General features: G+C 63.1%; 85 protein-coding genes and 1 riboswitch (2 of these 86 cut by a window edge). Of the genes, 25 read left to right on the top strand and 60 right to left on the bottom strand.

All coding sequences use genetic code 11. The annotated features are described in order from the left end of the window. The 17 genes from OJB03_RS00895 to OJB03_RS15685 form a co-directional block, all read right to left on the bottom strand. Nucleotides 1-209: the 5' portion of a hypothetical protein gene (locus OJB03_RS00895; RefSeq protein ID WP_263784448.1), read on the bottom strand. It extends 2860 nt beyond the left edge of the window; only the first 209 of its 3069 coding nucleotides appear in the window; it begins with the start codon at nucleotides 207-209; its stop codon lies off the left edge, out of view. A gap of 428 nt (nucleotides 210-637) precedes the next feature. Continuing rightward, nucleotides 638-1810: a glycosyltransferase family 4 protein gene (locus OJB03_RS00890; protein WP_263784447.1), complete on the bottom strand. Its 1173-nt coding sequence runs from the start codon at nucleotides 1808-1810 to the stop codon at nucleotides 638-640. 198 nt (nucleotides 1811-2008) lie between these two features. Further along, nucleotides 2009-3304 carry a glycosyltransferase gene (locus OJB03_RS00885; protein WP_263784446.1) on the bottom strand — a complete coding sequence of 432 codons (1296 nt, stop codon included), beginning with the start codon at nucleotides 3302-3304 and terminating at the stop codon, nucleotides 2009-2011. A 35-nt stretch (nucleotides 3305-3339) separates the two neighbouring features. Then, nucleotides 3340-4200, bottom strand: coding sequence for a sulfotransferase domain-containing protein (locus tag OJB03_RS00880; protein ID WP_263784445.1), 861 nt, complete (start codon nucleotides 4198-4200; stop codon nucleotides 3340-3342). Then, nucleotides 4197-5465 (bottom strand): glycosyltransferase family protein, encoded by a 1269-nt coding sequence (locus tag OJB03_RS00875; protein ID WP_263784444.1) that lies wholly within the window; start codon nucleotides 5463-5465, stop codon nucleotides 4197-4199. Before OJB03_RS00875 ends, OJB03_RS00880 begins: the two co-directional genes overlap by 4 nt. 48 nt (nucleotides 5466-5513) lie before the next feature. Next, complete coding sequence (locus tag OJB03_RS00870; protein WP_263784443.1) at nucleotides 5514-6527, bottom strand: sulfotransferase family protein; 1014 nt, start codon at nucleotides 6525-6527, stop codon at nucleotides 5514-5516. 13 nt (nucleotides 6528-6540) lie between these two features. Continuing rightward, a complete protein-coding gene (locus tag OJB03_RS00865) occupies nucleotides 6541-7611 on the bottom strand; it encodes a sulfotransferase family protein (RefSeq protein WP_263784442.1) in 1071 nt (356 codons plus the stop codon). A gap of 143 nt (nucleotides 7612-7754) precedes the next feature. Further along, on the bottom strand, nucleotides 7755-8783 hold the full coding sequence (locus OJB03_RS00860; RefSeq protein WP_263784441.1) for a glycosyltransferase family 4 protein: 1029 nt from the start codon (nucleotides 8781-8783) through the stop codon (nucleotides 7755-7757). 942 nt (nucleotides 8784-9725) lie between these two features. After that, the gene (locus tag OJB03_RS00855; RefSeq protein ID WP_263784440.1) at nucleotides 9726-10736 is read right to left on the bottom strand and encodes a glycosyltransferase family 2 protein; all 1011 of its coding nucleotides are present in this window, start codon (nucleotides 10734-10736) and stop codon (nucleotides 9726-9728) included. A gap of 73 nt (nucleotides 10737-10809) precedes the next feature. Then, entirely contained in the window at nucleotides 10810-11742 is a 933-nt protein-coding gene (locus tag OJB03_RS00850; protein WP_263784439.1) for a sulfotransferase, read from the bottom strand. Between the two features lie 40 nt (nucleotides 11743-11782). Then, entirely contained in the window at nucleotides 11783-12781 is a 999-nt protein-coding gene (locus OJB03_RS00845; protein ID WP_263784438.1) for a hypothetical protein, read from the bottom strand. After that, nucleotides 12768-13760, bottom strand: coding sequence for a glycosyltransferase (locus OJB03_RS00840; protein WP_263784437.1), 993 nt, complete (start codon nucleotides 13758-13760; stop codon nucleotides 12768-12770). Before OJB03_RS00840 ends, OJB03_RS00845 begins: the two co-directional genes overlap by 14 nt. 15 nt (nucleotides 13761-13775) lie before the next feature. Further along, the gene (locus OJB03_RS00835; RefSeq protein WP_263784436.1) at nucleotides 13776-14999 is read right to left on the bottom strand and encodes a glycosyltransferase family 4 protein; all 1224 of its coding nucleotides are present in this window, start codon (nucleotides 14997-14999) and stop codon (nucleotides 13776-13778) included. Next, nucleotides 14996-15925, bottom strand: a complete 930-nt coding sequence (locus OJB03_RS00830; protein ID WP_263784435.1) for a sulfotransferase — start codon at nucleotides 15923-15925, stop codon at nucleotides 14996-14998. The genes OJB03_RS00835 and OJB03_RS00830 overlap by 4 nt, the downstream gene beginning before the upstream one ends. Nucleotides 15926-15977: 52 nt before the next feature. Further along, entirely contained in the window at nucleotides 15978-16952 is a 975-nt protein-coding gene (locus tag OJB03_RS00825) for a hypothetical protein (RefSeq protein WP_263784434.1), read from the bottom strand. Nucleotides 16953-17100: 148 nt separating this feature from the next. After that, nucleotides 17101-18210 carry a glycosyltransferase gene (locus OJB03_RS00820; protein ID WP_263785525.1) on the bottom strand — a complete coding sequence of 370 codons (1110 nt, stop codon included), beginning with the start codon at nucleotides 18208-18210 and terminating at the stop codon, nucleotides 17101-17103. An 864-nt stretch (nucleotides 18211-19074) separates the two neighbouring features. Continuing rightward, nucleotides 19075-19341 carry a glycosyltransferase gene (locus OJB03_RS15685; protein WP_423816347.1) on the bottom strand — a complete coding sequence of 89 codons (267 nt, stop codon included), beginning with the start codon at nucleotides 19339-19341 and terminating at the stop codon, nucleotides 19075-19077. A 17-nt stretch (nucleotides 19342-19358) separates the two neighbouring features. Here OJB03_RS15685 and OJB03_RS15680 point away from each other — a divergent pair, with 17 nt between their 5' ends. Both OJB03_RS15680 and OJB03_RS15675 read left to right on the top strand, forming a co-directional pair. Beyond that, entirely contained in the window at nucleotides 19359-19619 is a 261-nt protein-coding gene (locus OJB03_RS15680; RefSeq protein ID WP_423816346.1) for a transposase, read from the top strand. Nucleotides 19620-19863: 244 nt separating this feature from the next. Next, a complete protein-coding gene (locus tag OJB03_RS15675) occupies nucleotides 19864-20178 on the top strand; it encodes a transposase (RefSeq protein ID WP_423816345.1) in 315 nt (104 codons plus the stop codon). A gap of 13 nt (nucleotides 20179-20191) precedes the next feature. Here the strand turns inward: OJB03_RS15675 and OJB03_RS00815 are convergent, their stop codons facing one another. From OJB03_RS00815 to OJB03_RS00765, 11 genes are all read right to left on the bottom strand, one after another. Continuing rightward, nucleotides 20192-21238, bottom strand: coding sequence for a glycosyltransferase (locus tag OJB03_RS00815; RefSeq protein WP_263784433.1), 1047 nt, complete (start codon nucleotides 21236-21238; stop codon nucleotides 20192-20194). Between the two features lie 37 nt (nucleotides 21239-21275). Further along, nucleotides 21276-22520, bottom strand: a complete 1245-nt coding sequence (locus OJB03_RS00810; RefSeq protein ID WP_263784432.1) for an asparagine synthase-related protein — start codon at nucleotides 22518-22520, stop codon at nucleotides 21276-21278. 160 nt (nucleotides 22521-22680) lie between these two features. Beyond that, nucleotides 22681-23298 (bottom strand): class I SAM-dependent methyltransferase, encoded by a 618-nt coding sequence (locus OJB03_RS00805; protein WP_263784431.1) that lies wholly within the window; start codon nucleotides 23296-23298, stop codon nucleotides 22681-22683. A 43-nt stretch (nucleotides 23299-23341) separates the two neighbouring features. Further along, nucleotides 23342-24325: a GDP-mannose 4,6-dehydratase gene (locus OJB03_RS00800; RefSeq protein WP_263784430.1), complete on the bottom strand. Its 984-nt coding sequence runs from the start codon at nucleotides 24323-24325 to the stop codon at nucleotides 23342-23344. A 48-nt stretch (nucleotides 24326-24373) separates the two neighbouring features. Continuing rightward, the gene (locus tag OJB03_RS00795; protein ID WP_263784429.1) at nucleotides 24374-26173 is read right to left on the bottom strand and encodes an ABC transporter ATP-binding protein; all 1800 of its coding nucleotides are present in this window, start codon (nucleotides 26171-26173) and stop codon (nucleotides 24374-24376) included. A 39-nt stretch (nucleotides 26174-26212) separates the two neighbouring features. Next, nucleotides 26213-27349 (bottom strand): glycosyltransferase family 4 protein, encoded by a 1137-nt coding sequence (locus tag OJB03_RS00790; RefSeq protein WP_263784428.1) that lies wholly within the window; start codon nucleotides 27347-27349, stop codon nucleotides 26213-26215. Nucleotides 27350-27386: 37 nt separating this feature from the next. Then, complete coding sequence (locus OJB03_RS00785; RefSeq protein WP_263784427.1) at nucleotides 27387-28637, bottom strand: glycosyltransferase family 4 protein; 1251 nt, start codon at nucleotides 28635-28637, stop codon at nucleotides 27387-27389. A 51-nt stretch (nucleotides 28638-28688) separates the two neighbouring features. Next, nucleotides 28689-29822 carry an NAD-dependent epimerase/dehydratase family protein gene (locus OJB03_RS00780; protein WP_263784426.1) on the bottom strand — a complete coding sequence of 378 codons (1134 nt, stop codon included), beginning with the start codon at nucleotides 29820-29822 and terminating at the stop codon, nucleotides 28689-28691. A 57-nt stretch (nucleotides 29823-29879) separates the two neighbouring features. Continuing rightward, complete coding sequence (locus OJB03_RS00775) at nucleotides 29880-30842, bottom strand: sulfotransferase family protein (protein WP_263784425.1); 963 nt, start codon at nucleotides 30840-30842, stop codon at nucleotides 29880-29882. 549 nt (nucleotides 30843-31391) lie between these two features. Beyond that, nucleotides 31392-31889 (bottom strand): hypothetical protein, encoded by a 498-nt coding sequence (locus OJB03_RS00770; protein WP_263784424.1) that lies wholly within the window; start codon nucleotides 31887-31889, stop codon nucleotides 31392-31394. A gap of 82 nt (nucleotides 31890-31971) precedes the next feature. Continuing rightward, nucleotides 31972-34437, bottom strand: coding sequence for a GumC family protein (locus tag OJB03_RS00765; RefSeq protein WP_263784423.1), 2466 nt, complete (start codon nucleotides 34435-34437; stop codon nucleotides 31972-31974). 1560 nt (nucleotides 34438-35997) lie between these two features. Between OJB03_RS00765 and OJB03_RS00760 the strand changes: the two genes are divergently transcribed. The 7 genes from OJB03_RS00760 to OJB03_RS00735 all read left to right on the top strand — a co-directional run bounded on the left by OJB03_RS00760 (nucleotide 35998) and on the right by OJB03_RS00735 (nucleotide 44394). Further along, nucleotides 35998-36246, top strand: coding sequence for a FitA-like ribbon-helix-helix domain-containing protein (locus OJB03_RS00760; RefSeq protein WP_263784422.1), 249 nt, complete (start codon nucleotides 35998-36000; stop codon nucleotides 36244-36246). Nucleotides 36247-36376: 130 nt separating this feature from the next. Then, a complete protein-coding gene (locus OJB03_RS00755; protein ID WP_263784421.1) occupies nucleotides 36377-36796 on the top strand; it encodes a type II toxin-antitoxin system VapC family toxin in 420 nt (139 codons plus the stop codon). 179 nt (nucleotides 36797-36975) lie between these two features. Further along, on the top strand, nucleotides 36976-37437 hold the full coding sequence (locus OJB03_RS15810; RefSeq protein ID WP_480919085.1) for a PIN domain-containing protein: 462 nt from the start codon (nucleotides 36976-36978) through the stop codon (nucleotides 37435-37437). Between the two features lie 63 nt (nucleotides 37438-37500). Further along, nucleotides 37501-39570: a hydantoinase/oxoprolinase family protein gene (locus OJB03_RS00750; RefSeq protein ID WP_263784420.1), complete on the top strand. Its 2070-nt coding sequence runs from the start codon at nucleotides 37501-37503 to the stop codon at nucleotides 39568-39570. Between the two features lie 245 nt (nucleotides 39571-39815). Beyond that, the gene (locus tag OJB03_RS00745) at nucleotides 39816-40400 is read left to right on the top strand and encodes an RNA polymerase sigma factor (RefSeq protein ID WP_263784419.1); all 585 of its coding nucleotides are present in this window, start codon (nucleotides 39816-39818) and stop codon (nucleotides 40398-40400) included. Then, nucleotides 40390-41505 carry a FecR family protein gene (locus OJB03_RS00740; RefSeq protein ID WP_263784418.1) on the top strand — a complete coding sequence of 372 codons (1116 nt, stop codon included), beginning with the start codon at nucleotides 40390-40392 and terminating at the stop codon, nucleotides 41503-41505. The genes OJB03_RS00745 and OJB03_RS00740 overlap by 11 nt, the downstream gene beginning before the upstream one ends. Nucleotides 41506-41583: 78 nt before the next feature. Next, complete coding sequence (locus tag OJB03_RS00735; RefSeq protein ID WP_263784417.1) at nucleotides 41584-44394, top strand: carboxypeptidase regulatory-like domain-containing protein; 2811 nt, start codon at nucleotides 41584-41586, stop codon at nucleotides 44392-44394. A 519-nt stretch (nucleotides 44395-44913) separates the two neighbouring features. On the opposite strand, the gene OJB03_RS00730 is transcribed toward OJB03_RS00735, so the two are convergent. Both OJB03_RS00730 and OJB03_RS15670 read right to left on the bottom strand, forming a co-directional pair. Then, nucleotides 44914-45198, bottom strand: coding sequence for a type II toxin-antitoxin system MqsA family antitoxin (locus OJB03_RS00730; protein ID WP_263784416.1), 285 nt, complete (start codon nucleotides 45196-45198; stop codon nucleotides 44914-44916). Next, nucleotides 45170-45457: a DUF4258 domain-containing protein gene (locus tag OJB03_RS15670; RefSeq protein WP_423816344.1), complete on the bottom strand. Its 288-nt coding sequence runs from the start codon at nucleotides 45455-45457 to the stop codon at nucleotides 45170-45172. The genes OJB03_RS00730 and OJB03_RS15670 overlap by 29 nt, the downstream gene beginning before the upstream one ends. Before the next feature lie 559 nt (nucleotides 45458-46016). Here OJB03_RS15670 and OJB03_RS00725 point away from each other — a divergent pair. The 6 genes from OJB03_RS00725 to OJB03_RS00700 all read left to right on the top strand — a co-directional run bounded on the left by OJB03_RS00725 (nucleotide 46017) and on the right by OJB03_RS00700 (nucleotide 55493). Beyond that, nucleotides 46017-46403: a hypothetical protein gene (locus OJB03_RS00725; protein ID WP_263784415.1), complete on the top strand. Its 387-nt coding sequence runs from the start codon at nucleotides 46017-46019 to the stop codon at nucleotides 46401-46403. A 568-nt stretch (nucleotides 46404-46971) separates the two neighbouring features. Continuing rightward, a complete protein-coding gene (locus tag OJB03_RS00720) occupies nucleotides 46972-48564 on the top strand; it encodes a methyl-accepting chemotaxis protein (RefSeq protein WP_263784414.1) in 1593 nt (530 codons plus the stop codon). A 433-nt stretch (nucleotides 48565-48997) separates the two neighbouring features. Next, nucleotides 48998-50257: a tail fiber domain-containing protein gene (locus OJB03_RS00715; RefSeq protein ID WP_263784413.1), complete on the top strand. Its 1260-nt coding sequence runs from the start codon at nucleotides 48998-49000 to the stop codon at nucleotides 50255-50257. A 95-nt stretch (nucleotides 50258-50352) separates the two neighbouring features. Continuing rightward, nucleotides 50353-52179 carry a tail fiber domain-containing protein gene (locus OJB03_RS00710; RefSeq protein WP_263784412.1) on the top strand — a complete coding sequence of 609 codons (1827 nt, stop codon included), beginning with the start codon at nucleotides 50353-50355 and terminating at the stop codon, nucleotides 52177-52179. Nucleotides 52180-52242: 63 nt separating this feature from the next. Next, nucleotides 52243-53445 (top strand): T9SS type A sorting domain-containing protein, encoded by a 1203-nt coding sequence (locus OJB03_RS00705; protein ID WP_263784411.1) that lies wholly within the window; start codon nucleotides 52243-52245, stop codon nucleotides 53443-53445. 749 nt (nucleotides 53446-54194) lie between these two features. Beyond that, nucleotides 54195-55493 (top strand): CynX/NimT family MFS transporter, encoded by a 1299-nt coding sequence (locus OJB03_RS00700; protein WP_263784410.1) that lies wholly within the window; start codon nucleotides 54195-54197, stop codon nucleotides 55491-55493. 255 nt (nucleotides 55494-55748) lie between these two features. On the opposite strand, the gene OJB03_RS00695 is transcribed toward OJB03_RS00700, so the two are convergent. The 3 genes from OJB03_RS00695 to OJB03_RS00685 form a co-directional block, all read right to left on the bottom strand. Further along, nucleotides 55749-56195: an acyl-CoA thioesterase gene (locus tag OJB03_RS00695; RefSeq protein ID WP_263784409.1), complete on the bottom strand. Its 447-nt coding sequence runs from the start codon at nucleotides 56193-56195 to the stop codon at nucleotides 55749-55751. Nucleotides 56196-56241: 46 nt separating this feature from the next. Next, nucleotides 56242-59043, bottom strand: coding sequence for an LAGLIDADG family homing endonuclease (locus tag OJB03_RS00690; RefSeq protein ID WP_263784408.1), 2802 nt, complete (start codon nucleotides 59041-59043; stop codon nucleotides 56242-56244). Nucleotides 59044-59146: 103 nt separating this feature from the next. Beyond that, nucleotides 59147-60121, bottom strand: coding sequence for a ribonucleotide-diphosphate reductase subunit beta (locus OJB03_RS00685; RefSeq protein ID WP_263784407.1), 975 nt, complete (start codon nucleotides 60119-60121; stop codon nucleotides 59147-59149). A gap of 515 nt (nucleotides 60122-60636) precedes the next feature. Beyond that, a riboswitch (adenosylcobalamin-variant (AdoCbl-variant) riboswitch) is annotated at nucleotides 60637-60695 on the bottom strand. A gap of 507 nt (nucleotides 60696-61202) precedes the next feature. Between OJB03_RS00685 and OJB03_RS00680 the strand changes: the two genes are divergently transcribed. The 3 genes from OJB03_RS00680 to OJB03_RS00670 all read left to right on the top strand — a co-directional run bounded on the left by OJB03_RS00680 (nucleotide 61203) and on the right by OJB03_RS00670 (nucleotide 65876). Next, nucleotides 61203-62540: a Gfo/Idh/MocA family protein gene (locus OJB03_RS00680; RefSeq protein ID WP_263784406.1), complete on the top strand. Its 1338-nt coding sequence runs from the start codon at nucleotides 61203-61205 to the stop codon at nucleotides 62538-62540. A gap of 146 nt (nucleotides 62541-62686) precedes the next feature. Beyond that, nucleotides 62687-64474, top strand: a complete 1788-nt coding sequence (locus tag OJB03_RS00675; RefSeq protein WP_263784405.1) for a beta-N-acetylhexosaminidase — start codon at nucleotides 62687-62689, stop codon at nucleotides 64472-64474. A 475-nt stretch (nucleotides 64475-64949) separates the two neighbouring features. Then, nucleotides 64950-65876, top strand: coding sequence for a TraB/GumN family protein (locus OJB03_RS00670; protein WP_263784404.1), 927 nt, complete (start codon nucleotides 64950-64952; stop codon nucleotides 65874-65876). 155 nt (nucleotides 65877-66031) lie between these two features. Here OJB03_RS00670 and OJB03_RS00665 read toward each other — a convergent pair whose 3' ends face one another. The 3 genes from OJB03_RS00665 to OJB03_RS00655 all read right to left on the bottom strand — a co-directional run bounded on the left by OJB03_RS00665 (nucleotide 66032) and on the right by OJB03_RS00655 (nucleotide 68865). Further along, on the bottom strand, nucleotides 66032-66250 hold the full coding sequence (locus OJB03_RS00665; protein ID WP_263784403.1) for a hypothetical protein: 219 nt from the start codon (nucleotides 66248-66250) through the stop codon (nucleotides 66032-66034). 312 nt (nucleotides 66251-66562) lie between these two features. Continuing rightward, the gene (locus tag OJB03_RS00660; protein ID WP_263784402.1) at nucleotides 66563-67279 is read right to left on the bottom strand and encodes a hypothetical protein; all 717 of its coding nucleotides are present in this window, start codon (nucleotides 67277-67279) and stop codon (nucleotides 66563-66565) included. 185 nt (nucleotides 67280-67464) lie between these two features. After that, the gene (locus OJB03_RS00655) at nucleotides 67465-68865 is read right to left on the bottom strand and encodes a carotenoid oxygenase family protein (protein ID WP_263784401.1); all 1401 of its coding nucleotides are present in this window, start codon (nucleotides 68863-68865) and stop codon (nucleotides 67465-67467) included. A 1562-nt stretch (nucleotides 68866-70427) separates the two neighbouring features. Here OJB03_RS00655 and OJB03_RS00650 point away from each other — a divergent pair. Then, nucleotides 70428-71621 carry a hypothetical protein gene (locus tag OJB03_RS00650; protein ID WP_263784400.1) on the top strand — a complete coding sequence of 398 codons (1194 nt, stop codon included), beginning with the start codon at nucleotides 70428-70430 and terminating at the stop codon, nucleotides 71619-71621. 857 nt (nucleotides 71622-72478) lie between these two features. Here the strand turns inward: OJB03_RS00650 and OJB03_RS00645 are convergent. The 6 genes from OJB03_RS00645 to OJB03_RS00620 all read right to left on the bottom strand — a co-directional run bounded on the left by OJB03_RS00645 (nucleotide 72479) and on the right by OJB03_RS00620 (nucleotide 77744). Continuing rightward, nucleotides 72479-72838, bottom strand: a complete 360-nt coding sequence (locus OJB03_RS00645; RefSeq protein WP_263784399.1) for a hypothetical protein — start codon at nucleotides 72836-72838, stop codon at nucleotides 72479-72481. 567 nt (nucleotides 72839-73405) lie between these two features. Beyond that, on the bottom strand, nucleotides 73406-74572 hold the full coding sequence (locus OJB03_RS00640) for a DUF5694 domain-containing protein (RefSeq protein ID WP_263784398.1): 1167 nt from the start codon (nucleotides 74570-74572) through the stop codon (nucleotides 73406-73408). 201 nt (nucleotides 74573-74773) lie between these two features. Next, entirely contained in the window at nucleotides 74774-75277 is a 504-nt protein-coding gene (locus OJB03_RS00635) for a hypothetical protein (protein ID WP_263784397.1), read from the bottom strand. A gap of 398 nt (nucleotides 75278-75675) precedes the next feature. Next, on the bottom strand, nucleotides 75676-76029 hold the full coding sequence (locus OJB03_RS00630; RefSeq protein WP_263784396.1) for a hypothetical protein: 354 nt from the start codon (nucleotides 76027-76029) through the stop codon (nucleotides 75676-75678). 568 nt (nucleotides 76030-76597) lie between these two features. Then, nucleotides 76598-76813 carry a hypothetical protein gene (locus OJB03_RS00625; RefSeq protein WP_263784395.1) on the bottom strand — a complete coding sequence of 72 codons (216 nt, stop codon included), beginning with the start codon at nucleotides 76811-76813 and terminating at the stop codon, nucleotides 76598-76600. 373 nt (nucleotides 76814-77186) lie between these two features. After that, nucleotides 77187-77744 carry a hypothetical protein gene (locus OJB03_RS00620; RefSeq protein WP_263784394.1) on the bottom strand — a complete coding sequence of 186 codons (558 nt, stop codon included), beginning with the start codon at nucleotides 77742-77744 and terminating at the stop codon, nucleotides 77187-77189. Between the two features lie 774 nt (nucleotides 77745-78518). On the opposite strand from OJB03_RS00620, the gene OJB03_RS00615 reads away from it, so the two are divergent. Continuing rightward, a complete protein-coding gene (locus OJB03_RS00615; protein WP_263784393.1) occupies nucleotides 78519-79376 on the top strand; it encodes a hypothetical protein in 858 nt (285 codons plus the stop codon). A 758-nt stretch (nucleotides 79377-80134) separates the two neighbouring features. On the opposite strand, the gene OJB03_RS00610 is transcribed toward OJB03_RS00615, so the two are convergent. Beyond that, entirely contained in the window at nucleotides 80135-80791 is a 657-nt protein-coding gene (locus OJB03_RS00610) for a hypothetical protein (RefSeq protein ID WP_263784392.1), read from the bottom strand. A 940-nt stretch (nucleotides 80792-81731) separates the two neighbouring features. On the opposite strand from OJB03_RS00610, the gene OJB03_RS00605 reads away from it, so the two are divergent. Continuing rightward, nucleotides 81732-83075, top strand: coding sequence for an acyl-CoA dehydrogenase family protein (locus OJB03_RS00605; RefSeq protein ID WP_263784391.1), 1344 nt, complete (start codon nucleotides 81732-81734; stop codon nucleotides 83073-83075). A gap of 145 nt (nucleotides 83076-83220) precedes the next feature. On the opposite strand, the gene OJB03_RS00600 is transcribed toward OJB03_RS00605, so the two are convergent. The 3 genes from OJB03_RS00600 to OJB03_RS00590 form a co-directional block, all read right to left on the bottom strand. Next, entirely contained in the window at nucleotides 83221-85719 is a 2499-nt protein-coding gene (locus OJB03_RS00600; RefSeq protein ID WP_263784390.1) for a prolyl oligopeptidase family serine peptidase, read from the bottom strand. A gap of 906 nt (nucleotides 85720-86625) precedes the next feature. Then, nucleotides 86626-86850: a hypothetical protein gene (locus OJB03_RS00595; RefSeq protein ID WP_263784389.1), complete on the bottom strand. Its 225-nt coding sequence runs from the start codon at nucleotides 86848-86850 to the stop codon at nucleotides 86626-86628. A gap of 642 nt (nucleotides 86851-87492) precedes the next feature. After that, nucleotides 87493-90027 carry an Ig-like domain-containing protein gene (locus OJB03_RS00590; protein WP_263784386.1) on the bottom strand — a complete coding sequence of 845 codons (2535 nt, stop codon included), beginning with the start codon at nucleotides 90025-90027 and terminating at the stop codon, nucleotides 87493-87495. Nucleotides 90028-91138: 1111 nt separating this feature from the next. Here OJB03_RS00590 and OJB03_RS00585 point away from each other — a divergent pair. Beyond that, entirely contained in the window at nucleotides 91139-92722 is a 1584-nt protein-coding gene (locus OJB03_RS00585; RefSeq protein ID WP_263784384.1) for a hydantoinase B/oxoprolinase family protein, read from the top strand. Between the two features lie 30 nt (nucleotides 92723-92752). On the opposite strand, the gene OJB03_RS00580 is transcribed toward OJB03_RS00585, so the two are convergent. From OJB03_RS00580 to OJB03_RS00530, 11 genes are all read right to left on the bottom strand, one after another. Continuing rightward, a complete protein-coding gene (locus tag OJB03_RS00580; protein ID WP_263784382.1) occupies nucleotides 92753-93130 on the bottom strand; it encodes an ArsR/SmtB family transcription factor in 378 nt (125 codons plus the stop codon). A 106-nt stretch (nucleotides 93131-93236) separates the two neighbouring features. Next, nucleotides 93237-95687 carry a heavy metal translocating P-type ATPase gene (locus OJB03_RS00575; RefSeq protein ID WP_263784380.1) on the bottom strand — a complete coding sequence of 817 codons (2451 nt, stop codon included), beginning with the start codon at nucleotides 95685-95687 and terminating at the stop codon, nucleotides 93237-93239. Nucleotides 95688-95731: 44 nt separating this feature from the next. Then, nucleotides 95732-96340: a methyltransferase family protein gene (locus OJB03_RS00570; protein ID WP_263784378.1), complete on the bottom strand. Its 609-nt coding sequence runs from the start codon at nucleotides 96338-96340 to the stop codon at nucleotides 95732-95734. 130 nt (nucleotides 96341-96470) lie between these two features. Then, nucleotides 96471-97364: an SCO family protein gene (locus OJB03_RS00565; protein WP_263784377.1), complete on the bottom strand. Its 894-nt coding sequence runs from the start codon at nucleotides 97362-97364 to the stop codon at nucleotides 96471-96473. Between the two features lie 4 nt (nucleotides 97365-97368). After that, on the bottom strand, nucleotides 97369-98199 hold the full coding sequence (gene htpX, locus OJB03_RS00560) for a zinc metalloprotease HtpX (protein ID WP_263784375.1): 831 nt from the start codon (nucleotides 98197-98199) through the stop codon (nucleotides 97369-97371). A 150-nt stretch (nucleotides 98200-98349) separates the two neighbouring features. Continuing rightward, the gene (locus OJB03_RS00555) at nucleotides 98350-99072 is read right to left on the bottom strand and encodes a CPBP family intramembrane glutamic endopeptidase (RefSeq protein WP_263784373.1); all 723 of its coding nucleotides are present in this window, start codon (nucleotides 99070-99072) and stop codon (nucleotides 98350-98352) included. Between the two features lie 76 nt (nucleotides 99073-99148). Further along, nucleotides 99149-100177, bottom strand: coding sequence for a LysM peptidoglycan-binding domain-containing protein (locus OJB03_RS00550; protein ID WP_263784371.1), 1029 nt, complete (start codon nucleotides 100175-100177; stop codon nucleotides 99149-99151). A 15-nt stretch (nucleotides 100178-100192) separates the two neighbouring features. Next, a complete protein-coding gene (locus OJB03_RS00545) occupies nucleotides 100193-100522 on the bottom strand; it encodes a tetratricopeptide repeat protein (RefSeq protein WP_263784369.1) in 330 nt (109 codons plus the stop codon). 78 nt (nucleotides 100523-100600) lie between these two features. Next, nucleotides 100601-101419 (bottom strand): TPM domain-containing protein, encoded by an 819-nt coding sequence (locus tag OJB03_RS00540; RefSeq protein ID WP_263784368.1) that lies wholly within the window; start codon nucleotides 101417-101419, stop codon nucleotides 100601-100603. Between the two features lie 112 nt (nucleotides 101420-101531). Further along, the gene (locus OJB03_RS00535; protein ID WP_263784367.1) at nucleotides 101532-102140 is read right to left on the bottom strand and encodes a LemA family protein; all 609 of its coding nucleotides are present in this window, start codon (nucleotides 102138-102140) and stop codon (nucleotides 101532-101534) included. Nucleotides 102141-102696: 556 nt separating this feature from the next. Further along, the gene (locus OJB03_RS00530; RefSeq protein ID WP_263784366.1) at nucleotides 102697-103626 is read right to left on the bottom strand and encodes a TolB family protein; all 930 of its coding nucleotides are present in this window, start codon (nucleotides 103624-103626) and stop codon (nucleotides 102697-102699) included. A gap of 841 nt (nucleotides 103627-104467) precedes the next feature. On the opposite strand from OJB03_RS00530, the gene OJB03_RS00525 reads away from it, so the two are divergent. Further along, on the top strand, nucleotides 104468-107785 hold the full coding sequence (locus tag OJB03_RS00525; protein WP_263784365.1) for a PAS domain S-box protein: 3318 nt from the start codon (nucleotides 104468-104470) through the stop codon (nucleotides 107783-107785). Nucleotides 107786-107804: 19 nt separating this feature from the next. Here the strand turns inward: OJB03_RS00525 and OJB03_RS00520 are convergent, their stop codons facing one another. The 3 genes from OJB03_RS00520 to OJB03_RS00510 all read right to left on the bottom strand — a co-directional run bounded on the left by OJB03_RS00520 (nucleotide 107805) and on the right by OJB03_RS00510 (nucleotide 112696). Further along, nucleotides 107805-108311 (bottom strand): hypothetical protein, encoded by a 507-nt coding sequence (locus tag OJB03_RS00520; RefSeq protein ID WP_263784364.1) that lies wholly within the window; start codon nucleotides 108309-108311, stop codon nucleotides 107805-107807. A gap of 164 nt (nucleotides 108312-108475) precedes the next feature. Next, the gene (gene ppc / locus OJB03_RS00515) at nucleotides 108476-111349 is read right to left on the bottom strand and encodes a phosphoenolpyruvate carboxylase (RefSeq protein ID WP_263784362.1); all 2874 of its coding nucleotides are present in this window, start codon (nucleotides 111347-111349) and stop codon (nucleotides 108476-108478) included. Nucleotides 111350-111544: 195 nt separating this feature from the next. Beyond that, nucleotides 111545-112696 (bottom strand): DUF3179 domain-containing protein, encoded by a 1152-nt coding sequence (locus tag OJB03_RS00510; RefSeq protein ID WP_263784360.1) that lies wholly within the window; start codon nucleotides 112694-112696, stop codon nucleotides 111545-111547. Nucleotides 112697-113237: 541 nt separating this feature from the next. On the opposite strand from OJB03_RS00510, the gene OJB03_RS00505 reads away from it, so the two are divergent. Then, nucleotides 113238-114770, top strand: coding sequence for an ATP-binding protein (locus OJB03_RS00505; protein WP_263784358.1), 1533 nt, complete (start codon nucleotides 113238-113240; stop codon nucleotides 114768-114770). Between the two features lie 530 nt (nucleotides 114771-115300). Beyond that, nucleotides 115301-115343, top strand: the start of a protein-coding gene (locus OJB03_RS00500) for an FAD-dependent oxidoreductase (protein WP_263784356.1). It continues 2261 nt past the right edge of the window; the window shows 43 of its 2304 coding nt (coding positions 1-43); its start codon is at nucleotides 115301-115303; its stop codon lies beyond the right edge, outside the window.

Here is a 115343-nt window from a genome sequence, read left to right as displayed (position 1 = left end):
ATTGAATCCGGACGGACCGCTGTTCCCGACACCGCCAGTGTGACGGACGCGTTCGCGTGAACCTGATACCCCTTCCTAGATTCCCACGTCGCTATCTGCTCGATGCTCTGCCCTGGCGCGTACACCGCCCCTTCCTCGTTTTTGATCATGTCTATTTGATCGATGTCCACCCCGAGGATCGACGCGAACGACGAGTCGTCGGGCTGCACGTTCAAAGACACGAAATTCCATCCTTGCTCGAGTTGGATCTGTTGGGTTCTGGACTCCTGAGCGGCACTCGACGTGGTTCCCACAAGTAGCAGGGCAATAACCGCTACGAGCAGGCACCATTTTTTCCCCACTCGACCGTATCCACAGACGGAAAATGACTGAGCCGGAAAACCGAACGAAGAGGCCATTTCTACACAGCAAATATGACGGGGAACCAGAAATATTGCCCTTCCGACCTGACCGGCCGCCGAAGAAACGACCCTACTGGAAGGCCCCCGTATCCTACTCAAACTCCACGCCAGTCCGTCCCGTCTTCCACATATCCCGTTCTCAAGCGCCGAAGACTGGCATGTATTTCGGCACGAAGGCGCCGGAGAGGATTACCGCAAGGGGGGGTTCGAACACTCAATTCTCGTATTCGCCGACTCTACGATTTGAGGGCCATCGTGCTATTCACTGCCTTAACCGTCCGGGCCGCGGCCTCGTCGACTGACCAGTTCTGGATCCGCTCGGCGGAGCGCTGGCCCATGCGCCGGAGCCGCCCGGGATCGGACAGCAATTCTTCGAGGGCTTCTCGCAACGCATCCGCGTCGTCGGGAGCAACCACCGCTCCGTTTTTTTCATCGACGAGGTTGGGGGCGCACCCGACGTTCGAACTCACGACGACCGGGCATCCGCAGGCCATCGCCTCGTTCACAGCCAGACCCCACGTCTCGCCAGGCCCTCGGGACGGAAGCACGAACACGTCACCCAGGCGATAGACGACTGGCATGCGCGACTGGTTCTGAAACCCAAGGAAGTGGGCGCGAGGGTGGTCTCCAGCACAGGTTCTTAGCTCATCTTCCATCGGTCCACTGCCAACGATGACACAGTGAGCCTCCCTCTTCAGTCCTAGAAAGGCGTCGACCAGGACATCCGGGGCTTTCTTCGCGCCAAGCTTTCCGGCGAACAAAACAACCAGGGCGTCGTCCGGAATTCCAATCTCGCGGCGCCACCGACGTGCTTCGTCGTCCGCGTCGGGAGCCTCCGCAAACCGGGCATTTTCGATCGCGTGGGGCACCCAGGTGAGCTGGCCCTCGGAGAGGCCGTGGGCTCGGAAATACGCTCGGTTGTGCTGCCCCACGTACAGGGCACGGTCGACGTACCGGTAGACCCACCAGAGCCCCAATCGCCGGATCCATCGACGCAGCCCCTTCCGCTCATCGATCAGGGTTGAGTCGCCCCGGAAGAGCACGGGGATCGTCCCCGCAAAGTGACGGAGGATCTGTAGGTGGCTCTGCCAGCCCCATCCAAACACCAACACCGCATCCGCCCCCCACCGCTCCATCTCATCGGGGAGGCTCGGATTGATCATCCCACGGAAGTGGTGCGTCCCCGGCTCGTCGGCCTCGTTCGGGACGAACGTATGGTCGTACCCCTCTAGCAGGGGCAAGTCCCACTCCACCTCTTGACCGAATCCCGGGTCGTAGCTTGCCTCCGTGCTCCCCGTCCAGCCGTAGAACACGTTGAGGATGATGCTCTCGTGTTCAGCGATGCGCCGGAAGAGCGGAGCGTAGTACTGGACGGGATGGGTCGTCACGACCGCAAGTCGGCACGCCATGCTGTTGGGTTCGCCATCTACGCTGGTGAAGTGCAAAGCGCTCTTCGCTCCAGACCCCGATCTGGGCCCTATCCAACGCTCTGAGTCGCTTTTTCCATTCAATTGGATGGGCTCCAGGTCAATGCTGAACCTAGTTCAGCACAGGGCCTGGATCAACTTTCTAGATAGCAGATCCGCACAGATCCTCTGCTCTCAAAACTACTGCTGCGATACAACCCGATCGAAGATCTCCACCTGCCGCCGGGTCATAGCCTTGGCCGTGTACGGCTGGAACGCCTTCCAATCGGTTCCGGGCGAGTAGGGCAACCGCTCCAGCATCGGGGTCCATGCGTCGACCACCCGTCGGGATAGGTCTTCGGTCGTCGTCGCGCCGTTGAATGTCACGGCCGTGCCGGCCCGGGTCTCCCGGAGAATGTCGACGACACTGCTGTTTTGATTGAAGACAGCCAGGACCGGACGCCGTGACAGAATGTATGGGTACAGCTTTGAAGCCGTGTAATCGGGGTCGTCCGACCCCGGCACCACGAGATGGTCCGCGTCGCGGAGCAGGCGCAGCGACTGAAAGTACGGAATTCGGTCCGTGTACTCCGTCACAGCGTCACCGACGCCGCACTGCTCGGCGATGGGCTCGAGGGTTTTCTCGCCCTCCCCGGCCGGCGCGTACGACGTGCCCACGAAGTGCATTCGAACCCGTTTAAAGAGGGACGGGTGTTCCTCGCGCCCTCGACGCAACGCCCCAAAGATGCCGCGGGCGGCTTTTTCCATGTCGTGCCCCCCCCGTCCGGCATATACGATATCAATCGTATCGTCGTCTGGATCTATGAAGGGTTGCGACACGCCGCTCTCCTCCATGACTTCGAAGTCCACCTCTGCCGCCCCGAACGGGATGACCGCACACACCTCGGGCGTGACATTGGCGTAACGGCCCTGAAGCGTGTCGCAGTAGCCCTGCGAGACGGATACAATCCCGTCGACCCCCCGCATGGCCACCGGTTCCAGGTACTTGTTGAGGCGGTAGGAGAACCAGAACTTCGGTGGCTGTTCCTCCCTGGGTTTCCCGACGTAGTAGTCGGTGTGCCAGGGATCCTGCATGTCGATCACGTAGGGCACGCCGAACCGTCGCTTCCAGTAGCGGCCCAGAATGGTGACGGGATACGCCGTGGTGGAGAAGTACACGAGGTCAACGTCTCCTTGCGCCAGGCGCTTCGACCCCTGCCAGACGTAAGAGGGCAGAGAGCGAAGTGCGACGTTTCCGAGACCCATGAACCGCGTCCACTTCGGATTGAGGGCCTCAACCGTACGGACGTCCACGGCATCCGGAAGTGTCTCTACCAATAACGGATCCCGCTCGCGCTCCACAAAGGCCGGGTTCACCCGCCAGACCTCGGCCTCCCATCCGTATTGCTCAAAGTGGGGAAGGCTGTGCCGCACCCGATGCATGTCCGCTGCATTGATGGGCGGGAAACGAGGGGAAATGACCAGGAGAGTCTTCACGCTCGTCTTTTTTGCCATCGAACAGGGAGATGCCGTCAGACCGATTTCCAATGTGAGAGGTCTTGCCCCAACCAACCCTCTATCTTCCGATTCGGCTCGTGATAGATGTCTTGAAGGTATCGCTTGTCCGCCTCCGTCATTGGGGGCCGTTCCGCCTCCTCCGTGACCAGCCGTTTCACAGCACGTCTGAGCGGTTGCGTGTGCTTCACAGCGTATACGCTGACGCGCTCCTGAACCGATGCCCAGATCTTTGATAGGAGACGATACACCCCATTGAACCGCGGCCTTCGCGTCTGATTTTGCACGTCAAAGGAGGGCCGAAAGGATGGTTCAACCCCGATGAATCGGTAGACAGACTCCATAAACTCTTCAGCGTCGGTCTTCAGGTCTTCGAAGAGCAATACTAACATCTGATCGCGGTCAAAGTACTTTTCGAATCGGGACAGGTGCCTGTGGTAGCGCCCTAAATCAATTAGTGTAGTGCGCCATTCCGTCTCCGACCGAATGAACTCCGAAAACGAACGGTCGGGATCAATGGCCCGGGAGCTTTGGAGAAAGGTAAAGTGAGAGTACAGTCGATCAACCGGGTCTCTCAGAACAAAGATCAATTGCACGTCCGGAAGAGCGCCGTAGACTCGCTCCGCGACGGCCGGATTGCCGAGCGTTCCGGCCGACGCCTCCCCAACGGCGCGCTCTCCATCGTAGTGTCGGTAATAGTTCTCGAATAGCCACTCAAGGCTCTTGTCATCAATAAATACGCTCGTTTCCTTCCGGGCGCTCATGCACACCTGCGGATGCTGGTCCAGGTAATGGTATACGGAGGTTGTCCCCGCCTTGGGTGTGCCGCCTAAGATAAAGGTGGGAGTGACAATCTCCGTCGTCTCCGATGTGCTCATGCCAGTAGAGTCCGAACGGTGGACAAAAGCGTCTCTTTTTCCACGTCCCAGTTGTACCGGTCCTCGGCTGCCTGATACGCGGCTTCCGATGCCCTCTTCCGACTCTCCGCGTCCCGTACCCATCGGCAAAGCTGCTGGGCCATGTCCCCTACATCGTCAATGGCACAGAGCCGCACGGCGTTCGGGGCGTGTCGATGAACGAACTGCTGTCCCTGCGTATTGGTGGCCACCACCGGAAGCCCCGCCAGCAGGTACGCGAAGATCTTGTTGGTGACGCAGAGGTCACGATTTCTCGACTTAGCCTGCTCTAGCGCAAGTCCGATATCGTGCTGCGCCGCTCGTTCGATGAGTTGATCCGGAGGCGTGCGCGTCAGATGTCGAATTTGCTTGTTCTCGATGCCAACTGATCGCGCCAGCGCATGAAGGTTCGTCTTGTATCCGTCAGTCCAGCTTCCCCGGAGACTCAGCGTGAGACACGGCGCATCGTCGACCCGGTCTTGGATCTGCCCCATCGCCCGCACCACCATTTCCAACCCCCGATCGGGCCCGATGGTTTGACTGTACCAGTAGAGCGAAATTCCATCCCCTGGGTGCTCTTCCCGTAATTCTTGCGGTGGGGTGTGCCCAGAGCGCTCACTCCGGGGAAACACGTTCAGAATCGTCGTCGGCTCTTCGATATCAAGTTCGTCGGCGTAAGCACGCGCGATCCCCGGCGACGCTGCCGTGAGGGACTCACACTGAGGAAGATAGGTCTCTTCGAACCAGCGCGTGCGCTCAGCCTCGGGACTTCCGCGCTCGTCGTCATGGAACTGTCCGCGGTGGAAGTCCTCCGCGTCGAATGCCGCCTTGGCTCCGTGCTTCTCGGCCGCATGGAGGGCGGCAGGCACGGCCGGCAGGTAGTGTGCGATAAACAGCTCCGCGGGAACGGACTGAGCCCGATCGACCAGCTCAGGGATGGCCCAATGCTGCGCCCGCAGATTCACTGCACGCGTCCCTTGCGGCAGCCATCCCGCCAGCGTCTCGGCAATCCGCTTTCGTCCTCCCAGGTAGATCTGCCGCCCCGACGACGCCACTGCTCCGTACGAGACGCGCTCCAGCTCCCAGGGCCGATCCTGATACTGCCGATCGGCGTCGTGGCCCCAGGGATGATAGTCCCCCGCAATCACGTGCACGTCGTCCCCCGCCTCTGCCAGCGCATCCGCCTCCTTCACGAGGCGCGGATTTTTAGAGGGGTGACCCGGTGTAATGAGACAGATTCTTGCCATTTCCTATGTACCAACAGCAAAAGACTATCCTCGGAGGCGTTGTGACGTTCAGTCAGGAGCCCGATACCCGAATGAATGAGCTACGTCTTCAACATTCTCTTGAATCACCGATGCCGCACCAGGCCTGAGGTGGCTGAGGTGCTTCTCGTTTACTCCCGTCCGCACCGGAAACCACTTGTGCGACTCTGATGAGCCGAAGGGGAGACGGTGATGGTCCTGGGGGACCATGTCGGGACGATATTCGAGGTCGATGGCTTCGGCGATTCGCCGGAGCTCGTCTTCCGGGCTTTGTACCAGGTCCTCGTACCGGACGGTGATTTTGTGCGCGTGGTCCTTCAGATCGTTCATGGTGTAGGCGTACGTGTTTCGCCAGTGCTCCGCAAAGATCGTCAGTTTCTGTTCCAACCCAGTCTTCCGTCGCCACTTATACCCATCATCACGGGCTTCCTTGATGCACGTGGCGTACGGGTCCCTCGTCTGCACGACGAAGCGGGCGTCCGGAAAAATTTTTCGGAGCAGAGGGACCTTCAGCGAGAACGTCTGGGACATGTCCAGGAACCGAGCCCGCCGAATGTCCAGCGCGTAGGCCCGAATCGATTCTTTCATGGCCCGTCGGAGTTGGGCCTCCTTGTCCGGCGACCAGTCACTTTCCGTCCTGCGATACTGGTCAAGGAGATCGTCACAGGCATACACCCAATTCCGCTCACGCCCAAAAACGGGATGGGCGTCCTCTGTCCCGGTCATGTGTGTCTTGAAGGTGGGCGACTGAAACTTGGGAGAGCGCAGCGTAAAGTCCTCCGGAAGCTCACCGGTGTACTGCTTGTCCATCTCGTTGTTGCCGACCCAATACGCTCGCCCCCCCCCAATGGTGACGATATTCGGGTTGCGGTGAAGCATCCGCGTGAGCAGCGTTAGCCCCCCACCCTGCACACCCAGAATAAAAATGGGGCGGTCGATGTCGATCTCATCGAGCGCAATGGCCCAGCGACGAGGAGTCCACCACGGCTTATACTCCCAATACGCGTTGACGGCGACCTGAAGAAGCCGGTTTAACTTGTTCATAGGAGTGACCAATTTACTGTGACCTTCCCTCTCCTGCCACGTCCAACGGCGGGTGATACCCGAATGCCTCCGCCACGCCGCCCACTTTGTCCCGAATGATCGACGCCATATTCGCATCCAAACGCTGGAGATACTTGTCGTTCGTGCACCCCCGGATCGGGAACCACTTGTGCGGCTCCGACGACCCGACCGGTAAACAGTGGTGGGCCCGCGGGATCATATTCGGATCATACGGCACATCCACAGCCTCCAGCACACGCTGTAGTTCTCCTTCCGGATCCTGTACAAGGTCCTCGTACCGGAGCCGGGTCGCTTTCTCATCGCCCTCAAGGTCACCGGTGGCATAGGCGAACGTGTTTCGCCAGTGCTCCGAGGTAATCTGGAGTTTCAAAAGCTTCGTTTCTCGAGCCGTCTCCAGCTCCCGCACCCACTCGTACCGAAAATCTTGAGCGGCCCGCACACACACAGCGTACGGATTCCGCGTCTGCACGACGAAGTGGGCATCGGGAAAGATTTCCCGGAGCAGCGGCACCTTGAGCGAGAAGGTCTGGGACATGTCTAGAAATCGAGCCCGCTCAACATCCGACGCATACGCCCGAATGGACTCCTTAATTGCTCGCCGCAGTCGGTCTTCGTTCTCAGCAGTCCAGTCTGCCTCGGTTTTTCGGTACTCGTCGAGCAGTCTGTCGCACGCGTACACCCAGTCTCGCTCCAACCCAAAAACGGGATGGTTGTCCTCCTCTCCCGTCAAATGCGTTTTAAACGTCGGCGACTGGTAGCGTGGGGAACGGAGAGCAAAGTCGTCCGGTAACCGGCCAGTGTAGTGCTTATCCATCTCGTTGTTGCCCGTCCAGTACGCTCGTCCCCCACCGATGGTCACGATGTGTTCGGCGCGATGGATCATCCGGGTTAGCAGCGTGAGCCCTCCCCCCTGTACACCCAGAATGAAAATTGGACGGTCGATGTCAATCTCGTCGAGCGAAGTTGTAAGTCGACGGGGCGTCCACCAGGGCTTGTACTCCCAGTAGACGTTCGCGGCGACGTGCAGACCCTTCCGAATCCTCTCCAAAACCACATTCCGCATTTAAGCTTGCCAAGGACGATGCATTCTGTGCTCGACAGGAAAGCCGCCTTCGTGATTTACCGCATGCTCTCCGCACCCTTGATTCCCTCTCAACGTAGCCATATCGCCCGGCTCGCTGAAAATTACCCCCGTCTGGCGCCTATCTACGATCGTAGAGTAGTAATTCGAGCCTCGTACACACGCTCATACGAGTCCACCAGGGCTTTCTGACTGAACAGGGTTTCGCAGCGTTCGCGGCATGCTGCCCGGTTGATCGTACCGATACGCCCGACCGCTTCCACCATTTCGTCAACAGTGTCACATACGAAGCCGGTGGTGCCGTCATCGACGACTTCCCCAACTGCCCCGTGACGAAGCCCAATAACGGGGGTGCCGCACGCCATGGCCTCGGCCATCACGAGGCCGAAGGGTTCCTCCCAATCGATCGGCATGAGAAGCGCCACCGACCGACCGAGCATTTCGTTCTTCTCCACGTCGTCGACAGTCCCGACATATCGGATCTGTGATCCGTCGAGGTGGGGCTCCACTCGCTCCTGAAAATAGGCGGTGTGCCCCTCATTCACGTTCCCTGCAATAATCAACTCCCGCTGGGTACGTTGGGCGACCTCGATGGCTCGGTGCGTCCCCTTGATTGGTTCGATACGTCCCAGAAAAACAAGGGGGTCATCGCTGGACACCTCTTCGACGTAGTCGTACGTCTCCATCGACACGGCATTGTACACCGCATACGCCGGGGCATGGGGCCGGATACGTTCGGCGATGTGCTCGCTGACCCCCGTAAAGGCCATTGAGTCCCCTCGTGCTAAAACCATGGCCTTCCGGACCTGCTGCACCGTCGGGATACGATGGTAGTTCATGATCTTCGGAATTTTCAGGGGGAGCAGGGGCGTCAAATACGCGAGTCGACTTGCGCTGTGGACGATGTCGGGGCGCTCTACCAGGAGCCGGGACAGTGTGAGCGTGTTTCGAATCGTATCGACGAGATTCTGACTCTTCGTGCCCGGAAACGGAATGTGCCGACACGGAACCTCCGAGTCGGCATGTGCAAAGAGGGTGACATCATGTCCTCGCTCTACGAGGCCGCGGACAAGCAGGTCAATGATCCGTTCAACGCCCCCGTAGAGAGGCGGAGGCACTGGGAGCATTGGGTCGACCGTAATTGCGACGTGCATGTAGGTAGCTGTATCTGAAGAAATGGCACCCTCTGTTGTTATTCGGCCCACCGCGAGAGACTCACGTCTATGAGGATTTTCAACCGCCCCGCGTCCGGCCACACCCGCTCGGTCAGCGTTCGTCGGAACGAGACGGATCAAGCAGCGGACGGGACTTCTCGTTCCATTTGGACCCCACGGCGAAGGACCGCCCATTTAGACTCGAGGAGAAGCCGACGGGCAATCCAGCGGAAGGGTTCGGCCTCCTGCAGGTAGTTGATGACCTGACTCCGGGGGTCGGATTGTGAATGGTGCTCGTATCGACCCTCCCGACCGGACCTAGACCAAGAAGCGAAAACGCCTCTTCCGCAACCGCATCGGGGGCGTCCTTGACGTCCTCGAAAAAGAAAATCCGGAACTGATCTCGACCAAGGTGATCGCAAAATCGACGGACCTACTTAAAATATATCCCCACACTCGGGTAACGGATCACGGTTCGCCTCCTACCTCGATCCGTCGTTCTTCGGCGGCAATCGCTTCTGAGAAGGAAAGGGACTCCCAACCTTGCTGAACGCGGAATGACCAGCTTGTGTATGCACACTCAATAGGCTTCCGCAAAAGCGCAATGCGTTCTGTATCAAGAGCGTACCGCCGGATTTGCTCCACGGCTGTACCGCTGTATAGATGCCTCGTAGACGCCTCCATATAGAGCTGGCCGGGCGAACTGTCTTGGAACAGCGCGGCGTACTCTTCAACGCTGCCGATTCCTCAGTGCGGGCGCTCTTCCCCTATATACGAATACGAAGTGGGGCTCTTTCTCCGGGGAGGAGTAAAATTCAGGGTGCTCCTCGAGATAGCAGAATAGCGAAGTGGTTCCACACTTCAAGGCCCCTACGATCAGAACATCGGGAAAGACCGCCTGCTCACGACAGTCGCTGGAATCAGAACACAGAAGGGAGAATGTCAGGCAGAGCCTAATCCATAACTCTCCAGATGCGACGACAGTCCGGCTCGTGTGAGCTTATTTCGCTCCGCGAAGTGCTGTACACGACGTGCCAGTTTCCAACCGAGGATCGGACGCAATAGTTCGAACCCCGGAGGTCCTTGCGGCTCCAGGTCACTCCCCCCCAATTCCTCAACCCGAGCCTCTATCTTAGCTCGCAGGTTCGAATAGTCCGGGTAGTATTCGTAGACGAAGTTCCGCAGCATGTTGGCGGCGGCCCTGCGGGTGCGCGGGCTGTCTTCGCGGTCCAGCAGATGCTGCGTTCCGTCCATGAGCGAGCGAAACGCTGACTCGACGTGCTCACGGCTGTCCTGCCCCGATAGGCTTTCGTCGAGGCCGGAGCGGTAATACATCCGGGCCCCCGGGGTGAATCGCACACCCTCAGCGTGCACCAGCACGCGAGTAAAGAACTCAAAGTCGTTAATCAGCGACAAGCGTTCGTCCCAGAGCCCTGCTTCTTCAAGGACTGGACGAGGGATAAGCCACAGTGCACACTGCATCATGGGGCGCGCGTCCCCCCATGCGGTCACGAGCCAGTCGACCGGGTCCATGTCTCGCCACACGTCCTCCGGCTCAAAGGTCGACTCCGACGGGTCGTCGTAGAACCGCGCCCACTCGGCCGACGCTACGTGCGTGGTGCTCCCATCAAGCTGTTCTACTTGTCTTTCTACAAAGTCTGGTGAGAGGAGATCGTCGGCATCAAAGAACTTTATCAGGTCCCCATGGGCGGCCCGGTACGCGTCATTAGCCGCCGCACATTGGCCTTGATTCTCTTGATGTGAGACGCGGAGTCGGTCGCATTCGAAATCGTACGCATCAAGGATCTCTCCGGTGCAATCCGTCGATCCATCGTTCACGACGACGATTTCGAGGGGTGACCAGGTCTGAGCGAGTGCAGAATCTATAGCGTCGGCGACGTAGTCTTCCGCGTTGTAGGCAGGCATGCAGATGGAAACGAGGGGGCTTTCCATTGACACAGCATCAGTCAAGGTGTAATCATCCGGAAGAAAGCAGCAAGCGGATGGCGAAAGAAAGGAAAGGGCTCTACTCTTCGAAAAACCGTATCCATGGGGTCCTCTTCATCTCTCGACGGAGAACGTCATAGTTTTCAATTACCCGGGAAAGAGGACGTTTTCTTTGCTTCTCCGTCTCGGTCTGAAGCGGCCGAATGGGCACATCGATGAACTCTTGGACGTGACGCAGCATCTGATTCCGATTCTCGACAAGTTGTTCATAGGTGACTGCGAGGAGACGATGATCAGAAAACCGCTCCTCGATTTGCTCCTGCATCTGGCGTTTAGCCTCGAAGTCTTCGTAGCAGTGTTTTGGATTGAGCGACACGGTAGGTTCTGCATCGTCTTCGTTTACACCACCGGTTGCACCAGCCCCCCAGTGGCCAGTTTTTTTGGCCAGTTGGGCAGACACCTTTTGCTTTAGTAAATTCTCGCGCGTCAGGTGAATGATTGCGATGTCTGTTTCCTCAGCCAGATAGCCCCACAGGTCCGATGTTGTTTCCTTCCAGTCCACACTCCGGTCGATATGAGTCCACCAGCGTTCGTACGGCGGATCTTGCCACCACATGTGCTGGGAGCGGGCCTGTGTGTAGAGGAGCTTAAATCCGACGGCCTGTACAAACAGTGGTTGGCGCGTAAAAACATCCGTCTTAAGGAACTTGACTGGATCCGTGTTTCGCCGCTGCACGACTTCGGGATTTCCACCTTTTTGTTTATAGCCTTTTACGTCGAAGGGGACATTGTCGGGGAACAGATGGAACAACTCAAAAAACATTCGAACCGATGGATGGTCGGCCAAAAACGACCGAAGCATCGTAGACCCCGTTCGAATATCGCACACAATGATAAATCGTTGATAGTCATGGTGACCAGGAAGCCACTGGTTTTCAATGAGCCAGTTTTGAGCCCGTGCGCTGTACTCGTGTGCTCGCCAGCGGAGCTTGTGGAACAGAGAAGTAGACATGAGGCCGGAGAGGCAGCCAGTACAGAACGAGAAAGCGTGGTCAGTCAGCATGAGCAGCCTGTTTTTGGATATGCCGCCACCCGTGCTGGAAGTAGGCTCGCTTCGATTCAGCCACGTAGTGGTGAAGTGTCGCAGATGGGGACTTCCCCTCCTCTAAGGACGGAAGAACCACATACTCGCCGGGTGGGGCTACTTCACAATCTCTGCCGGCGAATATCAAACTACTCAGGCCCTGAGTGATATTGTAGCTTGAACCTTCTTCTTTAACCATAATCTGAAGCCACTTTTGAAGCTGATCAAAGTCTACCTCATCACTCTTTAACCCGAAGATCCCGATATTTACAGCTTCAGGAATGGGACTATCCACCAACCTGTACCGGAGCTGAGGCGAATACCCATAGTGGGTGTCAATGTCTACCATATAACATGGGCTTTCCGGCTGGCGGAGGTAGTCGATCAGAAACTGGGGCTTCCGAAAGAAAAGCATGTCAGAATCCAAAAGAAGCTTCCAACCTTCTTCCCCAGCGTGCAGATCCGTAATTTTCCGTGTGAGTGGTTGAATGTGGCGCCACTCTCGAAGCAACGAATACTGGCTTTTCGGAAGGGCATCGTTGAGGCGGTCTTTTATGTCATCGATCGTCTGGATCTCGGCCCACGGAACCACCCGCTGAAACTTTTCCCGGTATGACTCAGAGAGGGAGCCGTCGCTGTAAAGAACAGGAATGATCCGATCGTCGCAGAAGCGCTGTAGCGACAGAAAACAGAAGAGGCTCTGATACCAGTGGTCTGACCCTGTTAAGAAGTGTACCTTCATCGGCTCCGGGGGGGGCGGGGGTGGGGCCATTTCCGGAAGCTGCTCGGCCGCCTCAATCATTTCCTCTTTTCCCCGTCGGGTCCGCCACTGCTCCAGAGGTCCCCCCTCTTGGATCGACTGCTTCACCGTGCTCATGGGCTTTCGAATTCCGAGACGGTATAGCTTTCCTACACCGACTGACCGAGCAGCAGATTTTACGGAAGAAAGAATGTTACTGGACTTCATTAACGCCAGAGGGATTGGATGAGTGAGACCCAGTCTTCCCGGACAGTAGTGCTTGCCCTTCGAACTGTCCACATGCACCTCCCCATTTAATACGCTCAAGTGGCCCCTTCCAGGCCCGCGTCATGAGATAGGCACGCATCTTCCGTAGCGGCACGGTCCATTCAAAAATGGGAGGCCATGGGCGAATGTCGTGAACGTCCAGAACCGTCACCCACGTTTTGTTGGAGCTCTCCGCCATTTCGGCGAGATAGTCGGGCATGACTCGCTCTTTCGGAATCAGGTGTGTGAGCTCAAGGGACGGGAAGTACCCCACCGACCAGCCTTCTTCCAGCAGCGTCATCACAATGTCGTTGTCCTCGCCGGACGCGAGACTCTCACCGGCTCGACCCAGGGCGGTCCGCCGGGCGTCCCGTGCTGCCGACTCAACGTACGTTTGGTATGCCTCTCGGCGGATGGCCAACCCCGCCCCAATCGGCGCGCACTCGGGGTACGTCCGCTCATCGACCGGGACATCCGTCCATGAGGCCGTCTGCACCTCGCCACCCAAATCACGGCATCCCAGATCCATTCCGACCTTGTCGAACCAGCTGGGCGGATCCACTTCGTACTCCGGCAAGGCCTTCCCGCCGAGGGCCCCTACCCCGGAGTACTTCTCAAAAAGCTCGACGACACGCTCCAGATACGTAGGGGCCAGGACATTATCGTCGTCGATGTACACGAGGAGGGACGCCTCGGCCTCGTGGAAGCTACGAAGACGAGCGTGGGTCAGTCCCACCTGGTCCTCGCGGACGACACGCCCGTTCGGGTGCCAGGACACGTCGATCTGGTCGGCGAGCTGTGCGTCACTTGCATTATCGATGATCAACAGTTCCCATCGGTCGTCGTCCAGCGACTGACGGCGTAGCCCGGAAAGGGTACGGCGGAGGTGGTCATCACGCGGGTTGTGGGTGCATACGATGGCCGAAACGTCAATGCTCATTCGACAACCAAGCAGTTATGTGGCGTGTGTTTCGTGTCGGCGAATGGCGGCTTCATAACAGGCTTCCTGCTGGGGAACTACTGCTTCGAAGCTGTAGCTCTCCTGTACGCGTTCTCGGGCTGCTCTTCCGAGACGCTTCCGCTCCTCAGGATGATTGAGAAGGTCGAGGATCGCGTCAGCAAGCTCACTTGGACGCTGAGGCGTAACGACACGACCGTAGGTCCCATCATCGAGCATCTCAGACATTCCTCCCGAGCTGCTTCCCACGACTCCTCGGGCGGCGCTCATTGCTTCCAGGCAGACATTCGGAAAGTTTTCCCATAAACTCGGGAAAACGCAAATATCGGTTTCTGATAAATATGAGGGGATTTCGGAATACGGGACGAACCCTGTAAACTCCACCGATTCATTGTAGGACTGGAGTCGTCGCTCCATCACAGCTCGCAGGTCTTCACCGGTTCGCGGATGGGCCTGTGCATCCCCAATAAATCGAAAGTGGGCATCGGGGCACTGGGTCAGTACTTTTGGAATAGCCTCGGCCAGATCGAGCACCCCCTTCCGCATCTCCAGTCGCCCGACAAACGTGACACGCTGTGTGTCGGTATCCGGATCTACGTTCAGAAGCGAGTTGCTCGCTTCAAACGGATACGGAAAGTGGAAGATCTTCTCTCTCTGCAGTCCCCACCACTTAACCATACGCTCTCCAATACTCCGAGATGGCGCCGCCACGACATCCGCCGCAAGGGCATGTTTCCGCTCAGCATCTTCTATGGGGTCGTAGGTCCAGTGCGGCGACGGCACCTGTCCGCGTATGCCCCCTCCCACAAGAAAACGCGCCTTGTCCCACAGGGTTAGGTGACGATTGATATTTACTTCCTTCAGTATGCAACTGGCCGTATGCAGCTTCACCACCAGCGGAATTTCGGGAAACACCTCCCGAATGCCTGCGGCGTCGGCGTGGTACTCCGGTCCTTCCACAACATCAAACCCGGCCGTCTGGTAGCGTTCAGCGAACGCGGGTACGACGGCATCAGAGAAGTCGGCCCGGCACGCGCACTCGACGCGGTGCAGTGATGCCCCAAACGGAGTCTCTGTGCTGCGAGACCGCTCCCCACCGGCAAACACCTCGACACGGTGGCCATGCTTGTGTAACATGCGGGCGGCATTGGCGACATAGGTGCCAATGCCTCCCCCCCCGGTTTCTGGGGGGTATTCGTACGTGATGAGAGCAACGTTCATGAAGACGGCTCCGTCTGAGATGAGCCAAATACCTTCTTAAGACCGTGCGCGATCTGGTGGGCAGCGTACCCCGGATGTTTGACCCAGTGCCTTCCCGTTTGATAGAGGGATTTGGAGAGCGGGGGCGCGTACTCTTCGCGAAGCTCCGCGGTCGAATGGCCAGCGTTGAGCCTGCTCTCGATCTCGGCTTGCAAGTCCGACAGCGCGGCATAGTTGGCGATATACATCTCGGGCGCAGGAGAAACCTTGCGATGCCGCAACCACACCGCCTCCCGCGGCTCAACGTTCACGAAAGAAAACAGGGCATCGTTGCTTCGGAGATCGCCCTGGAGGATGTCGGACTCGTACTCGACAGTGAAGACATCGTGCGTTTCACCCAGGCGGCGCAGATATGCGTTGGCCTCGTGTATATCGAGCATGTACCGGGCAAAGTTATGCGGATCGAGCGTCAATACGGGCGAGGTGCCTGTATTGCCTTTACCAACGTTGCCGTCGGCATCGCCGGTGCGATGGAAAACGCTTGTCGACCTTGCCTTGACAAAGGAGCCGAACTGCGCTACCTGGTCGCGGCGCACGACATGGACAACCTTCGCTTCCGGAAACTCTTCGCGCAACACTTCCGCAAAATGTTCAGCCTGTTTCCCGTGTCCAAAGGCGCACTTCACACCGCAAGCGCGAGTTTCAGCGGTCCGCTCTGGCGCGGTGAGAGCATCAAAGAGATGACGGCGCCCCTGCTTTTGCTCTGCCGTGGTGCCAGATCGTCCGAAGGTGAACGCTGCGAGCCCATCAGCGAAGAACGGGTCAAAGGCTAATTCCTCCCGAAGCGCGCTCACATGCGGATGTCCTCGTAGGCAGTGATGTGTTACGGTCGTCCCGCTGCGCTGAGTGCCAGCGACGAGATACGAGACGTACGGTTGATCGTTCATGATGACAACCAACGAAGGTTATACGAGCTGAAGGACGCCGGAGGCCGGGGCGTCAGATCCGTCCTGTTTCGGCGAGGAATGCATCGAGCTTCTCGTTTAACACCTGGGGGTTCCGATGTTGGGCGAAGGCCTCGCGGTACGCTCGGGCGCGCTCTTCCGCTTCTCCCGGGTCCATACGCAGAATCCCCGGGAGGCGGAGACCCGATCGAAGGAAGCTCCCAAACGGTCCGTCGACAAACGGACGACGTATGTCATCGTGAAAGCCGTCCGGGGGAACACCGACAGGAACGCATCCCGCCATCGCACACTCACGAAATTTGAGAAACTCGAGGTAGAGGCGTGACGGGGAAACGAACATAAAGGTGTATCCCGCCAAAAAACGGACGTAGTCGTCCCCAACGATGTCGTGGCCAATATCTTCTCCAACGTCCGGATACCCGGGATGGCCGAGGACATCGATGTACGATTGAAATGGGGGAATCCACTTTTGCAGGCGGTAGAACGTCTGGCGGTAGGGGTAACGATTGACGTTGTGGCGACCGGAATGCACCACTTTCCACGCACGCTCGTCGAATCCGTCCACCGGAATGATGGGATCGACGAAGGCATAGGGAATGACGACGAGCTGGTCGCCGGGGTTCTCGGCGAGCTCAGCAGTGAGTTCCTTCGGCTGGTAGCGCGAGAGGAAAAAGACATTAGGCTCGCCCTTGACTTCGAAGAGCGTCGACCAATAGGGTTGATCAACGGTCCAAGAGTACGGATCAATCACCGAGAACCCAAACATCGTTCCTCGGTGCTCTCGAACTAAATTCCGAAGCCGTTCACACTCCTTTTCGTCGTACCGGGTGTCGACCAAAACAACGGGATGCTCGCGAATGGCCGTTTCGGCATTATCAAGTTCCGCCACCTCCCATCCCATGTGCTCGGCGTAAGCCGGCCCGTATGCCGAGCTTATTGTCTCTTCGTATTCGAATTTCGAGGAGATAAGATAACACCGGTCGTGGCGTCGCTTAGATTGTTTTTCCATAACATTTAACCCGAAAAATTGGAATGTGCCTCATATCTTACTAAGGAGATCGGGCCTTATTCGCCAAAGCAGGAAAATGCATCGTCACAAAGCTCTTAGAAGTGACCGCAGCATCTTCATACTTTGTCCCTGCTGCGAAGGTCTACGCTCAGACTGGACAGCTGATTGAGCGGTAAATGGCTCGCAGCTTCTGCACTTCTTTGGAGAGGTTGAACTCATCCTCTACTTTCCTACGCCCACGGTCGGCTACCTCCGCGAGCTCATCGACGGTTCTCGAAGATAAATCCCTCAGAATATCCGCAAGGGCCTCAACATCTCCCTCTTTGGCCAAAAGGTCGTGGTTTTCTTCAGGTATCATCTCCGGAATTCCAGCGTGCCAGGTAGAAACGCAGGGAAGGCCCGATGCCTGAGCTTCGATTAGCACAGTGGGGGTGCCCTCCTGATCCCCACTCGGTGCGGTTTTGCTGGGAAGCATGAAGGCATCGACCTCTCTCATCCGCCGGGCAACCACTTCATTTTCCACTTCCCCAAGAAGGGTGACACGCTCAGAAAGTCCATTCTCCTCTACGTATGCCTCTATCTTCCCTCGAAGATGTCCACCACCCGCCATCACCAAACTGAGTTCGGCTCCTTGACTGTTCGCTCTCTCTACAGCTTGGATCGCGTCGAGGGGGGCTTTCTTTTCGACGAGACGTCCGACAAAAAGAATATTCTGGACGCGACGATCAGGACGCTCGTACGGGAAGTCATCCAGATTTCTACTCAGATGGACAATGTTCAGTTTATTAGGAGAACATCCAAGATCCTCAACTTCCTCTTTCATCTCCTCGGAAAGCACGGTTGCAGCGTCTACGTGTGTCCAGAGTTCTCTGTACTTTTCTCTCCAGTTTTTTTCTTTTGGAAGCTGGGAGATATCATAGCCATAGAAGGTCACGACCAGAGGGATTCCCAACTGGTCGGCATAGGATGCAACCTCGACCGCTTCAGGACCGAAGTGAGCGTGAATCACATCGGGATCAACCTCCCGGATTGAATCCAAAAAGCGCTCCTTCATGAGCCTCTGCATCGAACGGTAGGACGCATTTTCTCTGCCCATGAGACGAACACGGTGCCAGAGCCGCCTCAGATGCCAGCGTCCGGAGTCTTCATCCACAACTCTGACCTTTGGAAACGGTCGTTGCTCCTCATTCTTTCTTTCGAAAGTCAGTACGTGGTTATCTTCTCCTTGCCGTTCCAGCTCAGTAACATATGCATAAATAAATGTCTCAGATATTTTTGAAAACTTTTTCCTGAAATGTATAGTCTTAATATCTTATAAGCTTCTCAATATGAACAGGGTTGAGTGCTGGTGTGGAAATGAATTGGCTCATAGACTCCAGGTTCTTACCGTCGATCTATCTCCTCCGGCGATGCTAATCCGCTGAGAATCCCGAATATCCCTCCGGTTGCTTACCCTCGTCGTATGTACAGAGAAAGAGAAGCTTATACATCCGTCTTTTGACTGCTGACCCTCCCAGGAAACTTCATCCATTAGGAGACCCGCTGACGTGCAGCCCGAAAACCCCAGGGTAGAACCTCCCCCACGGGCGCCATACATCGAGCCTTCATTTTGTGCCACATGCCTTGCCCTCATCCCCTGTGTTCCGCAATTTGATCAGCAGTCACTGCGAGCTTCACAAGGGCCCGCTGCTGGACCCGAACAGTTATCTCGGGTCGAAGCGACTGGCGCGCGCAGGCCTCGTAGAGAAGGCCCAGGTGCTCATGTACCGATGTAAAATCACCGACACCTGTTTCTCCAACGGCCCGCTCAGTACTGTCAACCTCCATCCATACGAGACACTTGGACATCTGCGCATCGGCCTACCGGCCTAAAAGCGATCGGTGAAAGTAGGCCGCTGCTTTCCCGCACGCCTGAACCTGGTCCGTGCGCCTCAAAACCGTGACTGATCCCTTATGACGGCGAAGCTTGGAAAGCGTATACGGCAGATTCACCAGACGGGACTTCTGAGCAGCGCGAGTCCACAGCTCATAGTCCTCAGCGAGATCTGCCCACTCAGCATAACCGTTCAACTCCTTCAGGAGTGTGTGTCGCATCATCGTACTGGGATGACAAAGACACGAGTTAAACAGCAGCTTCTAGGCAATAGCGTCCACGTCCGCAGGAAGAGTCCATGTGCCCGTCCCTCCGAGTCGATATAGGAGATCTTTGTGCCCACCCGTTCGCGTTTAGGAATTCGACATGGCGCTCGAACCGCTCCGAGGCAGAAATATCATCGCCATCCATGCGGGCAATGAACGCTCCCCTGGCCTCGTCAATCCCACGACTCAGGGACGCGATTAGTCCCTGGTTTTCTTGGTGAAGAAGCCGAACTCGGTCGCCCGAATTCACACACCATTCTAGGGTCTGTGGACATTCGGAACCGATTCCCGGTCGACGGGTCGAGTCGGTTTCTTTCTAAAAGCTATGACCTCAATGCTTCGACACGCCAATTCTTCGACACGCCATTTCTGACGCCGGTTGGGGGCGAATTGCCGATCTGCTTCCGGGCAAAAAGACCGATTCCAGGCCGCACGGCTCGCGATAATCGCCTTTTTCTGGACGCCGTTCTCTGGATTGTCCGGACGGGATCGCCCTGGAGGGAGCTCTCCGATCATTTTGGCAAGTGAAACTCGGTCTATCGGCGATTTAGCCGCTGGTCGAGCGCTGGCGTCTGGGAACGGGTCTTCGCTGAGCTACAGGATCCACACCTCGAATGTATCGGTGACCCACACAACGATTGTTTGTGCCCACCAGCACGCTACTGGTCAAAAAAAGTGACGCCGCTACCGAGGCCCTCAGCCGCTCGCGTGGCGGCTTCTCCACGGAAGTATACGCGGCCGTCGACGCTCTTAGCAATCCGCTACGCATCGTTTGCTCCGACCTGGCCAGAAGGCAGACCTCAGCGAAGCGGAAGCTTTAATCGAAGGATGCCGATTCGAAGCCCTGATCGCTGATAAAGGCTTCGACAGCAATGATTTCATTAAGCAGGTGGAATCCCTGGAGATGGTCGTTGTGATTCCGCCTCGGAAAACCGAATCGTCCAGTGAGAGATCAACCGCACCTCCTACGCAGATCGCGACAAGATCGAATGGTTCTTTGGCCGGATCAAGAACTCGATACGAGAAAACAGACCGAAACTACAGTTGTTTTTTGTATTTCGCTTCAATCGTGACGTGGCTCCTCTGATTGTACACACGCTCTAGACAGAAAAAACATTGATCTTGGAGAGCTTTATCTTAACCGCTTGTATGAGCCATAACGCGAACTCGCTACGGGGGTGCATGAACCGTGCCCGCAACCTGTGTAAACTCCCCGCGAACCGCCCCTCATGTCTCTGAATGTCATTCGCAAGTGTATCCAGCTTATACAGGGCGTTATGACGAACCTCCATATTCCTGTGTTTGGGAAGTACGGCCCGCACGTAAACACGGTAAAGGGTCCGGACATACTCGTGCACGCCGGGAAGCTTCCTCAGTCCCGTTTCCTCGATCGCGATCTGCACATTCTCGTGATGCATCCAGGCAAGGAAATAGGCAAATTTCTCATTTGCCTCTACACCCAATAAGGCCTCGTGAAGACGAGCCGTAGCTTCACAGCAAACTTGCAACTGCTCTGCTCGCTTCGTGTCTGTGATCGAATTGCCGTGGCGCCGCAGTCTGTGTAGTTTTTCCGGAAGATTTGCCAGGCGTGATTCAAGGACAGCGCGAGTCCACAATTCATAGTCCTGTGCCTGTGCTGCCCAGTTCGCATATCCGCCAAGTTCCTCCAGGAGACTGTGGCGTATCATGACACTGGGGTGACACAGACAGTTGTGGAAGAGCAACTCCCAAGCGATGAGATCCGGCTTAGTCGGGAGATGCCACTCTCCGTTCGACTCTCCGTCCGCATCCATCTGATCGACCCGGGTACCCACAATTCCGACTTCCGAATTCGAATCCAAAAAGCGCACCTGTTTCTCCAAACGCTTCGGCCGGCTAATGTCATCGCCATCCATACGGGCAATGTAAGCACCTCGAGCCTCATGAAGACCTCGGTTGAGAGACGGGGTGAGCCCTCGATTTTTCTGGTGGAACAGCCTGATGCGATCATCTTGCTCTTCAAACTGCTCCAGTACTTCCTTTGAGCCGTCAGTGGAGCCGTCGTTAATAATCACGAACTCGAAGTTATCGAAGGTCTGCTCAAGTATGCTCTGCACGGCTTCCCCCAAATAGGGGCAGTCATTGTAGACCGACATCACGACGCTCACCAGCGGGACGGCTGTTGATATATTTTGGGAGCTGCGTCTACTCATGCGCTTCCAACCATAATTCCAGCCCGGCTAGAATTCGGAGATCAAGATTTAGGCCCATTCCCTCTTTGTGGGCTTTCCATAACCGATCCACATCTATCCACGGCACGGCAGCACGATCATCCAGTCTCGTGAGAAGTGATCGGACAAGTCCACTAAATGAGTTTTCGGTCCGCAGTGCTGTACCGAAATCAAAGTACTGGACCTGCTTGTAGGTAGACAAAAAAGGAAGATCACGCTGTAGTCGTCGACGTATTCTCCCAAACAGATGAGAAACTCGGCCGGGGAAGGTATCCTTCTTTAGTGGCAATCCGTCGTTCGTTTCGGTTGGAAGCGCAAATAAGCTTGGCCACGTCCTACGGACAATTTTCCTGAACAGTCGCCGATTGACGCGGAGCCGATGTGGAAGCGGAAGTATAAACCGAAGCCACTTCTCATCCAGAAATGGAGAAAAGCAGTCTGACGGACTAACGAATGGCTTTATGAAACACTGCTGACGGACGGCGTAATCTAGCTGCTCTCCATAATTCAGATTGCTACGACTAGAAGGCGGTTCTTCCGGCAGCGGTGCTCGCGGATCGAAACCGATCGGAGTCAGATCTACAGTCGTTCCATTGTTCCACCGGGCAAACCGACCACGTTGGGCATCCCACCCAAACTCATTCGGAAGGTAGTGGCTGAGGTGCGATCCTGCCGTCGTTTCCCCCAACCATCCGCTCCATTGGACAGTTGCGCCACCACAGTTCTGCACAACCTGCGTTCGAGCGTAGTGGTTGATGTAGGCTTCGAACATCCGTGTGGGATGGGGGAGGGTTTTTGCGTAATCAAGGACCTTTTCGTAGCACCACTTAAAATTCTGTGGGCGCAGATCGTAGTGATAACTTGTAACGCCAGCTTCCTGAGCTACAAGTTGAGAAATCTCGTAATCGGAGGCACCTGGAACACCGTAAGAGCCGACCGCGACCTGGTCGGGACCAACTTGGTCTAAGAGAAGAGCGAGTATGGTTCGTGAGTCCAGTCCTCCACTCAGCAGGAAAGTATGCGTGGCGTTTTCTGGGAACGACTCACTCTGAAAAATTGCTTCCACAGATTCTCGGAGCGCCGCTTCGCCCCTCTCAATCAAGCTGGACTCATGAGGGGCACACCCACTGGCATCTATAATCTTTTCAGGAATAGACCACTGGTCTGGATTGGGATAAAACGAATAGTGCAGAAATTTGGAAATTTGCGCTTCGTTCATAAAACAAATGCTTCATTTACTTTTTCGACGTATTTTTACTATTTACATTTTACCTATACACAAAAGACTAGTAGCAGAAAAGAAAGACCAAAAAATGAATGCCGGCATGGAGCGTTCAGTCATTCGCCTCGCAGGTTACTGCCAGGATGATTACGATGTCTCAGTGAAGAGAGAGTACAAAACTGTTCTCTTTTAACCAGTGCGTATGCTCTACCGTAGCAAGGTCCTCTCGGATTTTTTGAGTGGTTAGCTCATCTACATGCCAGCCCTTCGCGTTGAACCACCGAATCCAGTGCTCATGGGGGCGACAGTTAATGTGCCCGTGACCGTGCTGCCCCGGTGGAGCCGCCGTAAAGTAGATGTGCTGATCAGATAGGTCACAGAGTTTACTGACGAGAGCTTTGCTCCTTGCAGGCTCAATGTGCTCAGCCACCTCCACGCAGCACACGAGGTCATAGCTTCCCGCTACTTCCTGAAAATCCCCAATTGTCACGTGTGGCTTCAAGGAGTCAGGGAGGAACTCAGTCACATCTTCGGACACCTCAATTCCGCGAACATCAAATCCTTTCTTGTGAAGTGGCATCATTAACAGTCCTTGTGCACACCCCACGTCGAAAAAATTTTCAAAATTAATGTTTGACGATAGGCTTTCGGCTAATATTCTGTAATCATCTTTATATTTTTGCCTCCCCTTAAGCGCATCTTTGTCAAATTTTTCGGGATCGGGATTTAGGTAGTTTAAGTACCTTTTTATTATACTTTTATTTTTGTCACTCAATAACTTCACTTTATTTCGTACCTATGACTAGAGTATGATAGTATTACACCTCCACTGTCCGTTCGGAGTAGTAATCCTTGGCCCAGCTGGCAAATTTGTTCAGACCTTCCTCGATTGATGTGTTCGGCGTGTAGTCCAAGAGGGCCTTTGCCTTCGAGATATCCGCGTAGGTACGCTTTACATCCCCCGGCGGCATGGACTGCTGCTCAATCGTCGGTTCAATGCCGAACGCATCGCCAATGCCGTGAATGAGGTCCAGCAGCTCCGTTGTTTCCGAACCGCCTAGGTTGATGATTTCGTACTCGGGCTGGTCAAGGGCACTGGCACGGTGGAAGCTTTCAACGATGCCCCCGACGATGTCGTCGACGTAGGTGTAGTCCCGGCTTGACGTGCCGTCTCCGTACATCGTAATCGGCTGGCTGGTCAGTAGCTGCCGTGCAAACTTGTGAATGGCCAAGTCCGGGCGCTGCCGTGGACCATAGACGGTGAAAAACCGCAAGCAATACACCGTCATGTCATAGAGGTGGTGATAGGTATGTGCCAGTAGCTCCCCGGACCGCTTCGAGGCCGCGTACGGTGAAATTGGATGGTGGACGGCATCTTCCTCCGCGAACGGGACCTTCTCGTTGTTGCCGTACACCGACGACGATGACCCAAGGATAAACGTGCCCACCTCCATCTGCCGCGCAAACTCTAGCATCGACTGGGTCCCGGTGATGTTGGCGTGTGCACACCCGACTGGATTGTCAATCGAGGCCCGCACGCCGGCCTTTGCTGCCAGATGCACGATCGCGTCGAGGGATCGGCCCTCCAGAACACTGCCCAGAAACGCGGTATTGTTAATGTCTTGCTCGTAGAAGTGGAAGTTCGGCCGGCCAGTCAGGTCGGCGATGCCTTCCTCCTTGATCTCGCGGTCGTAGTACGGATCGAAGTTGTCGACAGCATGCACGACGTGATCATCATTAAGCAGGTGCCGGCAGAGGTGTCCTCCAATGAAGCCTGCTCCACCGGTAACGAGAACGTGCATTGCGAAAGTGAAATGCTTTACACGGCAATGGACGAGACGCGCCTCTTCCTATAAGCTCTGCATCTCCACCATTTCCCGGAAGGCCCCCTCCTCCCGGTGGCGCAGCTCGTGGTAAGAGCCGGACTCAATGACCCGCCCGTCGTCGAGGACGTACACTCGATCGGCATTTTTGACAGTCGAGAGGCGGTGGGCGATGATTACCACGGTCACCTCGCCCTTCAGCGCGTCGATGCTGTTCTGGATGTGCTGCTCGGAGGCGGTGTCCAGGTCGCTCGTCGCCTCGTCCAGGAGCAGTAGGTTTGGCTGCTTAAAGAGCTCCCGGGCCACGAATAAGCGCTGCTGCTGGCCCCCGGAGAGGCGCACCCCACGGTCCCCCACCTGCGTCTGGTATCCATTCGGTAGGTCTTCGATAAAGTGATGGGCATGGGCCCGCTCAGCCGCGTGCATCACCCGCTCGCGCAAGGCCGGGTCCTCACCGATATCGCCCTGCCAGAGGCTGATGTTGTTGGCCACTGTGTCGTCGAACACGACCGTCTCCTGCGAGACATAGCCGATCTGGTCGCGCCACGAAGCGAGGTCTACCTCATCGTGCGGCACCCCGTCGATCCGGATCTCACCGGTGCGCGGCTTCAGCATCAGCGTCATCATGTCCACGAGCGTCGACTTGCCCGCCCCAGACTCGCCGACGAGGGCGATCGTCTCGTTGGCCGGTACCGAGATGTTGACGTCGTGCAGCACGTTCCCGTCCTCCGCCTTGTACGCGAGGCAGACATCGTCGAACTCGATGCCGCGCCGGAGCGCGCCGACCTCTTGCGCCCCGCTCGTCTCCTGGTGGGCGTGGACCGCCTCGAACTCGTCGGTTACCATCTCCACGGCCCCAATCTTGTCCATCATACCCTGCCAGTTCCCTTGAATACCCATCATCGACTGCATACCCCGATGAAAGAGGAACAGGGCCACGAAGATGGGTGCGATTTCGCCGCCGAACGCCATGACCTGCAGGGCAATGAGCCCTACGATGAGGAGCACCGACACCGGCTCCTTGATGGCACTCGTGAACGAACTCGCAATCCGCTGCCGAAAGATGTACCCCGTGAGCCGGGTTACACTATCCACGACACCAGACCGGAGGTGGGCCGTCTGGTTCGTCCCGACGATGTACTTCAGAGACTGCAGAGACTGGACGAGCAGCTTGTTGAGGGTGCTCATCTCCGCGGACTTCTTCCGCGATAGCCGCCGCACGTAGGCGTTCAAATACTTGAACAGGAACAGCAGTCCGACGCCGACCCCAAAGGCCATGAGGGCAAACCGCCATGCGATGGCGAATGCGTAGATGAAGTAGCTGAGCGTCGTGACGACCTTCGAGAAGACGCTCGCAAAGCTCGTGAACGACGAGAAGAACTGGTTGACCTGGCCGTTAATGACGTTGATAAAGTGGCCGGCGTTCTGCCGGATGTAGTACCGGTACGTCATCCGGCTGTAGGCGTCGAACAGTTTTGTCTTCAGCTCACGCAGGAGCTGCGCCTGCAGGTAGCCGACGTACCCGCCCTTCACGAACTGGACGCCTCCCTTCACGATAAAGACGACCGCGATGAACGCCAGGATGCCTGGCAGGGACTCGGCGATGCCCAGTTTCGCCAACAGGTCGTAGAGAATCTCTTCGGCCCATCCCATATTCGCCGCCTCCTCCCCGGACTGCGACACCCGCAGCAGCGGCAGCAGCAGCGTAATGCCGAAGCCCTGCGTCAGGGCCACGACCACCGTGAGGACGAACACCAGATAGATCCGCCGCCCGATGTACCGACGGTAGATTCTCAGGTAGCGTAACAGGTCGCTAACAGTATCCATGCATTGTCCGTCTTTGTACGTATGGAAACCTTTAAGGGATTAGGTCGACCGAACTTCGTTCTCTTTCGCCTCGGCGTCCGCCGCAGGGGCCATTTCCCGGAAGCACCGGTCTACGACCTCGTGCCAGCGCTCGCGGAAGCGCTCGACGGAGAAGTGGTCGAGCCCCTCCGGCACGCCACATGGGGCGCGCAGGGCCTTCAGGACTCCCGCTTTCACAGAGTCCAGATCGTCGGGGTCCACCACGACACCCAACCGTCCATCTCGGACGGCCTCTCGGCTCGCGTCGGCACTGCTGGCCACCACTGGCACCCCGCAGGCCATTGCCTCCAGGTAGACAATACCGAAGCCCTCCGTGCGCCCCGGCATCGCGAAGGCGTCGGCCAACCGGTAGTGGTCGGCCTTTTCTTCTTCGGGGACGTACCCGGCAAAAATGGTGCGACCCGCCACCCCGAGGCGTTTTGCCTTCGCTTCCAGCCGGGACCGGTCCGCTCCGTCGCCACAAATCAGGTACGTCAGGTCCGGCACCTCTTCGGTGAGGGCCGGTAGGACCTCGAGCATTTCATCGTGCCCTTTCCGCTTCTCCTGCACCGGCAGACGGCCGAGGGTCAGGACCACCGTTCGGTCGTGCAACCCGTACCGGTCTTTCAGGGGTGCGGGTGGTTCGCCCGGCCCAAATCGTGATCGGTCAATACAGTTGGGCACCACGTGCCCTTTGCTCGGCTCCACACCCGACCATCGGACCACGCGCCGCTTCGTGTAGTCACTCACCGACACGAACGCGTCGACCGCGGGCACGAGTTGGTTTGCTAGCCCCTTGTCGGACGGCTCGCGGGCCTCGATGCCGTGCACGATGAGCAGGAGTGGCACGCCCGCCCGTCGCGCAGCGAGCCACGCGATCGGAAGCAGGTGAATGTGCCCGCAAATGACCCCGTCGTACTGCCCCACCCACACATGGCGCGCTATCGCCCGCAGGTACGCGCCCTTTCCTGCCGCCGCCTCGGTCCGATAGTCGAGCGTTCGGGGCCTCTCTTCGGGAGCGTCCGGCATCACCCGGGGCAGGGCCGTCACCCGGTCGACGCCCGTGTGGCCGCAAAGGGCTCGGAGCAGATCTCGGTTGAACTGGGCAATTCCGCCCCGTCCCCCGAAGGCATCCGTAAGCGGTACGAGGAGTCTCACGATCTAGACGCTACGTGGCGGTTGTACCTTCGTGGGATTACCGTGCCTGCGCGCGGAGCACCTCCGTCCATGACCGACAGCACACTGCCCGCTCGAACGTTTCCAAGAAGGCCTCCCGCCCGTTCTCGCCGAGCCGCCGCCGCTCGTCGTCGTCGTTGTAGAGCCGGATCACGGTGTCGTGGAGCGTCTGCTCGGGGTCGGCCTCTCGGGAGGGGTCAACCACTTGCCCCGCCTCGTGTCCCCGAATTGTCTCCCCAGACTCCGACGCCGCCGGCCCCACCATGAGGGCGGGCCGGCCGGCCGCCATGATGCCGTAGAGCTTGCCCGGCACGGCGATGCCCGCCATCTCCTCACGGAGCGTCATCAGGTGGACGTCGGCCATCGGAAGCGAGTACTGGAGGTCCTCCCGGGGAAAGTAGGGCAGGTAGCGGAAATTGGAGAGGTCGTTCGCGCCCGCAAACGCCTCGATGCGCGCCTTCTGCGGCCCCTCCCCAACGAACACGAACTCGATGTCCGGGTGGCCGTCGAGCCGCTTCATCACCGCCAGCACCTCGTCGAACCGGTGGGCCCGCCCAGCATTCCCGGAATACATGACGACGAACGTGTCGTCGAGATCGAGATCGTCTCGAAGCGGGTTTGCGTCATGCTCGATGGGCGCAATTTCCTCTTTCTTGTTCCAGACCGGGATCGTGTGGAGCCGGTCGGCCGGCACTCCCTTTCGGCGGATCCGCTGCTTCATGTGCGCTCCGAGGTCTACAATAAAGTCTGCGTTCCGGTAGCCCGCATCGTTGAGGGCATGAAGAAAGCGGGCCGCCATGCGATCGCTATCCAGCATGCCCGTCGCCACCTCTGCGTCCGGGTGCAGGTCCATCGACCAGATGCCGTACGCCTGTCCGCGTACCCATTTCGCGATGGTTCCGACGAGGGGCAGGAGGGGCGGCGTCGTGAGCGTGACGATGTACTCGTAGGCGGGCCCTGCTAGGACGCGGGCCAGCGTGCTGGAGTAGAAGCTGGCGTAGTCGGTAATGCGGCCCAGGAACGTGTCTCGCCCGAAGGCGGTCGCCCGCACCCGGTGGATGTGGACACCATTATGTACCTCTTCGGCCGGCACGTCCATCGAGCCGGACAGGTAGTGCCCCCGGCTGCAGAGCACATGCACGTCGAATCCCTCGCTTGCCAGGTGCTCGGCCAGGTCCGTCAGGTGCTGCGCGGTCGACGCAAAGTCCGGCCAGTAGTGCTGGTTGATGAAGAGGAGGGACGGAGCGTCGTCCGTTTCGGATTGACCCATGCCACGTGCGTTTGCCATCGTTGCGTCGGGGGCCCGACCTGAACCGAACCGTCAGTGCGCCACGGCGAACCGGCTGGTCGTCTCCTCCTCGGCGTGATGCCGCATCTGCTCCTCGATCCACTCGGCGGTGACCTCCATTCCGTCCCGCAGCTTCGTCGGCGGTGCCCACCCGAGTTCCTTTTGGATCTTGGTGTTGTCCGAGTTTCTGCCGTCTACCCCCTGCGGCTTGGTCAGGTCGTACTTTCGGTCTAAGTCCACCTCGACCGCCTTCTCGATCACGTCGACGAGCCCGTTGATCGTGACCAGTTCGTCGGAGCCGAGGTTGACCGGATCGGTAATCTCCGAATGCATGATCCGCTGGGTCCCCTTCACGCAGTCGTCGATGTACATAAACGAGCGGGTCTGCGTCCCATCGCCCCAGATCACAATCTCCTCGTTGCCGCTGAGCTTGGCCTCGACGGCCTTCCGCGTCAGCGCCGCCGGGGCCTTCTCCCGCCCGCCGTCGTATGTCCCAAACGGGCCGTAAACGTTGTGGTAGCGGGCCACCCGCGTGGTCACACCGAAGTCCTCCCGGAAGTGGCGGCACATCCGCTCGCTGAAGAGCTTCTCCCACCCATAACCGTCCTCCGCCAGGGCCGGGTACGCGTCTTCTTCGGACAAGGGCTCCACGTCGGAGCTATCTTGAAGCTCTTGGTTGTAGACGCAGGCCGAGGAGGAGTAGAAGTATCTCTCTACGTCCATGTCCCGGGCGGCCATGAGCAGGTGCGTGTTGATCCGCACGCTGAGCATGCAGAGGGCCTTGTTGTTTTCGATAAAGCCCATCCCGCCCATGTCTGCCGCCAAGTTGTAGACCTGATCGGCGCCTTCGAGCGCCCGGTAGCAGTTTTCCTTCTCCCGCAGGTCCAGGGACCGGTTGTCCGCCTGTGGAAACTTCTGAAACCACTGATTCGGCGGCTTGATGTCGACGGCGCGGACCTTCTCAAACCTCTGCCGCAGCAGGTCCGCCACGAGGTGACCGCCGATAAACCCGCCCGCCCCGCAGACGACGACGGTTTTATCCGTGTCGACCTCCCCCTTGTAGATCGGGGCAGTCGCGATGCGCTCAGCTGGATCGGGGCCGATGAGATCAGTTCGGGGGCCGGCCGTGCCGTTGGAGGCATGCGCTCCGTGTGCGTGTGTGCTCATGGCAGTTGAAGGATGTTGTACGTTGAGGAGCGTAGTGGCGAGAGGAAGGCGGATGGGTTACGCGAAAATGCGCCTCTTGACTCGCTGAAAGGCGTGACGGGGGTTACTCAGAAGGGTCTGAAGGTGCTGGCCGCTCGTAGTGAGGGCCGCCCCCGCGGCCAGAATCGCGGCGTAGGATGTGCCCGGAAGCGAGGAGGGTGCTCCGCCGTTCAACTCCGGGTACATTTCGTCGACCAGTCGGTCGGCGACCAGGGCCCGAACGGCCCCTGCTTCGGTGGCGGTCAACATCTCGTCGTAGTACCCCACCCGTGAGGCGTTGATGCCCTTCTCACCACTAGACTGATTGTACGGCGACTCCGAGCGGTTGACGTGCGGGATTCGAAGCATCTCCTCGTGGAACGGAAGATCGCAGAACGAGCAGATGGCCTTCAACTCTTCCTTGGGGGCGCGCACGAAGTCTTCGTACCGGACCACCGTTAGGTTTTTCGGATGCGCTTGGGACAGAAGGCGCGCACGGCGGACCCCCTTGTTCCAGCCGTAGGTCATCCGGGCGACGGCCCGCCACCCGCCGCGTCGCTTCATGGAGGCAGCCAGGTCAAACGGATTACGGGCCAGAAAGAGAAGCCGCGCCTCCGGGAAGCACCCTATGATGTCGTCCGCGTAAAAGACGTAGGACGTGGCCTTCTGCACCCATCGCGTGGCCTCGTTTTGCTCGGCGACCCAGTCCATGCAGCGCGCATACATCTCTTCGGGTGCCAGCGCCCCGTCGTCACCAGCCGCCTGCATGTGCCGTCTCACTTGAGCGTAGGTCTCTCTGGAGACCTCGACCCCGCTTCCTTCGGCCCGCTCGAGGATGGCCGCCGCCCGACGGGGCCCCGGCTCATGAACCAGATGGTCCCGGTGCTCGAAGAAGGTGCCCTCTCCGGTCGCGCTGTACACGTCGGGGCTTCGCCCCAAGCAGCGGGCCAGCATCGTGTTGCCGCTGTGCTGGCGCCCGATGATGAAGATTGGTCCTGCCATCGGAGGCCTTAGGCGTGCGGATTGGGGGCGCTTCTGAGGGAATTAGGGTTCTCTTCAGTTTCGCGGACAGCTCAAACGTGGGGCGCAGACACAGCTTCGCCACGTCAGTCACACGGCTCAGCGAAAATCTCGCCGAAGCCTCTGTGACTCGGTGGTCCCGTCAATCCGATAGTGGCGAAAACCCTTCGCCCTTTCGACAACCGCCAGCGAGTCCTCCCCCTAGAGAACTGTCTCCAAACGTCGTTTCCAGGAACCATCTCTGAGGGGGTCACCGAAGCCAGTACGGTTGAGACCCTAATTTCGTTGATTGGATATCGTCCCCAATTTTTTCCGGACTCGGTATGTGCACGTGCTCTTCTCCCTCAACGTCCCTTTTTCCTCTAGCCCATCACGTCCTACGGCACACTATTCTCTCAATCTTGGGGGCCCGCAGGACCATACAGGGCAGGGACATTACCGTGGTCGTGATGTTCAAGGCTTCACCGGTCGTTCTTCGGAGATCCGAGTCCGTTTCCTGTTGCATGCATGAATTTACAAGGCAAGCGCTTGTCACCTTACGTTGATGTCGAAAACCGTGAGCAAGGTGAGCGTGAGAGAAAGCGCAGTCGTCGCAATCCGCAGGCCGTCGCGCCAACCTATTTTCTGGCTAGTCTCGATGCGGATCACGTCTCCATCCTGCAATGAGGGATATTGGGAACGCTCGGCAAAGTCGTCCAGGTCTTGGTCGAGGATTTTCTTCCGCTGCCCGTCTTCAAGACGGAAGTGGCGCACCGTCACCCTTGTGCGTCGTCCTCCTCCTCCCCCTCCTCCGGAAAGGGCTACGAGTTGACCCATATTTATATTTTCCCCCACTTCGTAGATGCCGGACTGTCCGCCGAGCACGAGCACCTCGATCGTATTCTGACCGGGGCGCGCGAACGTGTAGTAGGCCGTCCCGCCCGCCTGTATTCCGCCCCCCGTTCCCTGCTGCTGGCCCCATGCCGGCCCAGCGATTAGCATCAGGCACAGAGCAAGTCCTGTAGTGTAGCGGAGGTGCGGAGATCTCATCAGAACGGAGGGGGGTCAGGATTCAATCAACGAGGGGACATGAGGGACTCCGGAGAAAGGAGGGCCCGGAGACCCGCCGCCGTTATGCCGACGCGTCTTCCGGTAGCGATCGGTACTGGTCGTAGGGGCCGTACGGGCCGTAGTGTCGGTAGCGGTACTTGTAGCCGTACGCCATCGAAAGGTCAAAGCCGTTGAACACCACACCGGCCACGTCCGCCCCCACTTCTCCAAGCACCTCAAGGGTATCGTTCAACTCGTCCTCGGTCGTCGTGCCCGCCCGGGCCACACAGAGGGTGGTGTCACACAGGTCCGAGAGCATCGCCCCATCCGCCGTCGCCAGCACGGGCGAGGAGTCCACGATAATATGGTCGAAGTACTGCTCGGCCTCCCCCAGAAACTCACGGAAGCGGGCCGACCCGAGCACCTTCCCGGGGTTCTCGACCTCCGTCCCCGCCGGGAGCACACACAGATTGTCGGCCAGCGGCCGCTTCATTGCGTGCTCTTCAAGATCATTCTGGAGCGTCTCGGTGAGCCCAGGCGCCCGCGACACGTCAAAGATTTCGTGGAGGCGCGGGCGGCGCAGGTCCCCGTCCACCAGAAGCGTCGCGTGGCCCGCCTGCGCGACGATGGCCGCCAGGTTCGCCGCCGTCAGGGACTTGCCGTCCCCGCTGCCCGGGCTGGTGACGAGAACGGTCCCGCTCTCCCCATCGGGTCGGCCGAGCTGGAGGTTCGTCCAGACCTTGCGGTACGCCTCCGTGGCCGCGGAGTACGGCTTCAGCGCCGCAATCAGGCCTGTTTCCAGTTGGTGCCCGTCCTTATCGACCGTCGCCTGCCCCCCCATTTGGTCTTCGATTAGCGGCGTCAGGTTCGGGATCACCCCGATGCCGTGGTAGCCAAGGTCGCGAATCTGGTCGGGCTTGTAGAGGCGGTTGTCCATCTGGTCTCGGAGCAGGGCCAGCCCGCCGCCCCCGAGCAGGCCAAGAAGGAGTCCGTAGATCAGATTGCGCCGCGGCCGCGGCCGCACCGGGACGCCCGGCATCCCCGCCTCGGAGATCTGCGTGGCGTACCCCAGCTCGGACTTCTCCTGCACCCGGACCTGCTGGAGCTGCTTAGTCACGAATCCGTACATCTGCTCCGCGTACTTCTGGTCGCGTCGGAGCTGCGCCAGGGTCATGGACTTTCCGGGAATGGCGTCCAGCTCCTGCTCGTACTCCGAGAGCCGCTCGGAAAGCACGTCGATGCGGGCCTCCAGGCCCGTAATCTGGATCTTCTTCTCCGCGATCCGCCGCTTGAGCTCGTCAACGCGCTGCGCCCCCTGCTCGGGGCTCAGTCCGCCCCCCATGACCTCGTCGACATACTGGTCGGAGAGCCGCGAGATGCGGGCGCGCAATTTCTGAATGCGCCGGTCAATCTGAGAAATCTGTGCGCTGTCCGCCGCGGAGGGCGTGCCGGACTGCAGCTCGAGCTGCTGCTTCGAGAGCTCAAGGTTCGCGATTTCCGACTGGAGCGACGCAATTTCCTGGTCGACGGTCGACGCCAGCCGGTCGGACAACTGGCCGGGATCGATGGACTGTAGCTCCTCCTGGAGGGACTCCAAGGAGGACTGCTCCATTCGCAGCTCGATGCGAGCCTGCTCCAGGGAGGACTCCGTATTGGCAATCCGGCTTGTGAGGGACCCCTGCCGCTGATCGAGGCTCACGGCGTCCTCGCTCCGCTGAAACCGCTGGATGCGCTGCTCGATCGTCTCGAGCTCCTGTTCGAGCTCCTGGGACCGCTGCTCCAAGAACGTGCGGGAGGCCTTCACCCGCTCCCGGCTCGACTCCTGCGTCAGATCGATGTACGCCTCTGTGAACAGGTTGGCGAGGCGCCGCGCAACCGCCGGGGTTTCGTCCTGCGCGATGATTTGAATGGCGTTTGTCTCTGCCCCGGCCCGGCCGAACCGGACCCGCCCGGCAAGGGCCGGGGCAATGTCGGACGGCGACCACTGTGTGGTGTCGGCCCGCGACGGCTCGTCTGCAGGCGCCCCACCGCCGCTTTCGCTGGCCCCCTGGCCGGCCCACGCCCACGCCCGATCCACGAGCATGCCAAATGGCGAGGACTCCCGTGACGCTAGGACGCGCCGCGCCTCGCCCTCCTCCAGAAGCCGCTTGGCCACCCGCTCCCGCAGGGCCTGCGAGTTGCGAAGAAACATCAACTCGTTGCGGAGCGAGGAGCTGCTCGGCAGCAAGCCACTTCCCTGCGCCCGGGCCTGCGCCCCGATGCCGGACTCGGTGCTGGACTGTTGGCCCTTCTCCACGAGCACGAGGCTGCTTGTCCGGTAAACAGGGACCTGCGTGTATGTATACAGCGCGGCTCCCGCCACCGTGGCGAGACACACCAGCGTGATGAGCCACTTGCGGCGCCGCAGCAGATCAAGCAGTTCCTCGATTTGCCCCTTAATGCCTTTCCCTCCAGACGCCCCCGACGCGCCACGGGTGCCTCCCTCCCACGAGCGGACGATGTCCCCTTGGCCGTTCTGGTCTGGATCGCGCCGCTGAAGGTGAGCCATCTACGAGGGTACGGGAGTTCGTTTTCGAGAGACGAGCGTCTGCGCATTGCCTTTCGATGCCCGGCCGCAGCGCAGAAGGAAGTGGGGCAGTCCCCAGCCTTCTTTTCTGACCTTTTTATCAGCCAACAATTTCTAACCGTAAGGCGAACCGCACCCCACAGTGTGCGCACGCCCTTCCGTTCGTTCGTCATCAAACGGCCTACCGGGCTTAATCTTTTGGAGCATCGTTTTCCTAACGCGACACTCCGAACGTTTCAATCATGAGAAATGAATTCGGAACCAAAGACGTTTGGTTCGGGGTGTGTACTTTCAGGAAGCCATACTCTCGTACGCGCCATGCACTGGTCAGTTCAGGCAGAGGGGGGCCTTCAGCGACTTCGAAGGGCCCGTTGCTCCTTCGGAACGGGCGTGGCTGCGGGCCGGGAGCATCCCCTTGTTCGGGGAGCCCCCATCCACCACAGAGTGGGATTTGGCTGCGCCGCTGTCTAGCGCAGGAACGAAGTGGGGCGCTCCGTCAATGGTTCCGGGCCGAACGACTTGGCCACCGTCTCCGCTGGAGGAGACTCGCCCGCCGCTGTTCAGAACGGCTCGTCCGCCGAGCAGGAATGCGGCGCCGACGACGTAAATGGAGCCGGCAAGCCCGAGGACGATGGTTTGACCGACGGTGAACATGGCGGATGACTCGAGGCAGACGATAGGGATGCTGGAGGTGTGCCCCTTGAAGGCAACAAGAACCGTTCCGTGGGGGCGATATCCCCTTGGACGCTCCCCTGCGGGGCTGCAGCAGTCCGGGTCCCGGCGCTCCGCGTTACATTTCGAAGCGGCGCGGGTCATCCTGCCCCTGGCCCACATGACAAACGACGCTTTCCCCGGAGACATGGTGGCTGCCGGCGCCCTGCAGCACCACAGGGTCGGTCGGCTCCTCAGGAGGCATCCACCGTCGGTTTGAGGACTCGGCGCTCTGGATAACTGCCACCTCCTTCAAGGTATCGAGCGCTTGGCGGGCTTACTGCATATACAGTTGCTCCCGTCTCCGATACTCACGGAGCCGGCCTACCGATTGCATCAGATCGTGGTTGAGCGACAGGGCAGGAAGGCCCTTCTCTTCAAATGACCTCAAGTGCGAAGGGAAAATTGAGCTGGAAAGGCGCCTTGCTGGCTTCATTGTCACCACTATTGTCACTATGTAGCGGCAAAAATTGTCACTACCCCGTGTAGCTTCTTTGAGGCGGGCGTTGAACGACATAAGATGTTTCCTGAATCCCCGCAATTTATCCGCCAGAGCCAGATTTCAGCCCCAGATTACAACAACCGATAAAGCCACGTCGTCGATTCCCTGGCACAATTCGGAGACGGAAAACAAGGGCAGGTGCGATACTTTTGTCTGTTTCTGCCCCTGGCTTCTGTTCTACGAAGGTTCCCTGTGGAGCGAATCGGGGAGGCTGAAAGCGCCTCACCTACGGCTGATCGGCGCCGACGCTACAAGAAACCCTCTGAGTGACACCTCGGTTTCGGAGCCAGTCCGCAACCAAAAAGAACCGTTCTCACGAGCCGCTTGTCATGGCTGCAATCACACTGAAAGGGATACCCGACAAGCTGAAAGAACGGCTGGAGGCCATTGCCAAACGGGAGCGCAGGAGTCTCAATCAGCAGGCGATTCTTCTTCTTGAGCGTGCTGTCGCCGAAGAGCCCATCGGGTTCGAGCAGGCCTACAGCCGCTTCCGTAAAAGCCACGGCGACTCTCCGCTGGAAGACGGGGACTTGGAAGAACTTCGCGGAGAGGAAGAGGGGCGTCCCGTCAATCTGTAGAGAGCCGACCTAAGGAGCCGACCTGTGGAGAGTCCAGTACAGGCAGCGCCCGTTGGCCAGGCCCGATGCTGCGTCTTGCCGTTTTCTCGTCGGACAGGAGCCACACGCGTGATCCTATATCTCATGTCTTGTGATTCGTTATCTTCTCGATACCAACATTGTCAGTGAGCCGACAAAGCCAGAGCCGGCTGAACCGGTGATGAGCCGGCTGCAGGAAAAAAGCGGAGAAACGGGAATCCCGTCCATCGTCTGGCACGAGCTCATCTACGGAGCGAGTCGAATGGACGGGGGGCGAAGGCGGACCTACCTTCTTGATTACCTGAACGAGGTGGTCCGGCCCTCGATGCCAACGTTTCCCTACGACACAGCTGCAGCCCAGTGGCACGGAAAGGCCCGTGCGGCTCTGGAGCGAGAAGGCCTCTCTACTCCGTTTGCAGACGGTCAGATTGCGGCAATTGCCGGGACACAGGATCTCATTGTGGTTACCGACTTCGAGCCGTTTGAGACAATAGAGGGCGGCATCCATGTGGAGAACTGGTTCAAGAAATAAAACGTTGCCGTTCGGTGGCAGTAGCGCATTCCCGCCTCAATCTCGCGATTCTCGGCAGACTGGAACTGGCCTAGGCCCAGTTTGGAAGCGTGCTTGTTCCCCCAGCCGTCGTGGAGTTTCATCTTGCGGACGGACGCTCTGGCTCAGCTGCGCTACAACGGGCCATCGAAAAGGGGTGAATCATCAAAAAAGGGCCCTCCGACGGCCCGCTTGCCTGCACCCTCCGGCAAGACCTAGATCGGGGGGAACCTGAAGCAATTGCACTCGCGGTGGAGAAGGTAGCTGGTCTCATTTTGCTCGACGAGCGGGAAGGGCGGCGCCGAGCCCGCAACGTCGGACTGAAGATGACCGGCGTACTGGGAAGTCTTGCCCAAGCCAACCGCCAAGGAGACCTCGACTCGCTTTCCAATGCTTTGGAGCCAACGCTTCGGACCGTCTCGAGGACGAGGCTGGGTTCTAGATCAGCCCTGCGCTTCGGGAGCAGATTCTTGGCAGGACCGAATAGACGCCGAAGTCCCGGCTCGGCGCCTTGGGCGCTTGTGAGCCGATCTACTTCGCTGGCCTCTCAGTGCGCATGGAGTCCCGCAGGGCCAGTCACGGGGTTGGTGCTGCAGGCAGTATTGGTGCTGCACCGTGGTTGATTGTGTCGGGGCGCCTCCGTCTTTTGGGCACCCCTACGCCGTCGCATCATCCCTGCGCGACTGATGACTGCCTCTTCCTCCTCCGGCACAGACGCTCCCCCCGAGGATACTCCCTCCGAGGATGCTCCCCCTGAGGTGGGGGTCGACGTCGGCGGCACGTTCACCGATTTCGTCGTGGCGACCGAGGCGGGCCTGGCGGTGCGCAAGGTCCCGACCACCGACCCTCAGCACGAGGCCGTGGGCGTAGGGCTCAGCCGGCTCGACGTGCCCCCCACGGCGCCCATCGCCCACGGGACCACGACGGCGACAAATGCGCTTTTGGAGCGGCGGGGCGCAAAGGCGGCGCTGGTGACCACGGAGGGCTTCGCCGACGTGCTCGCCATCGGGCGGCAGGACCGGCCCGACCTCTACGACCTGACACCGACGCGCCCGCCTCCCCTCGTGCCGGCCGCCCGTCGCTACGGAGTGCCAGGGCGCATCGGTGCCGACGGGGAGGTTCTCACCCCGCTCGACGAGGCGGCCGTGCGCCGCGTCGCCCAGACCCTCGCCGAGCAGGACGTGGGGAGCGTCGCCCTCGCGTTTCTCTTCTCCTACCGGAACCCCGAGCACGAGAAGCGGGCCGCCGGGATCCTCTGGGACGTGCTCCCCGACGGCGTGCCGATCACGCGAAGCAGCGCCCTCCTGCCCGAGCATCGGGAGTACGAGCGCACGGCCACGACGGTCGCAAACGCGTACGTCCGCCCCGTGGTGGAAAGCTACCTGACGCGGCTCGGCGAGGAGCTTGGGGGACGGCCGATCCGCGTGATGCAGTCGAGCGGGGGCACCATCGGGCTGGGGCCGGCCGGGGAGGAGGCGGCCCGCCTGGCCCTGAGCGGCCCGGCCGGCGGGGTGGTCGGCGCCCTCGGGGTGGCCCGGCGCGCCCTGGACGAGACGCCCCACATTATGACCCTCGACATGGGCGGGACAAGCGCCGACGTGGCCCTCTGCGACGGCACGGTGCCCCGCGCCACGGAGCACACCATCGCCGGCCTGCCGCTGCGCCTGCCCGCCACCGACATTCACACCGTCGGGGCGGGCGGCGGAAGCATCGCCCACGTCGACGCCGGTGGCAGCCTGCGGGTGGGCCCGGAGAGCGCGGGGGCCGAGCCGGGGCCCGTCTGCTACGGCCGCGGGGGAACCCGCCCAACGGTCACCGACGCGCACCTCACGCTCGGCCGCCTCGATCCCAGCCGCGTGCTCGGCGGCACGGATGCCCTCGACATGGCCCCGGACGCGGCCCGAGACGCGGTGGGGCGCCTCGGCGAAACGCTGGACCGGCCCCCGGAAGAGACCGCGCTCGGCGTCCTGCGGGTCGCCAACGCGACGATGGAGCGAGCCCTCCGGCGCGTGTCCGTGGAGCGGGGGCACGACCCTCGCGACTACACGCTCGTCCCGTTCGGCGGGGCCGGTCCCCTCCACGCGGCGGCCCTGGCAGAGACGCTCGGCATGACCCGCGTGCTGGTGCCCCCCGCACCCGGCGCGCTCAGTGCGCTCGGCCTGCTTATGGCCGACATCACGCATGATGCCTCCCGGGCCCTCCTGACCCGCGTCGAGGCGCTTCGGGGCGACCTCGCCCCGCTCCAGCGCGCCGCCAGCGCTCTTGCTGCGGAGGTGCGGTCTGTCTTGGACGATCGCGGCACCCCCGAGGTCGCCTTCGAGCTCGACCTGCGCTACGTGGGCCAGAGCTACGAGGTGACCGTGCCCGTCGCGTCCCCGATCACGGCGTCGGCCCTCGCAGGCGCCACCGAGGCCTTTCACAACCGGCATCGCCAGCGCTACGGCCACGCCGACCCGGAGGCCCCCGTCGAGGCCGTCGCCCTCCGGGCCCGCGGGACGGTGACGGTCTCGCCCCCGCCCCTTCCCCACGAGCCCGAGACGGACGCGCCCCTGGAGGACGCCGCAATGGGCACCCGCCCGGTCTGGTTTGAACAGGACGGACCGACGGAGACAACCGCCTACAACCGCAAGGCCCTGCACCACGGGCACGCGCTCGATGGACCCGCCGTGCTACACCAGTACGACACCACGATTGTCGTGCCGCCCGGCTGGCGGGCCCGCGTCGGCGCCTACCAGAACGTCTGGATCGAGCGGTAGCCTACCACATGCGGTAGCCTACCACATCCAGTCGGGGCACCGGCCCTCAGATCTATCGCCCCCAGATTTATCTTTGTCACAGGCCCTCGGCCTCCGGGATATGCCCTTGTCATCGGCTCTCATCATCTTGCCATTGACCGTCGTCACTGCCTCTGGTCACCGGCGGGCCGGCGCGTGTTGAAATGCATGCGGGGTGAGGGGCCATACGAATTCGCGTTCCTTCTTCTGCTCGCGCCTAGTCGCCTATGCCCGACGCACCTCCGTTCGAGGAGTGGTGCCGCCGCCTCAAGGCGTCGGACCGGGAGGCCTACGCCGAGCTGTTCGACGCGATGTACGAACCGATCTTCCGGTACGTCCGGTCGATCACGCAGTCCCCGGCGGCGGCCCGGGACGTGGCCCAGGACGCGTTCATTCGGCTGTGGGAGGGTCGAGAGTCCTTGAGCCCAGGCCAGTCGCTGGAGGCGTACCTCTACCGCATCGCCCGTAACCGCGCCTACAACCACGAGCGCAACCGGCGCACGCGGGACGAGAAGGAGCCGGCGGTGCGCGACCAGACGGCCGCCCAGCCGGCGCGGCCGGCGCGCCCCGACGACCAGGCCGGCGCCGACCAGCTTGAGGACCGGCTCTGGCGGTGGATCGGCGAGCTGACGGGGCGGCAGCGCGAGGCCCTCGTGCTGACCCGCTTCGACGGCCTGAGCCACGAGGAGGCGGCCGACGTGATGGGCATCTCCCCCCGCACGGTGAACAACCACATCGTCCGGGCCCTGAAGCACCTGCGAGGCCGCATCAACGACTACGAACCCGACCTGCTAGGCCGCGATGAGCACTGATACCCCTTCCCCGCCCGACTTTCTTAAAGGCCGCCTCCAGGAGGAATCGCCCGACGTGCAATCGGATCTCGGCGCGGTGTGGGGCCTTCTCGATGGTACAGGCACCGCCGCCACCGACGCGGCGGATCCGGGCGCGGCATGGGACGTCCTCACGGAGGAGCATCCCGAAATGGACGCTACTCCAACGAACGGCTCCGCCCAGGATGGCGGCTCCGCCCCAACGGATGGCTCTGCCCCCGGCGCCGAGCCCCAGGCTGGCCAGACAGAGGCGCCCCCAACGTCGCGGCGCCGGCAGCGCCCGGCCCACCGGCCGGACCGCGGCCACTCGTGGCGGGTGGCCGCGGGACTGGCCGTCGCCGCCCTCGTGCTGGTGGGCGGCCTTTGGCTGTGGCGGCAGCCGGTCACGGTGACGGCCCCGCCCGGCCAGCAGCGCACGGCGACCCTCCCGGACGGGTCGACCGCCCACCTCAACAGCGGCACCACCCTCACCTACCGGCGGAGCTTCGAGGCCTGGCCATTCGTGGGCGCCGCCCGCCGTGCCGTGGAGCTGGGCGGGGAGGCCTTCTTTAACGTGGCGGACGGGGACCGCCCCTTCCGCATCGAAACCGCCAGCGCGGCGGTGACCGTGACGGGCACCCGGTTCAATGTCCGCGCCCGCCCTGCCAAATCCGCGGCGAAGCCCTCCGCGGAGACCGAGGTGACGCTGGTCGAAGGCCGTGTCGAGGTGGCCGCCCGAGCACAGTCGGAGGAGCGCGTGGTGCTGTCCGAGCCCGGGGAGAAAAGCCGGGTGGCCGGCGCCGACACTGCTCCTACGCCGCCGGAGCCGGCCGCTACTAAGTACGCCCTCGCCTGGCGCAACAGTGGGTTTGCAGCCCGGGCCCGGCCGCTCACGTCGGTGCTTCAGGACCTGGAGCGCCGCTTCGACGCCACCCTGCACCTCCACGACTCCGTGGAGGAGACCCGGGCGCCCGTCTCCCTGTACTACCCGGAGGCAACAGGCCTGGAAACCATCCTTCACGACCTCTGCACGGCCCGCGGCCTGAACTTCCGCCCCACGAGCCGAGGGTTTGAGCTCTTTGCGGCGCCGGCGGATCAGCAGTTTTGAGTCGGTCGTTTGTCTGAGTCCGGGGTTTATCTCGGGCCGGGCTCCTCTCGCGTCTCCTCCCCGTGCGCTCCGGCCGCCATGACTGACATGTTGCGCTCGTGCCAGGGAATTGGGATCCTCGTGGCCCTTCTCCTCGGGGGCTCCGGAGGCCACGTGGTGGCGCAGCCTAGCGCAGGAGAACCTGCGGCCCTCGGCATCCAGGACGCCCCGCTCGGCCAGGCGCTGGAGCAGATGGCCACGGCGACCGGCATCAGCCTCGTGTATGACGCGTCCCTCGTGGCGGGCCGGCGCGCCTCTTGTGTCACGGGCGAGTCGCCTCCGGAAGCCCTCCTCCGCTGCCTGCTGGCCGGGCACCCCGTCGACTACGTCCGAACCTCGAAGGGGACCTACGTCCTCCGCTCGCCCATCCAGCGCCCCCCGCAGGAGGGGCGGCTGGCCGGAATCGTGCGGGACGGAGAGGCCGGTCGTCCCCTCTCAGGCGCGCACATCCGGCTGACGGAGGCACAGGACATTCGGGGCACGGTCACCGACTCGACCGGCCGGTTCCACGTTCCTGGCCTGCTGCCCGGCCCGCACACGGTCATGATCAGCCACCTCGGCTACCGCCGCCACGAGGCGACCGTCTACGTGCCCCCCAACGATACCGCCCACCACGCAGCCGCCCTCGCCCCGTCGCCCATCGCGGCCGACTCGCTCGTCGTCAACGCCGACCGCTACGGCCTCCCGTCGGCCCAGCGCGACGCAGACCGCGTTCGGGCGGCGCCGCTGCGGGCCGGCGGGGCGGCGGAGGTGCCCGACGTGCTCGGCGCGGCCGGCTCCGTTCTCGGCGTCACCGCATCGCCGCCCTACGCCGACCTGCACATCCAGGGCGGCCCGTCCGGTGGGCACACCCTCCGCCTCGACGGCATGCCGGTGCGCAATCCGGCGAGCGCGGGCCGTCTCCTCGGCGCCTTCAGCCCCCTCGCGCTGGAGGGCCTCACGGCGCGAAAGGCCGGCTTCGGGGCCCTCCGAGGGAACGCCCTCTCCGGCACCCTCGAGCTCACCCACGACTTCTCCGGGTCGGGCGGGCGGTACGGCACCGTTCGCGCCGACTCGCGCAGCCTAGGCGCCCGACTGCAGGGCACCGCGACGCTGGGGACGACGCCCGTCTCGGTCATGGTGGCCGGCCGCACGAGCGTATGGGACGTATACCAGGACGCCGGGCTCCACGACCTCATCGACCGGTGGTCGACGCTCGACCCGATGCTCGCAGCCGCGCAAGGCCCGCCCGACTCGTCGCTCGCCCGCGGGTCGCTGGGCGCCCGGGCCGAGCCGAGCGCCGGCTTCTACGACCTACACGGCGCGCTCCGCTTCGACCTCGGCCCCGCCGAACGGCTCGACCTCTCTGCCTACCACGGCCGCAGCGCCATTGGGGCCGACCTGGTGCTGGGCCAGCCTGTCGGCCCAGGCCTGAGTGGCGGCGACGGAAACGAGGAGCCGTCCCTCGACTCCTCTCCCTTCAAACTGCCGACCCGCGACGAGCAGGACTGGTCGAACACGACCGCGCAGGCCCGCTACCGAGCGCCGGTCTCCGGCCGCACGACCGCCACACTGCAGGCCGGCGTGAGCCACTACCAGGGCACGACCGCCTCGGAGGTGGGCGAGGTCCAGTTCACGTCCTCCTCATCGCTTCGCTCGGGATCGGGGGTGGCCGCGGCGCAACGGGCCGCCCACGGGCAGGAGGGGTCGGGCGAGGTGACGGAGGCCCTCCTCGAGGGAGAGGTCGACGTGGCCCTCGGTCCCCGTTGGGGCCTCGTGTGGTCCGGTGGCCTCACGCACCAGCGGAGCCACGTCCGCATCGGAAACGCGTTTGCCCCCCGGCTCCAACACCGGGCGCATACGAGCCGGCTCAGGACCGCGGCCGAGATGACGATTGGCCTCGGGGCCCATACGCAGCTCGACGGGGGCCTCCGGCTGACGAGCCGCCCCGGCCAGGGGACCGTGTTCGCCGAGCCGCGGGGCGCCCTCCGGTACGACCGGCCTGTCGGCGGGCTCGGCACGGTAGCCCTGAGCGTGCGAGGCGGCCTCTACCGGCAGTTCACCGCACAGTTTGACCTGGCCCGCGACGGCGCCACGGCGGTCGTGCCCACGACGCGGATGTGGCTCCCTCTCACCGACCCGCTCACGCCGCCCCGCACCTATCACCTCGCGGCCGACCTGACGTGGGCGCCTGCCCCTCGCTGGCAGGTTGACGTAGAGGGGTATCGGAAGTGGCAGCCCCACCTGCTTGCCATCGACTATCCGGCCCTGCGCGGCGCCCCGGAGACGATGGCCGCCCCGACCGACCCGTCGCGGTTCATCGCCCCCAGCCAGGGATTTGCGCATGGCGGCGGGCTGGAGGTTGCCTACGAAGGCCCGGGCCTCACCGGGTCGCTGCGCTACGCCTACAGCCGGGCCGAGCGCACCTTCCCCGGGCGCTTCGGCGGGCGGCAGACGCCGGTGCCGTGGACCGATCCGCACCGCCTTGCCCTCACCGCGGAGGTGCCCCTCGGCGCCGGGCTTGCTCTGGAGGCAACCGGCGAAGGGACGTGGGGCCGCCGCTGGGGCTACCGGCGGGCGTACTACGCCTATCTGACGCCCGCCGACCTCGAGGGGGCCTGGGACGAACTCCAATTAGATCGGCCCTCGACCCACCGGCTGCCGCCTCGGTATACGCTCGATGCCGGCGTAAGCGTCTCCCGTTCCTGGGCCGGGGTAAGCGTCGAGGGCCGGATCGGACTCGCCAACGTGCTGGGCCGCCGGAACGTGGCCGACTGGGGGCTGGAGCCAAACCCGGACGGATCGGTCTCGCGGTGGACCCGATCCCTGCCCGGCCGACGGGCCATGGTCTCCATTCGAATCCGATACTGACTGCAGCGAATGCTGCGTTTGAGGGTAGGGATGTCCCCCCCCCGGGCTGATCTGCTTGGGAGACACTCTATTCTCTTTTTCACCAGGGTCTGCCCTCTTTCCAGTGCCTCCAGCACTTCCGTTCGGTGAGAAGGGAGCTCAATGAAGACCCGCCTCGCACGCGGCTGGCGGGGGCTGCCGCTCTGGATAGTGCCGACGACGGGGCGGTGCCACGGGGCGATTGTCTTCACCGAACTGATGGACAGGATTTCGGCGACTCGGCCCCAAGGGCAGCTTCGCGGGACGTCGAGAAGCGGTCGCCGATGGACCGGGCCTACGGTGCCGACTAGATCCTGTGGTGCCGGGTCGAGGCGTCAAGTTGGCTAACCTAGCTCGGCTCCGGCAAAGTCTGGGTTGCCCGCCAACCCTAGGGAATCAGGAGCAGAAGCATGGGAATGGCCTCGGACCAGCTCAATCTCGGCTTGACCAGGGACTCTCCCTTCCGATCGTAGAACCGTTCCCACGGCACGTTTTCGGACACTACGTGGTGGCTTTCCGGACACCCTTCCACCGGCGCACGTCAAACTGTACGTCGGCCTCCACAGCTTCCTCAGCCTTCTCGTAAACGGCCGCGGACACCTCCTCATCCACGTATGCTTCCCCGCAGACATCGCACACGTTAGCAGGCACTTCTTTGAGCACGACCGTGGCCTCGCCCCGCTCCAGCGTAATGGTCGTACTGCCCTCACGGAGTGTGCCCGCAAGACACATCGGGCACTCTTCTTCGGCTACCGGCTCAGTCGTCCTGTTTTTTTCGGAACTCATCGGTCCAGAGATCTGGGTCAGGTTCGTAAACAGTGAGCACACACGTGATGCTGGCTTCCTCATCGTCAGCCGCTACCACGTGAATAGGCCGACCACGGTCATGATCTCCTCGTCGTGCAGGGCTGTCGACCCATCCCAACACGTAGTACTTCGGAAACGGCTTTGCGCTGGGCTCTCGATCGAAGACCTCTCCGGTTTCCAATACATCCCGGATGTCGGCCCCGAGGAATCTCACGCTCGAACGAGCGCTCAATCGCATGGGCGCGGAGACGAAAGTGACGCTGCATGTGAAATACGTAGCATGAGGACGGAACGGTAGCGGTGGAAAATAGATTTTCGGCAGACATATTTACCGGTAGAGCAATTTTCGCCGGGAGTCTGCGGCACCATCTCCTTCAGGTAGAATGAGACCGAGGCCGAGCTGACTGGTTCAATCCCGACCGGTCGATCCCATGCTTTCTTGCGTCTGGCGAGGTCCTCCATCTCGTGGAACTCCCCTCGAGAAACGGGCCTGTCCACACAGCACGGAAAAATATCCGGTCGTCCGGCTCCACAATGCTTACCTACGGGGGCGCACGCTTGACATCGCCTCCTCAAAGCTAGCAGACCCCACCGTGTCCATGCCCTATCCTGTGTCCATGCGCTGCCCGAACGGCCCCGTGGAAGCTGAGAGTTGCCGAAAGGCCGATCTGGTCATTTTCGCCCTCGCCGTTTTCCTGACGGCCCCGGCCTACTCGCAGAGCCCCGCTGCTCCAGATACATCTCACGCTTCGACTACATCTGGGGACGAGTTCCAGAGAAAAGACCCACAACGGGCCATGTGGTACTCGGTCGGCGGAACGGTTCTGGGAGCCCCAATCTTTGGCGCGGGGCTCCTACTGGGCCCGGCTGCCGGGCACTTCTACGCCGAAAACAACAGGAGGGCCTGGGTCGGCATCGGCGTCCGAACTGGCGGGGCGCTCCTGCCGGTACTTGCTACAGTGGGGCGCTCCGGATACGAGGGGCTGGGAATTTTTCTCGTGGCGGCCCCCATCGGAGGGGCCGTGGTTCTCATCAGCGCCATCTACGACATCGTCATTGCCGACAATGCGGCCCGCCGGTACAACCGAGCCCACGGCGTCGACATCTCCGATATCCGAATCACTCCGACCGCTGGTGGTCCCCGCGGCAACCAAATTGGACTTACCGTGGAGGTGGAGCTGTAGCACGCGCCTGTCCAGGCCGCGGTGAGGCCCGTTGAAGCGGCGAGTCAGCCTGAGCCATGGGCCGATGTGGGCCCCTCGCCGTCCTTGGCTGGATCACCGCCGGTCTCGACTCGGACCCGGCCTAGTACTCTCGGGAATTCACTCGCCTGGGTCCATCCAGCATGGGTAGGGCTACTGTTCGTCTAATCGGAGCCCCTCGGCGACCGTGTCGACCTCTCGTCTCTCAAGCTGTTGCCGGGCAAGCTGCCGTCCGGCAGTCTGCTACCGGGCAAATCACCGGTTTTGTGTATCGCGACCGGTTCTGGAAAACCGCATCTGACACCCGTTTTGAGCCGCTCCCCAGGCGACCTGAGGAGGGCAAGGTGAGAACCCCACCTCGTCCCGTCTGAAACCAACAGCGCCCAATGCGGACGGACCGGACGTCTCAAGACACTCCCCTTGTGCCCGGGACACGTCTTCCCGCACGTCGGCCACGCTACGCCGCAAAATTTAAGTTCCCATAACATGCACCGATAACCTAAAACGCGCTCCGAGTTTAGTCTCCGTACACAATTTAGAGACAGGCGCCATGTTTACTCAACTTTTCGGCCCCGAAGAGGCCGCGCAGAACGACGCAACAGTCGAAGGCGCTACTGGACACGACGCGGGCAACGGCTCCGCCAGAAATGGCAGGGGCGGTTCAGAAATTACCGAGGCTGCGCTCGTTGAGGGCGTACACCGGTCGATGGGAGTCATCGAATTTCGTCCCGATGGGACCATTGTGGCGGCCAACGAGAATTTTCTCGATCTCGTCGGGTACGAGCCCGGAGAGGTTGAAGGCGAGCACCACCGCATCTTCGTCGAGGACGAGTATGCACGGTCAGAGGAGTACCGCGCCTTTTGGGAGAAGCTCGGGCGCGGGGAGCCGCACGAGGGCCGCCTCAAGCGAATTGCCAAGAGCGGCCGCGTGCTCTGGCTGCAGGGAACGTACGTCCCGGTGTTTGGAGACGGAGAAGAGGTCCAGAAGGTCGTCAAAATCGCAAACGACATAACCGACCGGGTCCGGGCCGAAAACAAGCGGGATACCCTCACCGAGCAGGTAGAGGTTCTTTTGGGGGCAATGAGTCGGTTTGCGGACGGGAATCTGACCGCGCGGGTGGACACCGAGGCAGATGGAGACATGGGGCGCCTCTACGACGGCTTCAACCGGTCGGTCGAAAACCTCCAGCAGATGGTCGAGCAGATCCAAGAGGTAGCCCAGTCGACCACGGCGTCGGCCAGTCAAATCAGCGCGTCGTCGGACCAGATGGCCGCGTCGACCGAGGAGCAGTCCGCACAGGCCGAGGAAGTGGCCGCGGCCGTCGAACAGCTCAACCAGACGATCGACGAGAACGCCCGCAGTGTCCAGTCGGTCGCCGAGGCCGCCGAGGCCGGGGGCCAGCAGGCCCGGCAGGGCGGAGAGGTCGTCGAAGAGACGACCGGAAAGATGGAAGAGATTGTGGACGCGGCCCAGGACACCGCGTCGGTCATCGAAGGGCTCGCCGCCTCGAGTGAAGAGATTGGCCAGGTCGTCGAGCGGATCGATGAAATAGCCGGGCAGACGAACCTGCTCGCGCTGAACGCGGCAATCGAGGCCGCTCGGGCCGGAGAAGACGGGTCCAACACTGGCCAGGGGTTCGCCGTCGTCGCCGAGGAGGTGCGCGAGCTTGCGGAGGAGGCCGACGCGGCGACCGACGAAATCGCCAGCATGATCGAGCAGGTTCAGGACGAGACCGAAGACGCGGTCGAGGCAGCACGCCGGAGCAGCCAGAGGGCGGAGGAGGGAATGGAGCTTGCCGATCGGACCGGTAGGGCCATTGAGGAAGTCATTACCTCCATCGGCACGGTGGAAGGGCGAGCGGAAGAGATTGCGACCGCCTCGGAGGAGCAGAGCGCCACTAGCGAGCAGATCGCACAAAGTATCCAGTCGATCTCCACAGCGGTCCAGGAGGCGGCGGCCGGCGTGACGGAGGTTTCCGATACGGCGGACGAGCTCGACGTCCTCACCGAACGGCTCCGTAGCGCAGTCCAGCGGTTCGACCTTGACGAGGAGTCTGGGTCGTCCCGAACGAGCGGCAGCAAGACCGCGCCCCAGGACTACGGGGGGGGCGATGGGCATCCGTCCGGACAGGTGTCTGCGTGAGAGGTGTCTACGTGAAAGACCTCCGTGTGAGGGACGTCTCGGGAGAAGCTATTCTTTACGAGAGAAGCCCTTTCCTCCTAAACGAACTTCTTCCACGGAAGCCTCTGGTCTGTTGATATTCTGAAGGGGCGCCTCCATCCACCATGCCCTTCAGCTTCAGGGAAAAGCCCCGCCGAGGAGAACAGCGGCGGCGGAAAAATCCAGCCGGGAAACGGGCCCTGGAGTCAAGACCAGTGTCTCATACCGGGGGTCTTTCTTTCTCATAGGACGCGTTGCACCCGTTCAGGGGAGGCTCTTCCACCGATAGTGGCAAGGTTCTTGCCCCCAGTAGGTCTTACGCAAAATACACTTAGAAGGTCTTCGGCGCTTACCGGGAGACACTCCCTTGCATCGAGGGCCGATCGGCTCTCTTCCAGTCAGGCGCCTTCATCCCATGCAAGCCTCCCTCCACACCTCTCGTCTTTTTTCGATTCATCTCGTCGCGGCCGCCCTGGGAGGACTTGGGCTATTGGCCCTCGGGCTGGGGACAGTCCCAGTGCACGGGCAGACGCCCACGACCACGATTGAAAACGGAAACACCGACACGCGCCTCCAACTCAACTACGACGGCGGCCTCTACGTCCCCGGCAGCTACGTCACAGACGGGACGGAGAACGACTCGATCCCCGCCGAAGGAGCCGGCACCCGGATGATGTGGTACCCGGCGAAGGCCGCTGTCCGCGCTGGGCGGGTGGGCGGCACGGAATGGGACGCGGTGAACGTGGGAAAGCAATCGGCCGCGCTTGGCTTCGACACGAAAGCTAGCGGCCTCGGCGCCACGGCAATGGGCGGCGGAACGACCGCCAGCGGCGACTACGCGACGGCAACGGGGTTCGGGACGACCGCCAGCGGCAGCAACGCCACGTCAATGGGCTTCAACACGACCGCCAGCAACTCCGACGCTACGGCGATGGGCAACGGGACCACCGCCAGTGGCTTGCGGACCACGGCAATGGGCAACGGGACCACCGCCAGCGGTAGCTACGCGACAGCGATGGGCTCGAACACGACCGCCGCCACGGACCAGTCTCTCTCGATTGGCAGGCACAACAGTGCCAACACATCGGCGGATGGCACCTTTTTCGTGGTCGGCAACGGCTCGCTCAGCACCCCCTCCGATGCACTGGTGCTCACGAAGACCGGCGACCTCACGATCAGCGGGAGCCTCACCGAAAGCTCCGACCGCCGCCTCAAGACCGGTATTGAGCCGCTCAGCGGGGGCATCCTCCAGAAGCTCGGGGCGCTTCGCCCGGTGCGCTACCGGTTCAAGGACCCGGCGACCCACCCGTCCGGCGAGCAGGTCGGCCTCATTGCGCAGGGGGTGCAGAAGCAGTTTCCGGCGCTCGTCAGTGAGGGAAGCGGGGGCACCCTCTCGCTCTCCTACTCGAAAATGACAGCCGTTCTGCTGAAAGGGGTTCAAGAGCAGCAGGCTCAGGTTCGCGCCCTGCAGAGCGAGAACGACCGCTTCCGGGCACAGAATGTGGAGATCGAAAGCCGGGTTGAGCAGATCGAGGACATGAAGACGCGCCTCGCGGCCCTAGAAAGCAAGAAATCTTCGGTACTGCCAGCGGGCTGGGGCCCAACGGCCCTCTTGATGCTGGTGGTCGGTGCGGGCAGCTTCGCCGGGGGACTCATCTGGCGTCGGCGCACATAGCTGGGTTCTGCCCTCCTTTTCTCGTCTTCTGGGTTCGACTTTCTACTTCGATGTCTGCAAACACGATACGCACGAGTACGATGTCTGCGAATGCGATGTCTGCGAGTACACTATCGACGGAAGTCCGCGTCCCCCTTCTTCTGATCTTTTCGGTGCTCTTGGCGGGCGCGGCCCACGGGCAGACACCCACGACCACGATTGAAAACGGAAACACCGACACGCGCCTCCAACTCAACTACGACGGCGGCCTCTACGTCCCCGGCAGCTACGGCCCCACAAGCCCCGCCGACTCAATTCCTACCGAAGGACCGGGCACCCGGCTGATGTGGTACCCGGCAGAGGCTGCCTTTCGGGCCGGGCGAGTGTTCGACAATAGCAGCGCCTTATCTGGGGTCGATGGGCGCCAGTTCTGGAACGCTTCGAACGTCGGTTCCCACTCGGTGGCATTCGGTCAGAACACGAAGGCCAGTGGCACGGCCGCCGTGGCGATGGGGACGCAGACGACGGCCACCAACACGAACGCCCTAGCCATAGGCGTGGGGACGGCTGCGAGTGGCAACCACGCCGTGGCGCTCGGCAGCAACACCACCGCTGCGACAAACCGCTCTCTCACAATCGGTACCTACAACAACAAGAATAACGGGAACGACGACAACGATTCGTCCACGGGCCCGCTGTTCGTCGTCGGAAACGGGACGCTCAGCACCCCCTCCGACGCCCTCGTGCTGGACCAGAGCGGCAACCTTGAGGTGAGTGGCGGCTTCGTTCTGCCTGACGGGACTACCCTAGACGAAGCAAGCGATCTCAAAGGAGTCTCCGAGAATCAGGACGGAGTCCGCGAGATCGCCGATTCGGATGGGTTTGCCGTCACCGGGACCTTTTCCAACATTGCGACATCGCCTCCCTCAATTGGGGGGTCGTTCATGCAGTACCATCCGGAAACGGCTGCCTTTCGAGGGGGCCAGCCGGGAGCAGCGTCCGACGCGGGCAACTACTCGTTCACCTTTGGCGACGCCACACTGGCGTCCACGAAAGGGGCAACGGCAATCGGCAACTCTGCTCAAGCACTGGGTGTCGCGGGGGACGGAGACTCTGAGCCCGGTCCCACCGCGATCGGCCACCAGACCTACGCCGAGGGCAAGGGGGCCGTCGCGTTGGGAAACGATACGGACGCGACGTCCGACGGCGCGACGGCAATGGGATCGTTGACGAAAGCCATAGGGACCGACGCAGCTGCATTCGGAACGACCACGAGAGCGGCCACCCCTTCTTCCTTCACGGTGGGCAAATACAACGACACCAACACGTCAGCGGACAATACCCTCTTCGTGGTCGGCAACGGCTCAGGGACCAACAGCCGCAACGACGCACTGGTGCTGGACGGGGGAGGCAATCTTACGATTAGCGGGGGCCTCACCCAAAACTCTGACCGCCGCCTGAAGACCGACATTGAGCCGCTCAGCGGGGGCATCCTCCAGAAGATCGGGGCACTTCGCCCGGTGCGCTATCGGTTCAAGGACCCGGCGACCCACCCGTCCGGCGAGCAGATCGGCCTGATCGCGCAGAAGGTGCAGAAGCAGTTCCCGGCGCTCGTCAGTGAGGGAAGCGGGGGCACCCTCTCGCTCTCCTACTCGAAGATGACAGCGGTTCTGCTGAAAGGGGTTCAGGAGCAGCAGGCAGAGCTTGACGAGAAGACAGAGACGATTGCGGACCTGAACGCGGAGATTGAGGCCCTCAACGACCAGCACGACGAGTTGACACGGCGTCTGGCCACGCTGGAGGCGCAGACGGAGAAGGGATCGATTCTGGCCGGCGGGTCCGGGTCCGGCATTCTCGCCCTCCTCCTTGCGCTGGGAATCGGGCTCGGCGGGGGGCTTCTCTGGCGGGGCCGCATTGCCATTCGGGAGGCGGAGGCTCTTTGATCAGGGGGATGAGAAGCGCTCCTGTCTGCCCGTTGCCTCCCAACCACAATGCCCTGCCGCACCATGCTGCCCAGCCGCGCCCCCTCTTTCTGCATCCTCTCCTTTTTGGTCATCGCTGCCGTCGCCCCCACCGTCCCTTCGGCGGCGCAAACCGTCTCTGTCCAGAACGGCGCGACCGTTCGGATCCAAAACGACGCGGCCTGGAACCTCAAAAGCGGAACGATGGACCTCGGCTCCGCCGGCGCCACCGCCACGCTCAGCGAACAGACCGGCGGCCGGGCCTACAACGGAAAGCTGACCGCGACACGGGCCCTGAGCGCTCCCTCGGCCCGCGACGTGGCCGGGCTCGGGGCGGTGATCAGCGCCTCTGTGGACCTGGGCAATGTGGCCGTCACCCGCGGCCATCAGATCCAGAGTGCCAACGGCAACCAGGGCATCGCGCGCTACTACGACATCTCCCCGTCGCAGAACAACAGCGGTCTCAACGCGACCCTCACCCACCACTACGCCGACCCCGAGGAGCTGAACGGCCTCTCGGAGAGCAACCTCGAGCTGTTTAAGTCGACCGACGGGGGCTCCTCATGGTCGGAGGAAGGGGCCGGCAGCCGGGACGCAGCCGCCAACACCGTGACGCTAAGCGGCATCGCGTCGTTTAGCCGATGGACCCTCGGGAGCACCCAGACCCCATTGCCGGTGGAGCTGGCCTTCTTCGAGAGCGTCAACGATGGAGGCGGCGTCACGCTCCGGTGGGCGACCGCCTCGGAGACGGGCAACGCTGGCTTCGGGGTTCAGCACCGCCGCGACTCGACCGGGGCGTGGGAGGAGCTCGGCTTCGTCGAGTCGAAGGCCGAGGGCGGCACCGCCACGGAGCCTCAGCGGTACCGATACCAGGCCAAGGATCTGGGCGTGGGCACCAACCAGTTCCGCCTCGAGCAGGTCGACTTGGACGGGAGCACCGACCTTTCGAAGGTCATCGAGGCGCTGGTGGAGATGCAGGAGACCTACCGGCTGAGCACGCAGCCGAACCCGGCCACCCGGCAGGCCACCGTGAAGGTGGCGGTGCAGGAGCGGCAGACCGTTCGCCTCGCGCTCTACGACGTGCTGGGCCGACGGGTGGCGACGCTGTACGACGGCCCCCTTCCCGCACACGAGACGAGGACGTTCCGGTTGAACGCAGGCCGCCAGGGGCTGCCCAGCGGGACCTACTTCTTGCGCATCAACGGCGAGAGGGTGACCGACACGCGCCGCCTCGCGATCGTGCGCTGAGTGAAGAAGTGAGTGCAGAGGCATGCGCTGATCGGAGGATCACGCACTAATTGGAGAATCGCGAGCGGCCCTCGGCAGTTGCCGGCCTCCTCGGAGGAGGATGGGACCGGCCAGCTGCGTCAGCGACCTGCGGGAAGGAGGGCTTTCGGACAAGGAGGCCACGGTGCAGCGCGCCGGTCCCCCCGCTCGTCTTGACGACAACGCCCACCGCGCCGTTGTTCTTTTGCCACTTCTTTTAGCCAGCGACGTGAGATCGAGCGGGCAGTGCCCCCTCACGGCCGTGGTGATCAGGGGGACCGTGGCATCGACGCTGACCGCCCTGCTGGTCCTGCCCGCCATCTGCCGACTCTGCGCGCGGCCCACGGCGCCCCAGATGAACCGCTTTGGTGTTACGTTCATCGTGCTGAGGGACACTTTTCTACTCCTGGTCGGTTGCTTATCTAGATACTTCGAGCCACTGGCTGAAAGACAAGCCCATGGAGGACTGAACGCCGGAGTAGGGCAGCCGGTGTTGGCTTTTCCAAGCCGGGCCCAGGGAGTGAGTATTGGGCAGCCACCAGGGCAGACTCGACGCCGCACCCGACGCCCTGCATCGGTCCTCGACGCACGTTCCGCCACCAGTCGGGGAGGGAAAGCACCAGCGGGCGTGTCCGTGCAGCCGAAGCGCACGGGGTCGGAGGACTCTTTCCCCACCAGCGAACGTTATTTTTGGGACTGAGCCGCAGGAGGGGTTCTGGCAGACGCCGATCGTGCGCCTTCAGCTCCCTCACGTGCTGGGGCCTCTCACCCGCCCTCCAGCTCTTCGTCACGTCCACCCTTTGCACCAACAGGCGCTTCGTATCATTCGCCACATCATCCGTCCCCGCCGCGCATCGGAGTCTCGGTTGCAGCGCGGCCTCTTGATTCTCGGCATCCTGGTGATTTCGCTCAACCTGCGCCCGGCGCTTGCAAGCGTAGGGCCGCTCGTAGAAAGCATTCGCGTGGCCACGGGCCTCTCCAACACGGCACTCGGCCTGCTCACGACGCTGCCACTTCTGGCCTTCGGGGTTGTCTCGGCGTTCACGCCACTGGTAGCGCGGCGCCTGGGCACCGAGGGGGCGCTGGCCGCTACCCTCTCGCTCGTCGCGGTCGGGACGCTTGCGCGAGCAGCTCCGTCAACGGCGCTCCTCTTCGGGGGCACGGTGCTCTTTGGAGTGGGCATCGCGCTGGGCAATGTGCTCCTGCCCTCGCTCGTGAAACGGGACTTCCCGGAGCACTCCGGCGTGATGACCAGCCTCTATTCAAGCGGGATCGGGGCAGGCGCGGCACTTGGGGCGGGGACGACCGTGCCGATGGCCGGTGCGCTCGGCTGGCGGGGCGCCTTGGGGGCGTGGGCCGTGCCTGCGATCGCGGCCCTCCTGGTGTGGCTGCCCCAACTGCGGAGACGTGTGCCAGCCCGTGCGGCGTACGATGTGGGCGCGTCGCTTCGGGCGCTTGGACGCTCGTCGCTGGCGTGGCAGGTGGCGCTCTTCATGGGGCTTCAGTCGCTCACGTTTTACATCGCTCTCGCCTGGCTGCCGGCCTTTCTGCAGACGCGTGGCTTTGACCCAGCGGCTGCGGGCGGGCTGCTCGCGCTCTCCCAGATGATGGGTGTAGCCGGCACCGCGGTCGTGCCCACATGGGCCGCACGACAGGCGGACCAGCGGCGCATCATCTGCCTGCTCGGGCTCGTGGAGGGCATCGCGCTGGCCGGGCTGGCGTGGCCGGGGGCGCCGATGGCGGCCCTGTGGGTCTCGGTCCTCGGCTTTGTGCTGGGCGGTGCGTTCGGGCTGGCGCTGCTTCTGCTCGTCCTGCGTGCCGCCGACGCCGAGACGGCGACCGAGCTCTCAGGCATGGCGCAGTCGGTGGGCTATCTCGTCGCGGCGGGCGGGCCGGCAGTCTTTGGCCTTCTGCACGACCTCACAGGTGGATGGGCGGCGCCCCTGGTGCTGCTGGCGTCCGCCCTCGTGGCGAAGACGGCCGTGGGCCTGCGTGCGGGACAGCCCGGCCAGATTCATGCGGGCAGATGAGCAAGGATGCGTGCCGCACGCACAGCATGGGCCCGATCGGGGCCTGCACGCTCATCGGACCTCCCTCGGCATCGGCGAAGAAAACGGCCAGTCAAACAAAGAGCCTCCTGTCGCCGGCTTGTTCGCCTTCTGGAGGTTTCCTCCGGTTGAGCAGTGTCCACCGTTTCCTGACTCCATCAGGGTCTGTTTTGCGGATAGACGCGAGGCCGGGGCCCGGAGCACGCCTAGCCGACCGTGGCCGAGGCGGTCGCGTGGCTACGACGACGGTTCGTCCTGCTTCGCGGATGGGATTGTCGGAACGGGCGTCGGGTCGTCCTGATCGTCCAGGGCGACGAGGGTAAACTGGCCGTCGCAGGCGAGCGTCCGGTCGTGCTCGTCCATCGGCTCGATGAACATGTCGACGCGGACGGTGAGGGACGTTGTGCCCGTGCCCGCGACCCGGGCGATGAGCTCAACGATCGTGCCCTCAGAAACGGGATGCTTGTACTCAATCTCACTCGTGCGGACCGTCACGACCTTTTCCCGGCACCAGCGCGTCGCGCAGATGAACGCGGCCTGGTCCATCCATTCCAGGGCCGTGCCGCCGAAGAGCGTGTGGTAGTGGTTCGTATCGCCGGGAAAAACGGCGTGCACAATGCGCGTCTCCGCTCTCTCGTCGAGGACGGCAGCGGGACGCGACTCCGGCGAAGGAGGAGGAGCCATGATCGAAGGGGTGTGTGCTGATAGAAATATGCGGTCCCTGCCTGACTTAGGCCTCACATGCCTTGCAAGCCAGCAGGTCGCGCGAGAAGCTCTGTGCGGCGTTGACCCCATGCTGGTAGTAGAGGGACTTGACGCCCTTCTTCCAGGCCTCGACGTAGAGCCGGTTGATGTCCTTGACCGGCGTCGAGCCCGGATCGATCGCCAGATTCAGAGACTGCGACTGGTCGATATGCTTCTGCCGGCCGGCCGCCTGATCGATGATCGCCATCTGGCTGATCTCGCTGAAGGTTTTGAAGACGTCCTTCTCCTCGTCGGACAGGAAGTCGAGGTGCTGGACCGATCCATCGCGCAGCGCGATCTCGTCCCATACCTCGTCGGTGTCGCGGCCCTTCTCCTGTAGAAGCGCCTTCAGGTGCGGGTTCTTGTACGTGACCTTCATCTTCGCCCGGTCCTGCACGAAGTAGTTGCTCTTGATCGGCTCGATGGAGGGGCTCACTTGCCCGAGGATGAAGCTGCTAGACTTGGTCGGCGCCACGGCCATCGTGGTGGCGTTGCGTCGCCCGTAGCCCTCCAGGACCGGGGGCTCCCCGAAGCGGTCGGCGAGCTCGGCGGACGCCGCGTAGGAGCGCTCCTTGATCGTTTTTGCGATTTCGGACCCGGTCAGACTGGCCTCCGCCGACTCGAACGGGATCCTGTTCGACTGCAGGTAGGAGTGCCAGCCCAGGATGCCGATGCCGATTGCCCGGTGGCGCTTCGCAAAGCGTACGGCCCGATCCATGTGCGCCATTCCGTCGGCCCCGTCAATGAACTCCTGCATCACCGCGTCGAGGAAGTAGGTGAGCGTCTCGACCGCATCGGTGTCTTTCCAGTCGTCGTAGTGCAGCGCGTTCATGGACGAGAGGCAACAGACGAAGCTCTCGTCCGGGCCGCTGGGAAGCGCAATCTCTGAACAGTTGAACGTCAGAGCGCCTTGAGAGACAAACACAGACTCTTCGGTGTGGGTCGTCGGGCAGTAGACCGTCTCCTGACCTACGTGCTCGATCTCCACGACCTCGTATGCCTTCTTGGTGTTGTCTCGGTAGGAGCGGTCTTCAAGCTCAATACCCTTTCGGCTGAGGAAACCGGTGTTACGCTCGATTTCTAGCCCTGCGGCTTTGTTGCCGACAATCAACCGATAGCAATCCTGCGTCTCGTAGAGCTTCTCTCCGCCGTTTCCATCTGGCATTGGTCGCTTGCCACCTTCTCGAAGAAAACGGATCTGAGAGCTCAAACCCAGATTGTTGAAAAGAAGCTGCAGCTTTCGCAGGAAGTCCTGGTTGACGTCCGCGTAGGCAATCTGCAATGGATTCCCCTTGCTATCGGAAACGTGAACCGTCCCGTCGGCAATGAGAAGGCCGCGGACATACTCCCACACGGTCTCTTCGTCGGCTTCGTAAATCCACTCTGGTACCGTGCCCTTCTCGAAGCCAAGCTTCGTGAGGGCTGTAGTCCCTAACCGCTTCTTACGGTCGTTCGAGTGGCTTACAGTCACGTCTCGGAGCTGCGGCGTTTCTCGGCCGCGCGTCCCTACCGCCTCGCCATACTGGTTCGTGACTTCGTATTCATTGAACCCATGCCGGTTGTAAATCCGGTCTATCTTTTCCTGGATCTCGTCGGCAAGGTCAAAGTCTTTTTCCCAGATGTCGATCATCTTCCGGTCGCCATGCTGGGTACCATCGGACTGCCACATCCCGAGGATAAATGCCTCGTCTGGGCAGTGCCGGTCGCCGAAGAGACCCTTCTGCTTCTGAATCACAATCCGGTCACCGACCTCAACGTTCTGGGCTTCAGTCCGCTTGTACTCGCTTTTGCCCTGATACACAGGCATGCCATGGCGAGCGCTTACTTTTTGCTCTACGCCGTTTCCGAGCGTGATTTTGTACACCTCGGCGCTGGTCTTCCGTAGCTTCATGCGGCTTGAGCCAATCGCTTCCTCTCCGTCAAAGAGAGTAAGCTCGCCGCCCTCTTCCCAGAGATCTTCGGCCCGTTTGTAGCCACGGTCTGTGACCACGCGCTGGTCGCCGGTCAGGCACAAGTTGCTGGCGTGGATGTCGTAGCCCTTGTCCTTGTAGACCTGCGGGCGCCCGTCCTGCACGTTGCCGCGGAAGAGGATGTAGGGGATGCCGAGGTTCATTCGGCTCTCCACCACCTTTGCCCAGAGGGCCCGCTTCTCCGAGTCGCCATCAATCATGGCCTCCATCCAGTCGTCCCCCACGACGACACCGTACATCATCGTCTGGATGGCGTCGCCCTCGGTCTGAATGTTGAGCCACTCCTCCACGTCGGGGTGCTCGATGTCGATGTACCCGGCGAAGTGGCCGCGTCGCGTTTCCCCCTGGCTCACTACGTTGATAATTTTGTCGAAGAGCTGGCCGAAGGGGTAGGTGCCGTTCGACGTGCCATTGTTCGTGATGGAGGCCCCACGCGGGCGGACGTCGCCGAAGTACCCGCTCGTGCCCCCGCCTACCTTGGTCATCATGCCGACCTCGGCGTGGGTGTCGAGGATCGCCTCCATCGAGTCGCCGATGTAGGAGCCGAAGCAGGAAATTGGCAGGCCCCGGTCGAGCCCAAAGTTTGACCAGACGGGCGATGCGAGCGAGTAGTAGCCACGCGCCATATATTCGTAGAACCGATCGGCAAAGCCCTCAATCTCGAGGAGGCCCTCGGCGTGCTCGGCAATCTCTCGCACGCGCTCCTCTGGGCCGGTGCCCTCCAGAAGATACCCCCGGCGGAGAAAGGTGCGAGCCTCGTCGTTGAGCCAGCCGAAGTCTGCGGAGGTGGAAGAAGGAGAACGGGTCGTTGTGGACATGGAGTCGTTCGGGTTGTGAGAAGAAGGAAGTGCCTTCGAAAAAACCCGCAGGGAGAACCCGTGGGTCAGTTCACGTGCGAGACGGGCGGGATCGAGCGGAGCCCTAGAAGAGGTCGTCCTCGCTCACGCTCTGTGTCATCTTCGAGTAGCTGGTCGAGCGCTTCGAGAAGAAATCGTTGCCCTTCGTGAGCAGGATCTCCTCGTAGAACCAGCGGGTCTTGTCAAGGTGCTCGGGGTCGACCTCGAAGATCGGATCGACGTCCACGTTCTTCAGCGACTCGTTAAACTTGTCGCGCAGGAACGCGTCCACGACCGGCCGCGGCAGAAAGTCGAGCTCCCCATCCGCGAAAATCCAGTCGAGCACCTTCTGCTCGGCGTTGAATGCCTTCTCACAGGCCGCCTGCACTTCCCGCTCGAACGCCGGACCGAACCACTCCGGATGCTCCTCGCGAATGATGTCCATCAGCTCCACGCCGAAGAGCCCGTGGATCTGCTCCTCTTTCGAGGTGGCCTCCACGGCATTGGCCACTCCCTTGAACCGCTTCTCGTGCTTGTCGAAGGAGAGCATGATGAGAAACTGGCTGAAGAGGCTCACATGCTCGATGAAGATCGAGAAGAGCAGGATGGAATGGGCGAAGTCTCGCTCGTCGCGGCTGTCCGCCCCCTCCAGGGCACTGTTCAAGTACTCGACGCGGTCGATGAGGGCCGGGATCTCCTCAATCCGCTCAAATGCGTCGTTCAGGCCCAGCAGCTCCAGGAGGTGCGAGTAAGCATCCAGGTGGCGCACTTCACTTTCGGCAAAGGTCATCCCTACGGCGCCCACCTCCGGCACCGGCAGGCGCTCGTAGACGTCGGACCAGAAGGTTTTGACCGCCACCTCGACCTGCGCAATGGCGAGCATCGTTTTCTTGATGACACTGCGCTCGGCGTCGGTGCAGTTGACACGGAAGTCCTGCACGTCCCCTTCGAAGTTGAACTCGTCGTGGACCCAGTAGGACTGCCGGATGGCCGTCTTGAACTCCAGTAAATGCGGGTACTCGTAGGGCTTCAGGTTGACACGCTCGTCGAAGATGCTCATGGGAAGACCAGTCTGAATAAGGAGGATGGCTGCGAGTTCGGATCTCCGCCTCGAAGCCGAAAGCTTGGCCGTGGGATATAGGGGGCGCTACGGAAGGGCGCCGGCACAATCCTGCACCTGTGCACGCACGAGGCGAGACGGCGGGCAGGCTCGTCCGCAGAGGACCGGACGTTCAGAGCCGGGCCGCCCGGACACAGTCGTGCCTCCGGGGACGGCGTCATACGGGACAACCGTAAAGCGGGGAGGAACGGGTAGACACACGGCGCGCTCTGAGACAAAGAAAAAGCCTTCGGACGTCGGGACGCGTCACGAAGGCGGCAGAGCGCAAGGGAAGTGTATTGGATCAAGGGGCCGCCTGCCGAAGCCGCGAGCGCACCTGCGCTACGGTCGGGGTGGGACACTTGACCCAGTAAAGCACACTCCACGTCGCGGACCGCAACCCTATGACGCGTAGGGCGGACACTGTGGTCAGCCCAGCGATCTCGGCTGGACTGAGTGTCGGGTCGCTCCTCAAGCGGGCATTCGGACTTTGACCGTTGCGCGACAGTGCCGGAATTTCGCCGGGCTTCCCCCGAGACGCAGGGCGGTGCGCATGGGCACCGCACCTGCCGCCACGCCACGACAGCGCGGCCTTCAGGAGGACGGGGTGTTCACAATATGTACGTCCACGGTAGTTTCTGAGGCGAAGAAATTCAAGGACCAGGCGCCGATAACTCTGTTATTCACCCTGGTAAAAAAGACTACTGAACGGCTCTTTGCCTGTAGAATCGTCTCAATGACCGTTTAAAGTCCCCGAGTCCCTGCCTTCCTACCGGCCGGACCAGACGTGGGGGTCCGGCAGTGTCATCGCGGGTCAACGAGGGGACCTACTGTCATCACCAACCTCTAGAGCCGATTTGTCGAGTCCCCGCGATGGGATAGTAATAGGCGCGGGTCGGCTCGATCACGACGGACGGTTGACGACCACGGCCCGCAGAAATATCCTACAGGGGCTGTGCTTTACGGCAAGGACGCCAGCGTCCAAGTAGCTCGGGGGCGCCCGTGCCCCTTCCCATTTCTCACTCTCACGACTGTGTTCGCAATGCCCGGCTCCATGGATCGACGATCATTTTTGCAGACGACCGCCGCGGCGGGGCTGGGCGTGTCGCTCGCGCCCTTCAGTGGAGTCCAACAGACCCGGGAAGAGTCTGTGCGCCTCGGTCTCATTGGGGTGGGGGCCCGCGGGACGTCTCACCTCCGAGGGCTCATTCAGCGGGACGACGTCGAGGTGCCGGCGGTGTGCGACGTCAACTCGGAGAACCTCGCCCGGGCGCTCAATCTCGTTCAGCAGTCCGGTCGGTCCCGCCCAGAGGGATACGGGGAGGGCGATCGCGCTTACCGGGCCCTCCTCTCCCGCGGCGACCTCAACGGGGTCTTGATCTCCACGCCGTGGCTCTGGCACGTCCCCATGGCCGTCGAGGCGATGGAGTCCGGCTTGTTTGTAGGGCTTGAAGTGCCGGCCGCGACGACCGTGGAGGGATGCTGGGACCTGGTCCACACCGCCGAGCGGACCGGGTCGCGCTGCATGATGCTGGAGAACGTCTGCTACCGCCGCGACGTGATGGCCGTCCTCAAAATGGTCCGCAACGGGCTGTTTGGGGAGCCCATCCATTGTCGCTGTGGCTATCAGCACAGCCTCCTTCCGTACCTGTTTGACGACAGCGCCTCGTTCGGGCCGGGCACTGGAAGCGTGTCCAGTTGGCGCACCGAGCACTACACGAAGCGGAACGGAGACCTGTACACCACGCACGGCATTGGGCCGGTGGCCCATTGGCTCGACATCAATAGCGGAAACCGGTTCGAGCGGCTCACCTCAACCGCCACGAAGGCCCGAGGCATGCGCGACCACATCGTCGAGGAGGGCGGAGCGGATCATCCGAAGGCCGACGTCAACTTCGCGCAGGGCGACATCGTGACCAGCACAATCACGACGGCCAACGGGGAGTCCATCGTCATGACGCACGACACCAGCCTGCCCCGGCCCTACTCCCTGGGGTTTCGGATGCAGGGCACCGATGGGCTCTGGACGGTTGACAACCAGAGCGTGCACGTCGAAGGACGGAGCCCGGCCCACCGGTGGGAGGACTGGGAGCAGTACCAAAGCGAGTTCGACGCCGAACTGTGGTCGCGGTACGAGGCGGAGGCGGAGGACTCCGGGCACGGAGGCATGGACTACTTTGTCCGGAACGCCCTCGTGGAGTCGGTCAAGCGGGACGTAGCGCCGCCAATCGACGTGTACGACGCCGCGACGTGGAGCGTGCTGAGTCCCCTGTCCGAGCGGTCGATCGAACAGGGCGGGGCGCCGGTGGCCATCCCGGACTTTACCGACGGCCGCTGGATGACCGAGGGGCGCTCCTTCGACCCGGACGGTGAATTTTGATGGGGGCGTGGAAGCGCCTCGCTGAATGCCTCTGCTTTTCAATTCGAACGTATACGGTCACAATTTTGAACACCCCCATGCGAGTCACGGAGTGCGCACGCGTCGGAAGGGATGCCCCCTTCGTCTTGTTCATCGTCTGTGCCGGAATGTTGCTGGGAGCGGGGTGCACCGCCGCCGAACAGAGCACGGACACACAGCCACCAGCGGAGGACGTCGCCCCGGCAACGCCACAGCACTCTGTGGCCGCTGAGGAGGGCGAGCGGTATCCGATCGTCCCCTGGCCGCGCCAGCTGGAGCCCCGAGACGGCGCCTTCGCGTTGGACAGCGACACCCGCGTTCTCGTGTCCGATCCGGACAATCAGGACGCACGGGCGCCCGCCGAAAAATTCGCGACGCGGGTGCGCAACGCCACGGTGTTTCCGATGCGGGTTGCCCCGCTGACGGAGTCAGAGGGCCCCGCTTCCACGCAGCCGGACAACACGATTGCCTTTGTCCTGACCGAGGGGGACGCCTCCAGTGAAAACGACGCGCCCCGCCCGGGTCACACTCGTCCGACCAACACGCCCGGCGGCGGGGAGGAGGACGGCCGCTACGAACTGACGGTCACGCCCCGCACAGTTGTCGTGCGCGCCCCGACGGCCAAAGGGCTCTTCTACGGCATGCAGACGCTGCGACAACTCCTGCCGCCGCAAATAGAACGGGGACTTGGGCACGACGACGAGCGCATCGAATGGGCGATGCCCGCCGTCCAGATCGAGGACGCCCCGCGCTTTTCCTATCGCGGAATGCACCTGGACGTGGGGCGCCATCTCTTCCCCGTGTCGTTCATCAAGAGGTACATCGACCTGCTGGCGCTCCACAAGCTTGACACCTTTCACTGGCATCTGACCGAGGACCAGGGCTGGCGCATCGAAATCGAGCAGTATCCCCGGCTCACCAGCGTTGGGGCGTGCCGCGACTCGTCGATGGTTGGCCATTACGAGGCAGGGACCTACGACGGCTCTGAATATTGTGGGTACTACACGCAGGAGGAGGTGCGGGAAATCGTGCAGTACGCCCGGGAGCGGCACGTGACGGTGGTTCCCGAAATTGAGATGCCGGGGCATGCCCGGGCAGCCCTGGCGGCGTACCCCGAGATGGGGTGCACGAGCGTCGCCGACTCATCCTACACCGTGGCGACCACGTGGGGCGTCCACGAGCAGATCTACTGCCCCAAAGAAAAGACCTTCACGTTCCTCGAGAACGTGCTCGTGGAGGTCATGGAGCTGTTTCCGAGCGAACGCATCCACATCGGGGGAGACGAGGCGCCCAAAGAGCACTGGACGGAGAGCGCCGTTGCACAGGCAGTGATTGATCGTGAGGGGCTCGCCGGGGAAAACGAGCTCCAGAGCTACTTTATCCGTCGCTTCGGGAATTTTTTGAACGAGCGCGGACGGACGCTGGTCGGTTGGGACGAGATTTTGGAAGGGGGCCTTCCGCCCGGCGCGACCGTTATGTCGTGGCGGGGCACCGAGGGAGGCATTGAGGCGGCCCGTCAGGGACAGAACGCGATCATGACGCCCACCCGTGCGCTTTATTTTGATTACTACCAGGCTGACCCGGGCAGCGAGCCCCTGGCCATTGGAGGCTTGACGACGCTCCGCGACGTGTACGCCTACGACCCCGTTCCTGACTCGCTCGGGACCGAGGCCACGCGGCACATCATCGGCGCACAGGCAAACGTATGGACCGAATACATCAACACGCCCGAGAAGGTCGAATACATGGCCTACCCGCGGGCACTGGCCCTGTCGGAAATCGTGTGGAGCCCAGAATCGGCCCGTCGGTGGGATCACTTTCGGGCGCGTCTGACGACCCACCTCCGACGCCTTGACGCCCTCGATGTGAACTATCGAGCACCGGACTTTTCCCTCTCCGGCGACGCCAACGAGTAATTCTGAGATTGGGGCGCGTTGCGTATGAGGCTCCGGCCCGACCATCTCCCTCTCGTCCAGCACGGTCGCCACGGGCAATGGCCCTCGGAAATTGGCCATCGGGTTTGGGGTCGTCGCGGCCATTTTTGCATTCCCGTGACGCGTCTGCGAACCCGCCCCGTCAAAGCCTTTCGGGACTCTTCCGTTTTTTGAGTCCCCGTTGGCGTCTGAGAAAACGGCCTGCGTTCGCGCGTGGGGCAGGCCAGGCATTCTGGAGCACCGCTTGGTGGACAAGACAGATTGACTGCACCTGCAAGACAGCCCGCCCGTACGGAGCACGCACCCCCGCCTCCCTCATGTTCTCGCGGTGGGGGGCTTTGGGGCAGCCGCCCCGAGAGTTGCCCATCTGAAGAGACGACTTTGCGTTTCCGTTTTTATTTTGTAGAATACAAAAATCGTTCGCGGCTCCCATTCTGACAGTCCTCCACTCTTCCACATGAGCACCTCTACACCTTCTCGATACGGCCTAGGCCGGGCTCTCTGTCTGTTGATCGCCGCGGTCCTGGTGGGCCCTGCTCTCACTCAGCCTGCCTGTGCCCAGGAGGAAAGCGCGACGCCTCACATGCTCTGGCGCGTCGCTTCCGAGGCAAACGAAACCGAGGGATACCTCGTCGGCTCGGTGCACGTGATGAAGAAAGACGCCTACCCCTTGGACCCGGTCTTCGGGGAGGCGTTTTCGGAGGCCGACATGCTCGTCCTGGAGGCCAACCTTGACTCGATGCAGGTGAAGGCGCAAACCCTCGTCCGCGAGCTCGCGCTCTACCCACCCGGCACAACGCTCGAAAAGGAGCTCCCCGCCGAGACCTACGCGATGCTGGAGAAGCGCGCCGAAAAGATCGGTCTGAACCTTGCGCAGATGCAGCGCATGGAGCCGTGGATGGTTTCGATCATGGTGCCGACGAGGCAAATGCAGAAGGCTGGCTATTCGCAAAATCAGGGCCTTGATCGGCACTTCTTTGACAAGGCCAAGAAGGCAGGTACGCCGGTCCGGGCCCTGGAAACGGCCGAAGAGCAGATGCGGTTTTTTGACGACCTGCCGCCGGAGAGGCAGGAAGATTACCTACGCCAGAGCCTGGAGAAGGCCGACCGGACCGTCGAGAACTTCGACAAGATCGTGCGCTACTGGAAAACCGGCAACGCCGGCGGCATCGAAGAAATGATGGTCGAACAGATGCAAAACGACGCCCCGGCGCTCTACGAACGGCTGATTACCGAGCGCAACGAGACCTGGATGTCCCGTCTCACAGAAATGCTGGGGGCGGAGGGGCTTCCAATGATCGTGGTCGGGGCGGGGCACGTCGTCGGCGGGAACGGCCTGGTGGAGTTACTGCGGGAAAACGGCTACCAGGTGGAGCAGCTCTGACAGCCGGAACGGATCGGGCGCCGCCTCCGAGAGACAAACCACCGGGAAGGAGATGAGGCCTCTCTCGCGTTCTCACGGGGGACTTGAGAAAGAGAATCGCTTCGCGATTGCCCTTCTGTTCGTCGTGTGCGCCAGTCCGCAAGTCGAGACGCACGTCAACGGTCCGACGTGTAGTCCCCTTTCCGGTACCGCCACAGGAACCACGCGATCAGTGCCCCCGCCGCCCCGGACAGAAGCATGCGCGTAAGGTCCTGGGCCATAGTCCCCCCGAGCAGAGGACGGGCCTGAACCCCGATCGCTACGGCCGTCACGATCGCGAAGAAGAGCGTCAGGGCAAACTCGGTCGGGCTCGCGTCCGGCGTTGCGTCTTCCATGGGCGGAGCGGCACGAGTGAGGCAGTATAGTTGGGGCTGTGCTGTGGCCTGCTACTCTGAGAAACGGGGCCTTCTTCACGCTCTGCTTGTGCCCGCGTCCATGCCCGCGTCTGAACCTTATCCCTCTTGGCTCTTCTTGTGAGGGCCATTCTTGCTCCGGGAAGCCTCCCTGCCGAGCCGGCCTCTAAGAACCTGCCTGCTCGTCCACGCTGTGGTCTCCCACGCCGGAAGCCCAGGACCGACGTGGGACAGTTGTGCCGGGGCCAGCGCCAAGGGGCGACTTCCCTCCCCAAGAGACCGGCCTCTGAGCCCTCACACCTCGTCGACGTACGCCGGGAGTTCGGCGTCGTCAGGGCGCCACATGTCGAAGTAGAATTTGGACTCGGACCGCGCCTTCGCGGCGGGAATCGCAAACCGCCGCGTTCCCGAAACGGGGCGGTCCCGAAACGCGTCCGTGAGCCGCCGCTGCATCGGCGCCACCGACCAGAGGCGCCAGTCGTGCCCGTCGTGGGCCGACGCCGGGAAAAAGGCAACCTGGGCCGCGTCGAGCAGGGCCGACAGCGCGGGGCGGGCACGGTCCGGCTCCCGCACAGCCGCCTCGGCGATGAGGTCGTCAGGCACCGGGGCGTCTGCTGTCACGAGCACCCGCGTGGAGCCGGGATCCTGGAGGACGCGCCGAGCCGCGTCGGAGCCGAGGGCCTCCACCTGCCCGTCTGTGCCGCTGCGCGCCCACCAGGCCCCTCCGATGGCGTCCAAGATGGGCGCCACGAACGCCTCGGACGGGCGGCGAAGCGCAGTGAGGCCCACCCGGCCCTGCGCATGGTTCGTACCTGCGAGGTACCCGCGGTAGACGGTCGCGTCCTCGGTTCTCTCCGTCTCAAAGGGATCGCCGTGCAGGATGGCCTCGTCGGACGGCACATCGGACCGCTCCCGCCGGCGCCGGGCGTCGGGGTTGCGGCCCGACACGACCGGCTCTAGGACCGCCGGCTCTTTGTGGAAATACTTTAGGGTGTCGGGCGGATCGGCCATGAGAACCGGGAAGCGGGGTGGTCGCAATAGGGACGGAGACTACTAGAAACTAATGCGGGGCTGGGAAGGATTCCCTCAGACTGTACCCCCAAGGACATTTCCCGTCGCGCTGCCCTCCGCCGCACGCTCTGCCTGGAGGGCTTCAGGCGAAGAGTCTTCCCTAAGGGCCTCGGCCCCCGGCGACCTCAGTCGAAGAACTGCCCGTGGAACCCGAACGGGATCGGGTGAGGCACGGCGGCCCGTGCCCGCTCCGTGAAGGAGGACGCATCGAGGACGAGCAGGAACGACTGCTGGGCGGCCGGGTCCAGCACTACGGACAGGACGACCCCGTCGTCTTCGCGCTCCCCGTCTGGCGCGCCCACGAAGACCGGCTCGCTCGGGTACGTTCCCTCCTCGTGCCAGGTCTGCGTGGTGCCCGCCGGTACGTCGGTCTTCACGAGCTGGTCCGTAAACTGCCCCTCCACCCGCGTCCCCACGCCGTAGACGTACTGGTAGGAGCGGCCCGTCGCCGGGCCGTCGTGGATGCGCGGCAGCTCTATGCGGTCCTCGCCCCGGACCGTGGAGGAGGCCGCCCCGCCGTCGAGGGGCAGGCGGTAGCGGCGCAGGTACCCGCTGCCGCGCGACGGGGCGTCGCTCCGCAGCCGGTCGAGGGCAAGGTCCTCAACGACGGACGCGTCCGGATACGTGACGATGTCGCAGACCACCTCTCCGTCCCGCTCGAAGGCATTGACGTGGTGGAACCCAAACGCCGCCTCTGCCTCACAGGTCGCCACCTCGGCGCCATCCGCCTTCCGCAGCACGCGGAACCGGGTCCCCCGCTCCGGCTCCCACTCAAAGTTCTCGATGAACGGCCGTCCCCGAAGCAGCAGGTCCGTCGGGTTCACCACGAGCGGCCACTCCGAAAGGATGACGTAGCGCTCCGACATGCCAAAGCTGTGCATGTAGCTCGGGCGGTCCACGTCCAGCGTGGCGACCCGGCGGCGCGTCTTATCCCCCGCCTCCACGCCGTAGATCCCGTACCGGCACTGGCGCCCGAAGGACAGGGTGTGGACGAGCGTGCGCCCCGTGCCGGGCTCAATGTGCGGATGCGGAGTCGACATGTCCACGTCCACGTCGTCGTCGTACTCCACCACCCCCGCCGTCTCCAACGTCTCCGGGTCGAAGGCCACCGGCAGGGGCGTGGCCGTCAGCGCGACGTACTGGTCGTCCAGGCGGGCGACGTTGATGCTCGCGTTGTCCGTGGGCGCAGGGTTGAACAGGCTCATCACCCGCCCGAAGAGCGACATGCAGGGGTCTGTCGCAAACTCAGATCGCGCGATTTGCCCCTCCTCCAGCGCCTCCGTGCGGCTTTTTGACTCCACGAACCGGTTGCGGTACGCCACGGCCCCGTCCCGCATCCGGAACGCGTGCAGCATCGCGTGGCCGTCGAACCAGTGGTTGTAGTCCTCGTCCCCCACTTCAAATTGTGCCGGGCCGTTGCGGATGAGGGTGCCTTCCAGCCACTCCGGCCACTCCCCGTCCACCGGCAGGGACGGCTCGTGGAGTTCTTGGCGGAGGCTCTCGAAGCCACGACGGTAGTCAGGCATTGGGGGGACGACGGGATAAGCGCGGACGCAAACACGGGGTATCTCAAAGCGGCAGCCCCCCTGCCGGGTTCACGGAGGCCGTCCGGCGCCGGGCCGCCGACCCGGCACGGGGTCCTCAGGCGGACCGGTTCTCGCGTTGGGGCCCGCACGTCCAACAAAACGAAGCCCCTCCCACGGAGCAGGCGAAGCCCCCAAGCCCTCCGGCCTGAGAGAGCGGGCGCCACCACGGTCGGCTGCCTCAGCAGGCATTTGCCTCATCGGGCGTCTGCTCCACGATGCGGCGCGGCTCTGCGGCGGTGGAAGATCTGGAAGAATGCAGTCGCTACCGGAGACAAAATGGCCCGTAGAAGAGGCGTAGCAGACGGAGAGAGCAACAAGAGAGCATGTATCCCGCGGTAACTCCGGCGGCAAAAGCCCTTTTCTCACAAGGTAGTGACAACGGCAGAGGGGAGTCTACCGTCATACAAAAGAAGTCGGACGACAGTCCTCAGCAAGAACTTCTTCCCCCGCACTTTTTCTTACCCGCTCCCCGCGTGCCTATTTCCCAGTCCCTACGTCCTCAGCCCTCTCCTTCTCAGCCTCCGCTTTCTGGGTCTTCACTCTCTCGACCTCTGCCCACTTACATGAGCGAGTTCCTGAACGGACTCTCCCTGTCGTTGCGAGCCCTTTCGCCACGACGAGTCCTCTCGCTAAGCGCTCCCGCGCCGGGAACAGTCCGCAGCATTAAAAACCGATGGCAGTCGGGAGCGGTGGGCGGCCAGACGATCGGCGGGCCCAAGCCCCACGCGGACGATCGGAGGTAACACGGCTCCTCATCGGAGGCCTGCCGGTAGGGACTTCTCCGGTTTGCAGGCCCACGTTGCCCCGGACCCGACGCTGCCGTGCCGGACGTCGTCTTTTGGGACAATCCCCACGGTTTCGGGCCCTTATTCATTTCGCCTTTCACAAATTGAGTCCCCCATGGACAAATTCCTGAGCAGATTTACCCCGACACTGCGGAAGATGCGCAGCATCAAAAGCCAGTGGCACATGTGGAAGCCAGCACGGAGGCAGCCCGTGCGCACTGTGTGCGAGCCCTCTACAGAAGGGCACAAGAAAGAGGGCAGTTCCACGGCGGAGAAATAGTCCACTCGCCTATTCAGGCTCGGAATCCCCACCGGTCGGGCCCGTGTGGACTCGGAAATAGGATGGGCCTCAGAACGTATGCTGTGCGGGATGGGCACTCCCCTCGCCTCCTTACGATGAGAGTTCCGGAGACCAGTTTACCGAGAAAAAAACCCACGCAAGGTGCCTTCAGAGCAGGACTGCCCCTTGTCGGACAATACCAGTGGCCGCGCCGTTGCGGGGGTCTCGCTTCCGAGTAGCGGTCCTACTCAGATCCACACTGCCTTGGGTCATCAGGGACTCTCCTCCCCCACCGCCATTGACCCTGCCGCGGCCGGACCCAGCCGTCAAACTCAACCTGCAAGTGGCGCGGGGTCCGCTAGCAGGCCAACGGCCGAAAGGGAAACTCCGTGCACTGACCTGTCTTCCGGCTTCATTTCCTGACGTCCTTCTCCCCGATGTCACGCGCCTCTATCGTGCCGCCGCAGGTCTCGATACGCTGCGCGGCGGTCCTGTTGCTGGCGGCGGTTCTCCTGGGCGGCTGCACGTCCACCGCTTCTGACGCGGAGGCGCCCCCTGAAACGCTGTCGGCGCTTGTCAGCAGCTACGAGGCCCGCCTCGCCGGCGACCTCGAAGAAGGGTTGCCCTTCCGTGACGACGGCTACGCGTACGCCGTGGACCTGGGAAACACGATGAGCGCGGCCGTGGCCCTCGGCAACCGCTCGTTGTTTGACCGCGCCTACGGCATGGTCCGGGCGCACTTCCTTCGCGCCGGCGCAAAAGACCCTCGGGCCCGGCATACGGTCCTCTGGCGCTACAAGCCAGGCACGACCCCGGATGCCAGCGGCTCAAAGGAGACCGGCATTCTCGCCGACGCGCTCTGGGACGCGTACGAGCGGTGGGGCAGCGATGAGTACCGCAGGATGGCCGTAAAGGTGCTCGACGCGTACCTCAGGCACGGGTACTGGGAAGCCGACCGCCGATTTGTCATCAAGAACTACTACAATTACGGCACCCAGACGCTCTCCGAAAGCACGTGGGTTCTGAACCAGATGCCGCATACCGTTCGCAAGATTGCCTGCGGCACTCAGGATTCCTCGCTCTTCCGTCACGCCAGCGCCATGGCCCAGTTTACGGAAGAAGCGTACCTGAAGAAGGGTTTCTCCCGTGAGATGTACGACAAGGGAATCGAGACGGTCTTCGACGGGACCAGTGGGTACTACTCCCCGAACGGCCTCGTCAAGCTGCAGTCCTCACTGGAGATTGCCAGGGCCCTACTGCCTTTCGACCCGGCACCCGCACGAGAGGTGGTTGAGTTTATTGGCGAGCGGTACCCGGACGTATCCCCCTCCTACTACTACAACCCCCGTTCCGAGGAAATCGCCCCGCTGGCCAAGACCTCCGAGCAGGCGTACGGGCTGAGCGAAAAGGCACTCGTTCTTCTGCTTGCGACGAGACTCTCCGATTCGTTTGGGGAAGCGTTCCTTCGGGACTTCGTGGAACGGGAGATCGTGCCCGACCTGCAAGATCGAAGGGACGAGATGTTCAGCACTTTCTACTTCGACGTTCCCCTGATGCTGAAGGCAGCCGAACGCTACCTTCAGCCCGGCGAGGGTCCCGCCCCGTCTGGCGAGAGCGAGTGCAAGCTGTGAGGCACGCCGGACCGGTTGCGCGAGGCGTGGGGATTGGGCAGCACCATTTCGAGGGACGGGGCCTCATTAGTGAAGACTCCGTGGAGGAGCCCGAAAAGAGATTCGAAGGACGTTAGACTACTGGCTCGCATGCGTCTATGCGATGGCCTCTTGAGTTGGGGCTTCCTAAGCTAGCAGAACCGTTCGGCGGATCTGCCGGCCAGTAAGGCCGCGCGGAAGGATCGGCGGTGCGGCCTTCCGGTCCACTCTGCTCTCCGGTTGCCCCATTGCCTAGTGAGGACCGCTTTTAGCCCCGTTCTGCGCCAAGCCCACAGGCAGTAGCATCGAAAAGCCAAACCTCCACGAAGAGCTGAACCCGTACGACAGACCGAGCCTACGCGAGGCCTTCAACAACGGGTGGTGCGCGTTCCAGGAAGAAAAGCCGCCACCGGACAAGCACCAATTCGACGGCCCGGAGGAGATTGAAGCCTGGCTCGAAGGATACCTGACGGCAGAGGACCATGAGGGGAGGTAGCGCCAACCAGGACCAGACTGATCGGCGCAGCGGACCTGAACGCAGGCGATCCCGCTCTCCGAAGGGCCCCTTCAGGAAGGCGTTGTATCTGACCAATCTTTGGGAAACGATCCCTCGGCCCTCAACACGTCCGGCGCCTGATCCCCTTGTGGAGGCTTGGTCGTTCTTCTTGCCGCCGAGACGTATCCGGCCAGTTGGCAGAGCGAGGACGCCCGCCCAGCCCCGAAGGCCGCCCGCGACCGTTCAACTTCAAGAGCTTGTTTCTCGGCTTTCGCAGGGCCCTTGACGGCGGGATCGTTGAAAGCAGGTTTCGCGATGCGCGTCGCCCCCACCGCCGAAGACCCTACCGCCGAGGAATTAGATACAGCTGGGTCTGGCGCCCGTCGAGGTACCGAACCGTGTCTCCAGTAAAAAGCGCGTTTTCCTCTACCCGGAAGAGCACGTCCTGTCCGTTCCACTCGGGGACACTGGCCGCCGCATTCAGCTCGATGGAGTGCGCAGTATTCGGGCGAAGAGGGACCTCTCCCTTGCCGGGCACCCCGCCTTGCTGGTCCCAAAGTCCGATGAGCGGCCCGGTAGCATGCCCGTGGAGCCCAATCGGGTGGGCATAGATCGTGGCGTCGATGCCCGAGGAATCGGCCGCCTCGAGCGTTGCACGGAGCACCTCGTTGCCCGTACGCCCCGTCTCGAATCGATCGGTCAACAGGTCTTGGACGCGATTGGCCGTCCGCAGGCCCCGCTTGAGGACACTGGGGGGCCTCTATCTCGCCGGCACGGAGCACGTACGCGTGCTGTTGGGTATCGGTGTGGAGGCGAAGATAGGAAATCCTCAGATCCACGTGCAGCAGGTCCCCGCGGCGGATGATCCGCGTGTCCGACGTAGACGAGAAGTCTCCATCCTTGGTCGCGTCGGGGCGCTGGATGGAAACGGTGAGAGGGACAGCTTCGCCCATTCTACACTCACCTATTCTTCTGGGGGACCCGGGGATTCGGGAAATGGCATCTGAACCTTTGATTCAGGGGTAAGATCGCTCTCTCCTGCATGACAGTCGTGCCTGAAGGGGCCAGCACAGGTTAGGTGCAGGACCAGGAAGGCTACCGGGAAAGAAATGCAAGCGACCGCTTCCCTGACGACTGAAGTTGACTCAGAATGATGAAGACCTCTTTATCTCGCACAATGCTGTGGAGGCACCACGAGATGTGGCTGTTGACGACCGCTCGATTGTCCCTGAAACCGAGGGTTCTTGCCGGAGAAGAGACATGGCAACGTCTACTCGTCCAATTCTTTTGCCCCAGACGCAGCGCACGACCGGGGTAGGTGCTCTCGCGGGTCGATCCAACGGTAGCCCGCCTCCCGGGTCAGCTCGTCCAGAAAGTATTTGTGCCCGCTGCCTACGATCACCAGCACGCGCCCTGGACCCTGCGCCTCGATCGCCTCCTGCATCCGTTCGAACATCTTCCGGTTGCGGCGCCAGTAGTTTTCGACCTGCCCCTCGCCAACCGCCCGGCCTTCCCAGTCAATACCCCGGATTTTCTCCTCGTATGCCCAGTACTCCAGGCCGATCCGTTCGGGCGAATTATCGAAGCGAAGCTCCTCGGCGTAGCAGTCTTCGGAGCCGTCACGGTGGGCTCGATCTTTCTGATACGTGCTCCCCACGCGGGGAACGACGGGCCAGAAGTTCCAGAGGGCCCACACCTTCCCGCTTTTCACGGCGTCCAGCAGCGAATGCTGGATGAACCATTCCGTATCGGCGCCGCGATAGTCGAAGGGGACGAGCTGGCGAATGCCATTTGCCCGGGCCACCGGGTAGCCGACGCGGCCCGTCTCTCCCTGACTCAGAGCCTCGAAATACCGGCGCAGCGAATCTATCCGGCGCAGGTCTGTGCACCCACTGGGGGCCCCGTCCCCGTCAGAGTCTGTATGTCCACCAGGGTAGGCGTAGTAGTGCGCATTCGCCAGGTCGTAGTTGAGCAAATACGCCTTTGCGAGCCGGCAGGGCCGCTCCGGCTCTCCGCCAACGCGCCGGAAGGTCCGCCGAACCGAGTCGGCCTCCGCAAAGGAATAGTCCCAGCTCTGAGAGAGGGAATCTAGGTTCAGCGCAGGCCGGTAGTCAGCGCCCTTTCCCCGCGGATGCTCGGGGGGAAGCTGCTCGACGATGAGCATGTCCGGGTCGTAGGCGGAGAGCGATTCCGTAACCCGGCCGATCTCATGCTGGGTATAGTCGCGTTCGTTTAGGCCGATGTGGGGGGTGCCGAGAATCAGGACCGACGTTGTGCCCGCTTCTGGGGGCATCGATCCGTCGTAGGCCTGGAGGTTGAGGGCCGTATCGGCGGGGACCAGTTCCTGCACAGGGGTGGGCCCGCTGACGGTACGACACCCCAGGCCGGTGGACACGAGGAAGGCGACTCCGATGAGGAAGACGGACCAGGTGCGCATGGGACGTATGCTGCTTGCGCGCCAAAATATATCTGCAGTCCAGGACGATCAGCCGACGGGTGAGAGGACGTGTCGCCTTTCCGCCCCTCCTCTCCGGCATGTGGGACTGGCGGACGGGGGCGTCGGTGCGGTCTATGAAGCAAATGTGCGCTACGGACTATGAATTAGGTCTGGCTCTCGCCCGTCCAGCTGTCGCTCCGCCTATCCACTATCCGACTGGGAGTCCCCCGCGGCTCCTCCTCGCCGATATCCCTCGGCTCGACCGGCAGGGTCTCGGATCTCTGCGTGCTGGGGCAGCCGCCGGAGCACCTGACGGGCCAGGGACTCGAACCGCTCGAACGACTGGGCCTCGATGCTCAGGTCCGGGCTTCCGTCCGGCTCAGTGTAGAGCCAGAGCGCCTCGGTGGTTACGGGCAGATGAACCCGTTGGATGTCCTCGAAGCGAAGAACATGGTCCGTCCAGAGAGGCCGCCTTTTCTGAACCGTCGTCTCCGATACCCGGACGGTTGCTCGAAGCCCATAGGCGGCCGCCGTGACAAGCATCGCCCCTGTGAGCATCACATTGACAAGGGAGAGCTCCAGAAGCGGGCCCTCGTCGGTCACCTCCAACACCCCGAGCAGGAGAAGAGACCCGACGGACAGAAGGGAAAGGCCTCGCTGGAACGCTGAGGTGCGGTACGTTGCCGGCGTTTCGTCGTCACCCATGGCTCCGTGGATTGCCTTCGAAGGTGCTGCCGAGTTATCTTTTGCAGTCCTGCTAGGTCATAAGATCCCGCCGAGCCGCCGCTCGGCCCGTGCTCTGCAACGTCCACCGGGGCCAACTCTACCAAGTCGGCGGGCTTAGACCGACGCGCAACGAGGTCCCCAGCACAAAAGGCCTCTCAAAAACGGAAGACGGGGGGCACCCACGCACGTGCCTCGGTTGCAACCCCGCTTAGGCAGTCCGGACGAGACTCTCAGTCGGTGTCTGCCAGTCGGAGGGTCACGCCGAACTGTGGCTGTAGGAAGGTCGTCCGTGAGCGGCGGACGCCCAACTCGCTGCGGTCGAGTTGGCCATTTCCGTTCTCGTCGGTCAATTCTCCCTCTGCAAGGTACTCTGCCTCTTAGCCCAGCAGGTACTGCACGCCGAGATGTACGCTCACGGCCCTCACGGTCTTCCCCGGCTCCGGCTGCTGGTAGACGCGGACATCGACTCCGGCCCCGGCCCCGCCGCTGAGGGCGAAGTCGTCGTAGTTTGTAGACCCGGCAATGTCGTCCCCGAGATCATCCTCCCCGAAGTCATCATCTCCGACGGTGGTTCGGGTAAACAGGTATTTGAAGCCCGCCAGTCCTTCCACGTAGGGCCGGAAGCGTCCCGTCCGAGACTGAAGCCGCACGGAGAGGTGCGTCTCCACGACGTTGTTGTTTGTGCTCACCTCCACCGGCACACGCGGACCGACCGTGCTGCTGAACGGCACCTGATCAGTGGTGCGGCCATAGTTGAGAATGCCAAGGTCCAGCCCGACAAGAAGGGGGGCGTGAGCCGATCCAACCGCCGATGTAGCCGTGGAGGCCCCCGCCCACGCCGCTGATGTTGTTACGGAGGCCTCCCTGAGGGATGCCGACCGTACCCCGCAGATTCACCTGCCCAGAGACGACTGGCGCCGAGTCGGGCGCGGGCGAAGGGGCCAATCCGTCCTGCCCTGCTGCGGGCGTAGTGACAAGCATCGCCCCTGCCCCGAGCAGGAGAAGGGAGGCAAGCAGGAGGCGGATTCGTGAGCCGCGGGATGGGGAGGATCTACGCCGGGACATTGGGCGGAGAGTGATTGTCCGTTTCGCGTCATTACCAGCTGTGCATCGCTGCGGGAAGACACACGCTGGGTCCCCTCAAGCGTTCAGAGGGCGTCGACGAACTGGCCGCTTTATGCGACGAATTGAGGTGCGACGAGGGGGGGGGGGCAGGTGCACGACCCGAACCTGTCTGTTCGGGGTCGCGAGACCTGAGTCCCTCACTAGATCGACCTGGACCGGCGGATCTGTTTGCCCTCAGTCGTTTTCCTCCGCACAGGTAGGGCAAAACGCCCCCTCGAATGACTGAAGCGACCATCGGCGACGTTCAGTCATCACGTACTCGACCGCTTCTGCTACGGTCGTTGCCGCAAGAAAGGACGGCACGTTCTGAATGTCCTCGTGCGTGACCGTGGCGGTCGTGGAGCACCCTTCACACTCGTACTCTTGGGGGAAGTGCTCTTCGTCAAACATCGGCTGTGTGAGGCTGTGAAGACATTGGGAGACATTCCTGTGAACTTAGGTACTCAATTCCGATCCAAGATGTCCGCCCGCATGCGCTGCAGGAGCAGACTCCCAATATGCCCTCCGTTTCTGGTCCGCAGTGCCTCTCCACCGAGACCTCGGTACCCGGTTATGCGGCGGCCCGCTAGGAAGCATCTCTAAGTACTTTGGGGACACCGAGAAGCTCATACGCCTTCAGGTCAGGAAGGCAGAGAGGGGAGCTCGCCACTGAGACGTTGATTGAGCGGTATGGCAGCATGGGGACCGGCGCGAGCCGACCACTCAGTCGTAGGCAGACGCCACCGGCCCGAAGTGACCTGTGACGGAAGGAGCAGTGGTCTTCTCAGCGCGTATCCAACACGGCCTGTGCCTGTGCCGGGATTGAGCTCCCCGAGAGGTCAAACACGGCTCCCCCGCCCTCCAGACGAAGCGCTTTGGAGCCGGCAATCCGGCGGAGCCTCTCGGCCGAGAGGTCAACCCAGTGCAGCCTTACCGCCGCGCCCTCTTCATTCTCGTCTACAACCTGCTTCAGGTCCTGGGTTTCACGCTTCCCGTCGGCGAAGACAAGAGACAGTCTATCGGCGTCGAAGGCACTTCGCGGAGACTCCGAAACCGTCAGCAGAGAGAGTTTGGCGCCCCCACTTTCTGCAGTGCCGGGCACGACGACGAGGCTCGCCTTCGCTTGCGTCAGAGACGTACCACCACGCTTCTCAATGTCGAGTTCTACCGTCGAGGAATCGACCGTCGTCTGGCTCCTCGATTCTGTCTCCGAGGCCGTACTACAGCCGTCGGGCTTCTGCGCGCGGGCTGGAGCGGTGGCCAAGACCGACGCAACCAGAAGGGCCAACATGCAGAGCAGCGAAGCCGAGATGGGGGGAACGGGCCCTGTTTGCAGTCGCATGGTTTCTGTTTGTGTCGGGAGGAGCAAAGGAGCAATTGTGTTGGTGATTCCCCCGACTCGGTCGTGCCAGTGCCCGGAGCCCTGCAACCGCCGGGCGCCTGCTTCACGCTGCAGAAAAACTCGGGCGGGCGGAGGAAGAGATGGACTCAATGAGGGGAGAGAGCGGGAGGCCTTTGGGACAGGGCCCAGGCGTGCCGTGGGCAGGGAGGTACGGCGCGACTCGCCCGACCCATAAAAAGTGAGCACTTAAATTTATTTGCACCTTAAGCTTTTTACTGTATCGTACTAGCACACTTGGCAATCAACTGTTCGGCTCTACTTTTGTGTTATTTAACTTATGACTTGTTTTATTTTATAATCAAATTTTTTACTACTAAATAAATTATAGCGGACTGTACAGCTACGCCTTTGCAACGGGACCAGCGCCGGTCTTTCTTGGCGAGCACCGCCACATGTACGGCGAGTCCTTCGCGTAGCGTCTCCCACTCAAGTACTCCATGGCGCTGGGGGGTCGAGTGAGAATCGATCGCCGATCTCTACGCTCTCCAAGCCCCAATCGGCCCCCAACGTCCTCCTGCGCCCCACCGAGACGCAAAAAGAAGCCCAGGCGTCCCTACGCATTCTCGCCAACAATCCGCCTCTCTTGGAACCGGCTGGGCCTGAACAAGTCTCCACCCGCGGGTCACGTGGAACCTGTGTCGTGTCCCTTGGAATGCGTCTTGTAACTGCGAACACCCGAAGCTGCAGCCGCCTCGAGCCACGAACGCGACCGGTATGCCTGTGGATATTGAAAGCCGAGAGACAGTGCTTGCACGGCTTCCGGAGGAGGCGGTCAGGGCCCTGGAAAACGGAGACACCTGGGAACAAGAATGGCCCGAGGCGGGCTCTCGGATCGAGGACGTCACGGCGCCGCTGCGCCGCGAAGCCGCGGGCACCTGGGAGCGCCGGGTCATCGAAAGCCGCGTCACCGTGACGGAAGGGGCGCTCGTCGAACGGTTCTACTCGGTAGACGAGCACGGGTCACAGGCCTTGAGGCGCGCGCCCAAGTGGGGGAGCGACCGCCACAGGAGCGTCCGTGAGAAGTTTTCCCCGAAGAAAAGACAGGAGCGATGGACAAGGTACTGGGAGTGGGTCGCTGAGACCGGCCGCGATCCAGTCGGAGAGTTTTCCGTTCCGGAAACGGCTCGTTACGGGTGGCGTCTTTTGTGTCAGGAGAAGAAGGAGGGCGTTCTCGTTCACTACGCCCGCCGCCGCCCAGACCGGGCACGTTCTCCGGAGGGGGGCCATCCTTTAGAGGGTGTCAACTCTGTGGGGAGGGGCACCGATTACGTTCCCAGAGACAAGATGCCACGCGGGCTTCGTGACCATTGTCGTCTGAAGGAGGGCCTGATTCATCCCGAGGCGGTAAGTAGCCGGTCTGATCTGGCGAGCCGCTTCCGGAAGCACGGCACCGGCCGCACTGCGGACCGGCAGATCCTCGATTCAGAACTGAGACGGACGCCGGACGATGCCCCCGGCCTGCTGCACGCGCTTCCGAAAGTGTTTTTCGTAGACGTAGCGATCGAGGAGCAAATTCCACGGAAGCGTCGGAGAGACATCCGTCGAGCGAGGGCGGAAGGGAAACTCGGGTGAGGAGTCACGCCAAAGGCCGCCAGGAGTAGGGACGGCTCTACACTGGTTGGGGCGCAGCTAGGGACGTACAGCTCCGTTCTCCACGTCGCCCAGGCGGCTTCCGGGTGGTGTGCACTTGCGCCCGGCTGGCATCTCTTGGCCGAAAAGGGGCTGGCCTGAAGCGAGGGACCGGCCGGTATGGCCTGCGCAGTGTGGCTCGCACGCCCTACCGCCTGTGCCGTGGGGCATAGATTCGATCACAACGGACTCGTCGGCCCAAGCGGGGGGCGATGGCGGGGGATTTTCGACTCGACGTGAGCCCTAGACGTAGAAATGGCCCGGCTCGGAGTGTGGGCGGGGGAGGAAACTCCGAGACGGGCCAAAACTCGTTAGAGCGTAAAGAAGAAGCTTGAGCTGACTAGGCTATTCAGCGACCTCTCAAATTTTCCTATATGTGTCTACTCCCAGTATAACAAAACAGCCCCCCAGGGTATCAACAAAGGGAGAATGAAATCTGTGAGGACAGGTGGAAAGAGAGACGATGAGTGATTGAACCGTTGGTTTCTCCGGGACATCTCGGCGTTTGCCATCGCGCAGGGAAGGAAGGCATCGAAAAGTGAGGGCACTCCTCGTCATCCAGGCCCCAAGGTCTGGGTCGTGGGCTCTTTTCTGCCGCGGCAGGCCGGTTCGATCGGCACACTCATCCCTTGAGTGAAACTGCCGCCTCTCAGGGTTCAGATACCATGCGCTGGGAGTCCGGGCGATCAATAGCCCCTCTCTTACCCGCGAGCGGACGTCTGGCACTCCACTTCGAAGTGAGACACCAGCAGGCGCTTCATTTCCTCGTCCGCGTCCCACCATCCCTGACGGTAAGCGTTGCTCGCTTGCAGATCGTCGAGGTACGGATTGGACCGGTTTCCCTCCAACCGGGCGTTCCAGCCCTCCTGGTAGATCGCGTCCAACCGCCGGCCCGGAAGTTCACGTCTGGACTGCTGCTCACTGGGCGGCCGGCCCTCGAAGAGCCTCTCGAGGCCACCAAGGAGCCGGCGAAGCAGGTCAACCCCACCGAAGAAGGCGGTCTTGATGAGCGCGACCGCCCCTGCGACCTTCCCGAAGTCCACGGGCCATCCGCTCTGCTCTACGGACGCGCCGCGTCCCGCCTTCGTGCCCTCCTTCGCCTCCCTGGAGGTGCTCATCCTCTCCACCGTGCTCATGTCTTTCTCCACGTCGGGCAGATCCTGTCCGCAGATTGCATATCCACGGGATCGCTCAACACGGAAGAAAAGAGGGTCCCCCTTGTCGCTGTACACGAGATCGTCCTCGGTGACGTACTCGGAGAACCGGCCCGTTTGGAGTCCCACCATTAGCCGACGGAGGGTGACGCCGAGCTGATTGGCCATGTCGGCCAGCTCAATGTCGACTTCCCGCTTTGTCATCGGTCTGTTCTGTCAGTTTTGGCGTTGCCCGGCGCAATTTGTCGAACACGGACTCCGGAATATCGTCGCCGCACTCCCCCTGTCGGTTCTGGGCGCCCCAACAAGCCATCCCCCGTCTAAGGCCGTCGTGCCCCGCCGGCGGGGTGGGTGTGCCGGCTTCCTTCTCTACTCCCTTCCAGCGCTGAAACCCCGAATGGGATACTGATAACTATGGCACCTGGTGCACTTCCGACAGGTCGGTGAACCCTAGTCGGATGCGCTGCGCTAGACGTTTTCGTCTTTGGAGCGGTCTTGCTTTCGGGCGTAAAAGGTGAGGTCAGATGTCTGAGCATTTTAAAACACTGGATTGCAGGTGAAAAGTGCATGGTGCGCCCCCCAAATGCGGTGTCTGAGCGTAAGGCGTCAACGAAAGGTTACAATCTCCTCATCGTGACGCCCGGCTTTTCGTTTACGGTATGGGTGTACCTCATCGTCGCCGACTGGCCCGAACGGCCGAAGACCTTTTGGACGAGGCAGGTCTTGCCCGCTTCTCAGTAGAGATTGGAGGACGCCTCCCATACGCCCTTTAACCCTGCGAGGAGGTTAGGGGGACGTGCTGTAGAAATTCTACCACGGGCCTCCCTGTCCGGCAGGGGGCGTGACCAGAATGCGTCCGTCTCCGCACCCAAGATCGCAGACCACGCTGCGTTCGGTCGCGATGGCTGCCCCCAGTCTTCACTCTGCGGCCCACCGGTCGGTAACGCCCAGGCCCCCAACCCGCCCCCAGGGGCGCAACTGAACATTCTTGTACCAAAGGCCCTAGAAGAAGCTGATTACAAACCCCCGTATCAGATAATCTCATTTGTACATCGAAGCGCTTTCACCAGCGCCGACCGGCGGCTCGAAGCATCCTTTCCGGCCGCCAGCATAGCACGATCTACGTCCAACCCCTCCTCCTCCCATGCCTGATGGTCCCCTCACTGCCGACGTCGACGGGAATGCGCTCGCCCGTCTCGCCGAAAAAACAGACGTCAACCAACTTCTCGGTGCGCTAAGCGACCTCGACGAAGAAGACCTGCATCGCCTGACCGACGGGGCCCGTCCCCAGACGCCCCAGCGTCCGTCGCCCACGCCCCCCGTGAACGCGAACGTGTACGAGGTCTTTGAGGGCCTGACCGACGCGCAGGAGGAGACCCGGGAGACGGTCCGGTCGTTCATGCAGGAGGAGGTCGAGCCGGTCGCCAACGAGATGTGGGAGGACGGGACGTTTCCGAAGGACCTCCTTCCCAAGGCCAGCGCGCTCTTCGACGAGGTCGTTGGCCGGGACGCGTACACCTTCCCGTCCGACGATCCGATACAGACCAACCTCATCAGCTTCGAGATGTCGCGGGTCGAGCCGTCGTTCTGCACGTTCTGGGGCGTGCATACGCTTCTATCGATGGGCTCGGTGGCGCTCTTCGGCTCTGAGGAGCAGAAGGAGCGGTTTCTCGAGCCGCTGGCGGCGTTCAACATGATTGGCTCCTGGGCACTCACCGAGCCGGACCACGGCTCCGACGTGTCGCAGGGCCTGGCCACCATGGCCCGCCGCGAGGGCGACACCTGGGTGCTCAACGGCGCGAAGAAGTGGGCCGGCAACGCCACGTTTGCCGACGTGACCGTCGTGTGGGCACGCGACGAGGCGGACGGCCGCATCAAGGGGTTTCTCGTCGAGCAGGAGCGGCCCGACTACCACGTCGAGCAGATCGGCGGCAAGATCGCCAAGCGGGGCGTGGAGAACGGGCTCATCGAGCTGGACGGCGTCGAGGTTCCGGAGGCCAACCGCCTGCCCGGCGTGTCCCACTTCGGGGACGTGAGCGCCCAGCTTGCGACCTGCCGCGCCAGCGTGGCCTGGGAGGCCGCGGGGCTCGCCACCGGTGCCTACGAGAAGGCCCTGACCTACTGCAACGAGCGCACGCAGTTTGGCAAGCCGACCTCCTCGTTTCAGATGGTGCAGGACAAGCTCGTCACGATGCTCGGCAAGGTGACGGCACTGCAGACGTTCGTCATGCAGCTCGGCCGCCTGGAGGCCGGCGAGGGCGCGATCAGCAACGAGCGGTCCAGCCTGGCCAAGGTCTGGGCCTGCGACACGATGCGCGAGGTCGTCTCCATCGCTCGGGGCATCATGGGAGGCAACGGCATCCTGCTGGACCACGACGTGGCTCGCCTCTTCGCCGACGCGGAAGGAGTCTACTCCTACGAGGGCTCCCGCGAGATGAACGCGCTCATTGTGGGCCGTGCCATCACAGGCCAGAGCGCGTTCGTATAAGGGAGGGGCGAAGAGGGCACCTGACCTCTCTTCTCGCCTCGCGACGAGGTGCGGGGCCTGGAGGCCCGTTCTCGGACCGTGCCATGCTCTCGTCTCCAGGCTGCGCGGGAACCGGGGCTTCCACGCTGGGCCGGCAACCCGCCCGTTAACGAAGCGCAGACGGCCCGAGGAGGTCTCCGGTTTCGAGCCCCCAGTCGGGCCCAAAGTAGCCCCAGTACTGAACCCCGCTCTGACCGCCGAGCAGCATGTCGGCGTCGAAGACAAAGAGGTCGGGGAAGCCAGCCGCGGCCCGGAAGTATCGATTGGCAGTGGCCGCCCGAAGCCCCGGAAGGCCGGTGCCCGCCACGACCCCGACCAGGGCTTGATCGCTGCCTGGGCGTGGGCGCACGAAATACGTCCCGAGCCCATCGCCCTGCACCGTGCGCTCTCCCATCGTGACCCGTCCTCGCCCTACCTGGACGGGGCTGTCTTCGAGGAGAAGGGACCAGGCAGAATTCATGTCGGCGTGGCCGTAGAGAATGACGCCACGATCGGGGTGGGCACTAGGGGCGAAGGAGGTGTCCGGGACCAGATCAATCGAGGCGTTGCCCCGATACCAGAACGTCTCGGCATCGAAGCGTGCCTTCCGGCGTGCCCACGCACTTTCTTCCGGGGTGCCCTGCGTGCCGTATACGAACAGCACGTCGTGCTGAAAGGCAGACTTGAATGGCCCGTACCGGTGAGGCCCTTTCTGGTCGGGGGTTGGCGCCTCCGTCCGGGTCCAGCCGGCGTCCGAATGCCCGAGGAAGAGCCGGTCTGCCGTGTCCGGGTTCTGAACCGTTAAACTGTCCTCGTCGATGCTCAGGCCAACCGTGTCCGGCATGTTGAGGGCACCGAGCCGCAGGGAAAGCCGCTTTACGTTGTCGGTCGTTCCCGTAATCGTCCCCGCGGCGGTGTCCTGGGTGAGGGTAATTGTGCTGTAGTTGAGCGGATGGTGCTGGGCTTCGATTCCAGCCCAGTGCGACCGGGCGCTCACGCCCGGATTGGCCGTCGTGAAGCGGAGCGTGTCTTGCTCGGTAGGAGGAGCAATCTCGTGCCACGCGAAGTAATCAAACACCGGCGGGAAGTCGAGGCTCTCGCTTCCCCACCAGTGGCCCGCACCGGGCACCTCGTAGTACGCGAAGTCCTTGTGGAAACCGCCTAGGGCGTTGCGCATGGCGCGTCCGTGGGCCGTCGGCACGACCTCGTCTTCGGAGCCGTGGACGATGTGGACCCCGTGCTGTTGGAAGTTTCGGGCCAGGGCGTAGGTGTCGCTTGGATTGGTGGCCCGCTCAACCTGCTTCTCGACAGTGGTCGTGCCGGTGGTCTGCTCCCCCGGCCGGCCGTAGGCGCGGAGGTTCGGGTAGCCTGCGAACGGGGCGATGGCCGCGAACCGGTGCGGGTGGGTGGCCCCGACGTGCCAGGTGCCGTGCCCCCCCATTGAGTGGCCGGTCAGGTAGGTGCGTTGCGGAGCCGTGTCGTACCGCTGCTCCGCCACGCGAAGGGTCTGGAGGGCGTTCTGGCGTCCCCAGTCCTCCCAGTTAAATCCGTAGGGACGGCGGTTGGTGGGGGCGACGATGTAGGTATTGGGCTTTGGGGCGTACGTACCGGCCTGACTTGGGGCTTCAACCGACGCCCCGTGCAGCGAGAGCACCATCGAGGGACGACCCTCAGTCTGATCTGGGCTGGCGGGGGGAACGACGCTGTAGTACTGCACACTGCCGTCGATATCACTCCGGAAGGTGCGCTTGTGGGTTTCGGACGCCTCCACCACATCGATCGTCGTACGCAGCGTGTCAAGCACCGTGGTGGGGGCTCCCTCACGGATGAGTTCACATCTCAGTGGGACCGTGCCGGTCGTGTCCGGGCGGGTGGTCGGGAGGCGCACGTTGACCTTGCGGGTCATTCGGGCCGGAAGGCGGGGAAGAGAGGTGGTCACGGGGGCGCCCTCTCCGAGCTGCACCCGTAGAGCCAGGGAGCGACTGGCCGCGTCCGTCGCGTTGGTGACCCGCAGGGCGCCCCACGGCGAGTTCTCCGCGTCGACGCGCAGGTCCGGCAGCGTTCGGTCCTGTCGGGCAATCGAGAAGGACGCCGGGGAGCGTAGGAGTTGGACACGCACCCGTCCCCACTCGCTGCGAAAGTACAGATGATTGGTTCCCTCCCGGAGCCGGATGGGCTGGCGGAGCCATCCGTAGTCGTACGGATCGCCCGCATGTTGCACGCCATTCACGAGCACTTGGACGTGGCCCGACGCTCGCAGAAGCACGGTTTCGGGGGCGTCGGCCTCAACCGAGACATACAGATAGCCTCCTTCCAGCCGCTCTCCCTCGAAATAGCCCTCCTCGTTTGCTGTCACCCGCTTCCATTGAGCACTGGCTGACGCGCTGATCGCACTGCCGGGAGTGGGCGCCTTCAGTGCTCCCTGCACCCACTGGTGTAGGAGAGTGTCTTTGTAGATCGCCGACCGATCGTACTCCATGGGTCCCTGAACGGCCAGTCCCGTCTGGACTGTGGTGGTATCCAGCTGCGACGAACTGGACTGTGCGTGGGCAAGATTGGCCCCCACCGCACCCACGAGAAGAGAAAACAGGAAGAGGCTGAGACGGAAACGAGAGACTAGTGGCACGTGCGTCAAGGCTATTACTTGGGGCTACCGAGAGGTAGGCGGCGGACACTGGATCATTCGGCGCATCACCGTTTGGACATCCGCACTGTACGCGAGCCCGAGCCACGGTGAGCAGGACGACCTAGAGAGGGGTGAATTGCCCGCTCGTCGACAAAACTTGAGAGCAGAAAAGTAGCACGACAGCTTCCGAGAGGCAATCTGTTCTCTCCAATTTCGACGTCGACGCAAGGAGCGTTCACGTCCGGTCTCTGCGTGCCCAGGCGTTTCTCGACGCCTGCACAACTAAACGTGGTCGCGTGCCACAGATCGCCACGTTCTACGAGGCCATGAACGGGTCTCCTCAACAACCAGAGCAGGCGCCCGGTGCGTCCCATCAAGGCTGGCATGGGCGGAGACGTGACGAAGAGCCCCACGAGACCCCAGTGGAGTGGCTCTAGCCGGCAGGTTGCGGCCAGGGTTGTCCAAGCTGGGCGGACCAGCCCCCAAGGGCAACGACCGGACCCGGGATTGCAAACGACTGCTCGGGCGAGAGGCGTCCGCCCTTGAACAGCATTCTCGGCAGTCGGATGGGGTTCAATAGTCCGTTCGTGCAGATACGGGGACTTTCTATGTGAATACAAACCGTATCGCCCCGCTCACCGAAGAATGTCATCTACGGAACGGATGTCCCCTGCGGAACTGCACGTGCCTCCATGGGGCATCCAGAAGCGCTCCGAAGGCTAAAAGCTTCCGCATTGTGCAACCGAGCACCATGTCTCCCGCTCTCATGGCCCGGCGGAGTGCCATCTCCGAGGCGTTCAAGGGTGAAGAACTATGTCGGCGAAGCTCTTCGTTCCTACTCTGCGGGTCCTTGGGCAATGCCACGAGCCGAAGACCGGTGGGATGTGAGTGCGGCCCCAATCGCGCCTACTGAAGGATCCGTTTCGCCTGCTCCAGCAGACGTCGCGGCGACTCGCCGGCGTGCCGGGACGCGGAAAGTTCGAGTGAGTAGAGCCGCCGGGACTGTGCCCTGTCGAGGTCGTCTGAGGCGTCGCTGTGGAGCGTTCTGACCGCCCGTTCGCACCCCGTCCAGGACAGATCACGACGGCTGGACTCAGACTGAGTAAGCGAGGAAGAACCGCTGCGGGGCATGACGACTATTGCTTCTTGGTTGATAACCGCGCTCTGTTGTTGTTATCGGCAGGGGGACGGAGGCCTCTAAGCCGAGCAGGGACACCGGAGAGTCTAGAGGATCAAATCGTTTGGATGGGGTGGATCCACACAGTCCCCTGCTTGATCTCTCAATCCAGATGTTTTCAATCCAGATGTTGGATGTCCAGTCGGCAGATCGGCTTCGGGGGTCGGCGTTGGGGGCGCGCCCGAGTGGCAGATTGTCTTAGGGGAGCGCAGACCAACGGCATAGGCACCAGTGACTGCGGCGATCAAGGCAGCACCGGCGTACATGCGTCTGCCAGGTGGCGGTCAGCTTTCTCACCCGAGCGAAGGCAAACCCATTCACTATATATTAGTCTTTTGGTAACAGCAAATGTCTTCCATATCGGAACGAAACGGACCGGCCTAAAGATTATCTGTCATGCTTGCAGTGGTAGCTGTGAGCCCCCCGTCGGCCGTCCCTTCCACGCGACCAGGTCGACGGGGCTTTTCTTTGTCGTCGTTGTCGATTTTACCTGGTCACGTGCACACGGCGGTTCTTCCCGCCCTGCTCGACCCGGCCGCCCCGGCGGTGAACGGGTGCACGCCTGCATTATCGACATGCCCAGGACGTCTGCCCCACTACCGGACGACGCTCAGGCGCCGCGTTTTTGAAAAGCCCTCGGCGGACATGCGGTAGAAGTACGTGCCACTCGACAGCGACCGGGCATTTAGGCGAACGTCGTGCTGTCCCGGCTCCTTCTGCCCATCCGTGAGCGTTGCGACCTTCCTCCCCAGCACGTCGAAGACGTCGATCGTCACGTGCGTCTGTTCGGGCACGCTAAACGCGATCGTGGCCGCTCCCCTGGCGGGGTTTGGCGCGCTGTTCCGCAGGGCAAACTGTTCGGGGACGGATTGGAGCCCCACCTGCAGTTGCCCATTTCCATTCTGCAGGGTCACCGACGGGGCATCTGAGGTCAAGGTCCGGACGTCTGCATCGGAGTCACGGGTTTCCCGTACGAGGACTCCTCCTGCGCGCGGGCTCCCCTGGCGCCGGAGCGTTAGGGGATACGCCACCCCCTGCAGGTTCACGTCGTGCAAGGAGGGAGTGCTGGCGTCGGGCTCCACGGTGGCCAGGGCCCTGCCGTTGGCGAACCGGACGTCGAATGTGCCCCCGGGAGGAATTGGGGGCAGCATGTGTCCCGTCTGCTTCGAGGCGGGCCGGTCGCGCCGGAGCAAAAGCGTGGCCTCGCGCCCCTCAGCATCGGTCACCTGGAGGGAGGCCGTCTTTCCATCCCCCCCCGCATTATGGAGACGCGTGCTGGCTGCAAGGCTGGTTCCTCCCCCCCCGCCCCCAAGCGTTAACGTTCCCGACGCGCTGACGCTGATCCAGTATCCCTCGCCCGGCACGAGCGTGGAAACCGGGGTGTAGCCGTCCGACGGATCGAAGCCGTAGAGGGACGACTCCACGATGCCCTGCGGATCTGACGAAATCGCTCCGGTGTCTGTGGAGTCGCCGAACGGCCCGACGAGGTTCCACCCGGCGGCGACGCTGACGGTCTGCGAGTCCGCCTTCACGCCGGTGACTTCCTCTGTCCCGGACGGACAGTTCGCCCAAAAGGCCTCTCCGACGGTGAGCGTGTCTCCGTCCGAGAGGGACTGATTGCCCGAACTGGGGTCGTAGAGGAACCCGCTCGTGCACGACGGCAGAAACGTTCCAAACGTCTGGTCCCCCGACTGGTAGGGGAGCGACACCAAATTCCACCCGTCGTCCAGGTTCACGGTGCGCACGCCACTGACCGTGAGCGTTACGGTGGCCTGATCGGTGGCGCCGCTATCATCGGCGACCTCGTACGTGAAGCTGTCGGTGTTGGCGAATCCAGACGCCGGGACGTACTCGAAAGATCCATCGTTGCTTAGCGTGAGCGTCCCGTTGCTCGGCGCAGACACCACTGAAGGTGTCAACAGGTCGGCATCCGGGTCGTTGTCGTTCCCCAAAACCCCGGGCGCACCGATGGTCAGTGTGCTGTCCTCATACGTGGCAAAACTGTCGTCTGTAGCCACGGGCGCGCCATTGAGGCCCTCGATGGCAAGGGACACGGTGGCCTGGGCACTCCCCCCATTCCCGTCGCTGGCCGTGTAGGTGAAACTGTCCGAACCGATGTCCCCGTCGTTCAAGCTGTCGAACGCGCCGTTCGGATCGTAGCTGTAGGCTCCGGTCGCCTCGACCGTCAGGAGCGCGCCGGACGCCAGGGTGACCTGCTGGCCGACGCTAGACGCATTTCCGTTGACCGCCGACACCGAAAGCAAATCCCCGTTGGGATCGCTGTCGTTTTCGAGGACCCCCGGCGCGGAAATGGAAATCGATCCGCCCTGCTGCGTCGTGTCGGCGTCGCTCGCGGCCGTCGGGGGATCATTCGTCCCGAGCACCGACACCGGGAAGACGATTCCGGTCGGCCCTTCGCCCTTGCTGTCTTGTAGGTCGAACGTAAAGGCGTCGTCAGGCGGGACATCTCCAGGCGCAACGTTGGCAGTGTGGTCGTACGTGACGGCCCCATCAATCAGGTCTTGCTGCGTAAACGCCGTATCCGCCGTTCCCCCAACCAGAAGGGTTCCCTCCGTGGGCCCGTTCGTCACGGTAAATGTGAGTCCCGAGGGATCGTGGTCCGGGTCCGAGGCGCTGAGGGAATCGGTCGAAATGGCCACCTGCCCGCCCTCGTCCAGCGTCGTGCCTGCATTTGTGTCGAGCGTCGGCGCGGTGTTGTAATCGATCGTGAGGAGGGCGGCCGGGTCGCCCGGGCTCACCGTCAGGGAGTCGTTTCCCGTCATCTCGACGGGCCCGTACACCGACCCGTCAAACTTGTCTACGATCGTTCCACTCACTTCCGCCAGCAGGTCCCATTCGATGGTAACCGCGGTGGCGGCGTCCTCGACCTGGAACCGAATTTCATGCTGCCGGGTCCCGTTGGAGCTCACGCTTCCCTGCCGGATGTCGACGGGCAGCCCCTCCCCGAAGCCTGAGGGACTGATGTCGTCGTCGATCCAGCGGGCATCAAACACGCCCGAGGGAGGTGCCGGCGGCAGTTCCGATTCGCCGAAGGACGAGTCCACACCAGCCGTCGCGCCGGGGTCGATGCCGAGGGGAAGCGTCTCGGACCCGCCGGCGTCCGTGCTCACAGTGATTGTGCCTTCGATTTCTGGAGTCGTTTGGCCGTAGCCGATCCCCGGAAGGCACAGAAGCGTACTCACCAGGAGCACGGAAGCGACTTGCAGATAGGGCAAGACGTGCAGGCGAGACGAAAGTGGGGAGGAATGCATCGGGGTCGTGTTGGGAACAGGTGGGAGAACGAAAGTCAGGACATCGGCGGCCCGTTTCGCGTTTGCCTCTGTGGGCCTCGTCTCGAGGCCTCTAGAGACGGCCGCAGCCCGGCATCAAGCTAGATGGAGGCGAAGGGGCACACGCGATCAACGCATACAGGCTGCCTTAAATACAGGCTGCCCTGATACGCGCCCCAACCGCCGCCTGCCTCGTACAACCGGGGGACGTGCCAATCAGCCAACAACTGTGCCAGGGCTACAGTGTCTGCTCCGAACGTCCATGTGCTATTCTGTACAACAAGGCGCTCAGGACGGGTGTAGCGGCGGATCAGCCCACCTCGACGGGGCATTATTCGACAGCTTGCTCCCTGCACGCTGCCGCCCTCTCTCAGCCGAGACGCCCGCGGGGGCCGGCTAGCCCGTCAGGCGCAAAGGCATCCTGCACGAACTTGGACACGGTCGCCGACCAGTGGGGGAAGGCCCACCCGTTGCCGTAGCTCTCGTGAGACGTCGGACATCCTTCCTGCCGTTGGGCCGTACGGGTTTACAGTCGTTCGCCATTGGATCTGGACACCACGCCTGTGACCCAATCATCGCTGGGGGCTTATCGCGGCACCTACTCCAGGCAGAGAGTCACCTCGCTCGGCGTGTGGTGCGTCCCTCCCACGTCCGCCAATGAACCTCAAGACGCGTTCAGGGCGCTGATCCAAGGCCGAGGAGCGATTACGTGCCGGGGGGCGGACGTGTGGAAACGATGAACCTGTCGGCCGTAAGTCTTCCTAGCGTCTCTTGAAGCCGGCTCTCCCGACTCCTCAGGTATAATCCCGAAACGATCCGTGGGTATAATTGTCGGTCCATCCGGGTAGAGGCCCGCGGCAGGCAGCACAGGCAGACGGAACGAGCAGGAGCACGCCCCGTCTTTGCGCCTCAGTCCCGCAACGGTGTTTTCCCCGCTTTCAGGTCCGTTCGCATGCCCGACGCCGATCCCATCCTGCTGGAGCTCTACCGCCACCGCTTTGAGGGGATCGCCGACGAGATGGGCGTGACGCTCCGGCGCACCGGCTACTCGCCCAACATCAAGGAGCGGCTCGACTTCTCCTGCGCGGTGTTCGACGGGGAGGGGGCCCTCGTCGCACAGGCCGCCCACATCCCCGTCCATCTGGGCGCCATGCCCGCGAGCGTCAAGGCCGCGCGCGCCGCCGTGGACCTTTGGGCTGAGGGCGACGTGGTGGTGCTCAACGATCCGTACGCGGGCGGCACGCATCTGCCGGACATCACGATGGTCTCGCCGGTGTTCGTCGGCCCTCGGGAGGGCCCATCGTTCTTCGTGGCGAGCCGGGCGCACCACGCCGATGTCGGCGGCATGACGCCGGGCTCCCTGCCCCTCGCCACCGAGCTGGTGCAGGAGGGCACCATTATTCCTCCGGTCAAGCTGTACGACGGCGGCACACGCAACGATGCCCTCTTCCAGACCCTCCTTCGCAACGTGCGCACCCCCGAAGAGCGGCGGGGCGACCTGGCGGCGCAGCGGGCAGCCCATTCGGTCGGCACGGAGCGCCTGCAGGCCCTGACCGAGGCGCACGGCCCCGACGAAGTGACAACCTATGCTCGTCACCTGCAGGCCTACAGCGAACGCCGTACGCAGGCCGCGCTGGCGGACTGGCCCAACGGGACCTACACGTTCGCGGACGAGCTGGACGTCGACGAGGAGGAGACGGCCACAATCCGTGTGGCCGCGATGGTGGAGGACGACACCGTGGCCTTCGACTTTGCCGGGACCGACGACGCAGTGGACGGCAACCTAAACGCCGTCCGCCCCATCACACAGTCGGCCTGCTACTACGTGGTGCAGGGCCTCACCGAGGGCGAGATTCCGGTGAACGCCGGCAGCTTTACCTCGGTGTCCGTGATGGCCCCCGAGGGCTCGCTCGTCCACGCCGCACCGCCGCACGCAGTGGCGGGCGGCAACGTGGAGACCTCCCAGCGCATTGTAGACGCGGTGCTCGGGGCCCTCGCGCAGGCGCTTCCCGACCGTGTGCCCGCCGCCGGGCAGGGCACAATGAACAACCTCACCCTCGGCGGCACGCGTGCGGACGGGTCCGCCTTTGCCTACTACGAAACCATCGGCGGCGGCATGGGCGCGGGGCCGGACACAGACGGCCTCAGCGGGGTGCACGTGCACATGACGAACACGCTCAACACGCCCGTCGAGGCGCTGGAGCAGACGTATCCGTTCCGCATCGTCGCCTACCGGTTGCGCTCCGGCAGCGGGGGCGCGGGCCGGTTCCGCGGCGGCGACGGGCTCGTGCGCGTCTATGAATTGCTCGTCCCGACGACCGCGACGATGCTCAGTACGCGGCGCCGACGAGGACCATGGGGGCGCGACGGGGGCGGGCCCGGAGCGCCGGGCCGCACGGTGCTCGTTCATCCCGACGGGCACGAAGAGGAACTCCCGCCCCACGTGTCTCGGACGCTCCCGGCGGGCAGTCGGCTGCGCGTTGAGACGCCGGGGGGCGGGGGATTCGGGGCCCCGACGGGTGAAGCCCCCTCGTAGACCGCCACGGCGTTCCGGCCCGGCACCCGTTCACTGGGACGCCGGCTCGGCCCCGTGCGTCAGGGCATTCTCCAGCATCTCGCGGACGTGGTCGTCGGCGAGGCAGTAGTATACGTGCCGTCCCTCCCGTCGGTACGACACGAGCCGGGCGTCGCGGAGCACGCGTAGCTGGTGGCTGATGGCCGACTGGCTCATGTCGAGCGCCTCCACGATGTCGTGCACGCAGACCTCCCGGTCGCGGAGCAGGCACAGGATGCGCAGTCGCGTCTGGTCAGCAAAGCCCTTGAGGAGACGGACGGTCGCGTCGGTGACCGCGGCCGTGGGCAGCGACTCCGAGAGTGCTGCCTCCGTTCCGCAGGTCCCGTCATGCGCTTCGGCTGGGGCGTCGGAGGCGGTGTTGCCGGACATGGGCGTGGATCTGTGGCGAGGAGAAAGGCCGAGGCGAAGACCAAGGGTTCCTTTGCGAACCGGTGCCTCATAGGACGACGGGTCGAGTCCAGTTCCGTCGCGGCCATTACGAGTCGTACCGGAGAAGCCGCAACGCATTGCCCACGACGAGCAGCGTCGACCCTTCGTGCAGCACCACGGCCGGGCCAATGGGGAGCCCCGCAATCGTGGCGGGCACCAGGACCGCCACCATCCCGAGCGCAATCCACAGGTTCTGCGTGATGACACGGCGGGTCTGTCGGCTGAGCCCCACCGCAAATGGCAGTTGGGACAGGTCATCGGCCATCAGGGCCACGTCGGCGGTCTCCAGGGCCGCGTCCGATCCGGCCGCCCCCATTGCAATACCCACAGTGGCGTTCGCCATGGCGGGCGCGTCGTTCACGCCATCACCCACCATGGCCACGTCTTCGTTTTGGCGGAGCGTCCGAACAGCGTCCACTTTGTCGGTGGGCAGCAGGTCGCCACGGGCCTCGTCGAGCCCCAGCTGTTCGGCCACCGCGTCCACGACGCGCTGGTTGTCCCCCGAGAGCACGACCATCCGCCGGATACCTGTCCGGCGGAGCCGGCCTACCACGTTGGTCGCCTCCGGACGGGGCGTATCGGCGAGGCCCATCACGCCGAGGTAGGTGCCCCCGCGACGGACGATCATCGTCGTTCGTCCGTCGGCCTCCAGCGCCTCCGCCTCCTCACGAAGCGTGTCGGGGGGCGGCGGCCCGCCGATCTCGTCGAAGAGCGCCTGTTTCCCAACGTGTACGGGCACTCCTCCGACGAAGGCGCGGACGCCCCGACCCGTGATGCCTTCCATTTCCGTCGCGTCTTCAGGCGGGCGGGCCCCGAGGTGGTCTTCGCCGTACTGGACGACCGCCTCCGCCAGCGGGTGGTCGCTGAGCTGCTCGGCGGCGACGGCGGTCCGGAGAAGAGTCTCCTCGCGGACTCCGGGGCAGGGACGCACGTCCGTAACGCGGGGCTTGCCCGTCGTGAGGGTGCCCGTCTTGTCGAACGCGACGGCCCCGAGCCGGCCGAGATGCTCAAGCGGGCCGCCCCCTTTTACGAGAACCCCTCCCTGTCCGGCCCGGGCCAGGGCACTCAGCACGGCACTCGGGGTGGCGATGGCGAGGGCGCACGGGCTCGCGGCCACGAGCACGGCCATGGCGCGGTAAAAGCTGTCGGCGAAGGGCTCGTCCAGGGGCACCCAGGCGAAGAGAAGCAGCCCCACAAGCCCGAGGACCGCCGGGACGAAGACCCGCTCGAAGCGGTCGGTGAAGCGCTCAGTGGGGGATTTCTCCGCTTCCGCCTCCGTCACCAGCTGCACCACCCGCGAGATCGTCGTTTCGTCGGCCCGCTTCGTGACGCGCACCTCCAGCACGCCGCTGCCGTTGATCGTGCCGGCGTAGACGCGATGGGCCGCGTCCAGGGTCGCCAGATCCTGCACGGCCGGCGGAGCTTCGACCGGCGTCTTGTCCACCGGCACGCTCTCCCCGGTGACCGGCGCCTGGTTCACCGCGCTCTCGCCCTTCAGCACGACCCCGTCGGCCGGCACGCGCTCGTTCGGCTTTACGATCACGACATCGCCGACCGTCAGGTCGTCCACCGAAACCTCTTGTTCGGTCTCGTTTCGCCGCACAAGGGCCGTATCCGGCGCCAGGTCCGCAAGCGACTCGATGGCCCGGCGGGCCCGGCGCATCGCGTAGTGCTCCAGCGAGTGGCCCAGCGAAAAGAGAAACAGCAGAAACGCCCCCTCCAGCCATTTTCCGAGCACCGCCGCTCCTCCCGCGGCCACGATCATGAGAAAATCTACCTCGAACTCTCCGGCCCGGAGCGTATCGACCGCTTCCCGCACGGTGTAGTACCCGCTGAACGCATAGGCACCGATGTAAAGTCCCCAGGGAATCCATCCCGGCACACCGTTCGCGAAGGAGAGCCCGACGCCCAGGGCCACACACACGCCGGCCGTGAGGGCAAAGATCAGCTCCGTCTTTTCGCCGAAGATCCCGCCATGGTCGTGGTCGTGTCCCGCCTCCCGCTGTCCATTGCCGGCCTCCTCCGCCAGTCCCTGCGCCTCCAGTCGGTCGCCCCGCGGCCGCACATTCATCGACCGGAGCGCGGCGCAAATCTCATCCTCACTCGTCGACGACCGGTCGTACTCCACGCGGATCTGCTCGGCGGCACTTGCCCCCGCCTCCACGACCCCTTCGATCTGCCGAAGCCGCCGCGCAAGTGTGCGGGCACGGCGAGGATGTGAGATGCCGTCGACGGTCCAGGAAAGGTGTCCATACTGGTCGGTCAGCTCGGTGCCGAGGCTGCGGGCGCGTCGCCGAATCTGGGGCAGCGAGATCGCGTCCGGGTCGTAGTGGATGCAGAGCCGGTCCGGCGCGCCGTTCGTCGCCGTTGACACGTGCGCCGTACTCACCCCGTCCTGCTCGTGGAGGCTGCTCGTGAGACGGTCGACACATGCGTCCTCGGCGTCGGGGACGGTAGGGAGAACGATCGGGAGATCGAGCTGAACCTGTTTCGCCACGGCGGATGTGGGGAGTGTACGGATTGACGGATGAGGAGGCCCTGTCAGGCCGTTTTCGAGGAGAGTGCCCGAATCGACGACCGCCCGAGGAAACGAGGACACCGCTGCCGGTAACGCCGATCAGATGCGCCATATTGCTCCTCCAGCCAGGGCTCTTCGGCCAACGGCGCCAACAGAAACCAGACGGCCCCGACAGCTCCCACGATGCCTGCCAGGCCCGAGTCGGTGAGGAGCACGTACCCGGCGATTAGAATGAGGTCCCCTACGTAGCCGGGATTTCGGCTCACGGCGAAGGGCCCGTCCGTGACGAGCTCCGCATTTAGACCGAGGCACCCGCGCAGCCCCAGTCGCCCCATCGCGTAGCTGGCCAACGCGGTGCCCCCTACGACGAGCGTGCTGCCGAGGATAGTCGTCACGGCTTCGCCTATCCATCGGGCAAGCCCCAGGCTCCCGGCGTCCATCCCGCCCACAACGAGAAAGCCAACGCAGGCCACAGCGAAGAGCGTCCAGGTGAGCCGATACGTCCACGTTCGGCGCCCCAGCGGCGGCCAGACCTGAACGGCCTCAACTACGAGGGTAGCGAGGAGTGTCACGTCCAATGCGACCCCGGCGATGAGCGCTGTCCAAAAGACGATTCCCGTTGCGGACACCATTCCAGTCAGCCCGTAAACTTATGAATGTATGAGCACCTGTTCATAAGATGAGGAAAAATAGAGGTTTCCTGCCGATTGCCCCAGTGCGTTTCTTCTGGTAGCGGGCTGGATCGGTGCGTCCAAGGACGGATTAGGAGGCCTCGGCCACCTGCGCGACGGCCTGCCGCACGTCGGACGGCGTCCAGTCGTTGCCGCGCCAGAGGCGCCGCACGCGCCCCTCCGGCCCGATGAGGGCCGTCGTGAGGTTGTGCGTGATCTCCTCGCTCCCCGTTTTCTGGGCGTGGACGCCAAAGAGACCAGTCGCCCGTTCAACCTGGCTTGAGTCGCCGGTGGCGAAGGTCCAGGTGTCGAGCCGATCCGTGTACTTCGACGCGTACTCGCGGAGCACCTGCGGCGTGTCGTAGGCCGGGTCGAAGCTGATGGACAGCAGCTGGGCCTCCTCCCCATGCTGCTCGCGAAGCTGCGGTTGCAGGGCCGCAAACTGCTTCGACATGAGAGGGCAGTAGGTCGGCAGCGGGCACCGGGTGTAGATGAACGTCAGGACGAGCGTCTGCCCGCGGTAGTCGCCGATCTGGAGGGACGCGTCAGCCTGAGTCGTGAGCGTGAGGTCTGCGGGGACGCGGTCCCCTTGCTGGAGCATCTGCGTTCCCCCATCGGCCGCCGATTTGATCGGCGTGGTCGTGCGGGCCGGATTCCGGGCCACCGCCGTGTCCGCACGCTGGCGAACGGCAATGATGCTGGCGCTGTCCTCGCTCACGGCGAGCCGAAACTGGACCGCATCTCCCTTTTCCAGCGGGGCCGTCATGCTGGAGTCCGCCACCGGAAGGGGCATGATCATCGGCGGCATGTATCCCGGGATCTCCTCGTGTTCGACCACGAGGGTACGCCCCTCATTCTGGATGCCGGCGACGCGGCCGTCAACGGTGTACGTGTCCGTGCCAAAGAGATAGAGAAGCAGGGCGCCCGCGGCCAGGAAGAACGCGAAGAGCCCGCCCCCGAACACAGCGAGTCGGTTCTGAATCATGGGCTCACTGGGCGCGGCCGGCCATTTCTTCGAGGCGGGCGATGCGCTCCTCCGTGGGGGGGTGGGTAGAGAAGAGCCGCTTCATGCCGCTCAGCCCCCCGCTGAACGGGTTCACGATGAACATGTGTGAGGTCGTCTGATTGGCCTGCATGGGACGATGCTCCGCGGCCCGCTCCATGCTGCGCAGGGCGCTAGCGAGGCCGAGGGGGTTTTTCGCAATCTCGGCGCCCTCCCGGTCGGCGGCGTACTCGCGGCTGCGGGAAATGGCCGACTGGATGAGCATGGCCGCCATCGGGGCGAGGATCATCATGAGGAGCGACACGAGGAAGTTGTTGTCCCGCCCGCCGAAGAAGAGGGCGAACCGGGACAGCATCGTGATGGCCCCGGCCAGCGTCGCCGCGACGGTAGACGTCAGCATGTCGCGGTTTTTGATGTGCGCCAGCTCGTGGGCGATCACGCCGGCCAGCTCGTCGCGCTCGAGCACGTCCATGATGCCCTCCGTGACCGCCACCACGGCGTTTTCGGGGTTGCGGCCGGTGGCGAAGGCGTTGGGCTGGTCCTGCGGAATGATGCACACCTTCGGCATCGGCAGATCGGCCCGCCGGCGCAGGCGGTCCACAAGATCGTGCAGCTCCGGCGCCTCGGCGCGGCTTACCTCCTCGGCTCCGTACATGCGGAGTACGATGGAGCTGCTGTACCAGTAGCTAACGCCGTTCATGCCCACGGCAATCACGAAGGCGAGCAGCATGCCGCCCGTGCCCCCAAGCGCCTGCCCGATGAGGGCAAAGAGCACGAGCATGCCCGCCATGAGCGCGGTGGTGCGGAAGCTGTTCATATTGGGTCGTTGTAGGAACGTGTATGACTAATTGCACCTCACTATCTCGTATGCACAAGGGCCGTGCCGCGGTCCTCAGGCCTGCCGGGATGTCAGACTTTTTCGTGATACCTGGCGTGGCAGGCGCGGTCCTTCTCCGGGCCGCCGCTCTCACCCCAGCATCCCCGTCACCACCATCACGTCGTAGAGCGCGTGGGTCCAGGCGGCGACGCCGAAGCCGCGGGCGAGGAAGAGGGCATTGAGGGCCAGGCCGAAGAGGAACCGAAAGGCAAATGACGGGAGTGCAAACGGATCGCCCAGGGGGCCAACGTAGTGGACAAGGCTAAACAGCGCGGCCCCAACCAGGGCGGCCAGGACGTAGGCCCAGGAATCCGACTCCACAGCCCTTCGAAGGAAGTGGGCCAGCCCGCCCACGAGGAGCACGCGAAAGACCAGCTCTTCGTAGAGCCCCGCCCCCACGGACAGGGCCAGCTGTGTCCAGAGTGCCCCGTCGGGCGGCGGAACCGCGGCAAAAAGGACCCCGACGGCCGACGACACGGCGAGGGCCACCCCGATCGCGTACGCCGCGCTCTCGCCCACGAGCCCCGCAAAGTAGCGCGACCGCAGCGGTACGTCGCGGTGCCGATCCAACAGGTACGCGGTCCCACCGCCCCCCACCACGAGCATCGCAAGGACCAGCCCGCCGGACGCCCCGGTCATCATGAGTAGCTCTTTGATCCACATGCCCGCCTCGACCCGAACCGGCCGTGTGGCGTCGACGTTCGCGAGCACAATCATCGTCTCGTAGAGTGCAAAGAGCGGCAGGGCGCTGAGGAACCCGTACGTGGCCGAGCGGGTGGCCCGGTGGTAGGTCCGCCAGCCGGTAGAGGCCATCGGGGACGTGAGGAAGAGAAAAATGAGAGGGTGAGGGTGAACGTCGGACGCGTGCGACACGAAAAATGTTACGGCCTCACGGGCCCCCCGTCCACACCGTCCGCAGCTCTACGGTCGGCGTCGCGTCGGTGTCGATGCCGAGCCGGTCTGCCACGGCCGCCGATACGTCGAGCAGTGTCCCTCCCTCAATCGGCCCTCGGTCGAGGACGCGGGCAAAGGTGTGGCGGTCCGCGTCCGGGCGGGAGAGGAGCACGACGGAGTCGTACGGGAGCGATGGGTGACTCACCACGAGGGCATCGGGATCGTACGGCGTGCCGCTGGCCGTGAGGCGCCCGGCGAACGCGTCCGGGTAGACGGCAACGGCCCCCGTCGAGTCGGGCGCGGCCCAGTCGCCGGGGGACGGCACCTCGGGGGCCTCCCGGCCCGGCAGGCGGAGGCGTCGCCCCGCCTCCAGCGCGGTCGTGTCGAGGTCGTTGGCCGTCCGGAGGGCCCGGGCGCTCACCCCGTACGTCCCCGCGATGCCGTAGAGGGTCTCCCCGGCCGTTACCAGGTGGGCCGGCGGCGCGAACCGTTTGGGAAGCCGGAGCGCCTGCCCCGCCTGAAGAGACGCCGCCGTGCGACCATTCAGGGCAGACAGCGTGTCCGCCGTGGTGCCAAGGCGAAGCGCCAGGTTCACGAACGAGTCGCCCCCCGCCGCCGCGTACCGCCCGTACACCGGCGGGCCCGTCACGGAGTCTGCGGCGGTGGTGTCTCGGCCGGCAGTGCTCACGGCTACTGTGTCTGAGGCCACTGTGTCCGAGGCAACGGTGTCTGGAGAGGCCGGGGCCGCGGTGGTGGACTCCGGCTGGGCCTCGGTCGCCTCGGAGGGCGGCTCCGGGCGAGGCGGCTGGAGGCGGAGCGTCTGCCCAACCTGCAGCGACGGGCCCTCCAACTCATTCCACCGCTGTAGGGCCTCCACCGACACGCCTACTCGCCGGGCGATGCTGTACAGCGTGTCTCCGGACTGCACCGTGTAGGTCGAGTCGGACGGGGCCTGGGCGTGGCCGACCGGCGCCGTGCCGGTCAGGGTCAGCAGAACGCCCAACACAAGAACAGCAGTGCGCATCGGCAGTCGTGACGGTCAGTCGAATCCGACGCCTTCGGCCTTCAGCTTCGCGTCTTGGAGCTCCGACAGGTCTTTCTGGGTGCCCTCCTCGCGGGCCCTCTCAATGCCCTGTGCGTACGTGTCGATCGCGTCGTCGGTGCGGTCGAGGCGCTCGTAGAGCTTGCCAAGGTGGTAGTAGGTGCCCACGTAGTCGGGGTCCGTCTCCACAAGCTCCTCAAACAGGTCGAGGGCACGCGAGGCATTGTCGTGCTTCAGGTGCTCCTGCGCGAGGGCGTATCGCGTGAACGGGTCCTCGGGGTCCTCTTCGTGGAAGGTCTTGAGCTGTTCCAGTCGGTCGGTGCTCATGGCAAAACGGCGATGAGAAAAGGCCACATGTAATAGTGAGAGTTCTTCGATCCGGGGCGGGCGGCGCCCCTCTACGCATCACCACGAGCCCCCGGCGCCGCCGCCGCCGAAGCTCCCACCCCCAAAACCGCCAAAGCCACCGCCTCCGCCGCCAAATCCACCGCCCCCTCCGAAGCCGCCCCCGCCGTGTGATCCCCCGCCGCCCCAAATGAAGATTGGCAGGTCGCTGCGACGACGCGTCGACGTCTTCGCTCCCTTCTTAGTGCCGCCGCCCCCTCGCCAGAACGAGCTGCCGATGAAGTAGGCAAAGATCAGGAAGATGTAGATGAGGGACGTCGAAACACCGCCGTCGTCGGAGGACGACGCAACGGCCTCCTCCGTGGCGGTATACTCCCCCGCGGTGGCCCGGATGATGGCGTCGGTGCCCCGGTCGAGCCCGGCGTAGAAGTCGCCGTTCCGGAACGCGGGGGTGATGACGCGCTCCACAATGCGATTGGCGATGGCGTCGGGGAGCGCCCCCTCTACGCCGTAGCCCGTGGCAATGAACATCTTGCGGTCGTTTTTCGAGACGAGCACCACCACGCCGTTGTCCTTCCCTTCCTGGCCCACGCTCCACTCACGGCCCAACGAGATGGCGTAGTCGTCCACGGGCGCCCCGTTCAGGGAAGAGAGGGTGACCACCACGACGGCGGTCGACGAGGTGTCCTCGTACGCCGCCAGCTTGCGGGCCAGCGCCCGCTCCTCCCCGCCGGAGAGCATACTGCCCTGATCCAGCACCGGACCACTCGGCTTCGGCGGAAAGTCGTAGCGCTGGGCCACGGCCGTCGGCGCGAGGACCGCCACAAAGAGGCTCAGCGCGAAGCCGAGCAGCAAGATGGAGCGAAAACGCGAAAGCACGGTGGGAAGCTGTGTTCGGACAGGAATCGAGGCAGGCCCTCTTCGTGAGCGTCGGCGAGCACGCGAGGCCGGGGGCGCAACTGCCGGACGGATTCTCCTCAGACTTCATGCATTACGAATCACTACCGAAGTCCACGTCCGGCGCCTGCTCGGCCCCCGCCTCCGCCTCGAACGGCGTTTTCGTCTTGAAGCCCATGAGGCTCGCGAATACCACCGTCGGGAAGGACCGGACCTGCGTGTTGTACTGGCGCACGGTGCTGTTGTAGTCGCGCCGCGCCACCGTGATGCGGTTCTCCGTGCCCTCCAGCTGTGCCTGCAGGTCGCTGAAGCTCTGTGTGGCCTGCAGCTTCGGGTAGTTCTCGGAGACGGCCAGCAGCCGCCCGAGCGACTTGCCGAGGGCCGACTGGGCCTCCTGAAATTGCCGGAGCCGCTGGGGATTGTCGAGGTCCCCGGCGTCCACCTGAATGGAGGTGGCCTTCGCCCGGGCCTCCGTCACCGACTGCAGCGTCTCCTGCTCGAAGTCGGCGGCGCCCTGCACCGTCTCCACGAGATTGGGAATGAGGTCGGCCCGCCGCTGGTAGGTCGCCTGCAGGTTGGACCACGACTCCTGCACCTCCTCGTCGCTCTGGACGAGGCTGTTGTACGAGCTCGTGGCCCCGCAGCCGACGAAGCCGAGAACGACCACGAGGACGGCAAGGGTGATGGCGCCTTTGCTTCGCATGAGCGCAGAGCTTTTTGGTAGTGAAAACGGGCCCAGTATCAGGTCGCCCCTACGGCTGACTCTGTGTGGAGTTGCGCCCCCAATCTGATGGGCCCTCGGGCCGAGCCTACCGGGACGTGCACACGTCGTGCCTGTTTTCGACGCCTCAGCCAATCCGTTCTCTTTCCGGGCTGCTCCGGCACCGGCTCGGTTGCAAACGGGCCTTAATCGCACGGGTCGAACGACGTTGTCCCCCATTTGGCTTCGTAAACGACGGGAAGTCCTCAGCGAGCATCCATCCGCGAATGGGCAAGCGGCGTCGGGCACCTTCCCCGCTCCGACTGGTGCCCCGTAGTGCGGAGGCTTCGGCAGCGGTCCCCGCAAGAACTTCCGCAGCCCCCTCCCGGTCAACACGCTCCAACCTTCCCAGACCGGTCTTCAGTGTAGCTCATCCTCGACACACGCCCCCTTCTTCCTCTCTCTCCCAGCGCGCCGACGGGCTCGCCTGACTGTACAAGTTCGTCGCTCGCTACACCAGGCCGAGTAGAGCCTCTCGTCGACCTTGTGCCTCACAACCTTACTCTGCGACCACCATCGCCAGCCGTTCGCCAGTGCGTGACACCGCGAGACGGGACACGTCCATCGTGTCCAGCGCAGCCACCGGGCGCCAGCCTGTCCTCCCCCTGCGCCAGGCCACGAGCGCGTCCTCGGTTGCCATGAGGAGGTGCCCACTCGGCGTCCAGGCGTGGTCGCCGGTCGGATCTTCCGTCGGCGCGTCTATTAGTCGACGGGTGGTGAGAGATTTCCCATCGAGCCGATGAATCGCAACCGACGAGTCAGGACCGAGCTGGACAAAACTGACGGCGGCCTGTCCGGGCACCGGCTGAAGCGACCGTCCGATGCGGCGGGCCACAACCGTGTCGGCGCCGGTGTTCGCGTTGGTCACATGGAGCGTCGGCGGAGATCCAAGCACGAAGAGAGCCACGCGGCTGCTGTCGAGCCACGCATGGTAGCCCACCGAATCGGCCTCGGGCAGCACCGGGGCGGCCGGCGTGCCATCGGCCCGGTACCGCCAGAGACGCTGCCGGCCATCCGCCTCGACGCGCACGACCGTCAGTGCTCCGCCGGGCCGGGGAGTCGGTGAATACTCACTCTCGGGCGTCTCGGTTACCTGCGTAACGTCCCCGTCGTCCCCGGCCTGCCGGTACAGATCCGCCTGCCCGTCGCGGATGGCCGTCCAGACGAGTCCCGGCTCGGTTCGCAAAAAAGCAGGCTGGTTGTCATAGCCGGGCCGCGTCGTAGCGGGCCTCGGCGTACCCATACGGAGCGAATCGTCGGATGCATCGAGCGGCGCCACAACCACATTCGTCCCTGGCGCCATGGCGGCAATTGAATCGTCCGCCGCAGGGTCTTCCGCGGAGTCTTCCCCATCTGGGGGCTCCGTACAGCCTCCCATGGACACCAGAATGACCGCGAGACCCAACCTCCACAGGCGGACGAGCGACATTGATGCGCGGGGCTTTTTGGCAAATACGGCGATGTCGTGTTTTGTTTTTCAGTGTTAAGGTAACCGGACCGGAGACAAACCAACAAGCAGTGGCCTTCACGCCCCCACGTCCGAATCGGCCCGGTCGTGTCGATGGCTCTACGAAAGAAAAGCCACCGACAAATCCGGTCTTGAGAGACCCCGCACGCCTAACGCTCCTACAGTCGCGTGTACTCTTCAAAACGGCCGGAGACGATGCTGTACTCCCAAACGGAGCGCCTATTTTCCTCTTCGCTCAGCCTGGAGGGTTGCACGCCTGTGCAGTTGAATCGACCGTTTTCTCCTGTCCGCGGCCCGTTTCTAAAAACCATGACAGGGGGCTTCCAATGCTCTTTCCACCGTGAGCCAAACGCGATTGCGGATGAGACTGGGCTCGCTACTGACTGGGCTCGCTACCAAAGGTGTTCAAATGGAGGAGCCCGTCTCTACACGAAACTGGTCTGCGAGAAAAAATGTCGTTCTCTGCGCTCTCTGTTGGCGATCGCGCCTCTCCCAACGGCAGTCGCCCATAACGTTGACGGTAGGCATTCCATTTAAAGCAGCGGGGGGATTTGCCTTGCCTCTACCCGCACGATGATTAGGCGCTCCACTCCGGACGGACGATTTGCGAACAGATTCTCAGGCATATGCTTTCAATTGGATAGAAACATCCAAACTCAAGGAATAAATTTTGTTCTTTCAACGAATAGGGGATTTCTTAAGAACCTATACTACTTCCAATTGACCTCGGTGGTCTAGCGGGCTGGATCCCGAATCGTCCGACGGAGCCTGTTCCTTTATACTCTCCCCTGCACGCTCCACTATGGAGTCAGATGCCCCCCCACACGCTCAATTCTACCGTTCCTCGTTCTCGGAGCCTGCCGACCCGTTTTCGGAGACAAGCTCCCCTGCAGCGGCCCATTCTGGGCCGGAGACCGACGCAGACCCTGAGCGCTCGTTCGACCGGGTCCTAGACCTTGCCGCCTGCGTCTTCGACACCCCGATGGCAATGGGGACCCTTCACGCGAATGGGCAGCCACAGGTGGTGGCCGCCGATGGGCTCCGTGAAGCAGGCCTCCAGAATGAGGACGACGGGGTGAAGACTCGTCTTTGTACACGAACGCTTCGATCCCCGGGGGCGACGGTCATCGCGGACGCTGCGGACGACCCCCGGCTTGCCGACCACCCGTGGGTCGCAGGAGATTCCGAGATTCGCTTCTACGCCGGCACCCCGCTGGTGGGCCCGCAGGACCACCGGATCGGGACGCTGTGCGTGCTGGACACCGAGCCCAACTCCCCCGACCCCGCCGATGTCGACCGGCTCGAAGGCCTCGCCGAGATGGTCGTCAATGAGCTGGAGCTACACCGTTGGGCCGACGCGTGGGACCGGGCCCGGCAGCGGTACGACGCCATCTTCAACCACACCTACCAGTTCACGGGCCTGCTGAAGCCGGACGGGACCCTCGTGGAGGCCAACGACGCAGCCCTCGAGTTTGGCGGGCTGGAGCGCGAGGAGGTCGTCGGAAAACCACTCTGGGACACGCACTGGTGGCAGACGACTCCGGAGGCGCGGCAGAGGGTCCGAGGGGCCGTCGAACGGGCGGCCGAGGGCGAATTTGTGCGGTACGAGACGGAGGTACAAGGGGCCGACGGGACCCGGGTGGTCGATTTCTCAATCCGTCCGGTCACCACCGCGGACGGATCGGTTACGATGCTGATTCCTGAGGGCCGCGACATCACCGACCGGAAGCAGCAGGAACGCCGACTCCGGAAGGAAAAGCGCAAGACCGAGGAGGCCCTTCAGGCACGCGACGCCCTGCTCGAGTCCATCACCGAAAACATTTCGGGAGGCATCTACCGGTCGACACCCGACGAGGGCCTCGTTTACGCCAATCAGTCCCTCGCCGACATGCTCGGCTACCGGAGCGTTGATGCGCTTCTGGAAGCCGACCCGGCCCGGTTCTACGCCGACCCCGACCAACGGGAACAGGTCCTTCGGCAGTCCAATCGGAACGACGGCATCAACGGGGTCGAAGTGGAATTTCGGCGCACGGACGGGACGACCTTCACGGGCCTGCTGAGCGCCACGACCGTTCGGGGCTCCGACGGGGACGTGCAGTACTACGACGGAGCCGTGACCGAGATCACCGAGCGGAAGCGGCAGGAGAGGCAGCTTCGGCAAAGCCGGGAGCGGTGGCGGCGCCTCGTCGAGAAGCTCCAGGACGGCCTTCACATCTCCGTCGACGGCGACATTCGCTACATCAACCCGGCCGGGGCCGAGATACTGGGCGCAGACGATCCGGAGGACGTGATCGGCCACTCCCTCTGGGATTTTGTCGTCCTGGCGTCTCAGCAGGAGTTCTTCGAGAACCGACTTCGAAAGGTCTATCGGGAGCGCACGTCGACCGCTCCACAAGAGTTGGAGATTACCGGCGTGAATGGAGAGCGCCGCGTCATCGAGAGCTACACGGTGCCCATCGAATTCAACGGAGAGAGGGCCGGGCAGACGATCTTCCGGGACGTGACCGAACAAAAAGAAATGGAGCAGGCCCTCCGCGAGCGGGAGGAACGACTCCGCTCGATTACCGAGAATGTCTCGGACGGCATCTACCGGTCCACCCCCGACCAAGGGCTCGTTTATGCTAATCGGGCCTTCGCCGATATCTTCGGGTACGAGAGCGCCGACGAGGTCCTCGAGATTGACCCGACGCAGTTGTACGCACGTCCGGAGACCCGAGAGGAAAGCCGGCGCATCACGAAAGAGCAGGGTCACGTCGACGCGATTGAGATCGAATTCCGACGCAAAGACGGGTCGACGCTTACCGGTCTCGTCAGCACCACCACGGTGCGCGATGAAGACGGCGAGGTGGTGTACTACGACGGGGCCGTCACCGATATCTCCGAGCAGAAGCAGCAGTCCCGGACGCTCCGGGACCGGCAGCAGAAACTGGAATCGCTGTACGCGGCCACACGCCACCTCTGGAGCGCCGAAACCCCCGACGCGGTCGCGACCCGCATCCAAGAGGTGTTGCAGGAGGTGTTCGACTACCCCATTTCGGGCGTCGCCTTCGTGCGGGACAGGCAGCTCGTCCCCGTCGAGGTCGCGGTCGCTCCGACCCACCAGATGCCAACGATTCAGTCGCTCCCGGTCGATGGGGACAGCATCAGCGCTCGGGCGTACCGGTCCGGAGAGACAGTGGTGGTGCAGAATGTAGAGGCCCTCGACAACGACGTGTCGTATGGCGACCTGCGCTCGATGGCCTGTGCCCCCATGGGGGAGCACGGGATCGTGTTGATGGGACAGGTGTCACACGAGGAGTTCGGCGCGTTCAACCTGCGCCTCGTCGAGATACTGTCGACCTACGCCGCCGTGGTGCTCGACCGGCTGGGCCGCGAGCAGAAGCTCGTTGAGGCGAAGGAGAAGGCCGAGCAGGTCAACGAAATGAAGTCGGCCTTTCTGGCCAACATGAGCCATGAGATCCGCACTCCCCTGACGTCGATCATCGGATTTGCGGAGGCCATCGGGGACGAAGTGAACGGAGCGGACACCACCGTGTCCCGATTTGCGGGCCTCATCGAGCAGGGAGGACGGCGCCTGCTCGAAACGCTCGACGCGGTGTTGAACCTGTCGAAGCTGGAGGCCGAGGAGATGGAGCTCGTCCTTTCCCCGCTCAACGTGGCCGAGCAGGCCGAAGACGTAGGCGCTCTCTTCGAACAACAGGCTGCGGAGGCCGGCATCAATCTTCGGATGGACATGCCCTCGGGTCCCCTGTGGGCGCGGGCCGACGAGGGCGCGCTGCGCATCGTGCTGCGCAACTTGGTGTCGAACGCGGTCAAATACACCGGAGAAGGAGGACAGGTCTGGATCCGGGCCCACAGGGCCAAGGACCAGGCGGTCTTGGAGGTGGAGGACACCGGACAAGGGATGGACCCGGCGGCGGTTTCGACTCTCTTCGAAGCCTTCAATCAGGCCTCCGAGGGCAAGGGCCGCGAGTATGAAGGAACGGGCCTGGGGCTGGCCGTCACCAAACAGGCCGTCGATCAGATGGAGGGCACAATCGACGTCGACACCGAGAAAGGGGTGGGGAGTCGCTTCGTCGTGCGCCTGCCCCGACCGGAGCAGGAAGCCCCCGGTACGTAGGCCGGGTGTGCCCTTGCCCTCACTCGAAGCGGACGACGAGGTGGACGTGCTCGCCCGCCCAGTCCGCGTGGCTCTGCTTCTGGAGGCCAATCACGACCGCGCTTCCGTGCGCCACCACGCGATCAAAGAAATATTCGACGGTGGAGGGCACGGCCCTGTCTTCGTCGTCGTCGGGCGTATCGACGTGCGAGTGCGTGAAGAGGGCGTCCGCGGCGTCGAAGTAAAGCAGTGCCGACTCTTCGGCCGCGTGGTCGAAGGCCTTGCGCAGGGCGCTCTGGGTCTGCATGCGCTGCTCATTTAGCAGGGACGGCACCCGAAACTGATGCAGGTTGGCGGTGGTGTGGCGGGTGAGGGTTGCCAGGGCCTGTTGGCGCGTCTCCCGCCGGCCGCCGTGGAAGAGAACGCGAGCCGTGGGCGGTTCCTCTTCGCCGCCGAGAAGGGCCCGGAGGGCCTGGTCGAACGCGTCCGTGCCGTACTGGACGGGCGAAGCAGTATTGGCGTCGGGCGTCGGGTCGGGGTCGGCCATGATGGGGCACCGGACGGTGGGCGCAAAGTCGGGCCGTTTTTAGATCGCGAAACGCGCACTTGTTCCTCGCTCGAAGCGTACGGCGCCGGAGAAGAGAGGAAGGAACGGAGAGAATAGGTCGCGCTCCACTCCCACGCGTTCGTTCTCACCCTCCCACACCCAGACTACCCGGTGCTCTGCATGGCCGCGGCGACGCCGTTGATGCTCAGGAAAATGTCTTCACGGAGGGCCTCCTGCTCGGCGTCGTCCGTGCTGGCCCGGTACCGCTTCAGAAGCTCGATCTGCAGCAGGTTGAGCACGTCGGTGTACGGGTTTCGGAGCTCGATCGACTTTTTGAGAACCGGGTTGCTGTCGAAGAGCGCTTCCTGATCCGTGATTTGGAGGATGGCGTCCTCGGCCCGCTCGTAGTCCTCCACGATGGGATCGTGAAAGGAGGTCTCCACGTCGGCGAGCGCGTCGTACCGCTCGGCAATGGGAAGGCGCGTGCGGGCCATTTCCCGCTGGGCACTGTCGAGGACGGTCCGGAAGAAGGGCCAGCTCTGATACAGCTCTTGGAGCGTGTCGCGGGCGCCCGGACGTTCCTCCATGAGTGTGGCGAGGCCCTGGCCGGTGCCGTACCAGCCCGGCGCGATGTAGCGTGTCTGCGTCCACGCAAACACCCACGGAATGGCACGCAGGTTCTCGAACTCGACCTCCTCCCCCTCCGAGGCCCGGGAGACGGGCCGCGAGGCGATGGGGAGGCGGCTGATGTGTTCGATGGGCGTGGCCGCGGTGTACCACTGCCACCCCTCGGGGTCGTCGATGAATTCGCGGTAGGCCGACATGCTCTCCTCGGCGAGGCGGTCCATGAGGGCAACCACATCGGACTCCATCGACACCTTGTCGGCCAGCAGGGGGTTCTCGGCGGGCGGGGTGTTCTGGGCGCGGGCCGTGGCCGTAAGGGTCGCGTTCACGATCTGCTCCACGTGGCGCCGCGCAATGTCGGGCAGCGCGTACCGGAACGAGATGATCTCGCCCTGCTCGGTCATTCGGATGCGGCCGTTGTGCACGACGGGCGGGAGCGCCTGGATGGCCTGCGAGGTGTGGCCGCCGCCGCGCCCCACGGTGCCGCCGCGCCCGTGGAAGAGACGCAGGTCCACGTCGTGCTCGTCGCACACCACGCCGAGCGCATGGATGGCCTTGTGGAGGGCCCAGTTGGCCATCCAGTAGCCGCCGTCCTTGTTGCTGTCGGAGTAGCCCAGCATGATCTCCTGGAAGCCGTCACGCCCCTCCAGCTGCGCGGCGTAGACCGGGTGCGTAAAGAGCGTCTCCATCCGGTCGTCGGCGGCGTCGAGGTCTTCAATCGTCTCGAAAAGCGGCACCATGTCGAGCGGGCACCGGTAGCTGCCGTCGACCACCGCGCCGAGGCCCGCCTCTTTCGCCAGCAGCATCGGCTCCAGCAGGTCGCTCACGGTGTGGGTCATGCTCACCACGTAGCTGCCGACGATGTCGGGGTCGACCGCGTGCATCGCCCGGATGACCTCGAACACCTCCATTAACTCCGCCGCGTCCGGGGGCAGATCCGCGTGGCGGTTCACGAGCGGACGCGGGTTCTGGAGCTCCCGGGACAGCACCTCCAGCTTTTCCTCCTCCGAGAGGTATTCGTAACCGGCCGTCACCCCTCCAGCGTCGAGCAGTGCGGCCACCGTGTCCTCGTGGACCCCGCTGTGCTGGCGCACGTCGAGGGCGGCGAGGTGAAATCCGAACGTCTTAACCAGCGAGCGGAGACGGTGGAGCTGTCCGCTCTGCGCCGCGTCCTCGAAGCCGTGGCCGTGGAGGCTCTCGGCAATGAGGTCAAGGTCGGCGAGCAGGTCGTCGGCGGTGTAGGCCCCCGCCATCGCCTCCACGTCGGTCGCGTCGATCCGGTCGAGCAGGCCACGGAGCCGTTCCTCGACGTAGCATAGCTTGAGGCGGTACGGCTCGCGCTGGTACTGGCGCCGCACGTCGTCGGGCAGGTCGACCGCCGCCGCGTCCGCATCCAGCGAGTCCCGCAGCGCGTCCGAGACGGTAAGCTGGCGGGTAGAGATGCTCAGGTCGTCGCGCAGCTCGTCGATCTCCTCCAGGTAGTGCTCGAGCGTGGTGCGGCGCTGGCGGGCAACGGTCCAGCGCGTGACGTCGGCCGTCACGTTGGGGTTGCCGTCGCGGTCGCTGCCGATCCAGGACCGGTACTGCAGGAAGGCCGGCAGCTCGGCGGTGGCGTCGTAGTGGCGGCGCAGGGCCTGCTGCACGTCGCGGTGGAGGGTGGGGATGGTGTCCCAGATGGAGCCGTGCAGGAAGTAGTGCCCCTGCTCCACCTCCTCTCGCACCGTGGGCCGCTCGGCCCGCACCTCGTCGGTACCCAGGAGAAAGGCCACCTGACCGTAGAGGCGGTCCAGCGTCTCGGCGCGCTCGTCTGGCGTGGCGTCGGGACGGCGAAGGGTCGAGAGCAGATCGGCGATGTGCTGCTCCTTGCGCAGCACCGAGCGTCGCCGCGCCTCCGTGGGGTGGGCCGTGAGGGTGGGCTGGATGTCCAGCTGCCGGAAGAAGGCCACGACCTCGTCGACCGTGTAGCCCTCCGCCTTCAGGTCCGCCACCGCCGCGTCGATCGACTGCGGGCGCGGCTCCGCCTCATCGGCCCCGGTGCCGTCCCCCGGCCCCAGCGGCCAGTCCGACGGGCCGGACTGGCGGGCGCGCTCGCGGTTGACGCGGATGATTTCCTGCTGCTCCGCCTGATTGACGAGGTGGAAGAAGGTCGTGTACACATGCAACAGACGCTCCAGCGTATCCTGGTCGAGCGTTGCGATCTGCTCCGCGGCCTCCTCCCGCTTTTTCGGGGCGTTCTCCTGCTCCGCCGCCTTGCAGAGGGCCCGCAGCCCCTCGACGTGCTCGAAGAGGGCCGTCCCGCTCTGCTCTTCCGCGATGTGCCCGAGCATGCTCCCCACCAGGTTTACCTGGCGGCTCAGGGGCTCAGAGATGCCGGTGCCCTCCGTTTCGAGGTCGAGGTCGTCCCAGCGAGGCATAGTAACGGAGCGTCAATGTCAAGGATTTGTGATGCCAGTGTCAACGTACAGTGCGATCGCACCGGGACCAAGCGAAGGGGCCTTTCCGGCGGACTCTTCAGCCAATCATAACACCACCTCGCGTGTAGGCGCAGAAGTCCGGAGCATGTGGTATGAACGGGGCCTCGGTGGCAGAGCAGGATGAGACGTGAGAACCTACGAACCCACCTCGGCCTCGAACACCGTGGCGTCGGGGCGGAAGGCGAGCCAGGCGAACGCAAAGTAGTCGCCGTGCCGCACGCGATCGAGCTGTGTGCCCTCCAGCGGCCCTTCGATGGCCTCCCCCGTCACCGTCCAGGTGCTTTTCGTCTCCGCGTCCTGGAAGCGCCCCTTCCCAACGTAGGAGAACTGCAGGGAGCGCCCGTCCACCCGCGGGACGAACACGCCCGTGGACCCGGTTTCCTTCGAGTCCTCGATCTCGGGCGCGTCGAGGGCCGACACCGCACCGGGCGCGTGGAGGACCACCAGAGGCCGGCCCCCGACCGTATCGTGGACGACCCGCTCCTCCTCTGTCGTAGAGTGCGGGTACGCCTTGTGGGTGGTCCCCACACTGACCGCCACGACCTTCTCCATCGGTGGGAGACGGTCGTCGACCGGCCCATCGTAGGCGAAAGGCCTGCTGTCGATGTCGTCGTAGCCCGCGTACGGATTGCGGCCGTAGGGCCGGTCATGCCCTGTATCGCGGGAGAGAACCGCGCCGTCGGGATAGCTGTCCGCAAACTGGCGAAAGGAGACGATCTGAGAGGGCAACTGCTCCAGCGTGTCCCCGGCACGGTCCCCGACGATCGCTTTACCGGTGAGCTGCTGCCACAGCGTCTCGGTCTTCCGGTCGTACATGACCAGGTCTGAGTTGCGGAGCATGCCGGAGACGCCGAACTCGACGGGCGTCCCATCGAGCGTACGAACGAACACGAGGGCGCTGTAGCAGAGCGGGCAGAAGGTGACCGCCACCGGCGTGCCCCCCACTCGATCGTTGACAATCTCGTGGTGGGTGAGAATCTGAAGCGGATAGGCCCGGGCCGCGCCGTTGTATTCGAAGGCAATCACCGGCTCCTCCGGGGCGATCCAATCCTGGGCCGCCCCCACCGAAACGAATACGGGGGCGTCCACCGAGGGAATACCATCCTTCGGCGGCCCACCCGACCGCAGCGTCGAGAGATCGATGTTGTGCGCCGAATAATCCGTGTCGAACTGCTGAAGGGCAGCCGGCGCCCCTGCGGGCAGGGACGACTGCGCTTGCGCCCCGAGCACGACGGAACAGGCCCAGAGGCCCGCTAGACCCAGCACGAAAAACAGTCGGTGCTGCATGGCAGGAGAATCGGGCATCGAGGAAAACAGCAGATCAGTGACCATCCGCGGCTGTGCTTGGGGCGCTTTTTCGGGACAGCGTTACGCGCCGGGCGGACGCCGAGTGTTCTCGTTCCTCTGATCACTACTCCAAGAGTGTTCGTCTCCAAGAGTGTTCGTCGCTCAGCCGCCCGCGTGCCTCTCCCCTGGACGTCCCTCGTCGGGGTTCCCGTCGCCCTCGAGACCGTGTTGAAGGAACGCCCCTCAACCGCCGATGACCAAAGACAGGTGAGAAGGCGAAATGCCCCGCATCCGTTTCGGAGAGCACTCAAAATACTGGCGTGAGGTCACGGCCGCCGTAGCCATGCACTGGTCTCAGGACCGCGTGGCCGCCAGCTCCGGGTCTCCCCATCCCGGATCTCCCCGGTGTGCGGCTCTTCTTCCCGATTCGCACGCATCGGGGCGCAGCCAGACGTAACACGAAGCGGTTGCGTCCCCCGCCCACGTCGTCTAAGTACGTTCCGCGTCGCTGATTCTGTTGTCTTTTGCCACACACGAGAGCATGCGCCGGACATTCACCCCTAGTGGGCTAGTCATCGCGCTTTTGGGATTTTTCCTGACCCGCTACACCATCACGTTCGCCCACGCGGAGGCACCGACGGCGTTTGTGGTCGGGGGCATCGTCCCCCTCGTCCTCGGCCTGTCATTGTCGGTGTGCGGCGTGGCCCTCGCCATCGGCTCATTCGAGACGTGGTACGTGCGCACCATTGCGCGGTGGACAGTGCTCGGGGCCGGCGTGATTGGCCTGCTCATCGTGGCGACCGTCTACGGAGGGGCGTCCTCCTTCGCCGAAGATGTCCGGACGGTCGGCATCTTCTCGAACGTGTTGATCGGGGGCAGTGTGGGCGGGGCTCTCACCGGCCTGTACGCTGCCCAGAACCAAGCCGCCCAGCGCAAGCTCTTGAACCGCCAGAATCGGCTCGTCATTCTCAATCGCCTGTTGCACGACAGGGTGATGAATGCCGTTACGGTGATCAAAGGGAGCGCCCCGCTTCTGCGGGACGATGCAGACTCGGGACTGGAGTCGGTGGACGCCATTCTGGAGAAGGCCGAATCCATCGAGGCCGTCATGGGAAGCGTGCACGACCTCACCGAGCCGGGCGCCGAGGCCGAGCCGCAGCCGGTGAACGTCCCCGAGGCTGTTGAGACGGCACTCCAGCGGGCACGAGAGAGACACCCCGACGCGACGTTTGTGGCCCAGTCGCTCCCATCCGACGTATCGGCGTACGCGAACCACCGGCTGGCAGACGTGGTGGGTCAGTTGCTCAAGAACGGGGCCGAGCACGCCAACCTGGACGCTCCCCGCGTGGCCGTTTCTCTCGACACGACCCCCGACACCGTGACGATCTCCGTGTCCGACGAGGGGCCCGGCCTTCCAGACAAGAACCGGGAAGCCCTGGAGCACGGCACGACCATTTCCAAAGACGGGGATCCTACGGCGGGGCTCGGGCTGTATCTCGTGCGGCTGTTCGTATACGCATTCCAGGGATCCCTTCACACAGAGGTGACCGACGAGGGCACCACCGTGTCGGTCGCCCTCGAACGCGTCCCCGAATCCCCCGAAGACGAGTCCAGCGTCCCGGCAGATTCCTCCCTTGTAGGCGTTACACCGGCCCAGCTCGGGGCCACCGCCCTGTCGGGGCTGGTCGCGGGTGGGGCCATGGGGGCGTACATGCACTTCACCACCGGGGTCGTGCCGGTCATTGGTGCGCTCTACGGCACGCAGAACCTTCTCGTCGGCGTCCTGACCCACGAGTTTCACAGTCTCGTCTTTGCCCTCATCTACGCCGGCCTCCTCACTCTCCTTCCTCGCTGGTGGCGGACAGACTGGGTGGGAATGGTCGGTGTAGGGACCGCGTGGGGCGCAGTGTTATGGCTCGGAGCGAGCGGGTTCGTCATGCCGATTTGGCTTAATCTCGTCGGAATTTCGACCCCGATCCCAAACCTCAGCCCGAACAGCCTGCTGGCGCACCTCCTATGGGGGAGCATGCTCGCGGTCGGCGCTCACGTGAGCCGACGGCGACTTGTCCCGTAGCGCTGGCCGCGTCACGCGTGTCTTCCGGCCGAGAGCAGAGACGCGCCCCGCAGTCCTCATCATCTTCCTCCCCGCTCCGGCCTCCGATCGCCCATAGACGAACCCCGTGCGCAGTCATTTTACGCTTGCACATTTTACACCTACAAGCGCCCCTGCCCCCAGCAGGTCTCACCGACCCCCAACATCAGTTAAAGGAGCCGTGCGACGAGCAACCAGGCAACACGGAACGTCCGAAGCGTTGAATTAGGGCGCCTCAGCATTGTCGATGCATTGTTTCTCTGCACGCTGGTGCCCGGCCCAGAACATCGCGCCCGTCGGTGAAACCAGCGCGTGGGTGTTGCGCCCCCCTGCCTGTGTGGATCTCGAGGACGTTTCGCGCAGACGTGCCCAAAGGCACTTCGCCCAGACTTGTCCGTGTGTCTACACGTTGAATCTTTCCCGTAACGCTGACCGGTAGGCGCCGACCATTTGCCTGGCGCCCATGGACGCTTCTCCTGCCCTGGTCTTTGCCCCACCGTTCTGTACGTCCCATGCTCGACGCGCTCGCCCGCTACGCCAACTGGCTCCACCTGC

Origin of the sequence: Salinibacter grassmerensis, from assembly GCF_947077765.1 — a bacterium.
In the GTDB taxonomy this organism is placed as follows: Bacteria; Bacteroidota; Rhodothermia; order Rhodothermales; family Salinibacteraceae; genus Salinibacter; species Salinibacter grassmerensis.
The sequence above is the reverse complement of the archived record's forward strand: the minus strand, read 5'-3'. Positions and strand labels throughout refer to the sequence as shown.

Coding starts and splice junctions, on each gene's coding strand:
- OJB03_RS00725 (WP_263784415.1), top strand. CDS start 46,017: ATGTGGTACTCGGTCGGCGGAACGGTTCTGGGAGCCCCAATCTTTGGC.
- OJB03_RS00670 (WP_263784404.1), top strand. CDS start 64,950: ATGAGCACCTCTACACCTTCTCGATACGGCCTAGGCCGGGCTCTCTGT.
- OJB03_RS00620 (WP_263784394.1), bottom strand. CDS start 77,744: ATGCGACTGCAAACAGGGCCCGTTCCCCCCATCTCGGCTTCGCTGCTC.
- OJB03_RS00750 (WP_263784420.1), top strand. CDS start 37,501: ATGACTGCCTCTTCCTCCTCCGGCACAGACGCTCCCCCCGAGGATACT.
- OJB03_RS00745 (WP_263784419.1), top strand. CDS start 39,816: ATGCCCGACGCACCTCCGTTCGAGGAGTGGTGCCGCCGCCTCAAGGCG.
- OJB03_RS00740 (WP_263784418.1), top strand. CDS start 40,390: ATGAGCACTGATACCCCTTCCCCGCCCGACTTTCTTAAAGGCCGCCTC.
- OJB03_RS00810 (WP_263784432.1), bottom strand. CDS start 22,520: ATGAACGAAGCGCAAATTTCCAAATTTCTGCACTATTCGTTTTATCCC.
- OJB03_RS00525 (WP_263784365.1), top strand. CDS start 104,468: ATGGAGTCAGATGCCCCCCCACACGCTCAATTCTACCGTTCCTCGTTC.
- OJB03_RS00675 (WP_263784405.1), top strand. CDS start 62,687: ATGTTGCTGGGAGCGGGGTGCACCGCCGCCGAACAGAGCACGGACACA.
- OJB03_RS00735 (WP_263784417.1), top strand. CDS start 41,584: ATGACTGACATGTTGCGCTCGTGCCAGGGAATTGGGATCCTCGTGGCC.
- OJB03_RS00760 (WP_263784422.1), top strand. CDS start 35,998: ATGGCTGCAATCACACTGAAAGGGATACCCGACAAGCTGAAAGAACGG.
- OJB03_RS00640 (WP_263784398.1), bottom strand. CDS start 74,572: ATGCGCACCTGGTCCGTCTTCCTCATCGGAGTCGCCTTCCTCGTGTCC.
- OJB03_RS00625 (WP_263784395.1), bottom strand. CDS start 76,813: ATGTTTGACGAAGAGCACTTCCCCCAAGAGTACGAGTGTGAAGGGTGC.
- OJB03_RS00795 (WP_263784429.1), bottom strand. CDS start 26,173: ATGGATACTGTTAGCGACCTGTTACGCTACCTGAGAATCTACCGTCGG.
- OJB03_RS00780 (WP_263784426.1), bottom strand. CDS start 29,822: ATGAGCACACACGCACACGGAGCGCATGCCTCCAACGGCACGGCCGGC.
- OJB03_RS00770 (WP_263784424.1), bottom strand. CDS start 31,889: ATGAGATCTCCGCACCTCCGCTACACTACAGGACTTGCTCTGTGCCTG.
- OJB03_RS00610 (WP_263784392.1), bottom strand. CDS start 80,791: ATGACAAAGCGGGAAGTCGACATTGAGCTGGCCGACATGGCCAATCAG.
- OJB03_RS00875 (WP_263784444.1), bottom strand. CDS start 5,465: ATGGCAAGAATCTGTCTCATTACACCGGGTCACCCCTCTAAAAATCCG.
- OJB03_RS00605 (WP_263784391.1), top strand. CDS start 81,732: ATGCCTGATGGTCCCCTCACTGCCGACGTCGACGGGAATGCGCTCGCC.
- OJB03_RS00865 (WP_263784442.1), bottom strand. CDS start 7,611: ATGCGGAATGTGGTTTTGGAGAGGATTCGGAAGGGTCTGCACGTCGCC.
- OJB03_RS00660 (WP_263784402.1), bottom strand. CDS start 67,279: ATGGCCGATCCGCCCGACACCCTAAAGTATTTCCACAAAGAGCCGGCG.
- OJB03_RS00535 (WP_263784367.1), bottom strand. CDS start 102,140: ATGCGAAGCAAAGGCGCCATCACCCTTGCCGTCCTCGTGGTCGTTCTC.
- OJB03_RS00765 (WP_263784423.1), bottom strand. CDS start 34,437: ATGGCTCACCTTCAGCGGCGCGATCCAGACCAGAACGGCCAAGGGGAC.
- OJB03_RS00710 (WP_263784412.1), top strand. CDS start 50,353: ATGTCTGCGAGTACACTATCGACGGAAGTCCGCGTCCCCCTTCTTCTG.
- OJB03_RS00585 (WP_263784384.1), top strand. CDS start 91,139: ATGCCCGACGCCGATCCCATCCTGCTGGAGCTCTACCGCCACCGCTTT.
- OJB03_RS00580 (WP_263784382.1), bottom strand. CDS start 93,130: ATGTCCGGCAACACCGCCTCCGACGCCCCAGCCGAAGCGCATGACGGG.
- OJB03_RS00715 (WP_263784413.1), top strand. CDS start 48,998: ATGCAAGCCTCCCTCCACACCTCTCGTCTTTTTTCGATTCATCTCGTC.
- ppc (WP_263784362.1), bottom strand. CDS start 111,349: ATGCCTCGCTGGGACGACCTCGACCTCGAAACGGAGGGCACCGGCATC.
- OJB03_RS00520 (WP_263784364.1), bottom strand. CDS start 108,311: ATGGCCGACCCCGACCCGACGCCCGACGCCAATACTGCTTCGCCCGTC.
- OJB03_RS00830 (WP_263784435.1), bottom strand. CDS start 15,925: ATGAACGATCAACCGTACGTCTCGTATCTCGTCGCTGGCACTCAGCGC.
- OJB03_RS00730 (WP_263784416.1), bottom strand. CDS start 45,198: ATGAGTTCCGAAAAAAACAGGACGACTGAGCCGGTAGCCGAAGAAGAG.
- OJB03_RS00635 (WP_263784397.1), bottom strand. CDS start 75,277: ATGGGTGACGACGAAACGCCGGCAACGTACCGCACCTCAGCGTTCCAG.
- OJB03_RS00505 (WP_263784358.1), top strand. CDS start 113,238: ATGCGCCGGACATTCACCCCTAGTGGGCTAGTCATCGCGCTTTTGGGA.
- OJB03_RS00855 (WP_263784440.1), bottom strand. CDS start 10,736: ATGGAAAGCCCCCTCGTTTCCATCTGCATGCCTGCCTACAACGCGGAA.
- OJB03_RS00615 (WP_263784393.1), top strand. CDS start 78,519: ATGCCTGTGGATATTGAAAGCCGAGAGACAGTGCTTGCACGGCTTCCG.
- OJB03_RS00595 (WP_263784389.1), bottom strand. CDS start 86,850: ATGCCCCGCAGCGGTTCTTCCTCGCTTACTCAGTCTGAGTCCAGCCGT.
- OJB03_RS00825 (WP_263784434.1), bottom strand. CDS start 16,952: ATGGAAAAACAATCTAAGCGACGCCACGACCGGTGTTATCTTATCTCC.
- OJB03_RS00720 (WP_263784414.1), top strand. CDS start 46,972: ATGTTTACTCAACTTTTCGGCCCCGAAGAGGCCGCGCAGAACGACGCA.
- OJB03_RS00845 (WP_263784438.1), bottom strand. CDS start 12,781: ATGAAGTCCAGTAACATTCTTTCTTCCGTAAAATCTGCTGCTCGGTCA.
- OJB03_RS00695 (WP_263784409.1), bottom strand. CDS start 56,195: ATGGCTCCTCCTCCTTCGCCGGAGTCGCGTCCCGCTGCCGTCCTCGAC.
- OJB03_RS00530 (WP_263784366.1), bottom strand. CDS start 103,626: ATGTCGCTCGTCCGCCTGTGGAGGTTGGGTCTCGCGGTCATTCTGGTG.
- OJB03_RS00570 (WP_263784378.1), bottom strand. CDS start 96,340: ATGGTGTCCGCAACGGGAATCGTCTTTTGGACAGCGCTCATCGCCGGG.
- OJB03_RS00690 (WP_263784408.1), bottom strand. CDS start 59,043: ATGTCCACAACGACCCGTTCTCCTTCTTCCACCTCCGCAGACTTCGGC.
- OJB03_RS00785 (WP_263784427.1), bottom strand. CDS start 28,637: ATGGGTCAATCCGAAACGGACGACGCTCCGTCCCTCCTCTTCATCAAC.
- OJB03_RS00555 (WP_263784373.1), bottom strand. CDS start 99,072: ATGGCCTCTACCGGCTGGCGGACCTACCACCGGGCCACCCGCTCGGCC.
- OJB03_RS15670 (WP_423816344.1), bottom strand. CDS start 45,457: ATGCGATTGAGCGCTCGTTCGAGCGTGAGATTCCTCGGGGCCGACATC.
- OJB03_RS00680 (WP_263784406.1), top strand. CDS start 61,203: ATGCCCGGCTCCATGGATCGACGATCATTTTTGCAGACGACCGCCGCG.
- OJB03_RS00870 (WP_263784443.1), bottom strand. CDS start 6,527: ATGAACAAGTTAAACCGGCTTCTTCAGGTCGCCGTCAACGCGTATTGG.
- OJB03_RS00880 (WP_263784445.1), bottom strand. CDS start 4,200: ATGAGCACATCGGAGACGACGGAGATTGTCACTCCCACCTTTATCTTA.
- OJB03_RS00510 (WP_263784360.1), bottom strand. CDS start 112,696: ATGCAGCACCGACTGTTTTTCGTGCTGGGTCTAGCGGGCCTCTGGGCC.
- OJB03_RS00565 (WP_263784377.1), bottom strand. CDS start 97,364: ATGATTCAGAACCGACTCGCTGTGTTCGGGGGCGGGCTCTTCGCGTTC.
- OJB03_RS00835 (WP_263784436.1), bottom strand. CDS start 14,999: ATGAACGTTGCTCTCATCACGTACGAATACCCCCCAGAAACCGGGGGG.
- OJB03_RS00545 (WP_263784369.1), bottom strand. CDS start 100,522: ATGAGCACCGACCGACTGGAACAGCTCAAGACCTTCCACGAAGAGGAC.
- OJB03_RS00800 (WP_263784430.1), bottom strand. CDS start 24,325: ATGCACGTTCTCGTTACCGGTGGAGCAGGCTTCATTGGAGGACACCTC.
- OJB03_RS00705 (WP_263784411.1), top strand. CDS start 52,243: ATGCTGCCCAGCCGCGCCCCCTCTTTCTGCATCCTCTCCTTTTTGGTC.
- htpX (WP_263784375.1), bottom strand. CDS start 98,199: ATGAACAGCTTCCGCACCACCGCGCTCATGGCGGGCATGCTCGTGCTC.
- OJB03_RS00650 (WP_263784400.1), top strand. CDS start 70,428: ATGTCACGCGCCTCTATCGTGCCGCCGCAGGTCTCGATACGCTGCGCG.
- OJB03_RS00775 (WP_263784425.1), bottom strand. CDS start 30,842: ATGGCAGGACCAATCTTCATCATCGGGCGCCAGCACAGCGGCAACACG.
- OJB03_RS00665 (WP_263784403.1), bottom strand. CDS start 66,250: ATGGAAGACGCAACGCCGGACGCGAGCCCGACCGAGTTTGCCCTGACG.
- OJB03_RS00850 (WP_263784439.1), bottom strand. CDS start 11,742: ATGTCTACTTCTCTGTTCCACAAGCTCCGCTGGCGAGCACACGAGTAC.
- OJB03_RS00860 (WP_263784441.1), bottom strand. CDS start 8,783: ATGCACGTCGCAATTACGGTCGACCCAATGCTCCCAGTGCCTCCGCCT.
- OJB03_RS00890 (WP_263784447.1), bottom strand. CDS start 1,810: ATGGCGTGCCGACTTGCGGTCGTGACGACCCATCCCGTCCAGTACTAC.
- OJB03_RS00685 (WP_263784407.1), bottom strand. CDS start 60,121: ATGAGCATCTTCGACGAGCGTGTCAACCTGAAGCCCTACGAGTACCCG.
- OJB03_RS00840 (WP_263784437.1), bottom strand. CDS start 13,760: ATGAGCATTGACGTTTCGGCCATCGTATGCACCCACAACCCGCGTGAT.
- OJB03_RS00655 (WP_263784401.1), bottom strand. CDS start 68,865: ATGCCTGACTACCGTCGTGGCTTCGAGAGCCTCCGCCAAGAACTCCAC.
- OJB03_RS00550 (WP_263784371.1), bottom strand. CDS start 100,177: ATGCGCACTGCTGTTCTTGTGTTGGGCGTTCTGCTGACCCTGACCGGC.